Here is a 115343-nt window from a genome sequence, read left to right as displayed (position 1 = left end):
CTGGCCTCGGCAGCCCCCTCCGGCAGCCGGGATCAGGCGTCCATGGCGCGCTGGATCCCGGTCCTGGCCCTCACCCTCGGCGCGATGGCCGCGGCGGTCCTCCTCGCGCGCTCCGCCTCCTCGCCGTTGTTGCGCGCCGCAGCGCTGGCCTCGGCCGCGGCGGTCGGCAACGCCCTGACCGCAGCCCTGCTGAAGTCGGCCACGGGACGCCTCGCCGACGGGGGACTGCCGGCGTTCCTCACCTCCTGGCAGACGTACGGATTCGCGCTCACCGGGGTCCTGGCCCTCCTGCTGCTGGAGAACGCCCTGCAGGCCGGACCCCTGGCCGCTTCACAGCCCGCGCTGACCATCGGTGACGCGTCGGTGAGCCTCCTGCTGGGCGTGGTGCTGTTCGACGAGAGCGTCCGTACCGGCTGGTGGCTGCTGCCCGAGGCGATCGGCGCCCTGCTCATCCTCTGGGCCGTGGTGCGGCTCACCCGGGTGGTGCCCCACCTCGTCGACGTCGTGCGCTGAGAACGGCCCGATCGGGTTCGGCGATGGCGCATCCGGACGGCACGGACGGTGCCGTCGCCCGTGCCGTGCTGTGCTGATCCGGACAGGTCGGGAGTCGCTGGCTCGAAGGAAGTGGCGAAGATGGGTGACCTCCACGGTCCGGACCACGAGCACCGGCGTCCCCCGGGTGTCGGCGACGGGACGGTGGAAGCGCTCGGCTCCCTGTCCAAGGCGCTGGAGACGGTCGAACGGGCCCGTGGGCACCTCTACTCGTTCCACCAGCTCACCGGCACCGCGGACCTGGAACTGGACCGCACGGTCGAACTGCTGCGCGGGGCGGGCCACGACGCCTGGGCCGAGCGGGTCGAGACGGAGATCCTGGGGCGCAACGTCATCCCCGGACACTGGACGTTCCAGATCGTCGAGGCCTACGACGAGACGTACTACCGAGCGTTCAGAGACCTGGAGCACGAGGCGGTGCGACAGCTCGCCGAAGGACGCGACCACCTCTACGAGGCGGAGATGAAGGAGGCCCGCCGCACCCGCGACCACCCCGACCACACCGCCCGGCCCGACACCCCCGGTTCCCCCGACCCGGCCGGTCCCTCCGACTGACGGCAGGGGACGAGGCCTTCGGCGCCCGCTGTGTCCGGGCGGATCCACGCTCCGGGACGCCGGACCGGTCGGGGGCGCCGCCGGTTCCGGGGTGGGTCACAGACGGAGGACGACGAGAGCCGTGTCGTCGGTGGTGCCGGTGGCGGGGAGGAGGTCGGCGAGGAGGGCGTCGGCCAGGACTTCCGGGGCCGAGTGTCTGTGGTGGGCGAGGGAGTCGGCGAGCCGGGCCAGGCCCGTGTAGATGTCCTCGTCGCGGCGCTCGATCAGGCCGTCGGTGTACAGGACGAGAGTGGCGCCCTCGCTGAAGCCGGTGCGGGCCTGCGGGCGGGGGAGGTGTTCCGGGCGGGCGGCGAGCGGGGGATCGGTGGCCTGGTCGAGGAAGGTGACGGTCCCGTCGTCGTGCACCAGGGCGGGCGGCGGGTGGCCGGCACAGCTGTAGGTGATGGTGTGGCTGTCCCAGTCGACGAAGGTCGTCACTACGGTGGTCGCCTCGGCGCCCTCGACGAAGCGGGCGTACAGGCCGAGGGCCTCCAGGGCCTGGGCGGGGCCGTCGGCCACCCGGCAGGCGGCGCTCAGGGCGCTGCGCAGCTGCCCCATGGTGCAGGCCGCCGCGAGACCGTGCCCGACGACGTCGCCGACGGCGATCGCGAGGTTGTCGCCGGGCAGGTCGACCAGGTCGTACCAGTCGCCGCAGACGTTCAGTGCGCCGACCGCGGGCCGGTAGCGCACGGCGGTGGCGTGCGGCCCGGTCGGGCCGGGCGCGGGCAGCATCGCCGCCTGGAGGGCCAGAGCGACCTCCCGCTCATGGGCGTGCGCCTGGCGGAGCCGCTCGTTGACCTCCTGCAGCTCGCGGGCCCGGGTGTACAGCTCGGCCTCCAGCACACGGGCCCGGGCCCCGCCGTTCGGGCCGCCGCGCGCGTGGATGAGCTCGGTGACCTCCTCCACCCGGTGCACGACGAGTGTCACCTGCCCGTCGGGGCCGAGGACCGGCGCGTTCACCGGGCTCCAGTAGTGCTCGCGCCACACACCGGGCCGATGGGTGTCCTCGATGTCGTAGCGCAGCAGCGCCATCGTGTCGCGCTCGCCGGAGTCGACCACCCGCAGCATCGACTCCCGGGTCTCCCGCATGCCGGCCGCGGCCGGGTCGTTCGGGTTCTCCGGGAAGACGTCGAAGATGTAGCGGCCGAGCAGCTGCTCGCGGGTACGTCCCGCCAGCCGCAGGAAGTCGTCGTTGGCGTCGGCGTAGATCAGGTCGGGCGTGAGGAGGGCCACCATGCCGGGCAGGGCTCGGAAGACCGCCACATAGTCGATCAGTGGTTTGCCCATGTCCCTGCCGCCTGTCTCGGTGCCGAGCGTCACTGTGCCGTTCCACGATAGAAGGGAGATCGCGACGGGGCCCGGAAACCTTGTCTCCCGAGCCCGACGCGTTCATCGATCGTGTAGGGCGCGATCAGCCGTGGAGGCGGGCCGGGAGCGCGACCGGAGCGGTGGTCCCACCTCCCTCCGAGGGGTTCTCCCGCGTGCCGCCGGACCCGGCGGCCGCGCAGTCGACATCCGTGGCGGGCAGCTTCCCGGTGCGCAGGTAGGCGTTGACGGTGCCGTCGACGCAGGAGTTGCCGTACGCCCCGTAGACACCGTGCCGGTCGGAGCCGGTGACGGTGACCAGGCGGGAACCCGGCCAGGCGCGGTGCAGCGCCGTGGCCCCGGCATAGGTCGTACGCGGGTCGCCGGTGGTGTTGACGAGCAGCGCGGGCAGGTCGTCGCGGACGACGGTGGGGCGCTCCCGGGGCCGGTCCCAGAAGGCGCAGGGGGTGATGTCGTGGGTGAAGGGTCCCATCAGCGGACGGCGCACGCGGCTGCGCTCCACGTCGCGCCAGTAGACGTCCGGGTCGCGCGGCGCAGCCACGTCACCACAGAGGATCGCGGTCTGGACGCTGCCGTAGGCCGACCCGTCGTCGCCCCCGTTCAGCAGGAAGTCCAGGGCCCTCGCGAATTCGGGGTCGGGTTCGGCCGGGCGGCCCTCCGCGGCCTCCTTCATGGTGCGGATCGAGGCGGCGAACGACCGCCGCGCCTCGTCGGTGTCGTCCGACAGGCCGTTGAAGACGACGAACGGCACGGTGTGCTCGTCGAGCCGGTAGGACGCGGACGAGCCGCCGCCGATCACCAGGGGCCGTTCGCCCGCGGTGCGCCCGATGCGGTCGACGGTGGCCAGGACGGCATCGCGGGTCGAGCCGAGGCCGTAGGCGGAGTGCCGCTCGGCGGCCCACGCGGCCCAGTGCCGCAGGGCCTTCTCGTTGGCGGTCTCGGTGCCGACGAGCAGCCGGGGGCCGTAGCGGTGCGGGTCGATCACGCCGTCGAGGACCACGCGGTCGGTACGGCCGGGGAACATCGTCGAGTAGACCTCGCCGAGGTAGCTGCCGTACGAGTAGCCCAGGTAGGAGATGCGGCGCTCGCCGAGGGCAGCGCGGACGACGTCCATGTCGCGGGCGGTGTCACGGGTGGTGATGTACGGCAGCACGTCCCCGTTCGTCCTGCGGCACCTGTCGGCCAGGTCGCGTGCGAACCTCGTGACGTCGTCGAAGGCGGCCCGGTCCGCCCCCGCCCAGCGGAAGGGGCTGCCGGTGGGCCAGCCGCAGTCCAGCGGGGTGCTGCGGCCGACGAAACGGGGATCCACGCCGACGATGTCGTAGCGCCCGGCCACGTCCCCCAGAGCGTCGTGCACCCAGGGCGGGTCCCCGACGGCCTGACCGCCGGGGCCGCCGGTGTTGAGCAGCAGGGAGCCGATGCGGTGGGCGGTGTCGGTGGCCTCGATCCGTGAGAGCGCGAGGGTGATCGTACGGCCGCCGGGGTCGGCGTGGTCGAGGGGCACGGTGACGTCGGCGCAACGGGCGCCTGCCTTCTCCAGCTCCTTGCCGGTCTCGTCGTCGGGGCCGAGGACGCAGCTCTTCCAGTTCAGCTCCTGGTTCTGGTAGCGGCCGAGGGCGGCGGACGACGGCCCGGCCACGGCGGACAAGGAGGGGGGCCGGGCGGCGGCGGGCGGCGCCGACGCGGAGGCCGGGATCGCGGAGGCCGGGATCGCGGAGGCCGGGATCGCGGACGCCGCCAGCACGAACGCCGTGGCCAGGGTCGCCGTCGCCGTACACGGATTGTCGAGAAGTCCCATGCGGTCCGACGCTAGGCCGCTTCGCTCCCCGACTCACTCCGGTCAGCTCCCCGTTCCGCCTGGTGCCGGCCCCACCGCCGAGCATCGGGGCACCCCCCCGGCATCCCCCGAAACCCCTGGCAGTCCACGCCGTCGTCCGCCCTGCCCGTAACGGCCTTACGCACCAGACCCGTTCGGGAGCAGCCGGTCAGTCCGGGGGCGGGCGGTCAGTCCGGGGCGTGCGACGACTGTTCGCCCGCACCGACGCCGGCGTTGCGAACGGCCAGGAGTGCCGCGCCGATGTCGGCCACCGCGCGCGGATCGGAGAGCGAACGCCTCGTCAACTCCTCGATACGGCGCAGCCGGTAACGGACGGTGTTGGGGTGGACGAAGAGCCCCCGGGCCGCGTCGGTGGCCGAGCCGGCGGCGGCGAACCAGTGTTCCAAGGTCTCCAGCAGGCGAGCACGTTCCGCGACCGGCAGGTCGACCAGGGGCTGGAGGACCACTCCCACGAGATGCGCCGCCTCCGCCGGAGCGGCGGCCACCACCATGGCGAGCGGGTTGTCGTCGAACCGGGCGACACCGGGACCGGTGCCCCGCAGCCCGGCCAGGGCCAGCCGAGCGAACCGCAGCGCCTGTGGAGTGTCCCGCAGGGAGGGGAAGCACGGGCTGACGCCCACGCGGGCCTGGGCACGACGCAGGACACGCAGACAGGCGCTCTCCGCCGCCGGTGTGGGAAGTGCGATCACCCCGATCTGATGGTCGGGCAACAGCCGCCAGGCAGAGGCGAGTTGGGCCTGACGCAGCACGGTTTCGATACCCGCCAACGGCTCCTGGCCGGGAGCGCCGGCCGCCGCCGCGGCCACCGCGTAGGGACCGTGCTCGGGCAGGCCCAGCTCACGGGCGGCCTCCCACAGCGTGGTCCGGTCGGCGATGACACCGGTGAACAGCGCCTCCACCAGCGCCGAGCGCCGGGCGTGCCGCTGCGAGGTCAACTCGGCGGACGTCTCCCGGTAGGCCGCCGCCACCGCCTCCGCGTACAGGCCGAACAACGCCCAGATCTCCGCGGACTGGGACACCAACTGGTCGTCGGAGACCTCGGGATGCGTCCGTGACTCCAGGAGGATCTCCGTCCACAGCAGCTCGAAGCCGACCCGGTACGCGTGCAGGGTGTCCGCCAGCGGCACGCCCTGTTCGGCGCGCACCCGGCCGGTCTCGCGGGCCGGACTGGGATCCGGGGCATCCGCGTGACCGAGGTGGGTCAGGACCAGGTCCGCGTTGGCGGTGCACGAGCGGCGCAGCGACTCGAAGGGGATCAGCGACTCCTCGTCGTAGGCGTCGACGTCCGAGCGGATACGCTGCGCGATCCGCTCACCCAGTTCCGGAAGTCTGGCATGAAGCGCCGCTGCCACGCCCGAGATATCCATTACCGCAGCTTAACGCCATTGTTTTGTTCCCCGAACCAAACCGGGACCGGTGGTGCTGTCCTGCCGCCCATGGTCCGCCGCCGTGCGTGGCAGCACGATGTCGCGCAGATGAACAGCGGATTTCAACGATGACGTTCGTGGAGGCGGGTCATGGCCAATCTGGCGCAGTTCCTGGTGGAGACGGCACAGCGGCAGCCGGGACGCCCCGCGCTGCGCCTGGGCGAGCAGGTGACCAGCTACGCGGAGCTGGACGAGCGCAGTGCCCGCGCCGCCGCGTTGCTCCGGGCCGAGGGCGTGCGGCCGGGTGACCGGGTCGCCCTGATGCTGCCCAACGTTCCCGAGTTCGTCGTCCTGTACTACGGGGTGCTCCGCGCCGGGGGGATCGTCGTGCCGATGAACCCGCTGCTGAAGACGCGGGAGACCGAGTACCACCTCGACGACTCCGGGGCGGTGCTGCTGTTCGAATGGCACCAGGCGCCGGGGGAGGGCGCACAGGGCGCGGCCGCCGCCGGTGTGCGGCACCTGGCCGTCGAACCCGCCGCCTTCGGCGCACTGCTGGCCGGGCACGAGCCGCTGCCCGAGATGGCCGAGACCGGCATCGACGACGTGGCCGTGCTCCTGTACACCTCCGGCACCACCGGCCGCCCCAAGGGCGCCACGCTCACGCACGGCGGGCTGCGGCACAACACCGAGGTCAACACGGTCCACGTGCAGCGCATGACGCCCGAGGACGTGGTGGTGGGCTGCCTGCCGCTGTTCCACATCTTCGGCCAGATCTGCACGATGAGCGTGTCCGTCCGCGCCGGCGCCTCCCTGACGCTGATCCCGCGCTTCGCACCGCAGACCGTGCTGGACGCCATCGCCCGCGACCGGGCCACGGTCTTCGAGGGCGTTCCCACGATGTACGCGGCGCTGCTCCAGCACCCGTCCGAGGCGGACGTGTCGACGCTGCGGATGTGCATATCCGGCGGGGCCTCGCTGCCGGTGGAGGTCCTGCACGGCTTCGAGCGGCGCTTCGGCTGCGCGGTGCTGGAGGGCTTCGGCATGTCCGAGACCAGCCCGGTGGTCACCTTCAACCACCCCGACCGGCCGCGCAAGGCCGGCTCCATCGGCACGCCGATCCGCGATGTGCAGGTGCGGCTGCTCGACGACAAGGGCCAGGACGTCGCCCCGGGTGAGGTGGGCGAACTGGCTGTGCGCGGACCGAACGTGATGAAGGGCTACTGGAACCGCCCCGAGGAGACCGCGACCGCCATCCCGGACGGCTGGCTGCGCTCCGGCGACCTCGCGCGGCAGGACGAGGACGGATACCTGTACATCGTGGACCGCAAGAAGGACATGATCATCCGTGGGGGCTACAACGTCTACCCGCGGGAGATGGAGGAGGTCCTGCACGAGCACCCGGCCGTCGCCCTGGCCGCCGTGGTGGGCGTGCCGCACACTCACCTGGGTGAGGAGATCGCGGCCGCGGTCGTCCTGCGCCCGGGCGCCCATGCCACCCCCGACGAGCTGCGGGAGTTCGTCAAGAGCCGGGTGGCCGCGTACAAGTACCCGCGTGAGGTGTGGCTCGTGGACACCCTGCCGACCGGCCCCAGCGGCAAGATCCTCAAGCGCGAGATCACCGCGCCCGTCGGACCGGGCCGGGTCTGAGACCGGGGCCGGACGCTCCGGAGGCAAGACGGGACCGGGGCGTCCAGGCCGTGACGGGGGGGGCCGGAACCAAGACCGGGGCCGGGCAGGGACCGGGGTCGGGTCCGGGGCCGGGCCGAGACCGGGGTCGGGGTCGATGAGGAGTCGGCGGGGGGAGTAACTACGCTGCCCCCATGGCTGATTCGCAGGGCGCCGCCACGGGCTGTGAGCGACTGGTCCGGCTCGTGGCACCACCGGCCGGACCGGTGGACGCCTCCGGGGGCCGGGCGGATCGCCTTTCCGCCCGAAGACGGCGAACGGGTTCGGCGGCGTCTCTTCACCGCCGTTCCGCTCACGGGGTGCGAGGTGCTTCAGGTGACCACCGAGGCCGGAACGCCCCTGGCCGTCCGGCACGCGCCCGCGGACGAAGACCGGTCCGCCTGAACTGTCCCGGCACCGCCGCCCCACGGAAGAGGAAACCCGACATGGCCGTCGTCCACCGCACAGTCCTGCGGCCGACCAAGCTGGAACTGCTCACCTCCTGGCTGCCCACCCGGCCGTGGTACGCGGGCGGCACGGGCGCACCCGAGCTGGTCAAGGCCGGGGGCTTCCGGCTCGACGACCCCGAGGGCGAGGTCGGGATCGAGTTCCTGGTGGTCACCGACGCCTCCGGCAGCCGTCCGGCCGCCTATCTGGTGCCGCTGACCTATCGTGGCGCCCCGCTCGACGGGGCGGAGCACGCCCTCGTCGGCACCATGGAGCACGGGGTGCTGGGGCGGCGCTGGGCCTACGACGGCTGCCACGACCCGGTGCTGGTCGCCCAGTTGGCGGCCCTGATCGAGGGCCGGGTCCAGGCCCAGGACCAGAACACCAGCGATGTCCCCGACCGGGAGGTCACCCGCTCCTGTACCGCTGACGGTGCCACCCCCACGGGCTCCACGGCCGGTGCCACGGACGACCCGCAGGGCACTGAGCTGCCCGCACCGCGGGGCACGACACTCCGCCTGCAGCGGGTCCTGCGCCCCACCCCGGACGACGAGCCCTTGCCGCCTCCGCGGGCGGTCGGCCATGTCGCCGGTTCCTGGGCTTTGCCGGACGGCACCCGCGCGCGGGGGCTCTTCGCTGTCCTGCACGACGACACATCGCCGTCCGACTACTGATGAAGAGCGCGGATCGGGGTACCTGGGCCCACATGGCACAGAAAACTGATCATGTCGAATCCGTGCGTGCCGTGCGGCAGCTGCGGCGCATCCGCCCTGTCTACGCGGGGGGTGCGGCCTTGTGGGCCGCATCGGCTGTCTGGACGGGGTGGGACGACCCCGGGAGTCGGCAGATGTGGGTGTCGGTGCTCTTCCTGGTGGTCTTCGCCGGTCTCCTGTCCGTGACCTCGCTGTGGCTGTGGCGTCAGCAGGCGGCCGGCGAGGGCAGGTCCGTGCACCACGCCGCCCCACGCAGGACGGCCACGCGTCGCCATGCCAACGCCTGAGGGCCGACGGCGGGGAGCCGAGAGGGCGGGGATGCGAGAGCGCGGAGCCGGGAGCGCAGAGCCGAGAGGGCGGAGCCGCTGAGCTGAGAGCGCTGGGCTCGTAACCCGGAGGCCGCGGCCGCGGGTTCGCGTCCCGCCTCGGCCACGCAGACCGGGCCCGCCGCACCCGCGGCGGGCCCGGTCCCGCATGGTGGCGTGATGCCGTCTCACGGAGGACCGCCGATTGCCGCGCGGGGTGTTCGATGGTCCCATAGGCTCGCGGTGCCGCCGCGAAGTGACGTGCGGCACGGCTTGGCGTTCGCGCGCGCGTGACTCGACCGATGAGGAGTGCTCATGTCCGGACAGTTCGAAGCGACGGTGGAGGTCGATCGGGCTGTCGAGGAGGTGTTCGCCTACCTCGCCGACGGGCGCAATGATCCGCAGTTCAGCCCTCGTGTGCTCAAGATCGAGCGGATCCCCGATGCCCCGACCACGGTGGGCACCGTCTTCCGGAGCACCGTCAAGGACGCCGGGATGAAGACCGCGAGAGAGTTCCGCATCACCGCTCTCGAGGCCCCCGTGAAGATCCGGTGGGCCGAGGCCTCGAAGAACACCGTGACGGTACGCGAAGGCGGTTACGACCTGGAGCCGCTGCCCGGCGGTGGCACCCGGGTCCGTATCTTCAACGTCCTCGAAGGCCACGGACTGGGCAAGCTCCTCGTCGGCCTGGCGCTCGCCGCCGCCCGCAAGGACGCTCCCGGGTTCGGTTCCCGTATCAAGGCGGCGTCCGAGGCGGCGATCGTTCCGCGCTGACGCCCCGGCCGCGTCGTCGGCGTCTCCCCGACCGGGGGAGCGCCGGTCAACGGGCGATGCGGTGCTTCCTGCCGCCACGGCGGAACCGCACCCCGGCGTAGAAGAGGTCGGCGAGAAGGACCAGGGCGCCGATGATCAGCAGGTAGAACAGCCCGTGGACCGCGAATCCGATGATGCCCAGGACGAGGGCCACGAGGATCAGAAACAGAAACAGGCTCATTGGCTCTCCCGGCGGCCTAGACGTGTCAGCGACGGGCGAGGCGACGCTCGCCCCCGGCGCCCGGCACGTAGTCCAGTTCGTAGTGCGCGAAGACCTTCGGTTCCTCCAGGGCGGGCAGTTCGCCGTCGAGGTCGATCGACGGGGCCTTCTTCACCGCGCTCCTGTCGTGGGCGACCTTCAGGTAGCCCGGACCGACGGTCGCGCCGACGAGCGGCACGAACACCAGTCGGCGGCGGGTGGGCAGCCCGACCGTCACTGTGGCGAAGCTGGGCATGTCGGTCCCGGTGTCCACATATACGGACTCCAGGATGCCGATCTTGTGCCCCTGGGGGTCCACCACGTCGTGACCGCGCCACTCACGGATATCGCTTGGCTCGAACATCAGCTACCTCCGCAGGTGCGGGTACCCGCGTTCGGGTCTCCGATGTCATGCGCACACGCCACGACCGCACACGCGGGAGCCCCGCGGAGCGGCTCGGCGTCGCGTCTCGGGCCGCGGTGGGGTCCCCGGGCCCCGGAGGATCCGGAGCCCCCGTCCGGAGCCGTTCCGGCGCACGGGGAGGAGGGCCGTGGACGTCGACCGCGAGGCGGGTGGGCGGGCGATGCTCACCCGGTCTGCTGGACGCCGGCCTTCTGATGCACCTCGACGAGTTGCCGAAGAAGACCGGCGAACTCGCCCTGTCCGCGGGCTTCACCGAGGTGCGGATCTACGTGGCGGACCTCGAACGTCACGCGCTGCACCTGCTGACCGGGCCGGACGCGGCGGCTCCGCCGGACAGCGAACCGGTGAGAGGTCGTTTCAGTCGCGGGGGCGGTGACACACGGGCAGAGTAGATCTCGATTATGGATGATCATGCGCCATCGGGTGTGACGCGGTCGCGGGCCCCTGTCCAGCGTAAAATGCCTGATCACATGGGGTTTGCGAGTGCTACCGTCGCCCGCATGCCTGAACTGATCCCACCCACCGGTCGACTTCAGCCCTCATGGCTCGCGGCGCGTGACGAGTGGTCTCCAGGCGCTCACCAGGCCGGTACCGGCTTGGGCCTCATGCCCGAGGCCGACCTCGACGACCCCGCCGTCTTCTCGGCGTGGGTACAGCAACTGCAACAGCAGTCGGACAGGTCAGTTGCCCTGAGAGACGGGTGGGTCCACGCCACCCACTGGTGGATCGTCGAGGGCGACAGCTATCTGGGAGCCATCGACCTGCGGCACCGCCTGAACGCCTTTCTGCTCCACAGCGGCGGGCACATCGGATACAGCATCCGGCCCTCCGCCCGAAGGCGCGGCCTGGCGACGTGGGCTCTCGGGGCTGTTCTCCCCGAAGCCCGTGCGCTCGGCCTGGGCCGCGTCCTCATCACATGCGACGACGACAATGTCGCATCGGCGCGCACCATCGAGCGCAATGGCGGCGTTCTGGAGGACGTCCGCACCACCGACGAGGGCATCAAGCGCCGCTACTGGATCACACTGTAGGCAGGCGGTGTGGTGGCGCCGGCTACAGCCACTCGTTGATGGCCGCGACCTCGGGTCCGTCACGGCGGTGTTTGATGTGCCACCCACCTGTTTCGGCGCGGCGACGGCCCCTGACCGCCGCAGAGGGGTCGCCGGGTCGGCTTGCCGGGGGCACGCTGGGAGGGTGAGCAGTGCGTCGATCGTCGTGCACCCGCCCACCAGTACGGGCGGCCGGAGGGTCTCGGTGCACTCGCAGGGCCGGGACGAGATCCTCGGCACTGCCTTCAGCGATCACGATCTGGTGGTGTTCCTCGAGGGCGCGGGGGTCCAGGATCCCGACAGCATTCTGGACGACGACCACTGGGTCGAGTGGCGCGGCGGGCGCGCGCATCGGTGGAGCGCCGCCTGAGCTCCGTTGAGTCAGCCTGCCCGGTTTTCGGTTCCTTTCTCCGGCTCTCCGGGGGCGGACGTGCTCCTCGGCGGTAACCGGATCGAGGACACGGAAGGCGGCGACCACGAGTTCTCCGAATTCCACACCGTCGCCTGATCACACGCCCAGCGGGCTGGCTCCGGGACACCAGGGCCAGCCAGCCGCCCCCGCCGAGCAGTCCGCCGGGGTCTCGCGTATTCCTCGCGCCCGGGCGGTAGCGGCTCGTTTCGGTCGTTGCGGATGACGATCTCGACTCCCGGCATGGGGCGGCCTGAGGTGATCTGGCCGTTGCGGCCAGTCACTGTGTGTTCGTCGGGGTGGACTTCGGTGAGGCCGAGAGTCTCGGTCTGTCCGTACCAGTCGTGGAGTACGGGGCCGAGGCGCGCGCCGCCTGCCCTGTTTCATGACGGCGCGCCTTCGAGAAGGGCGGCCTTGAGCGCGGCTCGTGGCTGTCGGGGCCGAGCTTCACCAGGTGCTCGACCCCCGTCGACCACCACGGTTTCTTCGTGGGCCCTCGGCACCGTCACAGCGCCCGTACGGGCCCGGTGGGTGCTGGTTCAGCTCGAAGAGGAAGGGGGCTACTTCTGCCGGTAGTTCTGCATGGTCTGCCCCCGTAGACCTGTGATCGACTTGCCGGGGGCGTTGGGGTGCCGGTTCTCCCCCTTCCCCTACACGATCACACCGTTCGGTAGAGGAGCATGGACATGCGCAGATTCAAGGGTGCCCTCGTGGCGGTCGCGGCTCTGGCCGCCTTCGCGGGGGTGGGTGTCGCGGCGTCGCCGGCGCAGGCGGCGACCTACTGCTCGACCAAGGGCCAGAAGTACTTCTGCGAGTACGGCGTCTCGACCACGAAGCTTGCCAACGGGACGAAGGAGGAGTTCGTCGTCGGTGCCGATCACGCGGTGTGGACGAACTGGACCTACCCTGACGGCTCCTGGAACGGATGGGTGTCCATGGGTGGGTGGGTCAAGAGCCGCATCACTGTCGACCCTCAGCAGGCGACCAGCGACGCGATCATCATCATGTCGGCTATCGGCAAGGACGACAACTACTGGTTCCGGATCCGTGGTTCCAACGGCTCTTGGACGAAGTGGCAGGTGAGCTGCGTCGTCGAACCCAATGGCCCGGGCTGCCCGTGACCGCCGTAGGCGAGCGGTACCGGAGATCGGCATCCCGTTGACGACTTGCCGATCCTCCACGCGCGGGCGGCCCTTCGCAGCCCGCGGTTAAGGGGAGCGAGTAACGCCCGTGTCAGATCGGTGAGTTCATGGCGACGCATCCCCACCACCACGATCCGCCACCTGATGACCCATAAGACGGACCTAGTGCCGAGGCGCCTTCTTCGGCTTCTTCCGCTCCGCGTCGACCTGGGTCTGAGACTGCCCGGTGTCGAAGATGGCCGAGGCCGCTTCGATGACCGCCGGTGCGGCCAGGGCTCCGCAGAGGGCGAAGCCGCATGCGGTGAGGGCTGCGCGCCTACGGATGACGGCTTGCATAAAGATCACCTGCCATAAACCGCTCTACTACGGGATCTTCATTTCCACCATCCGCCCCCGTCGCACCGGGAGTCAACACCTTTTGCCCGGATTGGGTTTTTAAGTGATTGAACCCCCAATTACCTTGCGTTCAGGGGGGAGGGGGAGGGAGGGAATCCACAGGTCTCTAGTGTGATGCGCCGGAAATCCGGCCCCCCGGCGGGCTCGCCCTCAGTGTGGCGTGCGCTCGGGCCCAGGTCGCGCCCTGGTCGAATCCGTCCGCCTGCCAGGTGGTCGAGGTCAGGGTGCCACGTCCCTTGTAGGCGCCCATGACGGCGACGTGGGGCGGCCACGCGACGAAGTGGTGCAGGGCGGCCGTGTCGCGCCAGACGGCCACGGCGCCGCACCGGCGGGCAGTGGGGACAGTCCACAGCCACATCCCGTGCGCCCCCGGGAGCTCCGGCCAGAGCGCCGCCAGTCGCCGGGCCTCCCGGTAGACGCCGGGCAGGTCCCTGATCTTGTCGAGCTTGAAGTCGGTGACGCTGACCAGGACCGGGCCCCTGTGGCCGTGGGTCTGACCAGGCGTCCACGAGGACCTCAGCATGTCGTGTCGCGGACGGCCGAGCCCTGGTGCGAGCCCGCCGCCCTGCCGCCGGACGGGCCCCGCCAGCCGGGCGTCCGGCCCAGGGCGGTCAGGATCCGCTCCAGCGTGCTCGCCCCGTCGCCCGCGGGGAGCGCCGGCCGGAAGGGGCTGTTCGGGGCGAGGCGGAAGTCGCCGTCCGGGACCGCGCAGGCCAAGGGCAGTGCGGCGGCCAGGAGTTCGGGACCGGGGTCGTACGGGAGGTCCAGGCTGCTGGCGATGTCCCAGCTGTGCGCCACGTAGTCGATGAGGTGAAAGCCGATGGCCCGGGCGGCCGGGACCGTCTGGACGGCAGGCAGTTCGGGAAGGAGGAACGGGCGGCCCGGGCCGTCCACGGCGGCGAACGCGTGGATGGCCTGCTCCGCCGCTTCGCCGTACTCCGCGGCGGCGTCCTCGCCGAGCGGGCGGACTCTCCAATGAGCGAGGTCCTGGCCGTGCCCGAACGCGGCCGCTGCGAACCCGCGGTGCTGGGCCGTCATATGGGCGAGCAGATCGGCCAGCGTCCACGCCGAGCAGGGCGTCGGGCGGATCAGGTCGCCGGGGGTCATCCGGCGTACGAGGTTGACGCTGTCCCGGACCGCCTGCGCGTCGAGATGCCGTAAACGTGCCAAGTTCGCGAGGGAATTAGTAGGCATATGCTTACGATGTGCTTGAGCGTATTAATTGTCAACCGGTATTTTCTTGACCATGGTCGAGAACACAGTGCAGGGAGGCGCCGGGGACACCCCGTCGGGGGAGCGGTTGGCCCGTCCCGACCTCGCCGAGATGGTCGCGCCGCTGCTCCGCACCCTGATGGCCGCGGAACAGCCGGTCCTCGACGCGCACGGGCTCACGATGTGGGCGTATGCCGTGCTGCTGCACCTCGACGAGACACCGATCCGCACCCAGGCCGCGCTGGCCGAGGCCATCCGGGCGGACAAGACCCGCATCATCGCGGTCCTGGACGACCTGGAGGACCGCGGACTGATCCGCCGCCGACCCGACCCCGGGGACCGGCGCGCGCGTCTGCTCTCCCTCACCACTGAGGGCCGGCGGCTGCGGGACACCGTCCAGTCCACGATCCAGAAGGGCGAGGAACGGCTGCTCGCCCAACTGCCACCTGCGGACCGCGACGGTTTCCTCAGGGGCCTCCAGGCCCTGTCCGCCCTGGCGGAGCCGGGAGCGACCGGGCCCGCCCAGGAGACGGGCCGACGTCGGTCGCCGGCCTAGGGGTGCGCCAGAAAAGGTGAACTCAGACGCCGTTTCCTTTGGCTCGCGTGATGCTGTTGACCGAGTCAGATGTCAGGAGGCCGGCGGCCGGCTCGTGCTCGCCGCGCCGCCCCCGCAGATGCTGCGGCTGCTGACCGTCACCGGTGCCCGCGGCATCTTCCCCCTCTACGGCAGTCTGGCCGAAGCCTGGGAGACCCGTCCCCCGACCGCCGGCCCGCCCACGGATGCGTGAACGAGCCGGTGGCGGGAGTCTGGGAGTGATGACCGATCCACTCGCATCGGCCGTGCCCGGGGCGCGGCGCGGCATTCGGTCGAGGAGAACGCCATGCCGAAGAAGGACGACCCGAGCAAGGGCGACCAGGTCTCCTGGAAGAGCCACGGCCAGAACGTGACCGGGAAGGTGAAGAGGAAGATCACCGAACGTACGGAAGCGGCCGGCCGCACGGTGGATGCCTCGCCTGAGGAACCGCAGTACGAGGTGGAGAGCGACAAGACCGGACGCTCCGCCGTACACAAGCCCGCCGCCCTGCGCAGAAAGGGCGAGCGGTCCTGACGGCGGCGGGGCAACAGCAGGCCACCGACCCCGGGACGGGCTCAGCGGCGGTCCGGTCCGTGTTCCCAGGTTTTCGGGCCGCCGCCCCGCCACTCGATCAGCGGGGACGATTCGACGTAGGCCTCGTCGGCGTCGTCCAGTCCGGTCGTCCGGAGGAACTCGGCGACGTCCAGCAGGCCGTACGCCATTCCCAGGAAGTGGTCACCGGCGCGTACCCGCCGCCCGCCGTCCGCGGCGGGTGGATAGATCACGACGGGGTGCGCAAGGCCCATGCCAACAGCGTGCGCCCCTCGTTGAACAAGCGCATGCGGGCCGACTGCGCAGGGCGCGCGCCCGATACGGACGCCGTCCGGGCCGCGCGCCCGGTGCGCTCTCCGCCGAACGGGTGAATCGCGGGTCGGGCGGATCCGGGCGTCGCATGGCCCTGGCCGCGCTGGGGAGAAATCCGGCATGTGATGCCGTATCCGGCGACAGAGGGAGCCCTCGGGTGAGCGCAGTCGTCTTCACAGCAGATTTCTCCTCCGACCGTCAGTGGGTGGCGGGCCGTTCCTGGGCCTATCCCGACGGCGGCCCCACCAACCCCGGCGACAACAAACTGGACCACCTCACGGCCGACCCCTCGTACTCCCGCTCCGGCACGTTCCGCGCCACCCGCAGAGCCGACGGACTGTGGGACGCGGGCCTGCTGACCACCGAGGAGAGCGCCGAGGGCTTCATGGTCCGCACCGGAGACCGCCTCGACACCAGGGTGCGCCTGCCCATCGGGGTGGGTGCCTGGCCGGCGATCTGGACCTGGCGGGACGGGGGCAACGAGGTGGACGTGTTCGAGTACCACCCGGACAACCCCGATCTGCTGGAGTTGAGCAACCACGTGCGCGAGGCGCACAGTTACGTACGCGACGAGGCCGTCAGCCCCGGTGGCGTCATCGATCTGAGCGTCACCTTCGGCAGGCGCAGCGTCGTCTGGTCGCTGAACGGGGAGCGCGTCTTCGCCGACGGACGGGGTGTCGGGTCCTCCTGGCACGCCTATCTCATCGTCAACCTCTCGGTGTGCGCGGGCCGTTACCACCCGCCTCCGGACGATGCCGCCACCGAGTTGTCGTACGGGGTGGAGAGCCTGGTGGTGCGCCGTGCCGTGGGCCGGGACCGTGCCGTGGACCAGGGCGCCGATCCCTGACGGGCGGGAGCGACGGGTGGGTGACGTTGCCGGGAGCTGACGGTAATCCGGGTGTCGTGGGGTAGAGGGACGTCGATCGGCCCCCCTCCGTGGTGGCCGGATGTCTCCCGACGAGAAGGAGCCGAGCATGACCGACGAGGCCTACCTGTTTCTGCTGGACGACGCCGACGTGGTGCTCGGGGTGGCGCCGGCCGCCGTCGGTGACCTCGCCTGCATGGACACGACGGCGGTACGCGCGTGGCTGAACGCACAGGGATGCACGGCTGCGTCCCCTCGTCTGCGACTCGTGCCGCCGGAGGAGAGGGCGGTCGTCCCCGAGGGAGCGGAACGGCTGCCGGTCCCGCTGAGCGAGGAGGAACTGAGCCGTGTACGGCACCGGATGGCGCCGGGGACGCACGCCCGGGTCGAGGACGAGCTGCTCGCCTACCGCGACTGCGCCGACGGCAGGGACGAGCTGATCGCGCGGGCACTGGCCGCCGGTGTGCCGCCGCACCGCGTCGCGGAACTGACCGGTGTGGATCCCGCGACGGTGACCGCGGCGGCCGGCGGTCGGTGACACGCCGGCCGTGACCGCGACAGTGGGGCGACGGCGGTCGGACGACGGGCGGCCGACCTGGGCGGAGGGTGTGAAGCGGCGCGTCACGCCCCCGGGCCGGGGTCCGGCCGCACGGCCGATGCGACACCGGCCCGGGCCGCTTCGAGCTGCGCGGCGAACGCGATGCCGAGGAAGAGCGCGACAGCCGTGAGGTTGGCCCACAGCAGCAGGGCGATGAACGCGGTGAGCGGCCCGTACAGGGCACCGAAGGCACCGCTCTTCTCGACGTACAGGGCGAGCAGCCAGGTCGCCGCGATCCACAGCAGGAGATGGACGGCGGAGCCGAAGGCCAGCCAGGTGTAGCCCGGCTGCCTACGGCGCGGCGACCACCGGAAGATCACGGCGGAGGCCACCCAGGCCAGCGCGAGCCCCACGGGGAGGTCGAGCACACCCCACCACTGCGGCCCACCGCCCTCCCGCCCCGCGGTCTCCGCGACCGCGTCCCCGACCGCCTCGCCGGCCACGAGTACGACGAACCCCAGCCCCAGGGGCAGACCGGCCGACAGCGCCAGGATCAGCGCCCGGCCGTACTTCCGGGGGAAGGAGCGGTCGCGCTCGATGCCGTAGATACGGTTGGCACCCCGCTCGATCTGTCCCATCGCCGAGGCGAGGTTCAGCAAGGCGAAGGCCAGCCCGAGCCAGAGGGCGACCGTGCTCCACACGTCGCCGTGGGCGCTGCGCCGCGTCCCGTCGAAGGCGTCCTCGACGATCTCGGCGCTGGCTCCCGGCACGATCCGGCCGAGGGTCAGCTCGATGATCCGGCCCACGCTCTCCGTGTGCACCGAGGTGGCCAGCCCCACGAGCGCCACGGTGCACGGCACCAGGCCCAGCACCACCTGGAAGGCGAGCGCCCGCGCGTTGGTGAAGCCGTCCGCGTAACGGAACCGGGCGAAGGAGTCGGTCAGCAGCCGCAGCCCCCCGTAGTGGCGCAGCGCGGTGAACGCTTCGTCTCCGGAGAGTTCCTCCCCGATCATGTCCCGGGTCTGGGGGACGTGGACGGTGGTTCCCATGACGTGGACGCTCCCTTGTCGCGCGATCGCTCCCTGTCCTGTTGCCCCGTGGACCTCGGTCACGCACCGCCGCCGGAATCGGTTCGGCGACCAGTGGGATGCGTCGAGCGATCCGGTTCTAGGTAGACTGACCTACCTAGAACCGGAGGGAACGGAATGAGTGACACCCCCACCGCCGCGTCGCGACCCGGCAAGGCGCCCACCAAGACGCCCGCGAAAGGGCCCACGAAGGGGCCGGGGAAGGCGCGCGCACGGCTGCTCGCCGCGGCCGCGCGCCGCTTCTACGCGGACGGCGTGTCGGCGACGGGGATCGACACGATCACCGCCGAGGCGGGGGTGGCGAAGATGAGTCTGTACAACAACTTCTCCTCGAAGGCCGATCTGGTGATGGCCTACCTCGACGCGCGGCACGAGGAGTGGCTGGGCCTGTACCGCCGGCGGCTCGAGGGGGTCCGGGACGGTCGCGGCGGTGTGCTGGCCGTCTTCGACGCGTACGCCGATCACGCCGCCTTCGCCTACGAGCACGGCTTTCGCGGGTGCGGACTGCTGAACGCGGCCGCCGAGCTGCCCGCCGGGCACGAGGGGCGCGAGGTGGTGCGCCGGCACAAGGAGGAGGTCGAGTCCCTGCTCGCCGGGCATCTCGGGGAACTCCTGCCCGACCGGCCCGAGGAGGCCCGCACGCTGGCGGAGCATCTGTCGTTCCTGCTGGAGGGCGCGACGGCACGGGCCGGCCTGGAGGGCGCGGGCACGCGGCTGGAGCACGCGCGGACCATGGCGGCGAAGCTGCTGGACCGGCCGTGACGCGGTCCGCCGGACCTGCGGTCGGCTCGGTGGCCGCGGGCTCGCTGTGCGTGCTCGTGGCGTCGGTGCTGTGGGGCACCACGGGTACGGCCGCGACCTTCGCACCCGCCGTGGGCCCCCTGGCGATCGGGGCCGCCGCCATGGGCCTGGGCGGACTCCTCCAGGCCCTCGTCGCCGCCCCTCGTATCGCCCGGGAGAGGTCCGCGCTGCGCGCGCGGCGCGGGGTGGTCGCGCTCGGCGCGCTGGCGGTGGGGGCCTATCCACTGGCGTTCTACTCCTCCATGCACCTGGCCGGGGTCGCCGCCGGGACCGTGGTGTCGATCGGCTCGGCCCCTCTCGCGTCGGCCCTGATCGAACGCGTGGTGGACAAGCGCCGCCTGACGCGCCGTTGGATGACCGGCGCCGCTCTGGGCCTGTCGGGAACGGTTCTGCTGTGCGTGGCCGAAGCGGCCGAGGCGCACTCCGGACCAGGCGTCCATTCGGTGCGGACGACCGTGCTCGGCGTGGGGCTGGGCCTGGTGGCAGGTCTCACCTATGCCCTGTACTCCTGGGCGGCCCACCGTCTGATCAGCCGGGGGGTCACCTCCGGCGCGGCCATGGGCGCCGTCTTCGGGCTGGGCGGCCTGCTGCTGTTGCCCGTGCTGGTAGCCACCGGCGCCCCACTGCTGGGCTCCTGGTCCAACGCGGCCGTCGGCAGCTATATGGCCCTGGTCCCCATGTTCACCGGTTACGTCCTGTTCGGCTGGGGCCTGGCACACGTCCCGGCGAGCACCGCGACCACGCTCTCGCTGCTGGAACCCGCCGTCGCGGCCGTGCTCGCCGTACTGGTCGTCGGCGAACGCCTGCCGCCGCTCGGCTGGACCGGCATCGCCCTGGTCGTCGGCTGCCTGGCCGTACTCACCGCACCGACCCGTAGCGCCCCATCGACGCGTACCGCGCCTTCGACCCGCGCCGCGTCACCGACCCGTGCCGTTCCGCCGACGCGCATCGCCCCATCGGCCTCTGCCGCTCCACCGACCGGTACGACTCCACCGACCGGTACCGCGGCCCCGGCTCGGGCCGCTCCACCGCCGATGCCGACGCCGACGGCGATGCCGACAGCGCCCGCATCGGCGCCGAACGACGTCTCATGACCCGGCGGCCGGGCGGAGCCTGAGCCCTTGCATACCGCCGTCGACGGCCAGGGCGGTCCCGGTCACACCGGCGGCGGCCGGACCCGCGAGATAGACGATGGCGGCGGCGACCTCGTCCGCGGTGACCAGACGGCCGATCGGCTGCCTGGCGTGGAGCGCCGCGCGTTCGGCCTCGGGATCCTCGGCGGCGTCCAGCAGCCTGGCCACCCAGGGCGTGTCGGCGGTGCCGGGGTTGACGCAGTTGACACGGATGCCCTCGCGGACGTGGTCGGCGGCCATCGCCAGGGTCAGCGACAGCACCGCGCCCTTGCCGGCGGAGTACAGGGCGCGTTGCGGCAGGCCGGCCGTGGCGGCGATGGAGCAGGTGTTCACCACGGCGGCGTGGGACGAGCGTCGCAGATACGGCAGGGCCGCACGGGTCGCGCGCACCATGCCGATCACATTCACGTCCAGGACGTGGTGCCACTGCTCGTCGGGGTTGTCCTCGACGGTTCCGGCGGCACCGATACCGGCGTTGTTGACGAGGATGTCCAGGCCGCCGAACCGCCCGGCCGCCTCCTCGACCGCCGCCCGTACCGAGGCGTCGTCCGTGACGTCGGCCTTGAGCGCGAGCAACGGATCCGCCGCCCCGGCGGGGTCCCGGTCGAGTACGGCGACCCTGGCACCCTGCTCGGCCAGCAGCCCTGCCGTGGCCAGTCCGATGCCGGACGCGCCGCCGGTCACGAGAGCCCTGAGACCTGACAGCCCGGTCACGGGGTCGTCTCCTCTTCGGCGAGGTCGGCGGCCCAGAAGGTGCCGTCGGGGTAGCGGTACTCGGCGAGGGACCCGGGGTGCATCGCGGCGGAGAAGCCGGGGGACAGCGGCGCGCAGTAGTGGCCGTCGCGGATCACCACCGGGGTCACGAAGTGTTCGTGGAGGTGGTCGACGTACTCGATGACCCGGTTCTCGGTGGTACCGGACAGGGCCAGGTAGTCGAACATCGACAAGTGCTGCACCAGCTCGCAGAGCCCCACTCCGCCGGCGTGCGGGCACACCGGCACCCCGAACTTCGCGGCCAGCAGCAGGATCGCCAGGTTCTCGTTGACCCCGCCGACGCGAGCGGCGTCGATCTGGAGGACGTCGAGGGCCCCGGCCTGGAGCAGTTGCTTGAAGACGATGCGGTTCTGGACGTGCTCACCGGTGGCGACCCGTACGGGCGCCACGGCCGCACGGATCGCGGCATGGCCGAGGATGTCGTCCGGACTGGTGGGCTCCTCGATCCAGTACGGGTCGAACTCCCCGAGGGCCCGGACCCACTCGATCCCCTCGCCGACGTTCCAGCGCTGGTTGGCGTCGATGGCGATACGGATGCCGTCACCTACGGCGGCGCGGGCGGTGCGCAGTCGCCGGATGTCGTCCGCCAGGTCGGCGCCGACCTTGAGCTTGATCTGGGTGAAGCCGTCGGCGACCGCCTCCTTGGCGAGTCGGGTGAGCTTCTCGTCGGAGTAGCCGAGCCAGCCCGGCGAGGTGGTGTACCCGGGATAGCCGCGCTCCAGCAGGACGGCCTCGCGCTCGGCGAGTCCGGCACGTCCGTCCCGCAGCAGGGTCAGGGCGTCCTCGGGGGTCAGGGCGTCGCTGATGTAGCGGAAGTCGACCTGGGAGACCAGCCATTCGGGGTCGGCCTGGGCGAGCAGACGCCACAGCGGCTGCCCGGCCCGCTTGGCGGTGAGGTCCCACACAGCGTTCACCACCGCCCCGATCGCCATATGCATGACACCCTTCTCGGGGCCGAGCCAGCGCAGCTGGCTGTCGCCGATCAGGTCGCGGTTGAGCGATCCCGGATCGGCGCACAGCTCCTCGACGGAACGGCCCAGGAGATGGGGGCGCAGAGCGCCGATCGCCGCGACCTGGACGTCGTTGCCGCGCCCGATCGTGAACGTGAAGCCGTGCCCTTCGAGCCCGTCGCCGGCGTCGGTGCGCAGCACCACATAGGCGGCGGAGTAGTCGGGGTCCGGGTTCATCGCGTCGGAGCCGTCCAGTTCCCGGGAGGTGGGGAAGCGGATGTCGTGCGTGTCGACCGAGATGATCCGGGCGGAAGTTCCAGACAAGGGGGTGCCTTTCACGCTTGGCCGAAGGTCTGCCGCTGGCCGCCGAGCCCGTCGATCTCTAGCTCGACGGTGTCGCCGGGACGGAGGTAGGGAGTGCCGGGCAGGCCGAGGGCCACACCCGCGGGCGTACCCGTGTTGATCACGTCACCCGGCTCCAGAACCATGTACCGGCTCAGGTACGACACGAGGTGGTGGACCGGGAAGATCATGTCCCGGGTGTGGCCGTGCTGCCGTTTGACACCGTTGACGGTCAGCCGGAGTCCCAGGTCCTGCGGGTCGGCGACCTCGTCGGCGGTGACCAGCCACGGGCCCAGCGGGTTGAAGGTCTCGCAGGACTTGCCGAGGTCCCACTGCGGCGAGTACTCGAGCTGGAACTCCCGCTCGGAGACGTCGTGGCTGACCGCGTATCCCGCGATCACCCCCGGAGCCTCCTCGGGACCCGCCAGATAGCGGGCGCGCCGGCCGATGACGACCGCGAGTTCGACCTCCCAGTCGGTCTTCCGGGAGCCGCGCGGGACCAGCACCTCGTCAAAGGGGCCGACGACCGTGCCCGGGTCCTTCATGAAGACCACAGGACGGGCCGGGATCGCGGCCCCGGTCTCGGCGGCATGGTCACGGTAGTTCAGACCGACGCAGACGATCTTTCCCGGCCGGGCGACGGGCGCGCCGACGCGCAGCCCTTCCGCGTGGAGTTCCGGCAGCGCGCCGTTCTCGACCGCCGCACGCGCCCGCTCGACACCTCCGGAGGAGAGGAAGGCGCCGTCGATCTCGGGGGTCACCGGGCTCAGGTCCAGCAGCCGGTCGCCGTCGACGCGGACCGCGGGCCGCTCCTCTCCCGGGGGGCCGACGCGTAGCAGTTTCACTGAGCAACTCCCTTGTCATGGGTGCTTCGTCCGCGAGTGCGCTCCGGTGCCGTGAAGCGCCGCCGGGCGTGCGGGGGGCAGGCCCGTTTCGCGCAGGTCACCGGCCGGATCACGCGGACGGCGCCGACTCGATCAGCATTCATCGGAGGACTGACGACTCCGTGACTGTAAAGGCTTACTCGCGTCTCGGCAATGCAGTCCTCGGATGTATCCGCCCGCGGCTCGGTCGTCCTCGCCGAAAAGCACAGTGATTCGTCCTTATTCAGCGAGGAAGCCTCGCGTGCCTGGCGGGGGCCATCGGACGAATGTCCGCCGAGTGTGTCGCGTGGCGGATCGACGGCTTCTTCCGCGCGACGGCGGCGGCCCCCGCCATCGGGGGCGCTCCAGGCGTCCGTCGCGGTGGCGCCTCGGCGCCCCGGAGCTCTCGGGCGTCTTATCCGCACGCGAGGCCGTGTCGAATCGTGAACGCCGGAACCTGTCGCGGCCCGAGCGCACGGCGGAGGAAAAGCCCAGGTCAGATCCGATCGAATGGATGTGATCAAGGTCGTCGATCGGACTGGTGGCCGTAGGTGGGGCCCGGCCGTGGAAATCGTTGGGGGACGGACTCTTGTCAACGTCGGCAACGCCGTCGTAACGTCCACGTCGTCCCGGATACATCGGAGGAATCAGCTTCGCTGGCTCTCTCGGCTGTTCAGTACCGCTTTCTCGGCCCTCCTCTTCACCCTCATCCCATCCCCGCCGGCACGGTCCGCGCATGCCTTCGGCAGCGGCCACCTTCACGGTGCGAGTCCCGTCCCGCCCACCGGGCGCGGACGCCTCTGCCGCCGCCGCGCACCGCCCTGCCCTGGCTAAGGAGAAACACACGGCCATGAAGCTCGCTCGCACCCGTTCCGCCGCCGCAGCCGCCGGCACCGTCCTCGTGACCCTCGCCCTCGTCACCGCGTGCAACCGCGAGAGCAGCAGCTCGGGTGCGGCGGGCGGCGCGGACAAGCCCGCCGTCGGCATCGACCTGCCGCGCTCCGACTCGGACTTCTGGAACTCCTACGCCGACTACGTGAAGAAGGACGTCAAGGCCGACGGCGTCAACGCGCTGCCGCTGAGCAACTCGCAGAACGACGTCACCAAGCTGGTCGCCAACGTGCAGGTGTTCCAGAACACGGGCGCCAAGGCGATCGTCATGGCGCCCCAGGACACCGGTGCCATCGCCTCCACGCTCGACACGCTCGCCTCGAAGAAGATCCCCGTGGTCAGTGTCGACACCCGCCCCGACAAGGGCGACGTCTACATGGTCGTGCGCGCCGACAACAAGGCGTACGGCACCAAGGCCTGCGAGTTCCTCGGCAAGCAGCTCGGCGGCACGGGCAAGGTCGCCGAACTCCAGGGCGCCCTCGACTCCATCAACGGGCGCGACCGCTCCGAGGCCTTCGCCGCCTGTATGAAGGAGAAGTTCCCGAAGATCAAGGTGTTCGAGCTGCCCACCGACTGGAAGGGCGACGTGGCCTCCGCCAAGCTGCAGAGCCTGCTCGCCCAGCACCCGGACCTGAACGGCATCTACATGCAGGCGGGCGGTGTGTTCCTGCAGCCGACCCTGGCCCTGCTGGAGCAGAAGGGGCTGCTCAAGCCGGCCGGCCAGAAGGGGCACATCTCGATCATCTCCAACGACGGCATTCCGCAGGAGTTCGACGCGATCCGCAAGGGACAGATCGACGCGACCGTCTCCCAGCCCGCCGACCTGTACGCCAAGTACGCGCTGTACTACGCCCAGGCGGCGGCCGACGGCAAGACCTTCAAGGCGGGGAAGACCGACCACGACTCCACGATCATCGAGATCCCGAACGGTCTCGAGGACCAGCTGCCCGCCCCGCTGGTGACCAAGGACAACGTCGAGGACAAGACGCTGTGGGGCAACAACGTCGGCTAGCGACCGGCCCCGACGGCGGGCCCGCGGAGGGGCCGGCGCACCCGACCCCCCGCCCGCCCGACCCGCCGCAGCCCCGCATCCGGACCAGAAGGACGGTATTCACCATGGCGGACTCCGCGACCGCCCCGGCGACCGGCATCGTGAGCCGCGCCCCGGTGGCCGAGGCGACCGGAATCAGCAAACGGTACGGCGCCACCGTCGCTCTGCGCGACGCCCGCATCACCATCGCCGAGGGCGAGTCGCACGCCCTGGTCGGACGCAACGGCGCGGGCAAGTCGACGCTCGTGTCCGTCCTCACCGGACTCCAGCAGCCCGACACCGGCACCCTGCGCTTCTCCGGCGAACCGGCGCCCGCCTTCGGTGACATCGACGCCTGGCGGTCCAGGGTGGCCTGTGTCTACCAGCGGTCCACGATCATCGGGGATCTGACCGTCGCCGAGAACCTCTTCCTCAACCGGCAGAGCGACGCGGCGTTGCGCCCCATCCGCTGGAAGGACCTGCGGCAGCGCGCGGAGCAGCTCCTCGGCGAGTACGGGGTGGACGTCGACCCCACGGTCCGGGCCCGGCATCTGACCGTGGAACAGCGGCAGTTCGTCGAGATCGCACGGGCCCTGTCCTTCGGGGCGCGGTTCATCGTCCTGGACGAGCCGACCGCCAAGCTGGACGCCCGCGGAATCGACCGGCTCTTCGACAAGCTCCGGGACCTCCAGCGGCAGGGCGTCGCCTTCCTCTTCATCTCTCACCACCTGCAAGAGGTCTACGACCTGTGCTCGACGGTCACCGTCTACCGCGACGCGGCCCACATCCGCACCGCGGCGGTGGCCGGACTCGGCAAGCACGAGCTGGTCGAGGCCATGACCGGCGAGTCCGCCACGACGACGGGTGCCGACGGGGCGAGGACGGTCTCCCGGGCCGGCGCCGAGGTGCTCCTGGACGTCGACCGGCTGACCCTGACCGGCACCTGCCGAGACCTGTCGCTCTCCGTCCGCACCGGTGAGGTGGTCGGCCTCGCGGGCGCGACGGCCAGCGGCAACGTCCAGGTCGGGGAGGCCGTCGCCGGACTGCACCGCGCCGAGGGAGGCCGGATCTCGGTCGGCGGCCGTACCGTCCGTACCGGCAGTGTCCCGGCGTCCCTCACCGCGGGCGTCGGCCTGGTGCCGGAGGACCGGCACGTCCAGGGTCTCGTCCACGGTCGCAGCGTCGCGGAGAACGCGACCCTCACCGTCACCGACCAGCTCGGCCCGTTCGGCACCGTCCTGCCGGCCCGCACCAGGACCTTCGCCCGGCGCATGATCCGCGATCTCGACATCAAGACGCCGGGTGAGGGCACCCCGGTCTCCGCGCTCTCCGGCGGCAACCAGCAGAAGGTCGTCGTGGCCCGGGCCCTGGCCACCGACCCCGATGTCCTGGTCGCCATCCGGCCCACCAACGGAGTGGACGTCAAGTCCAAGGAGTTCCTGCTCGCGAGGATCCGTGAGGTCGCCGAAACCGGGAAGGCCGCGCTGATCGTCTCCGACGAACTGGACGATCTCAGGGCGTGCGACCGGGTCGTGGTCATGTTCCACGGCCGCGTGGTCGCGGAGTTCGACCGCGGCTGGAAGGACGAACAGATGGTCGCCGCCATGGAGGGCGTCGCCGGTACCCCCGCAGCAGCCGACACCGAAGAGCACGGAAGGTAGTCATGTCCGCCACCACCGATGTCACCGACCCCGCAGCGAGCGTGGGGCAGACGACCGCCAAGGGCACCCGGCGCGGACTCGATCTCGGCCGCTTCCGTGAACTGTCCCTGGTCCCGGCCATCCTGGTCCTCGGCCTGATCGGGTTCATCGTCTCCCCGGCCTTCCTCACCTCCGACAACCTGATCGGCGTGGCCCAGCAGTCCACCGAGCTGAGCCTGCTGGTCCTCGCCACGGCGCTGATCCTGATCGTCGGCCGGATGGACCTGTCCCTGGAGTCCACGATCGGGGTGGCGCCCGTCATCGCCGTCTGGCTGGTCCTGCCCACCAGCGGCGGCCGGTTCAACGGCCTGGGGCTCCTTCCGCAGTGGACGGCGATCCCGCTCTGTCTGCTCGTGGGGGTGGCGATCGGCGCCCTCAACGGCTTCCTCATCCTCAAGCTGCGCCTCAACGGGTTCATCGTCACGCTCGGTGGGCTGACCATGCTGCGCGGACTCCAAGTCGCCCTCTCCGAAGGGCAGTCCATCGTGGACCTGCCCCCCTCCTTCACCTACCTGGGCAAGGCTTCCTGGCTGGGCGTCCCCGCCGCCATCTGGATCTGCGCGGTGCTGTTCGCCGCCGGCGGCTGCGCGCTGGCCTGGCTGCGGCACGGACGGGCGCTCTACGCGATCGGCGGCAACGCGGAGGCCGCCCGGACCGCCGGTATCCGGGTCGACCGCATCGTCTGGGTCGTCCTGATCATCGGCAGCCTGCTGGCCGCGTTCGCCGGCATCCTCTACAGCGGCCACTACGGTTCCATCTCCGCCACCCAGGGCAGCGGCTGGATCTTCCAGGTCTTCGCCGCGACGGTCATCGGCGGGGTCAGCCTCAACGGGGGCAAGGGATCGGTATTCGGCGCGCTCACCGGAGTGCTGACCCTCCAGCTGGTCGTCAACGTCATGACGCTGGCGGGCGTACCGCCGCTGTGGAACCAGTTCCTCAACGGCGCGATCATCATCGTCGCGCTGATCATCTCCCGCTTCGCCTCCGGCGAGAAGCAGGAGTAGACGCGGTAGCCGGGGCGTCGCGCGGCTCGTTCCGGGGCCGCGGGGGGGTTCCGCCGTGTTCCTTCGGGACAGCAAGGCACCCCTCGTGGCACTGACGGACCAGGGATGACCAAGTCCCCGACAGGTACCGATTCCACCGCTAATCCGTCCGAGAAAGAGCCGATGAATGGGTCGGGAGATCTCACTGTGGTCAATGAACCCCCACCGCCGCGACGAAGCATTCTCAAGTTCGGCGGCGTACTCGCCGTCGCGCCTCTGGCCACTCAGTTGACGGGGGCCACGCCTGCCGGACAGGCCGTCGCCGCGGTCGCCCACGCGGCGGAGGGCATCCAGTGGCCGGCCCTGTCGCGCAAGGCGCTGACGTACTCCGTCCCCGCCGCGGACTGGCAGTCGCAGGCCCTGCCGATCGGCAACGGCCGGCTCGGCGCCATGCTCTTCGCCGATCCCTACGAGGAGCGCATCCAGTTCAACGAGCAGAGTCTGTGGGGCGGAGTCAACAACTACGACAACGCTCTCGCCGGCAAGCCGGACAGCGATTTCGACACCGGCATGACCGGCTTCGGCTCGTACCGCAACTTCGGCGACCTCGTCGTCACCTTCGCATCCCGTCCGAAGGCCATGGTCACGGCCCCGGGAGGACCGTACAGTTCCTCCCCCTCGGAGGGCGTGGAAAAGACCTACGACGGCGAATCGAGCACCAAGTGGTGCATCGAGGGGCCGGGTTCGAAGGTGCGGTGGCAGGTCGAACTCCCCGACCCCGTCGAGGTCGCCTCCTACCGGCTGACGAGCGCCAACGACGTGCCGCAGCGCGACCCGCAGGAGTGGACGTTCGCCGGTTCCGCCGACGGCGCCACCTGGACCACGCTGGACAGCCGCACCCTGGAGGCGCCCTTCGAGAGCCGCTTCCAGACCAGGGAATTCGCAAGTGCCCACAGCGCGGCCTATCGCTTCTACCGGTTCGACTTCGTGCCCAAGGCGGGCGTCAGCCACTTCCAGGTGAGCGAGATCGGCCTGGCCGGTGTGGACCTCGGCGGTGACACCCCGGTCTACCTGTCGTCGCCGACCGGACACTCCCAGGGATCCGGTGCCCGGCCCGGAGCCCGGGGCACGGACATCTCACGTTCGGTGGACCGCGATCCGGCCACCGTCTGGCGGGTCGACGGCGCCGCACCCGCCGTCGCCTGGCAGGCCGACCTGCCCCGCCCGGCCGTCGTCACCTCGTACACGCTGACGGCCGCCCCCGACCACCCGCGCGAGGACCCCCGGCAGTGGAGGCTGGAGGCGTCGCAGGACGGGGCCACCTGGACGACCCTCGACACACGGAACCCGGGGGCGCCCTTCGCCGGCCGCGGCGAGAGCCGGACCTTCCCGCTCACCAACAGAACGGCCTACCGCGTCTACCGCCTCACCCTGACCCCCGGCGGGTCCGCCACCGGCTGCCGGCTCGCGGAGATCGCGCTGGAGGGCAAGGACTTCGACACCCGCGCCCGGCGCGTGATCGTCGACTACCGGCGCACCCTCGACTTCGCCGAGGGCCTCCACGTCACCCGCTTCGGCGCGCCCGGACAGCGTGTCCTGCGGGAGGCCTTCGCCGGCCGGTCCGCGGACGTCATGGTCTTCCGGTACACGGCGGAACGCGCCGGGGGACTCTCCGGAGCGATCTCGCTGACGTCCGCGCAGGACCAGGCCCCGACGACCGTCGACGCCGCCGCCGGGCGGATCGGCTTCGGCGGCGTCATGGGCAACGGGCTCAAGCACGCCTGCACCGTCCGGGCCGTGCACACCGACGGCGACCTCGGCGCCGACGGGGCGGTGCTGAGGTTCAGCGGCTGCACGAGCCTGACCCTGTTCCTCGACGCCCGCACCGACTACAAGCTCGACGCCGCCGCCGGATGGCGCGGAGCCGACCCGGAACCGGTCATCGCCAGGGCGCTCGCCAAGGCGGTCGCCCGGCCCTACGACAAGCTGCGCGCCCAGCACGTCGCCGAGACGCGTGCCCTCATGAACCGTGCCTCGGTCGCCTGGGGCGCGTCCCCGGACGCCGTCGTCGCGCTCCCCACCGACGCCCGGCTGGCGCGTTACGCGGCGGGCGGCGAGGACCCGACACTCGAACAGGCGATGTTCGACTACGGCCGGTACCTGCTGATCAGCTCCTCCCGCCCGAAGGGCCTGCCCGCCAACCTCCAGGGCCTGTGGAACGACCAGAACCAGCCGGCCTGGGCCTCCGACTACCACACCAACATCAATGTGCAGATGAACTACTGGGGAGCCGAGACGACGAACCTGCCGGAGTGTCACGAGGCGCTCGTCGGGTTCATCGAACAGGTGGCGGTACCGAGCCGCGTGGCGACCCGCAACGCCTTCGGCCAGGACACCCGCGGCTGGACCGCCCGCACCAGCCAGAGCGTCTTCGGCGGCAACTCGTGGGAGTGGAACACCGTCGCGAGTGCCTGGTACGCCCAGCACCTCTACGAGCACTGGGCGTTCACCCAGGACCCGGCCTATCTGCGTACCGTCGCCTACCCGATGATCAAGGAGATCTGCGAGTTCTGGGAGGACCATCTCAAGGAGCGTGAAGACGGACTCCTCGTCGCGCCGAACGGCTGGTCCCCGGAACACGGGCCCCGCGAGGACGGCGTCATGTACGACCAGCAGATCATCTGGGACCTGTTCCAGAACTACCTCGACTGCGAGGCGGCACTCGGGGTGGACCCCGCCTACCGGGCCAGGGTCGCGGACCTGCAGGCCCGCCTCGCGCCGAACAGGATCGGCCGGTGGGGCCAGCTCCAGGAGTGGCAGGAGGACATCGACAGCCCCGACGACATCCACCGCCACACCTCGCACCTCTTCGCGGTCTACCCGGGCCGCCAGATCACCCCGAAGACGCCCGACCTCGCCGCCGCGGCCCTCGTCTCCCTCAAGGCGCGGTGCGGGGAGAAGGAAGGCGTCCCGTTCACCGCCGCGACGGTCTCGGGCGACAGCCGCCGCTCATGGACCTGGCCCTGGCGCGCGGCCCTCTTCGCCCGCCTCCGCGACGGCCGGCGCGCCCAGGTCATGCTGCGCGGACTGCTCACGTACAACACGCTGCCCAACCTGTTCTGCAACCATCCGCCCTTCCAGATGGACGGCAACTTCGGCATCTCGGGCGCCGTGGCGGAGATGCTCCTGCAGAGCCATGGCGGAGTCATCGACCTGCTGCCCGCCCTGCCGGACGGCTGGAAGGCCGAGGGATCCTTCACCGGGCTCCGTGCCCGGGGTGGCTACGAGGTCAGCTGTGAGTGGCGGAACGGAAAGGTGACGTCCTACAAGATCGTGGCCGACCGGGCGCGGAACCGGAAGGACGTCACGGTCCGGGTGAACGGCGTCGACAGGAGGGTGAAGCCGGCCAAGCCCTGACGGCGGCGCCCGGCCCGACGGCCGGCTCCGCCCGGAGCGCTGAGCGGCGAGCGCGGCGGCACGGGCGTCGGCAGGACCGGTCATCGTCCCCCGGCCGCCGACGGCTGGTGCCGCCCCGGCCCCTATCGACGGTGGGCCGGGTGACGGATCCCTCATCGATTCACCGCGCGCAGGAGTGGACCCGCCACCTCACCCGGGCCGATCGTGGGCGCCATGGATGATCACCGCATGGAACCCGTCGACCCTGCCGGCACCGCCGAGTCCCTCCCCGTGGGGGAGGAGGCCGGGGAGGTGCGCGGTTTCTGGGGCCGGCTCGGTCTTCCCGGTCTCGTCGACGTCCACACGCACTTCATGCCCGAGCGGGTCCTGCGCAAGGTCTGGGCGTACTTCGACGCGCTCGGACCGCAGACCGGCGGGCTCGAATGGCCGATCACCTACCGGCACGAGGAGACGGAACGGACGACCCTGCTCAGGGAGTTCGGCGTACTGGCCTTCACCGCGATGCTCTACCCGCACAAGCCGGGCATGGCCCGGTGGCTGAACGGCTGGGCGGCCGACTTCGCCCGCCGCACGCCCGACTGTCTGCACACCGCCACCCTCTACCCGGAGCCGGGCGTCGAGACCTACGTCCGGGAGGCCGTCGAGGCGGGCGCGCGTGTCTTCAAGGCTCACGTACAGGTGGGGGCGTACGACCCGGCCGACGAACTCCTCGATCCGGCGTGGGGGTTGCTGGCCGAGGCCGGGATCCCCGTCGTGATCCACTGCGGCTCCGGGCCCGCGCCCGGCAAGCACACCGGACCCGAGCCGATCGCCCGGGTGCTGGCACGGCACCCCCGGCTGCGACTGGTCGTCGCGCACCTGGGGATGCCCGAGTACGAGGAGTTCCTCGGCCTCGCCGAACGGTACGGGGAGGTGCGGCTGGACACCACGATGACGTTCACCGACTTCGCCGAGGAACTGATGCCGTTCCCCGCCAGGGCCCTGCCCCGGCTGGCCGGGCTCGGCGACCGCGTCCTGCTCGGCTCGGACTTCCCCAACATCCCCTATCCGTACGTGCATCAGCTCCACGCCCTGGAACGGCTCGGCCTCGGGGACGAGTGGCTGCGGGGGGTGTGCCACGACAACGCGGCTGAGCTGTTCGGCCTGTGAGAGCCAGGCCGTGGATCCCGCCGCCATCCCGCCGGTGACCCGCCGGTGACCCGTCCGGCCGGGGCGGGACGTCGTACCGGAGCATGAGGCGGCGACCGGATGACGACGGGCGGGCCCCTGTTCACCTGGGGGTGCGGCTGACCGGCGGCCGGGCCGCGGCGGAACGACGTCGCGTTCTCGCGTCTCAGGGGGCGATGGGCAGTCGGCGCTTGTGGTCCGTGAGCCGGTAGCGGTCGACGACCGTCCTGAAGACGCCTTCGTCCACGGGCCTGCCTTCCAGGAAGTCGTCGATGTCGTCGTAGGCGACCCCGAGCGCGTCCTCGTCGGTCTTGCCGGGATCGAGGGTCTCCAGGTCGGCCGTGGGGACCTTGTGCACCAGCTCGGCCGGTGCCCCCAGCGCGTCCGCCACGGCTCGCACCCGGCGTTTGGTCAGGCCGGACAGCGGGACGAGGTCCGCCGCGCCGTCACCGAACTTGGTGAAGAAGCCGGAGACCGCCTCGGCGGCGTGGTCCGTGCCGACGACCAGTCCGTGGTGGCCGCCGGCCACGGCGTACTGGGCGATCATGCGCTGCCGGGCCTTGATGTTGCCGAGCACGAAGTCCTGGTGGTAGACGTCGCGGAAGCTCACCTCGGCGGCCAGCACGGCGTCGAGCGCGGCGTCACTCGCGGGCTTGATGTCCACGGTCAGTACGTGATCGGGCCGGATGAAGGAGAGCGCGAGCTGGGCATGGTGCTCGTCGGCCTGGACGCCGTAGGGCAGCCGCATCGCGTAGAACCGCGCCTCGTGCCCGGTCTCGCGGGCTCGCTGGACCGCGAGCTGGCACAGGCGGCCGGCGGTGGTGGAGTCCACGCCGCCGCTGATGCCCAGCACGAGGGAGGACAGACCCGTGGAGGTCAGCCGCTCCGCGAGGAAGGCCACCCGCCGCTCGATCTCCGCCCCGGCCTCGAAGGTCTCGGCGACCTCGAGTTCCCGGGCGATCTCCTGCTGAAGGGTGAGGAAGGCCGGGTCGTTCACATCTGCTCCTGGTTCCGGTTCACGTGGTGCGGGCGCCCCGCCACCTGAGGACGGGAGGATCGCCGGTGGATCGGTGTCGGACATGCGCGCTAGACGCGGGGCGCTCCCGTCACCGACATCACCAGCGAGTACAGCGAGGTGGTGGCGGTGATGAACATGCGGTTGTTCTTCGGCCCGCCGAAGGTGATGTTGGAGACCGGTTCCGGCACCCGGAGCCGTCCGATGAGGGTGCCGTCGGGGTCGTAGCAGTGGACGCCGTCCTCCAGGGCCGCGGCCCACAGGCGGCCCTCGTCGTCCAGGCGGATGTTGTCGAAGTGGACGCCAGTCCGCGCTTCGGCGAAGACCTCCTGCCCGGAGAGCGTGCCGTCGGCGTGGACGTCGAACGTGAAGATACGGGCGCCGCGTGAGTCGGAGACGTACAGCCGCTTCTCGTCCGGTGACAGGATGACGCCGTTGGGTCCGTCGAAGCCGTCGGCGGCGAGGTGCACCCGGCCGGTCACCGGGTCGACCCGGTAGACGTTACAGGCGCCGATCTCGGACTCGGCCCGATGACCCTCGTAGTCGCTGGTGATGCCGAAGTCCGGGTCGGAGAACCAGAGCGTGCCGTCGGACCGCACGACGGAGTCGTTGGGGCTGTTGAGCCGCTTGCCCTCGAAACGCTCGGCCAGGACGGTCACCGTGCCGTTCGGCTCGGTGCGGGTGACCCGGCGGTTGCCCTGCTCGCAGCTGACCAGGCGGCCCTGCCGGTCGAGGGTGTTGCCGTTGCTGTGTCCGGCCGGGTCGCGGAAGACGCCGACCGTCCCGGTGGCCTCGTCCCAGCGCAGGATGCGGTCGTTCGGGATGTCGCTCCAGATCAACTGGCGCCAGGCGGGCACGTACAGCGGACCCTCCGCCCAGCGGCAGTTGTCGTGCAGCACCTCCAGCCTCCCGTCGCCGTTCGTGCAGCGTCCGGTACGGAAGCGGTCGTCCAGGATCTCGTACAGGCCATCGGCGGGCATCGGCGTCCCTTCGCATGCGCTGATCAGGATCTGATTCAACGTAACACGTAGATCACCGAACAGGATATGGTCAGAGCATGAAGCCGATAGATGACATCGACCGCGGCTTGATCGCCCTGCTCCAGAAGGACGCGACCCGGTCCTATGCCGAGTTGGGCAGGGGGGTCGGTCTGTCGGCGGGTGCCGCCCACGAGCGAGTGCGCAGGCTGCGGGAGCACGGGGTCATCAGGGCCACCACGATCGACGTGGACCCTGCGGCCCTCGACCGCGGGGTCCTCGCCTTCGTACTCGTCGACTCGACGGCCTGGATGGGCGACCGCGCCGAGGACTTCGCCGACGTACCGGAGATCCAGGAGGCCCACGTCATCGCGGGCAGCGCGGCCGTCCTGGTGAAGGTGCGCACGGCGAGCACGGAACAGCTCCAGGACGTACTGCGCCGTCTGTACGCGATCGACGGGGTCAGCGGCACCCAGGCGACCGTCGTCCTGGAAACGTTCTTCGAACGGCCACTGGACGCCGGGTAGGCGCGGTGCGCACCCGCGGTGTTCCTGTGCGTCCGGCTCGCCGAGCGGCCTCCACGGCGCGCGCAGGGGCCGAACGGACCGGGGGCGTGACGGGCCTCGGCCGCACGGGAGCGGGTCGCGACTCCGGGGACGTCGCCCACGGTGCGGTCGCGCTCTGCCGGGCGGTCACCTCACCGGCCTGAAGGTGAGCGGCGGCGTCCGGTCCGCCCCTCGGGCGCCGCCGCCGAGATCGTGATTCTCCCGGCCCGGGCCGGGCTCGGGAACTACTGTCACGTGCATGGTCGAACACAGTGCCCTCAGCGTCACCCGCCAGGGATACGACGCTGTTGCCCTCACCTATGCGCAGATGTTCCGAGACTCGCTGCGTGACAGTCCCCTGGACCGCGCGATCCTGGGTGTCTTCGCCGAAGCCGTCCATGCGGATGGGGACGGTGAGGTCGCGGACCTGGGCTGTGGACCTGGTCATGTCACCGCCCATCTCGATGAGTCGGGGCTGTCCGTGTTCGGTGTCGATGCCTCTACGGCGATGATCGAGTTGGCTCGACAGGCTCATCCGCGGCTGCGGTTCGACGTGGGCTCGATGGCCGCGCTGGACATCGCCGACGGTGCGTTGGGCGGCGTGCTCTCACGGTGGTCCATCATCCACACCCCGCCGCGGGAACTCCCCGTCGTCCTGGCTGAGTTCCATCGTGTGCTGGCACCCGGCGGCCACCTTCTGGTCGGCTTCTCGGCCACCGACGGTCCGTCTCACCCCACGCAGGTCTTCGATCACACCGTCGCGCCGGCCTATCGGTGGTGGCCCGATCACCTCGCCGCGATGCTGCGCACGTCCGGGCTGGCCGAGGTGGCGCGGATGGTTCGCGAACCTCAGCCCACCGACCGGCGGCAGTTCCGGGAGATTCACCTGCTCGCCCGCAAGGCCCGGACGGACGCTGTCTGACGCACACATGACCTGACGACCCCGGGCCGGGCGAGCGCCCCATGCCGTGCGCCCCGTTCCCGGCGGTCGCGCTGCCGGGAACGGGGCGGGGTCGGCAACGGGGTGGCCGGGCTGGGCGCCGGTCGACCCCAGGGCTGCTCGCGCGGTGGGTCAGGAGGCGATGAAGTCCGCGATCTGGCCGAGTACGACCGTGTCCGTCAGGTAGCCGATGTGGGTCTGGCAGAGCACGTTGTTGTTCGTCGCGCCGTCCAGCCGGGTGCTGGTGTACGGGATGATGACGCCGTCGCACGCCGAGTACCAGGTGGCGTACTCGGTGGTGCCCGGCGTTTCGTCACCCGCGCTGATCTGGGCGATGAACGACGAGCCCGGGTACATCTGCTGACAGGTCGTGTAGATGAGGCAGGCCCCGGCGTAGGTGGTTCCGTGGTTCGCCCCGGCGATCGAGGCGAGGTGGCTGACGCTGGTGTTGCCGCCCAGGACCTTCAGGTAGTACTGACTGACGAGGCCGCCCATCGAGTGGTTGACGATGGCGACCTTGCTCGCCCCGGTCCGCGCCTTCACGGTGTTGACGAAGGTCGCGAGCCCCTGGGCGTTGGTGATGTTGTTGCCGTAGGAGTTGTACTCGTAGGCGAACAGGTTGGAGCTGGACCAGCCGTTGAGCCGGAAGACGCTCATGGCGGTGGTCCAGTTGGAGGCGCTGCCGGTGTAGCCGTGGACGAAGACGACCGGTGTGCTCGTCGACAGCGGCTGGGCGGCCGCGTCGGCCGACCGGGCGGTGGAGGCGACCGACGCGGCCGGGCCGGCCGTGGGGGTGGCGCCGGCCGTCGGCGCTGCGGAGAACAGCGTGAACGCGAGGGTGGCGGTCGCGAGAACACCGAGGAACCGGCGCGGGGCATGACGACGCATGGAGCCCTCCTGACGAGGATGCGGGTGGCTGGACCTGACCAGCGTCGTGGCGCCCGGCGACGCAGCAATCGGTGAAATCACCGGCGTGCGCGGTGCCGCCGGGCGTCCCGGATCCCGAGCACTTCGTGCTGGTCGGCAGCCGGTCGGGCGGCTTCCCACCGGGGCGGGTGACGTCGCGTCCGCGGTCCGGCCCGGCCCGAGGGCACGCCTGCCGTCCGCCCCCGGCCGCCGGGCCCGGCGGTGGGTGCCGCCCCGGCGCCCGTCTCCCGCCGCCCTCGTGGCGACGTCGTTCAGTCCACCGTGTAGCAGCGGATCACGATGTGTCCGTCCTCCTCCCGGGCGAGTCCCACGAAGACCGTTCGGGCGAGCCAGCGGTGCTGCGGGGCGTCTGTGCGGAAGACGGGGGCGGTGCGGAAGTACGTGCCGGCCTTGGCGAGCCGGAGGGTCCCGTCGTACAGGTCGGGGCTGTCGGCGCCCTCGTGGTAGTAGCCGCGGTTGACGATGTCGATCACGGCGCCGTCGTCGGCCCGCAGGAGGTAGCGGGCCTCGAGTTCGCAGACGGTGCCACGGGTGTTGGACCAGTCGCCCCCGCCGGCCAGGACGGTGCCCTCGAGCCGTGGGCCGTGGACCGTTCCGCCGGTGATGGGGGTGAACTCGGTGCGCTCGCCGTCGCCGTGGCCGATGTGCAGGCTGGGGGCGACTTCCGCGCGGATCTCGAAGGCGTACGTCAGGGAAGGTGTCACGGTCATGTCTGGCTTCCGTTCTGTGCGGTGCGGCGGGTCGGCTTCCAGCCCCGGCGGGGCACGGAGTCCCGCAGCCGACGGGTGTAGGGGTCTTCGGGGGTGGTCAGGACCGTCTCGGCGGGGCCGCGTTCGACGACGCGGCCGCGGTGCATGACCAGTACGTCGTCGCAGACGTGCCGGACGATGCCGAGATCGTGGGTGATGAACAGGTAGGCCACTTCCGTGCGTCGGCGGATGTCGGTGAGGAGGGTGAGGATCTGGGCCTGTACGGAGACGTCGAGTGCGGCGACCGCCTCGTCGAGGACGAGGAGGCGCGGCCGGACGGCCAACGCGCGGGCGATGGCGACCCGTTGGCGCTGGCCGCCGGAGAGCGCGCGGGGCAGCGCGGCCCCCTGGCGTTCGTCGAGCCCCACCTGGTCGAGCAGTTCGGCCACGCGTTCCGCCAGGGGCGCGCCACGCAGGTCCGTGTGGAGGGCGAGGATCTCGGCCAGGCTGTCGCCCACCTTCTGCCTGCGGTCGAGCGACGCGTACGGGTCCTGGAAGACCATCTGCACCTCCCGGGCGAAGCGTCTGCGCTCGGCGGTGGAGGCCCGGCGGCCCGGATGGGACCGGCCGCCGAGGAGCACCGTGCCGGCGGTGGGCTCCTCCAGGCCGACGATCATCCGCGCGGTGGTGGTCTTGCCCGACCCCGACTCGCCGACGACGGCCAGGGACCCGCCCGGCACGATCTCCAGGTCGACGCCGTCGACGGCCACGAAGTCCCCGAAGCTCTTGCGCAGGCCGGTGACCCGGAGCGCGGGAGAGGAGGTCGGTTCATCGGCCATGGGGGGTGCTCCTCGCGCCGGGGTGCGGTGTCACGCGGTCGTCGGCGGCCGGGAAGTGGCACGCGGCCAGGCCCTCCCCGGCCGGCGACAGCGACGGTCGTTCGCTGTGGCAGACATCCTGGGCGTGCGCGCAGCGCGGGGCGAAGGCGCAGCCCGGGCCGGTCTCGAAGGCGGACAGCGGGCGGCCGGGGACGGCCCGCAGCGGCTCGGCGGTGGCCGCCGGGTCGGGCCGTGAGGCGAGCAGCGCCCGGGTGTAGTGATGACCGGCCCGCTCGTGCAGGTGCCGGGCGGGCAGCTCTTCCACCACGCCGCCCGCGTACATGACGGCGATCCGGTCGCAGACCGCCGCGGCGAGCGCCAGGTCGTGGGTGATGAAGAGCATGGCCAGGCCGCGCTCGGCCCGTGCCTCGTCGATGATCGCCATGACCTCGGCCTGGGTGGTGACGTCCAGCGCGGTGGTGGGCTCGTCGGCGATCAGCAGGCGGGGTTCACCCGCCAGCGCCGCGGTGATCATCACGCGTTGCAGCAGACCGCCGGAGAGCTCCGGGGGCCGCTGGCGCATCCTGCGGGAAGCGTCCGCGATGCCCACCTCGCGCAGGAGGGCGGTCACCTTGGCCTCGGCCGCTCGGGGCCGCACCCCCCGGGTGGTGACCAGTGCCTCCGTGAGGAAGTCACCGACCGTACGCACCGGATTGATGTGCGCCCGCGGATCCTGGAAGACCATCGCCACGTCGTGGGCGCGCAGCCGGCGCAGGCCCGCCGCGCCCAGCGTGGTGACCTCGGCGCCGTCGAAGCGGATCGACCCGGTGGTGCGGGCCCGTGCGGGCAGCAGCCGCAGCACCGCTCGGGCGGTCATCGACTTGCCGGATCCCGACTCGCCCACCAGGGCGACGGCCGTTCCGGCGGGCACGGTCAGGTCGGCCCGGTGGATCACCCGGCGCATGCCGTCCCGGGTCGGCAGGTCGACGCGCAGATCGTCGACGACGAGCAGGGGCGGGGAACCGGTCATCGGTCGTCTCCCAGGAGCTGTCGGGACAGGCCGCCGCCGAGGAGGCCGCACGCGATCACGAAGACGACGATCACCGTGCCCGCGTACAGCGACTGCTCGGCGCGCCCGGCCAGGATCCCGGTGGAGCCGTTCGCCACCATCAGCCCCCATTCGGCGGTCGGCGGCTGGGCGCCGAGTCCGATGAACGAGAACGCGGCGACGTCGAGCAGGGCGTAGCCGAAGGAGGTCGCCACCTGCACCAGCACCAGGGGCAGCAGATTGGGCGTCAGGTGGCGCAGGCAGATCCGCCGCCCGGACATGCCGAGCATGCGCAGCGCCGACACGTAGGGCAGGTTCCGCTCGCGCAGCGCGGCGCTGCGCACGACCCGTCCGACGTAGGGGAGGTAGGCGAGGGACAGGGTCACGACCGCCACCCGCAGGCCCGCGCCGAAGACGGCGGCGGCCACCACGGCGAGCACCAGACCGGGGAACCCGAAGACGATGTCCAGCAGGGCGGACACCAGCCGGTCGTACCAGCCGCCGAGCCAGGCGGCGCTCACCGCCAGGAGCGTGCCGCCGAGTCCGGCGGTCAGGGTGACGGCGGCCGGGGCCAGCAGGCTGGGGCGGGCGCCGTACAGCAGCCGGGACAGGATGTCCCGTCCGGTGTCGTCGGTGCCGAGCCAGTGCGCGGCGGAGCTGCCCTGGTAGACAGCGGCCGGATTCACGGCGTCCGGATCGTAGGGGGCCAGCAGGGGTGCGAACAGGGCGGCGAGGACGGCCAGGGCGACGACGGCGCACGCCACGAGGAGCACCCCGCGCCCGCGGGTCAGCCGACGCAGCCTCGACCACCGGGCGCCGCCCCGTCCGAGTGCGGCGAGCTGATACGTGGTCATGCGGCGCCCTCCAGGGAGACCCGGTGGTCGAGCGCGGCCGTGACCACGTCGACCAGGGTGTTGACCACGACGAAGACCACCACGGTGATCAGGGCGAGGGCCTGGACGACGGCCAGGTCCTGCTTGGCGGCGCTCTGCACGAGCAGGGCGCCGATGCCGTTGATCCCGAAGGCCTGCTCGACGATGGAGCAGCCGGCGATCAGTCCGGCGACGGCCACGCCGGAGACGGAGAACAGCGGTCCGGCGGCGTTGCGCAGGACGTGCTTGCGCACGACGAAGCGCTCGGGGACGCCCCGGGCCCGCGCCGTCTCGACGTGCTCCGAGGCCAGTTCGGCGCGCACCGCCGACCGGGTCACCTGAGCGACGTAGGCCACCCAGGCGGTGGCCAGCGCGAGCGCGGGCAGGGTGAGGTGTTCGAGGCGCCCGGTGAATCCGTCGCCCGCGCCGTAGGCGGGGAGCCACTCCCACTGGACGGACAGCCACCAGATGAGCACCACCGACATGACGAACGTGGGCACCGCCATGAGGGCGGTGGTGACGACCGTGACCAGGGTGTCGCCGAAGCCGCCGCGCAGGGCCGCGACCGTGCCCAGGGTGACGCCGGGCACGATGATGAGGACGGCCGCGTACGCCACCAGGAAGGCGGTGTTGCCGACGCGTTCGGTCACCAGGTGGGTGACGGAGTCCTTGTAGGTGAGGGACTGACCGGCGTCGCCGTGCAGCATTGCGCTCAGCCAGCGCCAGTAGCCCTGGAGGAACGGGTCGTCGAGGTGGTACTGGCGGTGGATCTCGGCGAGCAGCCGGGGGCTGGGCGGCTTTCCGCCGCCGATGAGGAGCGTGGCGGGATCGCCGGGGGCGATGAACAGGGCGCCGTAGACGGCGACGCTCGCGACGAGCGCGGTCACCACGAGCATGGTCGCGCGACGGGCGACGAAGCGTCCGATCATGACGTGCCCTCGCCCGTGCCGCCGAGCTGGGCCGCCCAGGGCATGTTGATGTAGGCGAAGGACGCGGGGGCGCCGCTGAGGCGCTTGTTGAGGAACAGGCGCTCGTAGGGGACGGCGATCGGCACGATGGCCAGGTCCTGGGTGTACAGGGCCTGGGCCCGGGTGAACAGCTCGGCGGACTTCGCCGGGTCCAGCGCGGCGCGGGCCTGGGTCAGCAGCGAGGTCACCTCGGCGTTGTCGTAGCGCGTCCAGTTCATGGGGGAGGCGGGCGAGGTGAACATCTCGGCGTAGGACAGCGGGTCGGGGATCTCGACGTAGCCGAGGGCCATGGTGGCGTCGAGGCCCTCGCGCAGGGAGGCGTCGTAGAAGAGGCCGGACATCTGCGTGGGTTGCAGCTGCTTGATGACGATGCTCAGCCCGATCTTCTTCGCGCCCGCCTGGAGGAAGGTGAGGGTCTGCAGCGACTGCTGGTCGCCTGCCCCCATGGCGATCGTGACGGTGCGCTTCTTCGGGGCGGCCTGCGCGACGAGCTTCTCGGCGCGGGCGGCATCGGTGTCCGGGACGGCGGGCAGGGCGGCGTAGCCCTTGGCGTAGACCTCGGAGGCCTCGCCGGTCTTCCACACGAGGGACGGGATGAACGTCTTCTCCTTGCGGGCGGCGCCGTCGAAGACGTTGCGCACCAGGGCGTCCCGGTCGAGCACGAGGGAGAGCGCCTGGGTGATCCGCGGGTCGGCGAGGGGCGAGTCCGGGCCGGTGGGGGCGACGAACACGGTCTGCGCGGAGGGCCCGTAGTAGAGGGTCCCGGCGTCGGAGGAACGCAGGGCCTTGGCGACGGTGGAGGGGATCTCGTAGCTGCCGTCGATCTGGCCCGACAGCAGGGCGCTGGTGAGGGTGCTCGCGTCGGTGATGAACCTGAAGGTCAGCTCGGCGGCCTTGGGCCTGAGGGCGGTGTCCCAGTAGCCGTCGTTGCGGACGGCGGTGAGGGACTCGCCGGACTTCCAGCTCTTCAGTTCGAAGGGCCCGGTGCACATCAGGCCGCCCTTGGCGGTCCCGTAGGCGGCGCCGGCCTTCTTCAGGTACGCGGCCTCGCTGACCGCTCCGAAGCCGTTGACGAGGTACTTGAGGAACAGCTCGTCGGGGGTCTTGAAGCGGACCGTGACCTGGTGGTCGCCGGTCGCGGTGATGGTGCTGACGGTGGCCAGGACCTGGGTGTTGACGCTCTGGGTGGCGGGGTCGCGCTGCCGTTCGAGGCTGGCCACGACGTCCTTCGCGGTCATGGGGTGGCCGTTCCAGAAGGTGACGTCGTCACGCAGTTCCAGCACGAGCGTCTTCGGGTCCGGGCGCTTCCACGAGGTGGCCAGACCGGGGGCGACGGAGTAGTCGGCCTTCAGCCGCAGCAGCGGGTCGCAGAGGTTGGAGACCACGGTGCTGGGGGAGTAGTCGCCGACCTTGGCCGGGTCGAGGGTCGTGGGCTCGCCCAGGGGCAGGTTCCAGGTGACCTGGTCCAGGGCGCCGGACGCGGCGGGCGTGGTGCTGGTCAGTTCGAGGCTCTGGGGCGAGGACGACGTGCCGCCTCCGCCCGACGAACAGGCGGAGAGCGTGAGGAGGGTGGACAGGGCGGTGACGGCGAGGGCGGTTCTGGGAGCGTGCATGGTGGTGCTCCTGAGGCGACGGTGGGCCGGGTGACGGATCTTCGGCGTGGGGGAGTGCGGGCGCTCGGGGGCCCGCGCGGTGCGGGTGGGTCAGCCGACGGGCGGGGTGAGGACGGTGACGGTCAGCCGGGACGGGGTGGCGCCGCCGGTGGCCAGGGTCTGCGTGCTCGGCTTGGGGACGAGGGTCGTCCAGGGGTTCTCCTCGCTGCCCGAGCACGGCAGGTACATGGGGTAGTCGCTGCTCGCCAGGAGCAGCCCCAGCCGGTGGCCGGCGCGCAGCCGGTAGCCGGTGTGACCGCACTCGACGCGTACCTCGCGGGAGGTGCCGTCGCCCCGGACGGAGACCTGGCCGCGCACGACGAGCCGTGCCGTGCCGTCGGGGGCGAGGTCCAGCACCTTGGCGAAGACGTCGAACACCGGGGCCGTACCGGCGAGGTGAAGGTCCAGGCTCACCGGCCCGGCGAGGTCGAGCGGGTCGGCCAGGACCGGTCCGGTGAAGGCGAGGACGTCGTCGCGGGCGGCGAGCGGGCCGGCGTCGGGGTGGTCGCGGAGGTAGGAGAAGGAGTCGGGGACCAGGGACGGGACGAGGTTGTCCGGGTCGTAGGCCCACCGCGTGCGGTCCTCGTCCACGACGGGGGCGCCGAGGAGCGCGCCGCCCGGCAGGGGCCCGGCCGCCGTGGCCCGACCGGCGAGCCAGAAGGTGCGCTCCGTGCTGTCCGCGGGGGGCCAGGCGGTCGCCGTGCGCCAGCCGGCGTGCCCCAGTTCCCAGGTCACCTTGGCCAGGGCGGTCACCGGGCGGCTTCCCTTGAGGAAGACGTCGAAGAAGTCCAGCGCCGGGCCGACGTATTCGGGCAGCAGCCGGTCGAGGGCCGCGTCGCTGGCGGCGTGGTCGGTGTCCTCGGTGACGGGTGCGTGGTCGAGGCGGTAGTTCTCGTGGTCGACGGCACCGGCCCACAGGTACTGGACGGCGTCCCAGCCCGGCCGGGCGGCGAGTGCGAGGTAGTCGTTCATGTGCGGGATGCCGATGTTGTCGTACCAGCCGACACAGTGCAGGACGGGCACCGGCCGGGAGTCGAACGGGTGCCTGCCGAGGGCGTGCAGGACGTCGGTCTGGCGCGGGGCGAGGAGGTCGAACCAGGCGGAGCGGGCCCCGATGGCCTCGAAGGCCCGCTCGTACTGGTCGATGACCGGGCGGACGCGCCGGTCGGGCTCCCACTCGTAGGCGTCCCGGTCCACCCAGTGGTGGGCGTAGTACTCGATGCCCTCCACCCACACCGGCCGGCCGACGCCGGTGTCCGTGCCGCGCGGGTCCAGGGCCGTGGTCGCGTTGAAGTCCACCGTGGTCACGCGCGGCACGATGGCGCGCAGGGCGGGATGCTGGGAGGCCACCGCGGCCCACTGGGTGAAGCCGTAGTAGGAGTCGCCGAACATGCCGACCGTGCCGTCGGACCAGGGTTGGTGGGTGATCCAGTCGATGGTGTCGTAGCCGTCGTCGGGCTCGCGCAGGAAGGGCAGGGTGCGGCCGCCGGAGCGGAACTTGCCGCGTACGTCCTGCACCACGAGCGCGTAGCCGCGGGCGGCGAAGAGGCGGGCCACCTTGTCGAAGTAGACGTAGCGGCTGTTCTTGTCGTACGGCAGGCGGACCAGTACGGCGGGCAGGGCGCGGTCCGTGGCGGCGGCGCCCTCGGGCAGGTAGACGTCCGTGGCCAGACGCGTGCCGTCCCGCATACGCACCAGGTGCTGGACGGCGTGATCGGGGACGGGAGCGGCTCCCGTACGGGCGAAAGGAACGCTCATCGAGTGTTCTCCGGGGTTCGGGCTCAGAAAAGACGGGCTCAGAGGACGGGCTCAGAGGACGGGCTCGGAAACGGGCTCGTGGACGGGCGCAGAGATCGGGCGGGGGCTCGGGATACGAGCCCGGATCCGGGAGCGAGCCCGTGATTCAGGCTCGGGAATCCGAGATGAAACGCCGTTGTGTAACGGCGTTGTATGACAACATTGCAGCTCCTTGTAAACGGGGTCAACCCTCTGCGTTAAGGTCTGCGACATGCCGATCGAGGTAGACGAGGCGCGACGGCTCGACGAGATCGCCGCCGCCACCCTCCACGTGGCCCGGGAACGGGGCGTCCGTTCCGTCACCATCCGGGCCGTCGCCGCCCGGCTGGGCGGCTCGACGGCCATGGTGACCAACTATGTGGCCAGCCGGTCCGCTCTCATGATCAATGCCATGCGGTGGGCGGAGCGGGAGTGGGGCGCCCAGATGGACGGCGCGCTCGTCGGTATGACCGGCGAGGCCCGCCTGGAGGCCGCGCTGAAGTGGATGTGCACCACCGAGCCCGACGACGAGATCCTGCGCCGGCTCCTGATGGAGATCGCGAGCGAGGGGCCCGATGCCGGCCCGGCGGTCGAGGACGTCCGGCGCGCCACCTCCCGGCGCAACCGCGACGAGCTGAGCGCCCTGGCCGCCGAGGCCGGCCTGCCCGACGCGGCACTCGCCGGCGACATCCTCCATCTGCTCACCCGGGGGTACTGGCTCAGCACGCTGGAGGATCCGGAGGGCTGGCCCGAGGAGCGCGCCGCGCGCGCCCTGCTCGCGGTGGCCGCCCTGCTGCGTGGCGCGCCGCCCGCGGACTGACACCGACGGCGGGGCTTGACACCCGAGGTTGCCCGGGCGCAGGCTGGCCACGAAATAAAACGCTGTTTTATGACGGACGGCGTCGGTGTCGGCGTTCCGCCTGTACCTGTACCTGTACCTGTGCCTGTGCCCCGCCGTGACCGGTGAGGGTCGGCGCGCCACCCCGCTCCGTCCGGTGCGACGGTGGACGCAGGCCGGGCGATCGGAGTCTCCGCCCGCCCGGCGGTGCGGGAGCGGCCGTGCTTCCGCCCGGTCCCGGCGGCGACCGGCCCGCCGCACGAACCCGCCCGGGTGCCGTTCGCCCCTCCCTGCCGCTCCGCCCGTCTCCGACCGTCTCCTCCCCGGCCTCACCCACCGACGCCCGCCCGTGCCGCCGCCGGGCAGGGCCCCCGCAAGCGAAGAGGTATCCGATGGCGACTTCTCCCCGCCCGACCCAGCCGTGGCAGCTTTCCGCGACCGAACTCGCCGCCGCCGTCCGGGCTCGTGAGATCTCCTCCACCGAACTGGTGCGCTCCTGCCTGGAACGCATCGAGGAGACCAACCCCCGACTGAACGCCCTGGTGGAGCTGCGGCCCGAGGAGGCGCTGGCGGAGGCCCGCCGGGCGGACGAACGGACCGTCTCGGGCGCCGAGCTGGGGCCCCTGCACGGCGTGCCCGTCTCCATCAAGATCAACACCGAGCAGCGGGGCCACGCCACCAGCAACGGGGTTCCCGCCCTCGCCCACCGCCCCGCCGAGGGCGACGCCGCCTGCGTCACCGCCCTGCGCGCCGCCGGCGCCGTACCGCTCGGCCGGAGCAACTCACCCGCCTTCTCCTTCCGCTGGTTCTCCACCAACGAACTGCACGGACGCACCCTCAATCCCTGGGACGCCGCACGCACCCCCGGCGGGTCCAGCGGCGGGGCCGCCGCGAGCCTGGCCGCCGGAATGACGCCGCTGGCCCAGGGCAACGACATCGGCGGCTCGATTCGCTTCCCGGCCGCCTGCTGCGGCGTCGTCGGGGTACGCCCCACCGTCGGCCGGATCTCCGACTGGGCCCCGCCCGCCTATGCCGACACCCCCGCGGGGCCGGTCCAGCTCGACTTCCCGCCCACCGTGCACTCCTGCGCGGTGCAGGGCCCGCTGGCCCGGACCGTGGCGGACGCGCGCCTCGCCCTGCACGCCATGACCACACCGGACCTGCGCGACTCCGCCGGTGTCCCGGCCGTGCCCCCGCGGACGCGGCCCGCGGGCCCCGCACGGGTGCGCCTCGTTCGCGGCAACGGCACGGTCAAGAACCACCCGGCCGTCGACCGCGCGCTCGACCGGGCGGCCGCGCACCTCGCCGACGCCGGGCACGCGGTCGACGAGGTGGCCGAACTGCCCCTGCTGGCCGAGGCCGCGCGGCTGTGGGCGCTGCTGATCACCGAGGACATCCGTCCGATGCTGCCCGTGGTCCACCAGCTCGGCGGGGACGACATCCGCACCGCGCTGGAAGGCCACTTCGCGGCCGCCGCCGAACTGTGGGGCGAGCGGCCCGACCTGGAGACCTACATCAACGGATGGGCGCGGCGGGCGACGCTCGTCACCCGGCTCCAGGAACTCCTGGGCGGCGACCGGATCCTGCTCACTCCGGTGTGCGCCGAACCCCCCTTCGAGCAGGACGCCGACATCACGGACCGGGACCGCGCGCTGCAGCTGTTCCCCGCCATGTGGCCCATGACCGCCGTGCCCGTCCTCGGCTTCCCCGCGGTCACCGTGCCGGCGCACGTCGAGAACGGCCTTCCGTTCAGCGTGCAGTTGATCGGCGGCCGCTTCGAGGAGGACCTCGTCCTCGACGCCGCACAGGCCGTCGAGGACCGGTCCGATGTGCCACGGCTCTGGGACTGACCGCAGGGCACGCCGGCATCCCGGCTCCGGGACCGAGCGCAGTGGCGGGGCGACACCCCGCCTCACCGCCGACCCACTCGGCGCGGCATGCGCAAGCATGCGCGACCGGCGGTGACGCCCGCTGATCCCGTCGCGGGCGGAATCTCCGTTGCCCGGAAGCCGCACCGCCCGCGATCCTGAGGCGATGAGGTACTCCGTATGCGGCTGAGGCTGCAACAGTTCAGGCCCCGGACCGGGCCGCACGAACACCGTGTCGTCCAGCCGGGGAAGCCCCTTCGTCACACATCGCTGAGCGCCCCGGAGCCCATCGGTCTGCTGCTCGGCGACCATGACGGGCTGAACCGGCTCGCGGGTCTGTTCTCCTTCGCCGCCTACTCCCGGCACACGATCGTCCATGTGCCCCTGCGCGACAGCCTTCGGCCCGACGAGGGTTTCGGCACGCCGGTCGATCTCGTCCTGGTCCACGACACACTCGGTCTGCGTCCCAGCAAGTGGCCCGAGCTGCGGCGCAAGCTGGTCAACGGCACTCCGCTGACCGTCGGCACCGTCGAGGAACGCACGGCCAGGGACGCCGCCGGACGGCGGGAGCGCGGCGGCCGGGCCGTCTCCCGGGACGAGCTGCGGCACGCCACCCACGCCCGTACGTTCTTCCTGTTCGGCGACCGCGAGGTGTTCGCCGAGGCCTCCGTCTCCCTTGCCCACGCTGCGGGTTGGGGCCCGCGCCAGAAGGGCGTCACCCAAGGCCGCTCGGCCCTGATGACGACTCTCCCGACACTGGTCCAGGAACCCGGCGGCGGGCACCCCTCGGAGGTGTTGGTCTGCTTCAAGCCGTACCCGCCCTACGCCCACTTCCGGCGGCCGGGACGTTGAGCGAGCAGCCCGACGCACCTGATCCGGGCGGGCGTTCGGCATCAACCGGCATCAACCGGCATCGACGCCCGGACGCCTGCCATGATCGTCACCATGGCCATACAGATCGCACCGGCCGGCGTGGCCGACTTTCACCAGGTCCTGACCGATCACGCCCGATACTGGGGCGAACGCGACCTTCGAGCGCTGCACCTTCTGGCACTGGTGCAGGAGTTCGGCTCCACCTGCCTGGTCGCCCGGGCCGAGGACGGCATCCGCGGGTACGTCTTCGGGTTCGTGACGCCGGAGGGCACCGGATACGTGCATCTGATCGCCACGCGGGACGACGCCCGTGGTACGGGTCTCGGGCGCCGTCTGTACGCGGCGTTCGCCGAAGCGGCGCACCGCCATGGCGCACGGCGGTTGAAGGCGATCACGTCGGTCACGAACACCGGCTCGATCGCGTTCCACCGCAGTCTCGGCTTCGCGGTGAAGATCGTCGACGACTACGACGGCCAAGGCCGGACCATGGCCGTCTTCGAACGGGATCCGGCCGTGCCCTTCCCGGCGCCGTAGCTCAGCCGCGCGCGAATTCGAGAAGGTCCGCGTTGAACCTCTCGGCGAACTTCGGAACCAGGGACAGCCCGTGGGGCGCACCGGGATACACCTTGTACACCGCGTCCTTGACGAGCTGCGAGCTCTTGTCGCCCGAAGCGACGATGGGAACGATCTGGTCGTCGTCACCGTGCACGATCAGTGTCGGGACGTCGATCTTCTTGAGGTCCTCGGTGAGGTCCGTCTCGGAGAACGCCTTGATGCAGTCGTAGGCGCCCTTGATGCCCACCGTCATTCCCCACAGCCAGAACTCGTCGCGCGTTCCCTGGGTGACGGTCGAATCGTCGCGGTTGGCGCCGAAGAAGGGCGCGCTGAGGTCCCGGTAGAACTGGGAGCGGTCCGCTGTCACGCCCGCACGGATCTCGTCGAAGACCTCGATCGGCAGCCCCTCCGGATTCGCGTCGGTCTTCAGCATCAGCGGCGGGATGGCGCCGACCAGGACGGCCTTGGCGACACGGCTGGAACCGTGTCGCCCGATGTAGCGGGTCACTTCACCGCCGCCGGTGGAGTGACCCACCAGAATCGCGTCGTGCAGGTCGAGTTCCTCGATGACCGCGGCGAGATCGTCGGCGTAGGTGTCGAGGTTGTTGCCGTCCCAGCTCTGTCCTGAGCGGCCGCCGCCTCTCCGGTCGTGGGCGATGGCCCGGAATCCGTTGTCCGCCATCAGCTTCAGTTGCGGATCCCAGGCGTCGGCGGTGAGCGGCCAGCCGTGGGAGAACACGACCGGTTGTCCCGAGCCCCAGTCCTTGAAGAAGATGCTCGTGCCGTCCTTGGCGGAAGCAAAGGGCATGACGTTTCCCTCTCGTGCCTTACCGGAACCCCGCGGTGGGCGGGTTCGATGCTCGAATCGGGTCGAAAACCGTGCCGCGCCCAGCAGGGGGACGCACACAGGGGGACGGCCAGGTCAGCGGCGAACGGCGACCGTAGGAGCGCGTCTCAGGGGAAACTGTAGTCGAGGGGCCGGTGCGCGGCGCGTCGGCCGGGCCCGCCGGGGCGCGGCAGGAGCCGCCGCCGCGGACGGGCTGACCGGCAGCCTTCGGCGGCGCGCGCCTCCCCGTCTCGGCGGTAGACCGGTGACCCTTTCACGGACGACACTGCTCCCGACCCGTTCACGGGCGGTACTGCTTCCGGTGGTGTGGCACGGTCCCGGATCCCGTGGTCCAGCCCGCCGGACGGGCGCTCGCACCCCGTGCGGGGGCCGTCCGTCCCCTGCCTTGTCAGTGTGGCGAGAACGCCTGTATAACGTTGTAAAAGTCAAGTATGGGGGCTCGGCGCTCGCCCACGGTGACGATCCCGTAGCCGCACCGGCCATCATCCCGTCGGACCGGCCGTCATCCCGTCGGGACGCTGCGAAAGGGAATGCCGTGCGGGTCAGCCTCAAGGACGTCGCCGCGCACGCGGGGGTCTCCATCAAGACCGTCTCCAACGTGGTCAACAACTACCAGCACGTCACGCCCGCCATGCGCGAGCGTGTCCAGCGGTCCATCGACGCGCTCGGCTACCGGCCCAACCTGGCCGCCCGGCACCTGCGCAAAGGGCGTACGGGCATCATCGCGCTCGCCCTGCCCGAACTCGGCAACCCCTATTTCGCCGAGCTGGCGGCCGCCGTCATCGACGCCGCCGCCGCACACGACTACATCGTGCTGCTCGACCACACCGGGGGACACCGCGAGCAGGAGATCCTGGTCAGCCAGGGTTTTCGGGCGCGGGTCATCGACGGCCTCATCCTCAGTCCGATCGAGCTCGAGACCGAGGACCTGCGCGACCGGGCGGAGAACGTACCGCTGGTGCTGCTCGGCGAACGCGACTACGACCTGCCGTACGACCACATCGCCATCGACAACGTCGCCGCCGCCCGCGCCGCCGTCCGGCATCTGAACGGGCTCGGGCGGCGGGAGGTGGCGTTCATCGGTGCCCGGCGCGGCCGCAGTGAGCCCGCGCAACTGCGCGTGCGCGGCTGGCGCGAGGAGCTGACCGCGGCCGGCCTCCCGGCCGACGACGGGCTCGTCGCCGCCACCGACGGATGGGGCCACGCGGACGGGGCCGCCGCCATGAGCCGCATCCTGGATTCCGGACGGCGACCCGACGCGGTCTTCGCCTACAACGATCCGATGGCCATCGGCGCGATGCGTGTCCTGCACGAGCGGGGACTGCGCGTCCCCGAGGACATCGCCGTCGTCGGCTTCGACGACGTGGTCGAGGGCCGCTTCGGCGCGGTGACCCTCACCTCCGTGTCGCCGGACAAGGAGGCCATCGGCCGTCTCGCGGTCGAGTCGGTGCTGGCGCGGCTCGGCGGCAACGAGATGCCCGAGCCGCGCCGGGTCCGGGCGGGCCATCGCCTCGTGGAGCGGGAGAGCACCCTGGGCCGGGCGGCGCGGAACGGCGGCGGAGGCGGGTGACCTCCCGGGAGGCGCGCGTGCGCGTCGCCTTCCGCCAGAACCCCACAAGGCCTGCGGGGCACGGGGGCATGGGGGCTGTCTCGCCGCTCCGGTCAAGTGCGCGCTGAACCGGTCGGGTTGACCGGACGGTCACGCGCTCTGCCATGTCCGCGGTCGAACGATTCGCCGACTCGGCCGTGCTGAAGAGGCGTTGCTCTTTGCGGGTGCGTTCCTGAGCGGCCCGGCCCCGGGCGGCGCGCCCTCGCGGACGTTGCGGTCGCTCGGCGGGGCCGCGGAGGTACCGGAAATCCTTGGCCGTGGCGTGTTCGTCTCCGTCGCAGATGGGAGCGCAGGGGCGGGTGGTGCCGGCCGATTCGCTCGCGCCGAGCCCCGCACCGTGCGTGCACAGGGGGTTTACAGCACTCTTCCAACGATGTAAAAACCTCTGTGCGGCGGGTCGAACGACCTTTCCCGCCAGGGGAGAAGCACTTTTCTCGGCACGGCTACTGCTCGGCTACGGCACGACCTGCTCGACCTTGCTCGACCTCTGCTCGCTCACCACCTCCCCAGTGTTCTTTCCGCGTCGCCCGGATCGGGGTCACCATGCAGCGCACCACTCACCGTCGTCGTCTCCTCGCCCGTCCCGTGGTCGTCTCCCTGGCCGCGGCGGTGGCGTTGACCGCCACCTCCTGCGCGAAGTCGGAGGACGACACCTCGAGCGACACCAAGTCCTCGGCCGCCGCCGACGCCGCGCAGAAGGTCGCCACGCCCGCGGCGGGCGGCAAGACCTGCACCGTCGACGCGTACGGCGGCAAGAAACTCGACCTCGCGAACGCCACCGTCGGCTTCTCCCAGTCGGAGAAGGAGGCGAACCCGTTCCGCATCGCCGAGACGCAGTCCATCAAGGACGAGGCGAAGAAGCGGGGCGTCAAGCTGCTGACGGCCAACGCCCAGTCGCAGTTCTCCAAGCAGATCAGCGACGTCCAGGACCTGTTGGCGAAGGGCGCCGACCTGCTGGTCATCGCCCCGCTCAACTCCGACGGCTGGGATCCGGTGCTCCAGGCCGCCGCGGCCAAGAAGGTCCCCATCGTCACGATCGACCGCAAGATCAATGCCACGGCCTGCAAGGACTACGTCTCGTTCATCGCCTCCGACTTCGTCGAGCAGGGGCGGCGCGCCGCCGACCAGATGATCGAGGCGACCGGCGGCAAGGGCGAGGTCGCGATCCTCCTCGGCTCGGCGGGCAACAACGTCACCACCGAGCGCACCAAGGGCTTCAAGGACCGGATCGCCGAGAAGGCGCCGGACCTGAAGGTGGTCTTCGAGCAGACCGGCGACTTCGCCCGCGAGAAGGGTCAGCAGGTCACCGAGCAGCTCATCCAGTCGAAGCCCGGCATCAAGGGGATCTACGCCGAGAACGACGAGATGGGTCTGGGCGCGGTGGCCGCGCTGAAGGGCGCGGGCAAGAAGGCGGGCGCCGTCGAGATCGTCACCGTGGACGGCACCCGCAACGCCGTGCAGGGCATCGTGGACGGCTGGATCAGCGGGGTCGTCGAGTCCAATCCGCGCTTCGGACCGCTGGCCTTCCAGACGCTGGACACCTTCACCAAGGGTGAGAGCGTCGCCCAGGACATCGTCATCGAGGACGGCGCCTACACCGCGGACAACGCCAAGTCGGGCATCGGCAAGGCCTACTGATCACCCGTCGGGGGCCCGCTCCACCCACCGCGGGCCCTCCCGCTCTCCGTCACTCTTGCACCGGCCCGCACCGTACGACACCGCACCGCACCGCATCGCACGACCCGCATCGCACCGTACGACACCGCACCGCATCGCATCCTGGAGGCGCAGGTGGCACCCCCCGGCGAAGTGCTCGCCGTCCGCGGACTGAGCAAGACCTTCCCCGGCGTCCGGGCCCTGGACGACGTGGACCTGACCCTGCACGCCGGTGAGGTCCACGCCCTGATCGGCGAGAACGGCGCCGGCAAGTCGACCCTCATCAAGCTCCTCACCGGCGTGTACCGGCCCGACGCCGGCGAGATCGTCCTCCAGGGCCGCAAGGTCTCCTTCGCCACCCCGCTGGAGGCCCAGAAGGCCGGGATCTCGACCATCTACCAAGAGGTCAACCTGATCCCGCTGCTCAGCGTCGCGCGCAACCTGTTCCTGGGGCGCGAGCCGCGCAACCGGTTCGGCGTGCTGGACATGGGCCGCATGAACCGCGAGGCCGAACGGACCCTGAGCACCTACGGGGTGCGGGTGGACGTCCGCAGGCCGCTGCGCACCCTCGGGGTCGGCGCCCAGCAGATGGTCGCCCTGGCGCGGGCGGTCGCCACCGATGCGCGGGTCGTCGTCATGGACGAGCCGACGTCCTCCCTCGAACCGCGTGAGGTCGAGACCCTGTTCTCGGTGATCCGGAACCTGCGGGACGCGGGCATCGCGGTCGTCTACGTCAGCCACCGCCTGGACGAGCTGTACGCCGTGTGCAGCACCGTCACCGTGCTGCGCGACGGCCGGCGGGTGCACCACGGCCGGCTCGCCGATCTGGACCGCCTCTCCCTGGTGTCGACGATGCTCGGCCGGGACCTGGGGGAGGTCCGCGCGGAGGGCCTCACCAAGTTCACCGGCGGCCACGGCAGCGCCGACGCCGAACCGGTGCTCACCGCCTCGGACCTGACGGTGCCGCACAAGCTGCACGGCGTCTCCCTCGGCATCCGCCCCGGCGAGGTCGTCGGCCTCGGCGGACTGCTCGGCTCCGGACGTACCGAGACCGCGAAGACCATCGCCGGAGCCCTGCCCGCACGCTCGGGCGGCGTCACGGTGGCCGGGGTGCCGCTGCGCGCCGGCTCGACCGCGGCGGCCATCCGCGCGGGGATCAGCCTGCTGCCCGAGGACCGCAAGAGCGAGGGCATCGTCCCCGGCCTGTCCGTGCGGGAGAACATCGCACTCGCCGTGCTGCCCCGGCTCTCCCGCTTCGGGCTGGTCTCCGAGGCCCGCGTCGACAGCGTCGTCGACACCTTCGTCGAGCGGCTGCGCATCAAGGCGTCCTCACCGCATCAGAAGGTGGGCGAACTCTCCGGCGGGAACCAGCAGAAGGTGCTGCTCGCCCGCTGGCTCGCGATGAACCCCAGGGTGCTGCTGCTCGACGAGCCGACCCGCGGCATCGATGTCGGCGCCAAGGCCGAGGTGCAGAAACTCGTCGACGAACTGGCCGCCGACGGCCTGGGCGTCCTGCTCATCTCCTCCGACCTGGAGGAACTCGTCGAAGGGTCCGACCGCGTGGTCGTACTGAAGGACGGCGCCGTCGTCGGCGAGCTGACCGGCGACGACGTCACGGAGGACGAACTCATGCGGAGCATCGCCGGGAGCGGCACCGCGCGGGACGCGGGCGAGGAGGCGGCCGTCGATGGCTGAAGCCGCCCTGCGCACCGCCCCGCTGGACAGGACCCGCCTCGTGCAGTGGCTCCAGACCTACGGTGTCTACGCCGGTGTGGCGGCGCTGCTCGTCGTCAACACCGTCATCACCCCGCACTTCCTGACCGCGGAGAACTTCCGCACCCAGGCCGTCCAGGTCGCCCCCGTCATCATCGTCGCCCTCGGCATGGCCCTGGTCATCGGCACCGAGGGCGTCGACCTGTCGGTGGGCGCCGTGATGGCACTGGCGGCCTCGGTGACCGCTCTCTACCTCGGCTACGGGCTGCTGCCCGCGCTGCTGGTGGTCGCGCTGTTCGCCGCGGGGGTCGGGCTGGCCAACGGCGCGCTGGTCGCGTTCGTCGGAGTGCAGCCGATCGTCGCCACGCTGGCGCTCATGGTCGGCGGTCGCGGACTCGCCCTGGTGCTGCTGCCGCAGCTCAAGGACGTGCGCAACCCCTCGCTCGCCTCCCTGGGCTCCGGGGACGTCCTCGGTGTCCCGTACCTGATCCTCATCGCCGCGGTCCTGGCGCTGCTGGTGGCCTTCGTCGTGCGCCGCACCACCTTCGGACGCCGGCTCCTCGCCATCGGCGACAGCCGCCCCGCCGCCCAGCTCGCAGGCCTGCCCGTACGCCGCGTGCTGATCATCGTGTACGTCGTCTGCGCGCTCCTCGCGGCGGTCGCGGGCGTACTGGCCACCGCCCGCCTCCAGGCCAGCGACCCCACCTCGCTGGGCAACCTGATGGAGCTGTCCGCGATCACCGCGGTCGTCGTCGGCGGGACCCCGCTGACCGGCGGCCGGGTCAACATCGGCGGCACCGTGGCGGGAGCCGTCCTCATCCAGCTCCTCACCGCCACCCTCATCAAGCACGACCTGCCGCCCTCCTGGACCCAGATCGCCCAGGCCATCGTGATCATCGCCGCGGTCTACGCGGCGCGGGGACGGGGGAAGCGTTGACCACCACGAACACGGACGTACCCGTGACCACTGCCGGTATCGAACCGCCGAAGGACGCCCGTCCGGTGGGCTCCGCGCGCTCCGAACGGCTGAGCGCCCTGGTCCAGCAGCACGGAGCGCTGGCCGTCCTGCTCATCGTCTCCCTGGTGGCGTCGTTCTCCTTCGACTCCTTCGCCACCGGCGACAACATCAGCAACATGGCGACCGGTTCGGCCTTCCTGGCGATCGTCGCGCTCGGCATGACCTTCGTCATCATCACCGGCGGGATCGACCTGTCCGTCGGCTCCCTGTTCGCCCTCGGCGGCGTGCTGGCGGCCTGGGGGTCGCGGCACGGCACGCTGGTGGCGCTGCTGCTGCCGCTCACCGTCTGCGGGCTGATCGGCGTCGTCAACGGCCTGCTGGTCGCCCGCTCCCGCCTCGCGCCCTTCATCGTCACGCTCGCGGCCATGCTCGGCGCGCGCGGGCTGATGCTGGCGCTCACCGACGAGGGCGCCGACACCTACCTGATCGCCAAGGGTTCCTTCCTCGCCGAGCTCGGCCAGGGCAGCACCCTCGGCCTCGCCAACCCGGTGTGGATCACGCTGGCCCTGTTCGTCGCCGGAGCCGTCGTCCTGCGCCGGACCCGGTTCGGGCAGCACGTCTACGCGGTCGGCGGCAACGAGGACGCCGCCGCCCTGATGGGCGCGCCGGTGGCCCGCACCAAGATCCTCGTCTACGCCCTGTCGGGACTGCTCGCCGGACTGGCGGGCGCCCTCAACGCCGCCTGGCTCGCCTCCGGCGTGACCATTCTGGGCGGCGGCATGGAACTGGAGGCCATCTCCGCCGTCGTCATCGGCGGCACCCTGCTGAGCGGAGGGCTCGGATATGTCAGCGGCTCGCTGGTCGGGGTTCTGCTGCTGAAGGTGATCCAGAACGTCATCAACCAGATCGGCTCGCTCGACTCCTCCTACCAGCAGGTCGTCAGCGGTGGCTTCCTGGCGGTGGTCGTCATCGCCCAGACCTGGCTGGGCCGTCGCCGACAACTCATGTGAACCGGCCCCGGACCGGCCCGGAGCACGCCCCGCCCAAGCCCGCCCAAGCCTGCACAAGCCCGGGCGAACACCTGGCAGTCCCGGAGCAGGCCCCGAGCAGGCCCCGGACGCCGGCGGAGGCCAGCCGGCCCCCGCCGGCCCCCGCCCCGGCACCGCGTCCGGTGCCAGGCGGCCGGGCCTCCCCCCGGCCGCCTTCCGCACGCGCACGTCTCCCCACCCCACGAGTCAAGGAGGCACGATGCGTCGAGTACCCGCAGGCCGAAGGCCGTTCGCCCGAAGGGGACGGCGAGCGCGGTGGGTCACCACCGTGCTCGCCGCGCTCACCCTGATCGGCGGCACGGCACTGACCGCCACCGCCGCCCCGGCGGCCGCACAGGCGTGGACACCCAAGCCGTCGCCGATGACCACCCCGTGGACGAACCAGGTCCCCACCGACACGCCCCTGCCCGAATATCCCCGCCCGCAGCTGACCCGCCCGGACTGGGCCAACCTCAACGGCATCTGGGACTTCGCGGTCACCTCGGCGGACGCGGGCCGGCCAGCCTCGTTCACCGAGCAGATCCGGGTTCCGTTCGTCGCGGAGTCCGCGCTCTCCGGCATCCAGCGCAAGATCACCCAGAACGACAAGCTCTGGTACAAGCGCACCTTCACGGTCCCGCCGAACTGGAACGGCCGACGGGTCCAGCTCAACTTCGGCGCCGGTGACTGGCGCACCACGGTCTGGGTCAACGACCGTCAGGCCGGAGCCGCCCACAGCGGCGGCTACGACGCCTTCTCCTACGACATCACCGACCTGCTGAACGGCGGCGGCACCAACACCCTCGTCGTCTCCGTCTGGGACCCCACCCAGACCGGCTCCCAGGCGGTCGGCAAGCAGCGCATCAACGACGTCGCCCCGCACGCCGGGGGCGGCATCTTCTACACCGCCGCGTCCGGCCTCTGGCAGACGGTGTGGCTGGAGCCGACCGCGCCCGCGTACGTCAGCCGCCTCGACCTGGTTCCGGACCCGGCGAACGGCCGCCTCAAGGTGACCGTCCGGGGCACCGGGACCAGCGGCCACCAGGCCCGCGTCACGGTCTCCACCGGCGGCACCACCGTGGGCACCGCCACCGGCGCCGTCGGCTCCGAGTTCACCGTGCCCGTGCCGAACCCGCACCTGTGGAGCCCCGACGACCCGTTCCTCTACGAGGTCAGGGCCGACCTGCTCGCCGGCACCACGACCGTCGACTCCGTCGGCAGCTACACCGGCATGCGCACCATCGGCCTGGCCCGTGTGGGAGGCATGCAACGCCCGCTCCTGAACGGGAAGTTCGTCTTCCAGACCGGCACCCTCGACCAAGGCTACTGGCCGGACGGCATCTACACCGCGCCCACCGACGCGGCCCTGCGGTACGACCTCCAGAAGCACAAGGACCTGGGCTTCAACATGGTCCGCAAGCACATCAAGGTCGAACCGCAGCGCTGGTTCTACTGGGCCGACCGGCTCGGCCTGCTCGTCTGGCAGGACATGCCGGCCATGGACCTGCGCACCCCCGACACCGCGGCGCGCGCCCAGTGGGAGGCCGAGTACGACCGCGTCATCGACCAGCACCGCAGCTCGCCCTCCCTGGTGATGTGGGTCGACCAGAACGAGGGCTGGGGCCAGTACGACCAGGCCCGCATCGCCGACAGGGTCAAGGCGTACGACCCGACGCGCCTGGTGAACAACATGAGCGGCGTCAACTGCTGCGGCTCGGTCGACGGCGGCAACGGCGACGTCGTGGACCACCACGTCTACGTCGGCCCCGGCACCACCGTGCCCAGTGCCACCCGTGCCGCCGTGCTCGGCGAGTTCGGCGGGCTCGGGTTCAAGGTCGCCGGACACGAGTGGTTCCCCGGCGGCGGCTTCAGCTACGAGGACCAGCCCGACCTGGCGCACCTGAACAACCGGTTCGTCGGCCTGCTGGACGCGATCCGCGAAGTGCGCATGCCGCGCGGCCTGTCGGCGTCGGTCTACACCGAGATCACCGACGTCGAGAACGAGGCCAACGGCCTGCTCACCTACGACCGCCAGGTCGTCAAGGTCGACGAGGCCCGGGTCAGGGCCGCCAACCGCGCGCTCATCGACGCCTCCCAGGCCTCGACCACCCCGGTCACGCTTCCCGTCGACCAGTACAGGTCGCTGCGGGTGACGACACCCGGCCACACCGACCGGTACCTGCGCCACAGGGACGGCGCGGGCTTCACGGAGGTCGTCACGGCAGGCAGCGACGCGCTGCTGAAGAACGACGCCACCTGGAGGATCGTCCCGGGCCTGGCCGACAGCGGCTGCTACAGCTTCGAGTCGCGCAACTACCCCGGCCAGTACCTGAGGCACCGCGAGTACCGCGTCTACAAGGAGTCCGGCAGCACCGACCTGTTCCGCGCCGACGCCACCTTCTGCCCCGCCCGCGGCGCGAACGGCGCCGTGCGGCTGTCCGCGTACAACTTCCCGGAGCAGTATCTGCGCCACTACAACGCCGAGTTGTGGCTGGCCACGCCGGGCGGCACACATACATGGGACAACCCCGCCCTGTTCACCGAGGACACGACATGGTCCGTGGAGGCGCCCTGGGCACCGTGACCCGGGTCCGGCCCGGCCCGGCCCGGCCCGGCCGGCGACGGCAGCGGTCCCGGTGGCCGGGGGAGACCTTCCCCCGGCCACCGGGACCGCTCTCTGGCGCCGGGGACCTACTGATCCTCAGCGTGACGGGAAGGTCCACGACTGGCGGATCCAGTTGCCGAGGAGCTTCTGGCCGTCGCCGTCGTCGGCCACGTCCCCCTGGGCCGACATGGAGATGGTGAAGGAGCTGCCCCGGGAGCCCCGCATCCAGGGGCCGTTACAGGTGCGCACGTACGTCGACTGCTGCATGCGGCTGGAGTACCAGTTCCGGCTGGAGCAGCGGCCGGTCGAGGTCGGGCCCGAACCGGCCCGCCAGCCGCCGTCGATGATCACGTTCTTGAATGTCATGCTCGGGTTTTTCACCGCGCGCCCGGCCGGGCAGGAAATTCCACCGGCCGGCGGGAGTCCGACACTCAAGGAGCAGTCGGTCGGCCAGTCGACGCGGAATTGCCACCGGCCGCGCACCAGCCGCGAGCCGTCCGCCGAGGCCGCCGTCCATTCCAGGCAGACCCTTTCGGAGACCCGGGACCACTGCGCGCTCGTCTGCCAGACCTTGCTGTTCGTGTAGTCGGAGCAGGCCACCTGGGTGGTCGATGCCGCTGCCGAGGCCGACGGGGTGCCGACCGACAGGCTCAGCAGACCCAGCGACGCCGCCGTGACCAGTCCGCGGATGAACTTCCGATTCCCTTGAAACATTCGTCCCCCATTCGCTTTCACCCGCGGACGCAAGAGGTCGCGCGGGTGAAATCCGGAATGTTCCACATGGTGCAGCACGCGAGCGCACCGAAAATCGGCAATGTCGAAAACATCGGGTCGGTGAGAAGGAACTACGTATATCGGTGGGGCGTGCGAAAGCGCGCGGGGCAAGCGCGGGCGGCGCGTCCGAGCGCCGTCGCGGCAGCCCTGAGCCGCTGCCGAACACGGGCGCGGCCTCGCCCCGTGAGAGGCAAGGCCGCCACCGTCCGTCGAACGCGGTGCCTCAGGGCTTCTCCTCCGCGTAGAGGCCGCTCACCTCCTCGGCGTCGAGCGCCCGGTCGACGGCGTGCACCTCGTCGACCGCGCCGTTCCAGAAGTCGACGTCCGCGCCGTCCCAGTGGGCGCGCCCCACGGTCAGCGGACCGGTGCTCGGAAGTGCGGAGCCGCCGGTGGCCGTCGCCGCGAGCCTTCCGTCGACGTACAGCCGGATCTGGTTGCTCGTGGCGTCCCGCACGCCCACCAGGTGGTACCAGCGGCCCGTCTCCGCGGCGACGGACACCTGGGCGCGGTGCTCGCCGGGCGTGCTGAAGGCGAACGTGCCGTGGCCGTACTGCAGGTAGAAGGAGTTGGCCGTGGCGCGGGAGTCCTGGCTGACCGCGGTGGCATAGTTGCCGGGGATCGCGTCGAGCCGGACCCAGGCGGACACCGAGTAGCTGCCGGCGGTGTCGAGCACCGGTCCCGCGGTCTCGGCGTACTGCTTCCGACCGTCGAACTTCAGGGCGCTGCCGCTGACGCCGGGGGTCCAGGAGGCACCCTCGCGGAGGGTGAGAGACCTGGCGTTCGGGCCCTCGTCCCGCGCTGTGGTGCCGGCGCCCTCGTCGAGGCTCCAGCGCCCGCCGCCCTTCGGCGGGACCGCTCGGCCCGCTGCGGCGCCGGCGGCGATCACCTCGCGGTTGATCTTCCGCACCTGGTCGGGATCGACCTTGATCTCACGGCGGTCGTAGGTGAACAGGCCGTTCAGCTCGTTCTCCAGGTCGGTGATCTGCGTGTACACCGAACCCGACAGTTCGGCGCCGGCCTGCTCGACATAGAACCGCCCGGTGTTCTCGACGTACCTGCGGGTCAGCTCCTCCTTGGTGTCGACACCGCTGTAGATCACCGTCGGGGCGCCCGGCCACATGTGGCCCGGCGTGCGCAGGACGAAGCCGCCGTGCTCACCGTCCATGGCCGCCCGGCCGTCGCCTTCGGGAAAGGCGGGGTCGGTGTTGTTGTAGTCGTGGTGGTCGACGATGTCGCCCTTGCCCGAATCCCCCTTGGAGTTGCAGCAGTTGACGCCGCTGTGGGCATTGACGACGCGGGACGGGTCGGCGGCCCGGACGGACTCGGCGATGCGGCCGGTCTCCTCGCGGTTCCACTCGCCCCAGCCCTCGTTGAAGACGATCCAGCCGATGACGGAGGGCGAGTTGTGGTGCTGGCGCACGATCTCCTTGCCCTGGTCGACGAAGGCCTTCTGGCCGGTGGCGTTCGTGAGGTTCCCGGAGACGAAGTCCTGCCAGACCAGCAGGCCGAGCCGGTCCGCGTGGTAGAACCAGCGCTGCGGCTCGACCTTGATGTGCTTGCGGACGGCGTTGAAGCCGAGTTTCTTGTGCGCCTCGAGGTCGAAGGCGAGGGCTTCGTCGCTGGGCGCGGTGTAGAGGCCGTCGGGCCAGAATCCCTGGTCGAGGGTGGCGAGGGAGAAGACCGGCTTGCCGTTGAGGACGAGTTTGTCGAAGCCACCCACCTTCTCGATGCCGACCTCACGCATGCCGAAGTAGCTGCCGACCCGGTCGGTGGACCCGCCGTCGGTGAGCGTGACGTCGAGGTCGTAGAGATAGGGGTCGTCGGGGCTCCACAGGTGCTGCTTCGCCACCGGCAGGCGCAGCTCCCGGCCGGCCGGTCCGGTGACCTTGCCGACGACCTTGCCGCGGGCGTCGCGGGCGACGGCCTCGACGCGGGCGGCGGGGGAGGCGTCCCCGGAGTTCACCGTCACCGCGAGGGCGCCGGTGTCGATGTCGGGCGTCGTGACGATGCCGTCGATCGCGGCGGGCGCGACGGGCTCCATCCACACGGTCTGCCAGATGCCCGACGTCTGGGTGTAGAAGATGCCGCCCGGGTTCGCCGACTGCTTGCCCGTGGGCTGGTCGGCGCCTCCGGTGTCGGTGACGGCGACGACGATCTCCTGCGGGCCGGTGCCCTTGAGCGCGTCGGTGATGTCGGCGCTGAAGGCGTTGTAGCCGCCGGTGTGTTCGGCGACCTTCGTGCCGTTGACGTAGACGCGGGTCTGGTAGTCGACGGCGCCGAAGTTGAGCATGAGCCGGTCGGACCGCTTGCTCCTGCCGACCTTCCAGCTCTCGGGCACGTCGACGAGCCTGCGGTAGAACATGTGGTCCTCGTGCCGCTCGAGACCGGACAGCTGGGACTCGACCGGGAACGGCACGACGATCGTCTCGTCGAGCTTCTTGCCGAAGGCCGGCTCCTCTCCGGCCTCGGCCGCGCCGAACTCCCAGGGGCCGTTGAGGTTCTTCCACCGGGACCGCACCTGCTGGGGTCGCGGGTACTCCGGGAGCGGGTGCTTTCTGTCGAGGTCGTCGCCCCACTCGGTGGTGAGCCGGTGGGTGGAGGCGTTGTCGGCGTAGCGGATGACCTTCGGCACGCTCTCGCCGCCGGCCGTCAGCGCGCCCTCACCGTCGTAGGAGGCCCTGACCAGTTGGTTCCGCTGGATCGGCGCCGCGAGGTCGACGGACAGGGAACTGGGGTCGCCGGGAACGGCCTTCACCGACCTGATCGGCATGGCGGTCGTGTCGGCCTCGACCTTCAGATGGTCCTTGAGGCCCTGGAGGCCGCCCACCCTGCCCTCGAACCGGGCGCGCAGCCGCCGTCCGTTCTCGGCGACCGACATCTCGACCGGGTACACCTCGAAGCCGGCCGGCGGGGTGAACGCGGACATCGGCACGATCTGCTTGGACATGGCGGGGGTGGACCAGCGCAGGTACATGTTGGCGCCACCGGTGTCCTGGAACAGTTCCAGCCGGAAGTCGTGCTGCTCGCCGGCGGTCAGCCGGACGGCGGCGCTGGTCTGCTCCCGGTCCCAGTCGCCCACCCAGTGGTCGATGACGGGCCGGTCGTCGACATAGAGCCGGAATCCGTTGTCGCCGATGGCGTAGAAGGTGTAGTCACCGGTGACCGGTGCCTCGATCCGGCCCGTCCAGCGCGCGGTGGTGTGCTCGGTCCGCCCGGTCAGCTCCTGGAAGGTGCCGGTCAGTCCGGAGAAGTTGATCTGCGGGTCGAGCAGGGTGCCGCCGAGCCGGTCGAAGTCCCGGGCGCCGGGCGCCGACATGGTGAAGTACTCGCCCTTCAGGCCGTGGGTCTCGACGGCGGCCTGTTCGGCGGCGGGAGCCGACGCGCCGGTCGGCGGCTCCGCGGCCGCCGCGGTGGGGAGCAGCCCGCTCGGGGGCAGGATCAGGGCCGCCGCGGCGAGCAGCGCCCACACTCTGGCTCGGCGGCGGGTGGCGTTTCGTGTCATCGAACCCTTCCTCGTACAGAGGCCGTGACCACGCCCGGCGGGAGTGCGGGCTCCTGGCCGAAAGCCGGCGGAGGGCAACCGCACACCGGTGACGGGACGCTCGGTCAAGCGACCTTTTCAACGTTGGAAATTCTGTGACAGCGGTATGACAGCACGCTCACAGAGGAGTGTCCAGACCTCACGCAGCGCTCTGTCCGCCGCCGTCCCCACGCGCCACGGTCAAGGTGGTGCGAAGCCGTCGCCCTCGACGGGGCGGGCGCGCGGCGGGCCCGCCCCAGGCTCGTCGCCTCCGACGGGGGCCGACGGGGGCCGACGGACGGGGGCCGACGGGGGGATACGGCGGGTCAGCGGGTTCTGCGCGCGGAGCGGGGCCGATCGGAGCCGACCGGCTCGGCCCGGCGGGACTGGACGTGCTCGTGGACCAGCGTGGTCTGCCCCTCGGCGACCTCGCGGCGTCCGGTGCGGCGATCGATGACCACGGCGTACACGCCGTCGACAGCCGGGACGGCGATGCGGATGAGGCGCCGGCTGCGCCGCCGCCCCGACAGGGGCGTCGATCCCCGGTCTGCCGGGCACCGTGCCGCACAGGCCCGCGGACGGGCTGCTCACCCCCGTGGGAGCAGCCCGTCCGCGGTCAGCGCAAGGAGCACCGTGAGGAGTGTCCTTGGCGCCGTGGAGGGGTTCACACGCGCCGGTCGTTCGAGGCGTCGTGCCCGTACACGGTGTTCGCCGGGGAGCCGTCGTGCCGGCCCCGGGAGACCACGAGGAGACTCGTGTCGTCGCCGTGGACCACGCGGGGGCCGCCCGGACCGTTGACCCCTAGGCGGCCGCACGGTCCTCCGGACGGACAGTCCGCGATCCGCTTCGTTCTCAGTGTTCCTCCATCAGCGGGTGGCCCGCCCGCGGGACCCGAGTCCGTGTGCGGCGAGGCGGTTGATCGCCAGGAACACGGTGCACGGGGGAGGTGGTCGACAACCTTGCGTAAACCTTGCCTCGCAGGTGGCCGGGTGGTTGGGTGACGCCTGGTGGGCACGGGCGATGCGCGCAGGGTGGGGCGGGGGAGACGGCGTGACGGGATTTCGGCTGCTGGGGCCTGTGGAGTTATGGGCGGCGGCCCGCCCTGTGGATCTGGGCCCCGCCAAACGGCGTACGGTCCTGGCGGCGCTGCTGGTCGACGCGGGCCGCTGGGTGGCGGCCGAGACGCTGATCGACCGCGTATGGGGCGAGGACCCGCCCGCACAGGTGCGCGCCACGCTCTACGCCCACATCGCCCGGATCCGCCGTGTCCTTCTGGACGCGGCCCCGCACCTCACCGGCGGCGCCGAAGGCCCGCCCAGCGCACCGTCGTTGCTGCGCGGCTCGGGAGGCTACCGGCTCGACGTGCCCAGGGACCTGGTCGACGTGCACCGTTTCCGGAGCCTGGTCGAGCGGGCCCGGCGGACCGACCGCTCCGATGCGGTACGGGTGGCGACCCTGCGGGAGGCGATGGGCCTGTGGCAGGGCGAGCCGCTGGCCGGACTCCCCGGCGACTGGGCGGCACGCACCCGGGAGAGCTGGCTGCACCAGCGCATCGACGCCGTGCTGGCCTGGGCGGACGCCGAACTCCGCGTCGGCGGGCACGTCGTGGTTGTCGACACGCTGTCGGTCCTGGTCGCCGAGCACCCGCTGACCGAGCCGCTCGCCGTGGCGTTGATGCGGGGTCTGCACGCCGCCGGGCGGGCCCCGGAGGCGCTCGGCTGCTACGCCGCCCTCCAGAAGCGGCTGGCCGACGAACTGGGAACCGCTCCGGGGGCCGAGGCGCGGCGGGAACACGCGGCGATCCTGAGCGGGCGGGCCGCCGCACCGGCCGCCCGTCGCACACCGCCCGGCACGGGCACCAGCACGGGTACGGGCACAGCTACAGGCACGGTCACGGGCAACGGCATCGGGACCGTCGGAGCCGTGCCCGCGCAACTGCCCATGGAGGCAGCGGGGTTCACCGGTCGCGAGGAGGAACTGGCGCGGCTGGAGAAGGTCCTGGTCGCGGCAGCGGAGCGGCCGACGGCGGTGGTGGTCTCGGCGGTGTCCGGGACGGCGGGCGTGGGCAAGACGGCCCTGGCGGTCCACTGGGCGCACCGCGCCCGGGACCGTTTCCCGGACGGCCAGTTGTACGTGAACCTGCGCGGCTACGACCCCGAGCGGCCCATGACAGCCCTCGACGCGCTGGGCCGCTTCCTGACCGCGCTCGGGGTGTCCGGACAGGACATCCCGCTGGAGGAGGACGACCGCGCGGCGCGCTACCGCACCGAGGTCGCGGGCCGGCGCATGCTGATCGTTCTCGACAACGCCGCCACCGTCGAGCAGGTCCGCCCGCTGCTCCCCGGCACCGGCTCCTGCGCGGTCCTGGTCACCAGCCGCGACAGCCTCGCCGGGCTGGTCGCCCGCGAGGGCGCCCACCGCCTCGACCTCGACCTGCTGCCCGCCGCCGTCGCCCGCAGCCTGCTGCGGCGGCTCGTCGGCCCCCGGGCCGAGGCCGAACCCGCCGCCGTCGACGCCCTCGCCGCGCAGTGCGCCCGACTGCCCCTGGCACTGCGGGTCGCAGCGGAGCTCGCCGCCGCCCGCCCCGCCACCCCGCTCGCCGACCTCGTCACCGAACTCGCCGACCAGCAGCGGCGGCTGGACCTGCTCGACGCGGACGGCGACCCCCGCGCCGCCGTCGCCGTCGTGTTCTCCTGGTCGTTGCGGCACCTCCCGGCGGACGTGGCGCGCACCTTCCGGCTGCTCGGCCTGCACCCCGGCCCCGACCTCGACGCCCACGCCGCCGCCGCGCTGACCGGCAGCGGCCTGGCGGACGCCCGCCGCGCCCTCGACGCCCTCGCCCGAGCCCATCTGGTCCAGCCCACGGAAGCCGCCCGGTACGGCATGCACGACCTGCTGCGCGCCTACGCCGTCCGCCTCGCCACGGCCGAGGACGCGCCGCAGGTCCGCGAGGCGGCGCTCGACCGGCTCTTCGACCACTACCTCGCCACCGCGGCCGCCGCCATGAACTGCCTCCACCCGGCCGAGGCCCACTTACGGCCCGCCGCCCCCGAACCCGGCACGCCCGTGCCCGACCTGTCCGATCCCGACGCCGCGCGCGCCTGGCTGAACACCGAGCGGACGTGTCTGACGGCGGTGTCCGCCCACAGCGCCGCCCGCGGCCGGCCCACCCACGCCATCCGGCTCTCGCTGACCCTGTACCGCTACCTCATCAGCGGCCATCACACCGACGGTCTCACGATGCACGGCCACGCCCGGGACGCCGCCCGCCTGATCGCCGACCCGCTGAGCGAGGCCCGGGCGCTGCTCGGCCTCGGCACCGCCTACTGGCAACTGGCCCGACACGAACCGGCACGTCAGCACCTGCAGGAGGCACTGGCGTCGTTCCGGCGGGCCGGTGACCCGACCGGCCAGGCCCGTGCCCTGGTCAACCTCGGCCTCCTCGAGGAACGGCTGGGCCGCTTCCTGCCGGCCGTCGCGTACCTGGAACAGGCGCTGTCGCTGTACCAGAGCGTCGACGACCGGTGGGGCGAAGCGATCGCCCTCAAGGACCTGGCCTCGGTCGAGGGGCAGTTGGGCCGCTACGGACAGGCCGCCGACCATCTCCAGCAGGCTCTGACCCTGCTCCGGCTGGCCGGCAACCCCTATCTGGAAGCCCATGCCCTCAACGACCTCGGCACGGTCGAGACGCGACTCGGCCGGTTGGGGTCGGCAGCGCGCCGCCAGGAGCAGGCCCTCGCCCTGTTCCGCGAAGTCGGCGACCGGTACGGCGAGGCCGGGGCGCTGCACAGCCTCGGCGTCGTCCACTCGCGGCGGGGCCGGCACGCGCAGGCAGCCGAATGCCAGCGGCAGGCGCTCACCCTCTACTGCCAGAACGGCGACCGGGACGGCGAGGCCAGGGCGCTCAACGGGCTCGGCGAGGCCGTCTGCGCCGCCGGCCGTCCCGCCGAGGCCCTCGTCCACCACGTCGACGCCCTCGCCATCGCCGAGGACATCGGCAGCCCGGGCCATCAGGCCCGCGCTCTCGGCGGACTCGGAGCGGCCCATCACGCGCTCGGCGACACCGCCCTCGCCCTCGGCCGCTACGAGCGCGCGCTCACCCTCTACGCCGAACTCGGCATGCCCGAGGCCGATGCCATCAGGACCAGGCTGGCCACGGTGACCGGGCCCCGTCCGTAGCCGCGGCCGAGCAGGTCGGGCCCGCGCACCGCACGGCCGCGCGGCCGCGGCACCGCGAATTCGCGGTGAAGCGGTCCCGTCCGCGGGCACGGCGGGGCGGGTCGAACCGTGAGACAGTCGAGAGAGGCGCCGGAGTCGGCGAGGCTCGGGCGCGGCGGTCCGAGGCGGTGGCCCCCGCCCGGGAACCGAAGGTGAGCGGTGCCGCAGCGGAGGGATCCGTCATGTCCGAGGCGAACGAGGCGACCCGGGCCGACCAGGCCTTGAAGGCGAAGCACCGAGCCATGTGGGCACTGGGTGACTATCCCCTCGTGGCCTCGGACGTCATCCCGGACCTGGGGCCGGAGCTCGTGCGCGAAAGCGGTGTCCAGCCGGGGGCCCGGGTGCTCGACGTCGCGGCCGGTTCGGGAAACGCGGCCATCCCCGCCGCCCTCGCCGGGGCCGAGGTGGTGGCTGTGGACCTGACCCCGGAACTGCTGGAGGCCGGCCGCCGGCTCGCCGCGGAGCGTGGTGCGAAGCTGGAGTGGCGCGAGGGCGACGCCGAGGAACTGCCTTTCGCGGACGCGGACTTCGACACCGTGGTGTCCTGCGTCGGCGTGATGTTCGCTCCGCACCACCAGCGGGCCGCCGACGAACTGGTCCGCGTCTGCCGGCCCGGCGGGAGGATCGGCCTCGCCAACTGGACTCCGGAAGGCTTCATCGGGCAGATGTTCGCCGCCATGCGCCCGTACGCGCCCCCGCCGCCGCCCGGAGCGCAGCCGCCGCCGCTGTGGGGCGACGAGGGGCACGTGCGTTCTCTGCTCGGCGACCGGGTGACGGGCGTCGACGCCCGTCGTCGGATGCTGCGCATCGACGCGTTCTCCGGCCCGGAGGACTTCCGGGAGTTCTTCAAGCGCTGCTACGGCCCGACCCTCGCCGTCTACGCCGCCATCGCCGACGACCCCGATCGGGTCGACGCTCTCGACGACGCGCTCGCGGACCTGGCCGCCCGGCACCTCGCGGACGGCGCCATGGAGTGGGAGTATCTGCTGGTCACGGCGGACAAGGCCACAGCCTAGGGACCTTTTGGTCCGGCCGCGCGGCGGACGCGGCGCGGCCGGACGATCACAGAAACGACCACACGCACCCTCTGCCGAGGGGCCGCGAGGGCGTCATCGGAGCGCCGGAGCGCCGGGTGGTCCGGCGGCCACAGGCTTCCTACGCTGGCCCGGCGGGTGTAGCGCGTGTCTTGTCGTTCCGGGGGAGCCGTGGTGCGAAATCTGATGGGACGCTGGCCGTTGGTGGGGCGCGAACGGGAGCTGGACGAGTTCGCCGCCGCTTCGCGGGATCGCAAGTGCCGCGGCTTCCTCGTGTGCGGGGCGGCGGGGGTCGGCAAGTCGCGGCTTGCGGAGGAGTGTCTGGAGCGGGCCGTCGCCGCCGGGTCCCGGGCCGGCCGGGCCACCGCGACCGCCGCGGCCGGTGCCGTCCCGCTCGGGGCGATCGCGCACCTGCTGCCCGCCGGGGTCGACCTCTCCGATCCGGTCGCGGGGTTCGCCGAGGTCGCCGCGCAGCTCGCCGCGGACCGGGGAGGCGGGCAACGGTTGCTCCTCGTCGACGATGTGCAGCTCCTGGACCCGGCCTCCGCGGTGCTGCTGCGTCAGCTGATGGACGCCGACGCCGTGCGGTTGATCGGCACGGTCCGCACGGGCGAACCCTACGGCGATGCCGTCGCGGCGCTCACGGGCGGGGACTCGGTACGCCGGGTCGACCTGGGCGTGCTGGACCCCGAGCGGATCGGAGAGCTGCTGGCGGCCGCGCTCGGCAGACCCGTCGCCCGGCACACGGTGCACGAGCTGTCGGCCGCGAGTGGCGGCAACGTGCTGTACCTGCGCGAACTGGTCCTCGGCGCGCTGGTCGCCGGGGACCTCACCGAGGACGGCGAGATCTGGCAACTGCGTGAGGGCCGGCTGCCGGGCACCGCGCGGCTGGCCGAGGTGATCGGCGCCCGGCTGGCGGGCGCCGACCCCGCCGGACGCCCCGTCCTGGAGCTGCTGGCGGTGTGCGAGCCGCTGTCCCTCGCCGACACCGAGGCCGTCGCCGCGCCGCACACAGTGGCGGACCTGGAGCAGGCCGGGCTGATTCGTGTCGCACAGGACCGCAGGCGCACCTCCGTGTCTCTCGCCCACCCCCTGTACGGCGAGGTACTGCGCGCGGGACTGCCCGTGTTGCGCCGCCGGGCCCTGCTGCTGGAACAGGCGGCCCGCACCGAGGCCCGCGGCGCCCGCCGCCGCGGCGACCCGCTGTGGATCGCCACCTGGCGGCTGGACGCCACCGGCACCGCGGACCCCGCCCTGCTCACCCGGGCCGCGGTACTGGCCCGCCACGCCCACGACTACGCTCGGGCCGTCGCACTCCTCGAGGCCGTGCCCGAGGACCGTCACACCACCGCCACCCGCTCGATGCTCGGCGACGCCTTCTTCGAGATGGGCTGCTGGAACGAGGCCGAAGCCGTGCTCGCCCGCGCGGACCGGCTCGCGGACGGCGAGCAGGAGACGCTGGCCGTCGCCCTGGTCCGTACGACGAACCTGCTGTGGAGCAACGCCCCCGTCGCCGAGGCGCTCGCGGCCAACGACGCGGCCCTGGCGAGGATCACGAGTCCGGCGGACCGGCGCAAACTGAAGATCAACGAGGGTTTCATACGGATCGTCGCCGGTCTGCCCGCGCAGGGGCTGCCCCTGCTGGAGGACCTGGAGACGGACGTGAGCGACGCCTCCGACGTCGACACCTGGCTGCGCGGCGCCTGGATGAAACCCGCCGGACTGGCTCTGGTGGGCCGGACCCACGAGGCCGTGGTCTGGGCGGAACGGGCCCATGCCGGGCATCGGCGGGTGGACGAGCGCGCCTTGGCCTCCCATCCCGCCTTCCAGCGCATCCCCCTCGTCCTCGCCCTCACCGAGGCGGGACGCCCGGCCGAGGCCCGCCGGGTGGGCGAATCCGCCTACGCCGAACTCGTCGCCGCCGACTCGGTGGTGCGGGTGTGGGTGGCCGTCCTGCTCGGCCGCACGGAATGGCTGGCGGGCCGGCCGGCGACCGCGCGCCGCTGGTGGGCGGAGGCCGCCGCGCTGGCCCGCACCTTCGACCATGCCATGGCACTGCGTCTGATCCTGGCCGGTCTCGCGGCCTGTGCCGCCGTCCAGGGCGATCCCGCCGCGGCCGAGGCCGCGCTCGCGGAGCACCGCGAGCTGCCGACGCCCGAGCCGGGCCTGCTGTCGGCCGGCGAGGAACGCCTGGGTGAGGCGTGGCTGCTGGCCGCCACGGGGCGGCTGGGAGAAGCCCGCTCGGTGCTCGTCGCCGCCGCCCGCACGGCCCGCGCCACCGGCCACGCCACCGGGGAGGCGCTCCTGTTGACCGACGTCGCCAGGCTCGGCGGAGCCCGGCAGGTCGCGGACCGGCTCACCGAGCTCGCGCGCGTCTGCGACGGTTCCCTCGTCCCGGCCCGCGCCCGGCTGGCGCAGGCGCTCGCCGAGGATCATCCGGAACGACTGCTGCGGGCCGCGGACGCCTGCGAGGCCGTCGGCGCGGACCTGCTCACCGCCGAAGCGGCCGCTGCCGCCGCTGCCGCCTGGCGCCGGGCCCGCGAACCCCGCCGGGCCGCGGCGGCCGCACGACGGGCGGCCGAGACGGCAGCACGCTGCGAGGGCGCGAGCACCCCGCTGCTGACCGCCGCGTCGGCCGCCGTGCCGCTGACCGCCCGCGAACGCGAGGTCGCTCTGCTCGCGGCGGTCGGCAACGCGAGCGTCGACATCGCCCGCACCCTCAACCTCTCGGTGCGCACCGTCGACAACCACCTCCATCGCGCCTACGCCAAGCTGGGCGTCACGACCCGGCGCGAGCTGGCCCGGACGCTGGGGGAGGCGCCGCTCTCCGCCCGTCCGCAGGGCTGAGTAACGGTTACTCAAGCCGGGTGCCGACGCGGGTGGCACTCTCGTCCGTGACCAAGAAGCAACGACTTCGGGAGACACGGGGATGGAAGACACAAGGATGGAAGAGACGGCGACGAGGGAGCCGGGACGGACGGACCGAGTCGGTCGCGGACGGAGACGTCTGAGGGGCGTCGCCCTGACGTCCGCGCTCGCGGTCACCGCGCTGCTGGGTCCGGTCGGCCTCGCCCAGGCCGCGCCCGCCGCGCCGACGATCGTGTCGCAGCGCGTCGTCACCATCACCCAGGCCGACACGAACCGGTTCCTGGACGCCCACGAGATCGAGAGCCTCGACTACCGGGTGGTGACCCGGCCGTTTCAGAACAACAGCACCCAGCACTGGGTGCTCACGGATCTGAGCAACGGTCTCTCGACGATCCAGCAGGAGAGCAACGGCCGCTATCTCGACGCCTATCAGGGCTCCGGCGACGACTACCGCGTCGTCACCCGCACCGCGGAGAACGACGCGACCCAGGCGTGGATCATCCTGCCGTCCGCGAACGGCACGTACACGATCCAGGAGGCCAGCAACAGCCGCTACCTCGATGCCTATGAGCTGACCTCCCAGGACTTCCAGGTCGTCACCCGGCCGTGGAAGAACGCGGACGAGGAGCGGTGGCGGATCGTCGACGTCTGAGACATCGGCGGAAGGATCCGGCGGCGGGGTGGTCGCGGAGAATCGCGGCCACCCTGCACGTTGAGCAAGCGCTTAGTAACATGGCCTCGACCAGACCGCCAGACGGAGGGGGAAGGCCATGCCGGCAGCGGACGTCGAGGCGTTCTACGAACGGGAGGCCCAGGACCGGTTCCTCCCCACCGAGTGCACCCGGGGGCCGTGGGACGCCGGCTCCCAGCACGCGGGTCCGCCGGCCGCCCTGCTCGGCCTTGCCGTCGAGCAGCGGCCGGGAGCACGGCCGGACATGAGGGTCGCCCGGCTCAGCTACGAGATCATGCGCCCGGTTCCGCTGACCCCCCTGACCGTCGCCACGCGGGTACTGCGCGCCGGGCGCAGCACGGAACTCGTGGAGGCGGCTCTGACGCCGGACGGCGGCGCGGAGGTCATGCGGGTGACGGCGCTGCTGATGAAGGCGGCGCCGCACTCGGTTCCGGAGGTGTCGCCCGGCCCGCAGGTTCCGGGGCCCGCGGCCGCACCTCACCAGGCGTTCTTCCCGGTCCCGTGGGACCGCGGCTACCACACCGCCATGGAAGTGCGCTTCGCGGCCGGCTCCTTCCTCGAAACCGGCCCGGCGACGGCGTGGATGCGGATGCGGGTCCCCCTGGTGGCGGATGAGGGGATCACGCCGCTCAGCAGGGTGCTGACAGCCGCCGACTCGGGCAACGGCGTCAGTGCCGAGCTGGACTTCCACCGGTACCTCTTCGTCAACGCCGACCTGACCGTCTGTCTGCATCGTCATCCCGAGGGCGAGTGGGTGTGTCTGGACGCGCGGACGATGGTGGACGGGTCCGGCATCGGCCTCGCCGAGTCCGCCCTGCACGACGAGAAGGGTCCGCTGGGGCGCAGCACGCAGAGCCTGTACGTGGCCGAGCGCGGCTGAGCCGGTGGGTTCCCCCGCAGCCGGGGAAACCCACCGCCGATCTCAGCGCACGTCGCGCCGCGCCACCGCCCCGTTCGGGGTGCCGGTGATCGTGAACTGCGAGCCCGGTTCGATGAGTACGTCACCCTGCGCCGAGCCGGTGATCGTCACGCCGGACAGGACGGCGCTGCCGCGGGCGCCGCTCATCGCGAGGATGCCGGAGCCGTTGTCGGATCCGTCGATGCGCACATTCGTGATCTTCACACCCGGCATCGCGCCGCCACCCGTCTTGAACTGGATGCCGTCGTACGTCGAGTCGTGGATCTCGGTGTCCCGGACGGTGACGCCCGGGATGTCCTGGCCCTGGGCGAACAGGGTGATCGCGCCGAACTCCTGGTCCTCGTTCCAGAACGCGCCGCCCGTGCGGTACAGGGCGTTGCCCGCGATCAGGGTCTCACCGGTGAAGGGCAGCGGGTCGTGATCGGTGGCCAGCATGATGCCCGGGTAGTTCATGGTGTCGGAGACCACGTTGTTCTCGATCGTGTTGCCGTGACCGCCGTACACCGCGATGCCGTTGGCCCGCCAGGGCAGCTGGATCGTGTTGTTGCGGAAGTGGTTGTCGTGGCCGACGTCCACCGAGGTGTCCTTCACGTACTTGCTGGCCCACACGGCGAGCGCGTCGTCGCCGGTGTTGCGGAAGGAGGAGTTGTAGACGGTGGAGTTGCGGGTGCCGTTGGCGAAGTTGATGCCGTCGGCGTAGGTGTCGCGGATACGTACCCCGGAGAACTCCAGCCCGTCGCCGGGGCCCCACAGCTCGGGGATGTTGGAGTAGTCGCGGCCTGCCCAGACACCGACGTTGGCGTGTTCGATCCACACGTTGGTGATCTTCGTGCCCTTGCCGAAGCGGCCGTTGAGACCGACACCGCCCTCGGCGTTGCCGTCGCCGCCGCGGATGGTGCCCGAGCCGAAGATGGCGAGGTCGGAGATCTGGGTGTTGGAGTCGATGTCGAAGCCGAAGTTGCCCTCGTGCGGGTGGTTGATGCCGCCCGCGTCCTGCGGTGGGGTCAGCGTGTACAGCTGGGAGTGCCACATGCCCGCGCCGCGGATGGTGACGTCGCGGATGCCCACCTGGTTGAACTGCCCCCGGTTCAGCGGGTCGTCGGTGAGGATCTTCTGCTCCTGACGCCACTGCCCGGCCGGTATCCACACACAGGAGATCTGGCCGTTCTGGTCGGCGGTGACCGCCCGCTGGAGGGCGTCGGTGTCGTCGAGGCCGTCGTTCGGCACGGCCCCGTACTCGGTGATCGAGGTGCAGGCGGCCGGCTTGGACGCGGCGGGAGCCACCTGTTCCAGGTCGACCAGGTCGATCACCTGGAAGGCGGCCGAGTCGCCCGCGTCGCGCTGGAGGCGGAACACGGTGCCCGCCGGGTAGCTCTTCGACAGCAGCGCGTGTGACTCGTCGAACAGGCGCCGCGCGTCCCCGCCGGGCCGGTTGGTGAGTCCCTCGGGGTCGTCTGTGGTGCCGTACAGCCAGCTGTGCTTCGACGACAGGGGCAGCTTCTGCACGAAGACGCCGTCCGCGTACAGGCTGACGGTGGCGTCCGCGCCGCCGCCGGACGCGGAGTCCGGGACGGAGTTGCGCACCACGAGGGAGTTGGCCGCGTTCGTCGAGGTGAACTCCACGTACTGGCCGGTCGAGGTGAGCCGGACCGACTTGCGGCCGGAGGACTCGGTGGCGAAATTGGTGTGCCCGAAGGTGCGTCGGGCGTCGGCGGTGAGGAGGGTGCCGGTGTACCGCCCGTCCTCCGCCTCGTACTCGGTGTAGGGCACGGCGGCACCGCGGCCGACCACCAGGGACTTGGTGAGGACGTTGTTGTTCTCGTTCGTCTCGGCGACGGCCCCGGTGGCGTCGGCGGTCGCGGTGAGGGTCGCCCCGCCCGCGGTGGCTGTCCAGGTCCCGCTGATCGCCACGTTCACCGTGGCGTCGGGGGCCACCTGGCCGGTGGTGCCGTCGAGGGTGGTCGAGCCGGCCTGGAGCCGGGTCACCGAGCCGGCCGGAGCGGCGCTGATCCCGCGGTTGTGCACGGCGACGGTGAAGGAGACGGCCTGGCCGACGGCCGGGTTGGCCGGGCTGGTGGTGATCGAGGCAACCTCCAGGTCGGGGCCGGGCGCCCGGGTGACGACCAGTCTGTTCGCCGCCGTGCGGCTGTTGTTGCCGTCGTCCAGCTCCGGGACGGTGTTGCGGGGGTCGACGACGGCCGACACGCCGTAACTGCCCGCGGCTCGGGTACCGGTGGCCACGTCCACGGTCGCCGAGGCGCCCGGGTCCAGCGCCGGGACGGCGGCGCTGCCCGCGACCGTGCCCTCCACGCTGACGTCTGCGGTGGTGGCCGCGGAGCGTGCGGTGCCCGCGTTGCGCACGGTGGTCCTGACGGTGACCGCGTCCCGCTCGCCGGGTGCGGCCGGCGTCCAGTCCAGCGTGGTGACCGTCAGGTCGGGAGCGGGGGCGGCGGTGCCCACGACCTGGAACTCGGCGACCTGCCCGCCGGGCGCACCGGAGTTGGCGGTGAAGCGCAGCCGTACGTCGGACCAGCGGCCGCTGACCGGCACGGTCACCGTGTTGCCGCTCGCCGGGCTGAAGGAGTACGACTTCGCGGGGGCCAGCGAGGTGAAGCCGCTCGCGGACTGCTGCCTCCCGAGGACCTGGATGGTCTGGGTGCGGGCGGCCCACACCGGCTCCGGGTTGAGCTTGAGCACCACGCCGGTCACGTCGGCGTCGGCGCCGAGTTTCACGGTGAGGTCCGAGGGGTGGCCGGCCGCCTCCCAGTAGGTGGAGACGGAGTCGTCGGTGGCGTTGGCGGCCACGTAGGTCTGTGCGGTGGAGGTGGCCTCGACCGGCTTGTTGCGGGCCAGGTTGGTGCCCGCCGGCGGCGGGTCGCCCGGGTCCGTGCCGCCCTCCTCGCCGTACACCTCCAGCTCGGAGAGCTGTGCGGCGTTCCAGCCGGTGTTGCCGGAGACGTTGACGCGGACGTACCGCACGTCCGCTGGGTCGGTGAGGGTGACGGACACCGTGTTGGCCTGGGCCGGGTCGAACACCCGGACCCCCGAGGCCGCGAGAGTGCTGAAGCCGGAGCCGTCGCCGCTGCCCTGCAACGACAGGGTCTCGTTACGGCTGCCCCACCCGGTCGGGAGCTTGAGCACCACCCGGTCCACCTCCCGGGCCGCGCCGAGGTCGACCTGCGCCCACTGGGGGAAGGACCCCGCCGGGCCCTCCCAGTAGGAGGCCTGGGCGCCGTCGGTGAGGTTGCGGGCGGGGTATTCGGCGTGCGCGCCGCCCGCCGTGGCGGGGCGGCCGAGGGCGAGGTTGACGTCGGCCGCGGCGGGAGCCGCCTGGGCGGGGGAGGCGAAGGCGAGGGGCAGCAGGCCGGTCGACAGGAGCCCGGCGACGACCGCGCCGGTCACGGGCCGACGGCCCGGTGGTCTCCAACTCATGTGGTCCTCTGTTCGATCGGTGAACACGGGGGAGGGCACGGCCGGTCGGGGCCCCGGAGGTGGGGGGAGGTGCGGGGAGGTGCGGGGAGGTACAGGAAGTGCGGGACGTGCGGGGAAGGGAGCGCGGGAGCGACCCGGAGGGGCCGATCCGAGGTGGGGACGCCGGCCGTGCACGTAAATTGAGTCGAACAGTCGACTCTTTGCGGAAAGTACGCCCACAGGTTTCTAGCGCGTCTCCGCTTTGTCAACGGTCCCGGCAGGAGCGGGAGTTACTGCGCAAGCAGCTTGCGTCGCTTGCGATCCGCTTGCGTCATTGCGAAAGCCCGCACGAAAGTCGCTGATCCCGGCCCCTGTGCAGGTCGGCCGCGGGATGAGCGGGCCGGATCCGCCGCCGTCCCGACGGTGGACGAACCCCTGGCGGTCTGCAACTCTCTGAGCGATTCACGCAAAAGCGGTGCCCTGTCCCGCACATTGAGGCGTGTCCGGCGCACTGTCGAGCCAATCCATCCAGCAACCGCGTCCCTCCGCGCCACGGCGGCCGGGACGGAGATCGGGGAGAGATGAGACCGAAGCGCAGGGGATGGCGAGCCATGGCCGCCCTCCTCACGACCAGCCTGCTGATGCTGGGCGCGTCGTCACTGACCACCGCCTCGGCGGCCGACGGCCCCAACCTCGCCGCCGGGCGGCCCACCGCGGCCAGCAGCTCGCACACCGAGTACGCCGCCCGCAACGTCACCGACGGCGACCAGGGCACCTACTGGCAGAGCGCGGGCGGCGACCTGCCGCAATGGGTGCAGGCCGACCTCGGCTCCACCGCCCGCGTCGACGAGGTCGTCCTGAGGCTGCCCGCGTCCTGGGAGAGCCGCAGCCAGACGCTGTCCGTGCAGGGCAGCGCCGACGGCACCGCCTTCACCACGCTCAAGGCGTCCGCCGCCCACACCTTCAGCCCCGGCTCGGCCAACACCGTCACGGTGGCCTTCCCGGCCGGGCAGGCCCGCTATGTACGCGTCGAGATCACCGCCAACACGGGCTGGCAGGCCGCCCAGTTGTCGGAGCTGGAGGTCCACGCGGCGGGCGAGTCCTCCACGAACCTGGCCCGCGGCCGCACCCTCACCGCGAGCAGTCACACCGAGACGTACGTGCCGTCCAACGCCGCGGACGGCAACAAGGCCAGCTACTGGGAGAGCCGCAACAACGAACTCCCGCAGTGGATCCGGGCCGACCTCGGCTCCTCCCTCGGCGTCAACCGGGTGGTGCTCAAACTGCCCGACGGCTGGGGCGCCCGCACCCAGACGCTGAAGATCCAGGGCAGCGCCAACGGGACCGACTTCACCGACCTGACGGCGTCGAGGGCGTACCAGTTCGCCCCGCCCGAGGGAAACATGGTGACGATCACCTTCGACACCGCCACCACCCGCTACGTCCAGGTCCTCGTCACCGCCAACACGGGCCGGCCCGCTGCCCAGTTGTCCGAGCTGGAGGTCTACGGCCCGGCTACCGGCGACACCCAGGCGCCCACGGCTCCCGCGAACCTGGCCTTCACCGAGCCCGCCGCCGGGCAGATCCGGCTGACCTGGAACGCCTCCACCGACAACACCGCCGTCACCGGCTACGACGTCTACGCCGACAACGAGCTGCTGACCTCGGTGCCCGGCGCCGCCACCACCTACACCGACACCCGCCCAGCGAGCGCCACGGTCTCCTACTTCGTGCGCGCCAAGGACGCCGCCGGGAACGTCTCCGGCAACAGCAACACCGTCACCCGGCGCGGCGCTACCGGCGACACCCAGGCGCCCACCGCCCCTGCGAACCTGGCGTTCACCGAGCCCGCCGCCGGGCAGATCCGGCTGACCTGGAACGCCTCCACCGACAACACCGCCGTCACCGGCTACGAGGTGTACGGCAACAACACCCTGCTGACCACGGTCGCGGGCAGTGTCACCACGTACACCGACAACCGGCCCGCCACGGCGACGGTGTCCTACGTCGTGCGGGCGAAGGACGCCGCCGGGAACATCTCCGGCGACAGCAACACCGTGACCCGCAACGGCACTTCCGGCCCCGGGTCCAACCTCGCGGTCGGCAAGCCCATCACGGCCTCCTCGACCGTGCACACCTTCGTGGCCGAGAACGCCAACGACAACTCCACCAGCACCTACTGGGAGGGCTCCGGCCACCCGGCCACGCTGACCGTGAAGCTCGGCGCCAACGCCGACGTCACCTCGCTCGTCCTGCGCCTCGACCCGGACAGCTCCTGGGGCCCGCGAACCCAGACCGTCCAGGTGCTCGGGCGTGAGCAGTCCGCGAGCGGCTACACCTCGCTGGTCGCCGCCAAGGAGTACGCCTTCGGCCCGGCGAGCGGCAACACGGTGACCATCCCGGTCACCGCGCGCGTCGCCGACGTCCAGCTGCGGTTCACCGCCAACTCCGGCGCCCCGGCCGGGCAGGTCGCCGAGTTCCAGGTGATCGGCACCGCCGCGCCCAACCCCGATCTGGAGGTCACCTCGCTGACCGCCTCGCCGGTCTCGCCCGTCGAGTCGGACACCATCACCCTGTCCGCCACCGTCCGCAACAGCGGCGAGACCGCCGCGCCGGCCAGCACCCTCGCCCTGCGGCTGAACGGCACCAAGGTCGCCGGCGCCTCCGTGGGCACCCTGGCCGCCGGGGCGCAGACCACCGTCAGCGCCCCGATCGGCGCCCGCGACACGGGGACCTACCAGCTCAGCGCCGTCGCGGACGACGGCGGCACCGTGATCGAACAGAACGAGACCAACAACACCTACACGGCGCCCACCGCGCTCACCGTGCGCCCGGTCAGCAGCTCCGACCTGATCCCGGTGGTCACCACGTCCCCGTCCGGCCCGGCCGCGGGCGACACGGTCACCTTCCGGGCCGCCGTGCGCAACCAGGGCACCGTCGCCTCGGCGGGCGGCGCGCACGCCCTCACCCTCGCCCTGGTCGACTCCAAGGGCGCGACCGTCCGCACCCTGACCGGCTCCCACGACGGGGCGATCGCCGTCGGCGCCACCACCGCACCGGTCACCCTCGGCACCTGGCCCGCCGCCAACGGCACCTACACCGTGCGCGCCACGGTCGCGGCCGACGGGAACGAACTCCCCGTGAAGCGGGAGAACAACACCGTCGAGCAGTCCCTGTTCGTCGGACGCGGCGCCAACATGCCGTACGACATGTACGAGGCCGAGGACGGCGCCACGGGCGGCGGCGCCACCACCGTCGGACCCAACCGGACCGTCGGCGACCTCGCGGGCGAGGCGTCGGGACGCAAGGCCGTCACCCTCGACGGCACCGGCCAGTACGTGGAGTTCACGACCCGGGCGGCCACCAACACCCTGGTGACCCGCTTCTCCATCCCCGACGCCGCGGGCGGTGGCGGCACCGACGCCACCTTGAACGTCTACGTCGACGGCACCCTCCGCAAGGCCCTGCCGCTCACCTCGCGATACGCCTGGCTGTACGGCGCCGAGGCCTCGCCCGGCAACGCGCCGTCCGCGGGAGCCCCGCGCCACATCTACGACGAGGCGCACCTGATGCTGGGCGAGACCGTCCCCGCGGGTGCGAAGATCCGGCTCCAGAAGGACGTCGCCAACACCTCGCGCTACGCGATCGACTTCGTCAGCCTGGAGCAGGTCGCGCCCGTCGCGAACCCCGACCCGGCGGCCTACGCCGTCCCGGCCGGCTTCACCCACCAGGACGTGCAGAACGCCCTCGACCGGGTCCGTATGGACACCACCGGCAGGCTCACCGGCGTCTATCTGCCGCCGGGCGAGTACCAGACCTCGTCCAAGTTCCAGGTGTACGGCAAGGCCGTGCAGGTGGTCGGCGCCGGGCCCTGGTACACCCAGTTCCACGCGCCGGCCGGCCAGGAGAACACCGACGTCGGCTTCCGGGCCGAGGCGAGCGCCAAGGGCTCCGCCTTCCGCGGCTTCGCCTACTTCGGCAACTACACCTCGCGCATCGACGGGCCGGGCAAGGTGTTCGACTTCGCCAACGTGTCGGACATCGTCATCGACAACACCTGGACCGAGCACATGGTGTGCCTGTACTGGGGCGCCAACACCGACCGGATGACGGTCAGCAACGCGCGCATCCGCGACACCTTCGCCGACGGCGTCAACATGACCAACGGCTCGACGGACAACCACGTCGTCAACAACGAGTCCCGCTCCTCCGGCGACGACAGCTTCGCGCTGTTCTCGGCGATCGACGCGGGCGGCGCCGACATGAAGGACAACCTCTACGAGAACCTGACCTCGCTGCTGACCTGGCGGGCCGCGGGCATCGCCGTGTACGGCGGCTACAACAACACCTTCCGCAACATCCACATCGCCGACACCCTGGTCTACTCCGGCATCACCATCAGCTCGCTCGACTTCGGCTATCCGATGAACGGGTTCGGCACCGACCCGACGACGGTGGAGAACGTCTCCGTGGTCCGCTCCGGCGGGCATTTCTGGGGTGCTCAGACCTTCCCCTGCATCTGGCTGTTCTCCGCGTCCAAGGTGTTCCAGGGGATCCGCGTCAACGACGTCGACATCGTCGACCCGACCTACTCCGGCATCATGTTCCAGACCCAGTACATCGGCGGTCGGCCGGTGAACCCGATCAAGGACACCGTCCTCACCGACATCTCGGTCACCGGCGCCCGCAAGAGCGGTGACGCCTTCGACGCCAAGTCCGGCTTCGGACTGTGGGCGAACGAGCTGCCCGAGGCCGACCAGGGTCCGGCGGTCGGCGAGGTCACCTTCAACGGGCTGCGGCTGAACGGCAACGCCGTGGACATCCGGAACACCACCTCCACCTTCAAGATCAACATCAATCCCTGACCGCTGGTCCGCAAGAGAGTCGTGGATCCTGACGGAAACTGAACAGTGCGGCCTCGGTTGGCGCAAGCCGCTTGCGCGGCTTGCGCTAGCCTTGCGCCCATGACGCGACGACTTGCTCAGGTTGCCAAGAAGGTAGGGGTCAGCGAAGCCACGGTCAGCCGGGTGCTCAACGGCAAGCCGGGGGTCTCCGAGACCACCCGTCAGTCGGTGCTGACGGCCCTGGACGTGCTCGGCTACGAGCGCCCCACCCAGCTGCGCGGCGAACGCGCCCGCCTGGTGGGGCTCGTCCTCCCGGAGCTGCAGAACCCGATCTTCCCGCTGTTCGCCGAGGTCATCGGCGGCGCGCTGGCCCAGCAGGGACTGACGCCCGTGCTGTGCACCCAGACCAAGGGCGGCGTCTCCGAGGCGGACTACGTCGATCTCCTCCTTCAGCAGCACGTCTCCGGCGTGGTCTTCGCCGGAGGGCTGTTCGCGCAGGCCGACGCCCCGCACGAGCACTACCGGCAGCTCGCCGAACGGCGCATCCCGGTGGTCCTGATCAACGCGCCCATAGAGGAGCTGGACTTCCCCTGCGTCTCCTGCGACGACGCCGTCGCTGTGGAACAGGCCTGGCGTCACCTCTCCCTGCTGGGCCACGAGCGCATCGGGGTCGTCCTCGGGCCCCGCGACCACATCCCCTCCCGCCGCAAGCTCGCCGCCGCCCAGGCCGCGGCCGAGGCGTCCGGCTCCCCGCTCCCCGAAGACCGGGTGGAGCGCTCGATGTTCTCCCTGGAGGGCGGTCAGGCGGCCACCTCACGCCTGCTGGATCGCGGGGTCACCGGCATCATCTGCGCCAGCGACCCGCTGGCCCTAGGCGCCATCAGGGCCGCCCGGCGGCGCGGCCTCGCCGTCCCCGAGCAGGTCTCCGTCGTCGGCTTCGACGACTCCGCCTTCATGAACTGCACGGAGCCCCCGCTGTCCACCGTGCGCCAGCCCATCGAGGCCATGGGGCGCGCCGCCGTGGACCTGCTGTGCACCCAGATCCAGGGCGGCGAAGTGCCGCCCGGTGAGCTGCTGTTCGAGCCCGAGCTGGTCGTGCGCGGCTCCACGGCCCAGGCGCCGCGCGACTGACGGCTCCGCCCCGTTCGGCGCGCCCCTCGCGTACACCGCGCCCTCGCGTACACCGCGCCCTCGCGTACACCGCCCCTCGCGTCATCGGCCGGCCCACGGATCCTCGTGGGCCGGCCGTGTCGTGTCATCGCCGATCCGGCGGCGCCCGTCGGGGAAGCGGTACGCAATGTTCCGTACTCGACACCGACTTGCAGGGAATCACCGGGCGCCGGCCGTTCCAAGTGCGTTGCTCTGTCAAGCAATTACGAAATCAGCGCGGGATATTGCGCAGTCTTGTTGGCGGTGATTGAGTGTGCGGCGCCCCACCTCGTACTGATGAGGGGGCGCCTTCCACGTTCATGCCCGAAGGGGACCACCCATGAGAAGAGCTCGGTTCCGCCGCACCCGCCGCGCCGGCGCGGTCACCCTCGTCTCCGCTCTCACCCTGACCGCGCTCGCCGCCTGCGGCACGAGCAGCAGCGACGACGGCGACAGCGGCGACGGGAACAGCGCGAACGCCAACCCCGCCGCGCCGCTGGACCCCAAGACCAAGGTGACCATCACCATCGACTGCATGCCGCCGGCGGCCAAGAAGGCCGAGCTCAAGGAGTGGAACGAGGACGTCAAGGAGTTCAACAAGACGTACCCCAACGTCACCGTGCAGGGCCGCTCCACCCCGGGCCAGTGCCTGGAGCCGCCGCGCTTCACCGCGATGCTCAAGGCGAAGTCCCAACCCGACGTCTTCTACACCTACTTCACCGACCTCGACCAGGTCCTCGACAACGACGGCGCCCAGGACATCAGCGCCTACGTCAACGACAGGACCGTGCCGCTGCTGAAGGACATCGACCCGGACGTCCTCGGCTCGCTCAAGAAGGACGGCAAGCTCTACGGCCTGCCCACCAGCAACTACCGGATGGGCCTGCTCATCAACCGCTCACTCTTCGAGCAGGCCGGCCTCGACCCCGACACCCCGCCCGCCACCTGGGAGGACGTCCGGGCGGCGGCCAAGAAGATCGCCGGACTCGGCGGCGGCGTGGCCGGCTTCGGCGAGTACAGCGCCGGCAACACCGGCGGCTGGCACTTCACCGCGCAGATGTACAGCCTCGGCGGTGAGGTCGTCGACGCCTCCGGCACGAAGGCCGCGTTCAACGACGCGACCGGCAAGCAGGTCGCCCGGAACCTCCACGCGATGCGCTGGGACGACGACGCCATGGGCAAGACCCAGCTGCTGAAGTGGGGCGACCTGCAGAAGCAGATCGCCACCGACAAGCTCGGCATGTTCCTCGCCGCGCCCGACGACGTGACCTACATGGTCCAGCAACTCGGGGCCAAGTACGAGAACTTCGGCATGGGCCCGATCCCCGGCGGCAGGAACACCCTCGCCGGCGGCAACAACTACATGATCAAGAAGGGCATTTCGCCCGACAAGGTCAAGGCCGCGATCGCCTGGCTCAACTTCAAGTTCACCACCGTCGGCAAGGGACAGTACGACTGGGAGCGCACCAAGGCCGACAGCCTCCCCGTCGGACTCCCGCAGCCCAACCTGTGGCTGAACGACAGCAAGGCCAAGGACGACGCCGCCCGTCAGCAGTTCGCCACCATGCCGGTGCAGAACTTCAAGGCCTTCATGGACAACCCGGTCCCGGGCAAGGCCGAGCCGCCGAAGGCGCAGGAGATCTACAAGGTCCTCGACAACGTCATGTCCGGCATCCTCACCAACAAGGACGCCGACATCGACAAGCTCCTGTCGACCGCGGAGACCCAGGTGAACCAGGTCCTCGCCAACCGGTGACCCCCGCGGGGCCGGGCGGTCACCCACCGCCCGGCTCGCGAGCGCGCCCGCGTGCCTCTCCTGCGGACCCGGCCGGGTCCGCCGGTCCGGGCCGTCGATCGAGCCGGCCCCGGCCGGAAGAAGGACCCCGGCCCGCTCCCATCCGGCGGGCCCGGCGGGGGCGGTCACCGCGGTCGTCCCGCCGCCCGTCCGCCCACGTCACGCATCCGGACCTCCCCGTCCGGCGACACCGCAGTCCGACCTAGGAGCACCCATGTCGGCCCCCACCCTCACCCAGGACCCGGCGGCCAAGGAACGCCGTCCCCGCCGCCCGCGTGGCGGCACCGTCCGGCCCCCGGCCGGAGGCCTCGGCAAGGCCCTGCGCCGCAATGTCACCGCCCATGGATTCCTCATCGGCGCGGTGCTCTGCTTCGCCTTCTTCTCCTGGTACCCGATCGTCCGCGAGTTCCTGCTGGCCTTCCAGAAGACCGAGGACGGCCGGGTCAGCTGGACCGGCTGGGACAACTTCGTCACCATCTGGAACGACCCCGCCTTCGGCCAGGCCTGGCGCAACACCCTCTGGTTCACGGTCCTGGCACTCGTCCTGGGCTTCGCCGTCCCCTTCGTCACCGCCCTCGTCATCAACGAGTTCCGGCACGGCCAGGGCTATCTGCGGCTTCTGGTCTACCTGCCCGTCATGCTGCCGCCCACTGCCTCGGTACTGCTCTTCAAGTACCTGTACGACCCCGGGTACGGCATGTTCAACGAGGTGCTGGACGTCTTCGGCGTGCCCGCCCAGCAGTGGCTCCAGGATCCCGACACCGCGATGCTCTCCGTCGTCGTCGCCTCCACCTGGATGAACATGGGCGGCGCGACGCTCATCTACCTGGCCGCGCTCCAGAGCGTCCCCGGCGAACTGTACGAGGCCGCCGAACTCGACGGGGCCGGCCTGCTGCGCAAGGTGTGGCACGTGACGATCCCGCAGACCCGGCTGATCCTGGCGCTGATGCTGCTCATGCAGATCATCGCCACGATGCAGGTCTTCATCGAGCCCTTCCTGCTGACCGGCGGCGCCGGACCCGAGGGGTCCACCACGACCGTCGTCTACCTGATCTACCAGTACGCCTTCAACTTCAACAACTACGGTGCCGCGGCGGCGCTGGGCCTGATCCTGCTCGTCACGCTGGCCGTCTTCTCGGCCGGGTACGCCAGGCTCAACCGCGCCACGGAAGAGTAGGACCGGGGGAGACACGGACATGTCCACACGCACGCTCATCTCGCCCGCCGCCCTCGCCCGCCCGCGCGGCAGGCTGCTGTACTGGCTGTGCTTCGCGCTCGTCGTCGTCCTGTTCACGCTGGCCTTCCTCGGCCCGCTCTACTGGATGGTGTCCGGCGGGCTCAAGACCACCCAGGAAGCCGTCCAGACACCCCCGACCTGGGTGCCCGGCTCCGTCCACCCGGAGAACTACCAGCGGGCCTGGGAGGTCATGGACCTCGCCCGCCTGCTCCTGAACACCCTGTACTACGCGTTCGGCGCGCTCGCCTTCCAGCTGGTGCTGGACGTCGCCGCCGCCTACTCCCTGTCCAAGCTGCGGCCCGTTCTCGGCAGGGCGATCCTCGGGATGATGCTCGTCACCCTGATGATCCCGGCGACCGTCCTCGTCGTACCGCAGTACCTCACGGTGCTGGACATGCCGATCGTCGAGCGCAACCTGCTCAACTCGCCCTGGGCGATCTGGCTGCCCTCGGTGACCAACGCCTTCAACATCTTCCTGCTGAAGCGGTTCTTCGACTCCATCCCCAAGGAGCTCCTGGACGCGGCCTCCATGGACGGCGCGGGTCCGCTGCGCGTCCTGTGGTCGGTCGTCCTGCCGATCTCCCGGCCCATCCTCGGCGTGGTGTCGATCTTCGCGGTCGTCGGTGTCTGGAAGGACTTCCTCTGGCCGATGCTGGTGCTGCCCGACCCCACCGGCCAGACCCTCGCCGTCGGCATCTACTCGCTCGCCACCAGCGTGCCCGAGAACGTGCTGATCGCCGCCCTCACCATCGCGTCCCTGCCGACCCTGCTGCTGTTCCTGCTCTTCCAGCGCAACATCATGAGCGGACTGACCGCGGGCGGCCTCAAGGGCTGAACCCGGCCTCACCGCCCGGCACCGGCGTTCCCCGGTTCCTCCCGCCGGGGGTGGGTGCCTCGCCCGCCCGGCCCGTCGGTACCCCTTCCGATCCTCCGCCGCCGCCCCGTATCCGACGCCTCGCTGTCCGGGGCGGCGGCGGAGAACCACCCCTGCCCCGAAAGGACCGTCACGTGGCAGCCCCGCACCCCGACAGGACCCCCGCCCCCTCGGACGACTGGTGGCGTGGCGCTGCCATCTACCAGGTGTATCCCCGAAGTTTCGCCGACGGCGACGGCGACGGCACCGGGGACCTGGCGGGCGTCCGGGCGAGACTGCCCTACCTGGCCGAACTCGGCGTCGACGCCATCTGGTTCACCCCCTGGTATCTCTCCCCGCTCGCCGACGGCGGCTACGACGTCGCCGACTACCGCACCATCGACCCCGCCTTCGGCACCCTCGACGAGGCCGAGAAGCTGATCGGAGAGGCCCGCGTCCTCGGCATCCGCACCATCGTCGACATCGTCCCCAACCACGTCTCCGACCGGCACAGGTGGTTCCGGGCCGCGCTCGCCGCCGGACCCGGCAGCCCCGAGCGCAAGCTCTTCCACTTCCGCCCCGGACGCGGCGAGCACGGCGAACTGCCGCCCAACGACTGGCCGTCGCAGTTCGCCGGCCGGACCTGGACCCGGGTCGAGGACGGCGAGTGGTACCTGCACCTGTTCACCCCCCAGCAGCCCGACCTCAACTGGGCCCACCCGGCGGTCCGCGAGGAGCACGAGGACGTCCTGCGCTTCTGGTTCGAACGGGGCGTGGCCGGCGTCCGCATCGACTCGGCCGCGCTGCCCGCCAAGGACCCCGACCTGCCGGACTTCGTCGAGGGCCGCGACCCCCACCCGTACATCGACCGCGACGAACTCCACGAGATCTACCGCTCCTGGCGGAGCGTCGCCGACGCCTACGACGGTGTCTTCGTGGGCGAGGTCTGGCTGCCGGACGCCGAACGCTTCGCGCGTTACCTGCGTCCCGACGAGCTGCACACCGCCTTCAACTTCAACTTCCTGGCCTGCCCCTGGGACGCGGACCGGCTGCGCGCGGCCATCGACGACACGCTGGCCGAGCACGCACCGGTCGGCGCGCCCGCCACCTGGGTGCTGTGCAACCACGACGTGACGCGCACGGTCACCCGCTACGGCCGTGCGGACACCGGATTCGACTTCGCGACCAAGGAGTACGGCACGCCGACCGACCTGGCGCTCGGCACCCGCCGGGCCCGCGCCGCCGCCCTCCTCACCCTCGCGCTGCCCGGCTCCGTCTACCTCTACCAGGGTGAGGAACTCGGCCTGCCCGAGGCGGACATCCCACGGGAACGCATCCAGGATCCGATGCACTTCCGCTCCGGCGGCGCCGACCCCGGCCGTGACGGCTGCCGGGTGCCGCTGCCGTGGACCGCCGACGCCCCCTACGCGGGCTTCGGTTCGCGCGCCGAGCCCTGGCTGCCGCAACCCGCGGGCTGGTCCGCGTACGCGGCCGACCTCCAGGCCGCCGACCCCGGCTCGATGCTGGTCCTGTACCGCACCGCGCTGCGGCTGCGCCGTACCGAGGCGGGCCTCGGCGACGGCCCGCTGGAGTGGCTGCCCGCCCCCGCCGGGGTGCTCGCGTTCCGCCGGGCGCCCGGCCTGGTCTGCGTGGTCAACCTGGCCGCCGCCCCGGTCACCCTGCCCGAGCACGATCACGTCCTGTTGGCCAGCGGCCCCCTGGACGCTGCGGGTCGGCTGCCGGGCGACACCGCGATCTGGCTGCGCGCGTGAGCGACCCGGCCACCGGAGCCGTGCCGGGGTCGGCGTCGGATCTTTCCCGACGCCGGTCCGGCGCCACGGGAGAGCGGGCGGGGCGGGGACGCGGGGGAGAGGAGTCGCGGGGGAGAGGAGCCGCTGCCGCGATGATGACGGCCGAGGGCGTGCTGTCCGTGCTCGCGCTGCTGCGGCGCGCGGGCGCCGACGTCTGGATCGGGGGCGGCTGGGGCATCGACGCCCTGGTGGGTGAGCAGACCCGCGACCACCGGGACCTGGACCTGATGCACCGCCTGGACCAGGAGCCCGACGTGGTGGCCGCCCTGGGGGCGGCGGGATTCACCGAGACCCTGGACCGGCGGCCCGTGCGGTTCGTCGTCACGGATGCCGCCGGACGGGAGATCGACCTCCACCCGCTGGTGTTCGCCGCCGACGGCTCCGCCACCCAGGCGTCGTTCGATCCCGAACGCCCCTTCCCCTACCCGGCCTCCTGCTTCGTGACCGGCACCATCGGCACGAGCACGGTCCCGTGCCTCTCCGCCGACCAACAGGTCTTCTTCCACCAGGGCTACGAGCCGACCGGACGCGACCTGCACGACATGGAGCTCCTGCGCGGGGCGTTCGGCATCGCCACCCATTTCGACCCGTGACGCTCCGATTCCCCTGGCCCGTCCGGGCCCGCCGTCGACCGGTTCGCCCACCCCTCGCCGTCGACCGGCTCGCTGTCCGCGGTCGGACGGTCGACGGTCGGGCGCTCCCGCCGCCGTCGGTGGCCGCCGTCCCTCTCCCCGGGTACGACCGCCTGGACCGCGGATCAGGTCTGGCGGGAGTGCAGAGGATCGTGGGCGACCTCGTCCGGACACTTCTCGCGCGTCTGCCGCGTCCGCCGGTCGCGCCTCCAGTCGACGGTCGCGAGGGCCAGCGAGGCTCCCATCCCCGTCAGGGCCGCGACCAGTGCGACGCTGAGGGCGCCGCGGTAGTCGTCGCCCTCGCCCAGCGCCAGGTAGTACAGACCGGGCAGGGCCGCGGTGCCCACAGCGGCGCCGAGGCGTTGACCGGTCTGGAGGGCGCCGCCCGCCGCGCCCGCCATCCGCACCGGAACCTCCCGCAGGGTCATGGTGATGTTCGGCGAGACCACGAAGCCGCCGCCGATGCCGCCGAGGAAGAGCAGCGGCGCGGCTGCCCAGGGGGCGATGCCGAGGGGCGCGAAGCGGAGCAGCAGCGCGACACCGCCCAGGCCGGTGATGACGCCCGTCAGGCCGCACACCGTGAGCAGCCGGCCGAAGCGGTCCACCAGTCTGCCCGCGACGACGGCCGCGCTCGCCGATCCGATGGCGAAGGGTGTCACGGCGAGGCCGGACCGCAGCGGCGAGAAGCCGAGCCCGCGCTGGTAGAAGAGGGCGAAGACCAGCCAGACCCCGCTGAAGCCGATGAAGTACAGGGTGCCGACCCCGGCGCCGACGGCGTAGCCGCGCACGGTGGTGAACAGGCGAGGGTCGAGCAGCGGCTGGGCGTCCCGGGCGAGGAGACGGCGCTGCCACCGCACGAAGACGCCGAGCAGCGCGGCTCCGAGGAGGAACAGCCACCACAGGCGGCCGAGCCCGCCGGAATCAGCCTGGACCAGCGGATACATGAGCGCGAGGACGCCGAGACCGAGGAGCAGGACGCCGGGCACGTCCACGTGTCCCCGGCCGGACGGCCGGGTGCGGGGCAGCAGGCGGCGGCCGAGCAGGACGGCGAGAACGCCGATGGGGACGTTGACGTAGAAGATCCAGCGCCAGCCCTCGGAGCCGGCGGCCAGCGCGAGGATGGCGCCCCCGGCGAGCGGGCCCACGGCGGAGGAGATGCCGACCGTGGCGCCGAAGAACCCGAAGGCCCGTCCGCGCTCGGCGCCGCGGAACATCTGCTGGATGAGCGCGGAGTTCTGCGGGGCCATGAAGCCGGCCGCCAGCCCCTGGGCGAGGCGGGCCACCACCAGCCAGGTGATGTCGGGGGCGGCGCCACAGGCCGCGCTGAAGACCACGAAGCCGCCGAGGGCCAGCAGGAAGATGCGGCGTCGGTCGAGGGCGTCACCGAGGCGGCCCGCGGTGACCAGGGCGAGGGCGAAGGTGAGAGCGTAGCCGGAGACCACCCATTGCACCTGGGCGGCGGAAGCGTGCAGTTCGCGCTGCACGGTGGGCAGGGCGACCGCCACGATCGTCACGTCCAGCAGGCTCATGAAACCGGCCACCAGGGTGACCCAGAGAGCCCGCCACCGGTTCGGATCCTGTTCGGGACCGCTCTCCCGGGCGAACGGACTTCCGTTCGTCGCCGACGCCGTCACAGGGCCTCCTCTCGCCGGGCCGCGTCCGGGAACACCTGGTCACGCGGTGGAGGCGCCCCGTTGTGGTCCCCAGTACCCCTGCGCCGTCGGCAGGCACCCTGTTCGCCCCGCTGTGTCCTGGGTGAATTCTGAGCCGCATCGGTCCTTCGGCGCATACCGGAGCTACTGCCCCGGATCGCCCGGGGTGCACAGCCGCGCCGCGCTGCGGCCGCCGCGATCCTGCCCGACGGGGCACGGGACTAGGGTCCGAGCACGTCACGCGCGGTGGTGAACAGGCGGGCGCAGCGCTCGGTCATGGCGTCCGCCGACTCGTCGGGATGGTTGATCCACCAGCGGATCAGGGCGGTGGCCAGCCCCCGCCAGGCGTGGCTGAGAGCGTCGGCGTCCAGGGCGTCGAAGGACTCGGCCGCCAGGAGTACGTCGGCGGTGCCCAGTGCCGCGCACTCGTCGATGGCGGCACGGTATCCCCGCGCACGCCGGGCCGCCTCGCTGTCCGCGGGGACCGAGGTGTCGTAGAGGACGAACCACGCCTCCCGTCGTCCTTCGAGAGCGGTGAAGACGCCGTGCATGACCCGCAGAGGGGTGGACGCGTGGGGGGAAGGGGCGACCGCCGGCCCCGGCCCGGCGCCGGCCTCCCGCCCGTCGGCACGTTTCCCGCCGGCCTCCTCCCCGGCAGGGCTCTCCCTGGCCGAGTCCGCCCGGGCGGAGTCCTCCCGGGCCGCCTCCCTCGTCGCGTCCTCTGTCGCCGTGTCGTGCCCGGCCGTGTCGTCCATGGCGGTCCGGACGGCCGACAGGATCCGGTCGGCGGCCGGGACGAGGCAGGCGAGGTACAGGTCGTGCTTGGCGCCGAAGTACTGGTGCAGCAGCGTCTTGGTGACACCGACGCGAGCCGCGACGGCGGCGAGGGAGGTGCCCTCGTAACCGTTGCGCCCGAACTCCTCGGTCGCGGCGGCGAGGATCTGCTGCTCCCGCCGGGCCCGCGGTACGCCTTTGGTGCCTGCTCGCGCAGAGGGGGTTGTCACGGATTGAATTTACCATAGGGTAATTTACCGCTTGGTAAGTTCGACGAGGGAGCCTGCCCATGTCCGGCACCACCGCACCGCGCAGCACCCGTGACCGATCCTGGTGGGGATGGGGCTGGGCCGACGCCCACCCGGACGACGCCGAGTGCGGAGCGCTGGGAGCCCTGGTCCCCGGCACCCTGGCGCGGCCGCTGCCCCGCCCGGAGGTGGCCGGTCTGCGCATCGGCCGACCTGCCGTCGAGGCGCCACGCAGCCTCGCACCCCTCGTGACGTACGACCCCCGGCCCCGGGCCGCCCACGCGATGGGCAAGGCCTTCCGTGACATCGCGCGCGCCCTGCGCGGCCGGCCGGGCCGGATCCCCGACCTCGTCGCCCACCCGACCTGCGACCGGCACGTGGCCGACCTCCTGGAGTGGGCCGCCGAGCGCGAAGTCGCCGTCGTCCCCTACGGCGGCGGCTCGTCGGTCGTCGGCGGCGTGGAGTACCGCGGCCGGGCCCACCGTGCCGTGCTGTCCCTGGATCTGACGGCCATGGACCGGATCCTGGAGCTCGACACCGTCAGCCGCGCCGCCCGCGTCCAGGCCGGAATCCTCGGCCCCGCGCTCGAAGCCCGGCTCCGCCCCCATGGGCTGACGCTGCGCCACTTTCCGCAGAGCTTCGAGTTCTCCACGCTGGGCGGGTGGCTGGCGACCCGCGCGGGCGGCCACTACGCCACCGTGCGCACCCACATCGACGACTTCACCCAGTCCCTGAACGTGGTCACCCCCGCCGGCACCAGTGCGTCCTGGAGGCTTCCCGCCTCCGGCGCCGGTCCCTCGCCCGACCGCCTCTTCCTCGGCTCCGAGGGCTCCCTGGGCGTCATCACCGAGGCCTGGATGCGCCTGCAGGAACGTCCCCGGTACAAGGCCTCGGCCTCGGTGTCCTTCGCCGACCTGCACGCCGCGCTGCCCGCGGTGCGCGCGCTCGCCCAGTCCGACCTCGCGCCCGCCAACTGCCGTCTGCTGGACCCCGGCGAGGCCGCCCTGTCCGGCGCGGCGCGGGACGGCCGTGCCGTGCTCGTCCTCGGCTTCGAGTCCCCGACGGCGCCCGTGGGAGAGCGCCTCGGCCAGGCACTGGACATGGCCCGCGCCCACGGCGGGCGCACCGATACCGACCCCGCCGGCCCGGGTGCGCCCGGGGACGCGGCCGTCGGCGCGTGGCGCTCGGCCTTCCTGCGCATGCCGTACCTGCGGGACGGGCTCGCCCGCATGGGAGCCGTCACCGAGACCTTCGAGACAGCCACCACATGGGACCGGCTGCCCGCTCTGATCGACGCGGTCCGGCAGGAGGTCGGCGCCGCCGCACTCAGGGCCACTGGACACCCGGCGATGGTCAACTGCCGCCTCACGCACGTCTATCCCGACGGCGCCGCGCCCTACTTCACCGTGATCGCCGGTGGACGCCCCGGCGACGAGGTCGCGGTCTGGGACGACCTCAAGGCCGTCGCCAGCGACGTCCTCCATCGCCACCGTGCCACCATCACCCATCACCATGCGGTCGGCCGCGACCACCGCCCCCACTACGACCTGCAGCGTCCGGAGCCCTTCGCCCTCGCCCTGCGCGCGGCGAAGCAGGCCCTCGACCCACGAGGCGTCCTCAACCCCGGTGTCCTCGTGGGTGATTGACCGCACCGTCAGCGGCGACGTCGGCGCGTCGGTGTGTCGGTGCGGCGCCGGGGCGATCGTGCCTCGGCCATGACGGAGCGTCGGAGGAAGGACGCGACTCGTATCAAGGCGCTGCTCGGAGAGGGGATCGGAAACTCCGGTGCTTCGGCCGCGGCGGCTCGGTAGGGTCGCTACCGTGCAGGTGCGCAGGCACCGGATACTTCGCCTGTCAAGCGGGAAACGCGGGTTCGAATCCCGTCACCGGCCTCGAGCCGGTGTCGTCCAGCGGCCCAGGACACCTACGTTCCGTTGCCGACCTTGATCTCTGCACCACTGCGCGACCCCCGGTCGCTCGACGCCGAGGCGCCGGCCGTGAAAGCCGGCGCCTCGGGTTCGGTGCCGCAACCGTCAGCGCACGGCGCCGATGCGTTCGACGCGCTCGTCGACGCCGTTGCGGAGTTCACCGATCGTGGTGCCGGGCGGGGCCACCTTCGGTGTCGCGGAAGGCGGCTGGGTCTCGTCCGCGCAGGTCTTGCCCTTGGCCGGGACCTTCAGGTCGACCAGGTAGGCGATCACCGCGTCCGTCGCGCAGGCGCTCCGCCCGAACGCGGTGTGCCCCTCCGCCTCGAACGTCAGCAGCGCGGCGTTGTCGAGCTGTCGCGACAGCGCCACCGCGTCCTGGTACGGGGTGTCCGGGTCGCCCGTGGTGCCGAGGACGAGGATCGGCGCCGAGCCCTTGGCCCGGTAGGAGCCGTCGTAGCGGCTGACCCGCTCGCCGGGCCACTGGACGCAGGCCGTGGCGTGCTGGTGGTCGTACGTCGGCGGACCGTAGGCCATCGCCGGGCCGAGCAGCGGCGCGGCCTTCGCGTTCGCCGTGACGTTCCGCTTCAGCCGACGCAGATCGCGCGGGTAGTCCCGGTCGACGCACTCGACGGCCACGTTCGGGCCGAGGAAGTCGAAGCTCGCCGGGGACGGCGGCCGCAGCAGGAAGGAGGTGTTGTCCCGCAGTTGGGCCTTGCGCAGCGCCTCACCGAACGAGGGCCAGATGACCTTGCCCTCGTTGATGTTGAACATCAGCCGGTAGACCAGCGTGTAGCCGTTGGCCTGGCCGCCGTTCGCCGTCGTCACGGGTGCGGCGTCCAGATCGGCCTTCAGCTTCTCGAACGCCCCGCGCGGGTCGCCGTCGCCGAACCCGCAGGTCGCCTGATCAGCGGCGCACCAGTCGAGGAAGCGGCCCATCGCGCCGTCCAGCGCCAGGTACTGCGGCCGGTCGTAGGCGTACGGGCGGTTCGCGTAGTGGTCCGGGTCGTAGGCGCCGTCGAGCGTCAGCGCCCGCACCCGCTTCGGGAACATGGCCGCGTAGACGGTCCCGATGTAGGACCCGAAGGACCGCCCGTAGTAGGTGAGTTGCTGCTCGCCGAGTGCCTGACGCAGCAGGTCGATGTCCCGGGCGACGTACTCGGTGCCGATGTACGGCAGCAGCTCGCCCGCGTTGTCCTCGCATGCCTGGTCGAACTCGGCGGCCTGCTGCAGCGCCGGCCCGTAGGCGTCCGGCCCGGGCACGCCCTTCGCCTCGGTGACCGCCCGGGTGTACCGCGCGTCGTCGAAGCACGTCAGCGCCGAACTGCGCCCGACACCACGAACGTCGTAGCCGAAGACGTCGAAGGAGTCGCGGAGCGCGGCCGGCAGGTCCGCGTAGTTGTTGCGCACGAAGTCCACGCCGGAGTTACCGGGCCCGCCCGGCTGCATGAAGAGCGTGCCCTTGCGCTTCGTGCTGTCGGCGGCCTTCTTGCGGACCACCGCGAGGGTGATGGTCTTGCCCCGCGGCTCGCGGTAGTCGAGCGGCACGTCGGCGTTCGCGCACTCGAAGCCGCCCTGGCAGTCGCTCCAGGTGAGCGACGGCACGGGCGGGGTCCCGGGTGTCTCCGGTCCGGCCGTCGCCCGTGTCGCCGTCCCCGTCCCGGCGACCACGAGTGCCGTCAGCGCGGCTCCGAGGATGCCGAGTCGCCCGAAGCGTCTCGGTATGTGATGTGGAGTTGTCATGGTGTCCTTCCCCCCTGGGCTGCTGTCTGGCCGAGTACTCACGGGTCACGGTGAGTCCGGCTAGCTGAACAGAGGGGGAAAACGCGCGAGAGGTGCCACCGCGTCGGACATTGCGCGGAAAATTTCCCCGGACCCGATCGGGTCCGGGAGCGAGGAGCCGACGAGCGTGCCGGCCCGCCGTGCGACGTGGTGCGGGAGGCCTCAGAGGTGGCTCAGCACATTGACCACGCGGCCGTTGGGATCGCGTACGAAGAACCGCCGTACTCCCCATTCCTCGTCCTGCAGGGGGTGCACGATCTCCGCGCCGCTGTCCCGCATCAGCGCGTAGGCCGCGTCGACGTCGTCGACCTCGATGCTCATGTCCGGTGTGACGGGGGCGGTTTCGTCGCCGCTCATGATGCTGACCTGCGCCGCCGGAGCGGACGGCGAGGCAAGTGTCGTGATCCAGCCCAGATTCATGACTTCCTCGAAGCCCAGCAGGCCGTAGAACTCCCGGCTCTCCTGTACGGCCTCCGACTGAACGACGGGCATGACACGGCGAACGGCCATCGACGACTCCCCTGGGGATCGGACACGCATCCTGGACTGTTCAGGGGTACTACGCTCCACCCGCCTCCGCACCTCCTGGGCCCTCGACCCGCCGTCGACCGCCGTCGATTCCGACGGGTTCGAGGGGCACCACGCGTTCTGCCGCGCCGGGCGGACCGGTTCGCACCACCGTCCCGGTCCGCCCCACCCCAGCCCGTCCCGCCCCTCATCACCACGATCCGGCTTTCAGCAGGTGATGGTGCCCTTGCGCAGCGCGTGTCCGCCGTCGTTGGAGTCGTCCGACCAGTAGACGGGCTTGGAGCCGGCGACGCATTCGTCGGAGCCGGCCGGCGCGAAGCCCTCGTTGTTGTAGTCGGGCATGCCGCCGGGGCGGTCGTAGACGGCGCTGACGGTGAACGCGCCGGAGGCGTCGACCTTCAAGGTGCGGTGCCGGCCGTCGCAGGTGTCGTCGCAGACGGCCCACAGACGAGCGGCCTGCGGCTCCCACTGGAGCTCCATCACCCCGGCCATGCCGCTGCTGAGAGAGGCGACGCGGGTGTAGGCGCCGGAGTCCGCGAGGACGTAGCCGTGGATCGTGCCGGTGCCCTCGACACCGACGAAGAACACGCCGCCGCTGTGGGCGCCGTAGCGGGCCGGGTCGTAGACCGAACCGGTGGTGGCGTCCTTGAAGCCCGCGCCGCTCAGATAACTGTCGGGAATCCAGGTGATCCCTTCGAAGCCGAGGTTGGAGCCGGTCGAGGGCAGGTCGGAGGTGAGGTTCCATTCCCTGACGGAAGTCAGGGTGGAGCCGCCGGCGGTGACGTCGTACTTCAGCACCGACAGGCGGCTGGTGCCGGAGGCATCGCCGTCGCGCTCGCTCGCGACGAACGCCCCGCCGGCGGAACCGGAGCCGGTGAAGGTGACCCCTTCGCTGTCGGGGCTTCCCGAACCGCCGGGGAAACGCAGGGTCTTGCCGGAGGACCAGCCGGCCGTCGTGTCCGGGGTCCAGCCGCCGGATCCGTCACGGACCAGGCGCCACAGCCTCCCGCTGTTCTGCGCGCCCCACAGCACGCCGCCCTCCTGGTAGAGACCACTGAGGTCCTCACCGAACACGCCGGAGGCGTCCGCCGTCGCCACGGTGCTGCTGCCGGGCCACGTCACCGGGGTCGTACCCCCGCCGATACCGCAGTCGTTGGGTGCTCCGAGGGTCAGGGCGGCCGCCCCGAACGCGCCGGTCCCGTCGGGGCAGCGCGACCAGGAGGGCGCGGAGTGCTCGCTCCAGGCGAAGCTGTCGACCGGGGTGGTCCCGTCGGCGAGGTACAGGCGGGCCTTGTCGCCGGAGCCCAGACCGAACGTGCCGTGGACGTCGAACGCCCGGTACGTCCCCGGTGCCAGCGTGGTTCCGGAGGCGATCTTGTACTTGGAGCCGTTGTCGTCGTCCTTGAGGATCCAGCCCGATACGTCGATCGTGGCGGTGCCCTTGTTGTAGAGCTCGATCGAGTCGTTGACGTCGCCGGTGGTCACGACCTCGTTGATGCGGATGTCGTCGGCGGCGGCGTGGGCGGCCGGGACGCCGGTCAGGGCGCCGGCGGTCAGCAGCGGGCCGGCGACGAGGAAACGGGCAAGACCACGGCGCCGACGGCGTCCGATCGATGCAGTCACGAGGTTCCATCCCGAGGTTGTCATGGGCAAGGCGGCTCGACGGTCCCCGCGCAGGCCGAACACGACTCCTCCGTGGAGCCGGACGGCCGATGAACGACGGGCGAAGCTTGTGCGGCCCTGCCCGCTCGCGGTGCGGGCACGGTCGGCTCCCGTGCGGGCACGGCCGGCCTCCGTACGGGCACGGTCGGTTCCCGCCGTCGCATTCGGTCCGCGGGTCGGCCGCTGAGCGGGGCCCGCTGTCCGCACGAACCCGGTGCCCGCGCCCGCACCGGCCGGAGTGCCCCTGGTGGGGGCGCGAGCGGAGCGGACGCTCAGCCGCAGGAGCCGGTGAAGACGTCCACCTGGTCGTCGGCGCTGCTCGCCACCACGAGGTCCTGCGTGCCGTCGGACGTCAGATCGGCGGCCGTCGCCTCGCCGTCGAGGTCGCCGGCCACCACGTGCCGCGGGTTGTCGCCGACCGTTATCCCTTGTGCTGCCGGCGCACCATCTCGTTGATCCAGACGGGCGCGAACGGGGAGGTGCAGCCCGGAGGCGTCGGGTAGTCCTTGAGCACCTCCAGGCGCTCACCGATGTCGACCGCGCGGCCGCGGAACTCCGCGTGCTCGATCCCGATCTGCGCCAGGCAGTGGTTCATCGCCCACTGAAGGCGGTCCGGGGCGTCCTTCATCTCCGCTTCGATGACGTCGAGCAGTCCTGCGAGGTCGAGGCCCTCGGGCCTCTTCGCGACGCGTTCGGTGGTCAGCGCCCAGCCGGCGCTCGCGACCACCGGATCCGGATCGGCAGACCAGGCCACGCGCAGCTCCTCGGCGTGCGGGCTCTTCTTCACGACGTAGTTCACGAGCCAGTCGTGCACCTTGGGCGTGCGCGCCTCGCGCAGCATGGCGTCCAACTCGCCACGCTCGAAGGCTTTCGGGCGGCAGACCAGGATCGCCAGGAGCCTTGCCGAGGAGTCGTCCGTCCGCCACAGCCGGCCCGCGAGTTCCTGCTGCGTCTTCAGCCGCTTCGCGAGCGCGCGCAGTCTGCCGAGGTTCACACCGTGATCGTCACCGTGCTTCTCGTTCACCGCGCGGATCTTCGGGTCCTCCAGCCCGGCCAGCTCGGCCATCACCTCGGCCAACGCCGTCTCGGTCATCTCGTCCTCCTGTCCAGCACGTGCGGGTTCCGGCATGGGTTTCAGCAGCCCGGGGCCACGGGCACCCGGGCACCCGGGCCGATCGCTCAAGCGGGCTGCGGGGTGAGCCGCTTGTGGCCCTTGCGGTCGTAGTACGAGGCCATCGCGAAACCGAAGAGGAGGCCGATGACCGCGCCGATCCCGATCATGGTCCAGGCGCGGGTGAGCCCGGCGTCGCCGCGTGCGTCGAAGTAGAGGATGGCGCGGACGCCGTCGCTGAGCTGGCGCATGGGCTCGAAGTGGGACAGGAAGCGGTAGAACCCGGGGACGGCCTCGAGCGGAACCGTGGCGCCGGACGAGGGCAGACCGAGCACGATGAAGACGAACATGGACACCAGCTGGCCGATCCCGCCGAAGGCCGCGTTGATGGCCTGCACGCCGAGGCCGACCGCGAGGGCCGCGCAGTAGGAGTAGATCCACAGCAGGGGGATGTGGGTGGCGTCCATGCCGAGGACGCCGACGCAGGCGAGCAGGACGAGGGAGACGCTGAGGACCGTGATGCCGGCCGTCATGGCCATCTTCAGCAGCAGCGTCTGGGTGCGGCTGATCGGCACCGTGGGCAGCCGGGTGTGCCAGGGGCCGATCTCGTTGTCCGCGTAGCCGAGGGCGGTGTCCACACCGTTGCTGATGACGTTGCCGCCCATGAAGCCGGCCAGTACGAGCAGCAGGGTGTAGTAGAAGGCGCTCAGACCGAGGCCGCTGTTGTCGCCGAGGGGATGGCCGACCTGGGTGACGACACCCACCGGGTCGGCGAGCAGCAGTGCGGTGGTGGAGGTCGCCCCCGAGGCGGCCGACGTCAGCTGTTTGCCGATGGTCCGGGAAGCCTGCTGGGCCGCCGTGGTCGTGATCTTGCTGGCGAGGGAGGAACCGAGGCTGCCCTTGGCGGGATTGGTCAGCACGGTCATCGTGGGCCGCGCGGTCGCGTTCGCGCCGGTCAGTGCGGCGACCGAGTCGGTGAAGTCCGCGGGGATGACCAGCGCGCCGTAGACCTTGCCCGAGTTCAGCTCGTCCTGCGCCTCGGCCCGGGTCAGCCGCCGCCAGTCGGCGGTGTCGCTCGAGGTGTCCGAGACGATGGCCGCGGCCACCTGGGTGCCCAGGTTCTCCTTCTGCCCCTTCGGCGGCCGGCCGGTGTCGCTGTTGACGAGTGCGATCGGCAGGTCGTGCAGGTCGCGCTGCGGGCTGACGATGCCGCCCATGTACAGCAGCGACAGCAGCAGGGCGAGCAGTCCGGTGAGGATCGTGGGCACCAGCCACAGCTTGGGGCGGCGCAGGAGCGTGGTGGCGTGCACGAGCGGGGCGGTGTCGGGGGTCGTGCCGTCGGCGGTCATGGTTCTCCGTCGTGTCTGGGACCTGGCGGGTGGGCGTCCGCTGCGGGCCGGCCGTCGCGGGCTGCCGGCCGGGATGAGGGGGTACGGCGAGTCGTCCCAAGTCTGGCCGCACCGCGGCCCGGGGGAGCGCAGACAGTCCGACCGGGTCGCCGGGTCGCCGAATTGCCGTAGGCAGCCCGGCCGGGGCCGGCTTCCCGGAGCGGCCGGTCGGGCATGGACGACGCCGGCTCGTGGCGCCCCCCTCGCTACGCGCCTGCCCGCGCCTTCTCGTACAGGACGGGGTCGTGGGCGTTGACGATCACGAGGTCGGGGGCGCCCTGCCGGTACAGCTCGGCCAGCCGGGCGTGGTTGTCGCGCACCTGCTTGCCGTCGTACGCGATGACGGCCTCCATCCTGCGCAGGGACGCCGGAACCGGAGTACGGCCGTCCAGGGTGCCGTGGTGGTAGAAGGCGTCACCGGCGTGCAGCAGCCAGCGCGTGCCGGTGTCGACCGCCACGGCGGCGTGGCCGCGGGTGTGGCCCGGCAGGGCGATCAGGACGATGCCGGGAGCGATCGCGTCGAGTTCCCGGGCCGCGGCGAACCCGCGCCATCTGTCGCCGTCGGGTCGGTGCTCCACGAGGTGCGGGCCGTGCGCCCACTGCAACGGCTGGAAGCGGATCCGCTCACGCCAGGAGGGGGCGTGGACGGCTCCGCGCGCCTCGTCCGCCGTCAGGTGGACCTGGGCGTCGGGGAAGTCGGAGAGGCCGCCTATGTGGTCGGCGTCGAAATGGGTGACCACGACATGGCGGACGTCGTCGCGGCGGAACCCGAGTCTCTCGACCTGCCGGACGGCCGTCTCGGCGGGGTCGAACAGCGGCCGCACGAGATGCCGTGGCGGCCCGACGCGCCGCCTGGGGTCGGCGATGTCACCGAGACCGTAGCCGGAGTCGACGAGCACCAGCCCGTTCCCGGTCTCGATCAGCAGGACATGGCAGACGAGCCGGCCGCCGGGCGGACGCATGGTGCCGCAGTTGAGGTGGTGGACCTTCATTCAGGGTGTCCTTGAGGGGTGAGAGACGGCAGGGGTGGGGGCAGTCTTCCGGACGGGCCCCGCGACGCACGTGGGACCTCGCGGGGAAGGGCCACAGGGGCCGGACGAGAGGGCGGGTGAAAGTCATCGCGGTGAACGGTACGACGCGCCGGGCTCGCGTGCGTCCCCTCCGTGCCGTCGTGGCTGAGTACCTCTGACTGAGCCGTTCATGACAGGTGTGTCACCGGCGTTATGCTTCGGCGGTCGCACCGTTCGAGGGGCGCGGGGGTTCGACCACGGGGGCGGGGCGGATGGGGCTCAGCAGGTACGGGCGCAGGCTCGTCGCGCACGGAGCGGGGTACGGACTGGCGTTGCTGGCCGTGACTTCGTGCACGGCGGCTCCGCCGTCGGGAGCCGCGCCGCCGAAGTCGCAGCAGGCGCAGGCCTCACCGACCGCGTCACCCTCGCCGCCCAAGCCGGCATCCTCGTCGGGGCCTGCCGTCCCGGTCGGCGCGGCGCGGCCTACGGTCGCCGACGGACCGGTGCTGGCGTCGGTCCGCAACAGCATGAAGTCGCTGCCGTCCCACGAAATGCCGTCCGACGAGTTCGTGGCGGTGATCCGGAGGGACGCGCCGGGCGCCGGTGAGCTTCTGTGGATGAAGGACGACCGTACGTACTGCTCTGCGATCGTCCGCGAGGGGCTGGCCAGGATCGAATGCGGGTCCCTGCCGGAGAACTGGCCGCGCAAGGGCGTCCTGAAGGTGACGACGGGCGAGCCGTACCAGGACAAGTCCGGCGAGCAGCCCAGCCTGTTCGTCTTCCTTGCCATAGTCGAGGGTGAGCACGGGCCGTACGACTACAAGGGGGAGGCGCCAGAGGCGGCGGGCTCGGTCCGCGACGCCGTCGTGACCTTCGCTTCGGGCCGCAAGCTGGGCCTGATCTCCTACGAGAAGCATTCGCGCCGGATTCCGGAGACCGAGATCTGCGGCGCGGACGGCGCCGTGTGCTTCCCGGCCTACTACCCGAACCGCTAGGTCCTGTCCCGCCGTTCTCGGGCGGGCGGGGAGGCGAATGCCGCCGTCCGTGTGCTCCAAGTGCCTGTTCCCGAGACCGACTCGCCCGGACGTGTGGGCGGTGCGGCCATGGCCTGGGGCCGCATGAGAAACCCGATCCGAGCCACAACCGGGCGACACCGCGTTCGACCCGTGCCCGTGCCCGTGCCCGTGCCGCGGACGGGGTCCGGTCGACGGGCCGCGAACGTTCGTCCCCGGAGGCAGTACCTACCGCGCCTACTACCTGCTGACCGACAACTGCCTGACCCGGTCGGTGGCGGCGTTCAAGGCATACTCCTCCGAGTTCCGGTCCCTGCCCGACGGCAAGCGCACCCGTCCCAACGCCTACTACGACGCCACGCTTCGGGGCTGGACGACGGTCCGCCTCTGATCCCCGTAACCCGTGGCATGGGAGCCGCCTTCCGCCCAGCGGCTCCCATGCCACGGCCCGGACGGAGACACCGCGCCGAGTGCTCTTCGCCGTGGCTGTCCGGGCCGGCGCCGGGCAGCCACGCGGAACCCGGGGCCGTCGGTCAGGCGCTCACGATGCGCCACCGGTTGTCGGCGGTGCCGTCGTCGGGGGCCTGGACCGCGAAGGCGCCGACGGCGGTGGAGTTGCCCGCGATGGCCAGCAGCTTGCCGCTGTGGACATTGCGGATCTTGTAGGTGCCGTCGCCCTGGTCGAGCAGCGTCCACTGATGGTCCGCCGTGCCGTTGTCCGTCCACTGGAGCACGCTCGCGTTGTCCGCGGTGGACATGTTCAGCACACCGAGGACCTTGCCGCTGTTGACGTTGCGGAGGCGGACCGCCGTCCCGTCGGGGATCATCTCCCAGTCGTGGTCGGCGGTGCCGCTGTCGGTCCACTGGAGGGCGAGGCCGCCGTCGGCGGTGGACATGTCCTGGACGCCCAGCACCAGGTTGCTGGCCGCGTTGACGAGGTGTACCGAGGCCGTGCCGCCGGTGTTCCAGTAGACGGTGTAGTTGAAGCCGTGCGCGTCGTGGAACGGGCCCAGGTCGACGGCGGAGCCGCCCGCGGTCGCGGTGAAGGCGAGCGACGTGCTGCTGGTACGCGCGATGCTGGCGGTGTTGAGCAGCGGAAGTGTGCCGAGCGCGCTGTCCCCGTAGTCGCCGGCCAGCACGACCGGCCCGTAGGTGACCGCGGCGGTGTTCGCGTTGTCGGGCGCGGGCCGCAGGACGACCCGCATGGGCAGACGGACCGCGACGGTGTCACCGGACGCCCAGGTGCGGGTCAGGGTGGCGTAGGTACCGGGGGTGGTGGCGATGTTCTGTGCGACGCCGTTGACGCTGACCGTGGCTCCGGTGGTCCAGCCCGGAATGCGGATGCGCATCGCCCACGTGCCGGCGGCGCTGCCGGTGACCGTCAACGTGGTCGTGTCGCCGACCGGGTACGAGGTGGTCTGGGTGACGGTGATCCCGCGCTGGGACCAGGTGAGCACCGACGGCACGAACAGGTTCACGGTGAGCGTGGTGTCGCTGCGGAAGTAGATGGAGTCCATCAGCCGGGTGTGCATCTCCAGGCCGGTGCCCTGGCAGCACCAGAAGGTGCCGTAGTCGGTGCTCCAGGTGCCGCCGCCCCAGGCCGGGCCCACACCGCGCCTGCCGCCCGGGTTGAGCGGGGTGAAATAGGTGACGTGGCCGTGGGCGTCCGCCGGGTTCTGCTGGCCGATCATGTGGTTCAGCCACGCCTGCTCGTAGAAGTCGAACAGCGCGGCACGGTCCGGGGTCAGCGCGTACAGGTCACGGGTGAGCTTGAGCATGTTGTACGTGTTGCAGCTCTCGCAGGTGTCCTGCTTCAGGTAGGCGGCGATCGCGTTCGGCGCACGGAAGTGCTCGGCCTGGCTGTTGCCGCCGATGGCGTAGGTGTGGGAGCCGACGGCGATGTTCCACGCGTTGGTGGCGATGTCCCGGTACCTGGTGGTGCCGGTGGCCTTGTACTCGCGCAGGGCGCCGATCCACTTGGGGACCTGGGTGTTGGCGTGCAGCCCGTTCAGCCGGTCCAGGTTGGCGGCCAGCGGGTCGAACACGGCGGCGTGGTCGAAGCGTTGGGCGGCGGTGAGCCACCGGGCGTCGCCCGTCTGCTGGTAGAGGTCGCACAGAACGTCGTTCATGCCGCCGAACTCCACGCCCAGCATCGCCTGCATCTGCGCCCCGGTGAGCCGGCCGGTGCGGGTGTCGACCCAGCCCGCCAGAGCCAGCAGGACGTCCCGGGCCTGTGTGCTGCCGATCAGGCGCCACACGTCCAGGAGTCCGGCGAGCGTCTTGTGGATCGTGTAGTACGGCACGTTTCCGTTGCTCAGGGTGCCCTGTTCGAGAGCGGTGAAGTCGGACTCGGGGTAGCCGGAGAGGTAGCCGGCGCTGAATCCGGCGGCGCTGTTGTTGGCCTGGCACTTGGCCAGCTCCGCCACCATGGTGACCGCCTTGCCGCGGGCGACCGAGTCCCCGGTGACGGCGTACAGCTGCGCCCAGGCGGTGAGGAAGTGTCCCTGGACGTGGCTGCGGAAGGGGAAGTCGGGTGCGTCCCAGCCGCCGTTGGCGGCGGCGCCGGCCGTGGAGAGCCTGTGGTTGGCGCGGAAGGTGTACAGCAGCCGGTCCACGTCCACGAACCGCAGGTAGGCCGCAGTGCGGTTCTGGTTGTCCAGCCAGCGGCTCGCGGTCAGCCGCACCTGGCCGAAGTCGAAGGAGTACGCGGAGACCCCGATGTCGGCACGGGCGGGAGGGACGGCCGCCCGGGCGGGAGAGGCGCCGGCGAGAGGACCCGCCGCGGAGGAGGCGAGCGTGACTCCGGCCGCTTGCAGGAGACGCCGTCTGCTGAGTGAGGAGGACATCGTTCCACCTGTTCCTTGATCGGAGGAGCGGGGATGAGGACGGGAGGAGGGAGGAAGCGGCGGGGCATCCGCGAGGGGAACGGCCGTCCGCGGCCTTCGAAGCGCTGCCCGACGGACAGGGCCTCGACGGCGTTCTCGGGGCGGAGGTTCTCGAACCCGGCTGCAGGGGCGGGCACTTGGGCGCCCGGACAGTCACTAGCCGGTCCGCGCCCGAGCCCCCGGAGTCTCCCGGGCCCCCGGACTCTCCTGAACCCCCGGATTCCTCCTTCGAGTCCGGTGAGCCCTGGTCGTGATCACGGTGTCGCCGGTTCGAACCGCCCGGTGCTCACCGCTGTGTAGGTGATGGAGCCAGGACATGCCGGATCAGCGCTCCCTGCTGGGCTTGACGTAGCGGCTCGGTCGGTGTCGTCGTCGGGGCAGGGCGCACCGTTGTGCGGCGCGCCTTGCGCGCAGACGCGGACTCCGGTTCCGGTACGGACGGCTCACCCGCACCGGCGATCGTATTGTTCGTGAGTCGTTCGTGATACCGAACATTGGTCGACTCTTCGGCAAGCAGGGATGATAGACGCCCGAACGAGCCGACCAACACCCTCGTGCCGTGATTTCAGCGGATCATCGTCAACTCGATTGTCAATTGGGAGACTTGGTGTGCCAGGCTCGGCAGTGTCAGGTCTTGATCGTTTTCTGTGCCGCGCCTACGCTTCCATGCCCATGGAGACGGGGGAGCTGTACCGTGGGCGCAGGCCGTGGCCGGTCCGGCTGGTCAGACACCGTGCGACCGCGGCTGTGCTGGCCGGGGCGGCGGGACTGGCCGTTCTGGGCGCGGTGCTCGTCCTCCTACCGGGTGTGGTGGTCGACCACGACCTCGCCGGCGCGAGGGTCGCCGCGCAGGACCGGCTGAAAGCGGTGAACGACGTCCGGACCACCCTGCTCCAGGCCGTCGGCGGGATGGTCGTGCTGTTCGGCGCGTACGCCACCTGGCGGCAACTGCGCGTCAGTCAGGACGGTTTGCGCGCCACGCAGGAGGGCTATGTCACCGACCGGTTCAGTACGGCCGTCGACCAACTCGGCAGTGACAAGCTGGCGACGCGCATCGGCGGACTCCACGCGCTGTGGCGGATCGCGGAGCACTCCGCCCGCGACCGCGAGGCCGTCATCTCCATCCAGGCCGCCTACCTGCGGACACACCTGCCCTGGCCGCCCGCCGGGCCGGGGGCGCCGGCGACGGACGTACCCATCAACGACGTCGTGCCGCTGGAGGTCCGGGCCGCCGACGCCCAGGTGGCGCTGACCGGGCTCGGCGTGCTGTTGCTGCAACCCCGGGAGCAGTCCTGGGTCAACCTGAGTGTCACGGATCTGCGCCGGGCCGACTGCGACGGGCTGTGGCTGCACGAGGTCAACCTCGACCGGTCCTGTATGGAGGCGGCGGGTCTTTACCACGCCAACCTGACCCAGGCGTCCCTCGTCGCGGTCAACCTGCGGCACGCCGACCTCAAGACGGCGATCCTGCGCCGGGCCCGCTGTGTGCTCGCCGACCTGCGGGGCGCACGGCTCGTCCAGACGGACCTGCGTGACGCGGACTTCACCGAGGCCGACCTGCGTGAGGCGAACATGCGCAAGGCCGATGCCGGGGGCGCTGTCTTCCGCCGCGCCGACCTGCGCCTGGCCGACCTGCGCGGCTCCGACCTGAGCACGGCCGACCTGCACCAGGCCCGTCTCACCGGCGCGTTGGCCAGTGAGCACACGCGCTGGCCGGCTGGTTTCGACCACGCGGCCGCGGGCGTCGTCGTCACCGAGGACCCCGGCCCCGAACCCCCGCCACTGCTCCAGCCGTCGGGGATCACGACGCAGCACCCGCAGCTGCGGTCCACGCCGTGACCGAGGCCCGGACGCGGATGGTGCGTCCGGCCGCGTTTCACCGACCTGGTGTCATGTGGTGCCGAGGATTTCCTTTCCGTTGAATTCGGCGTCGATTGCATCCGGAACTCGGAACCCTTGTGTTCATTTCCCCTCCGGACTCTTTGTGTGTGGTCTGGCGGTCGCCGAGTGGTTCTCCAGCGATATTCCAGCACGTGCGGCGAAAGGGAACCGGACCGAAGCCCGGTGTGGCATGTGCGAGCCGGTGAAGTGTGCGGAAGCGGGTCGGGCGGAGGGGGCTGACGCTGTCGCCCGTTTCCGGCCATGGCGGCGGAAGGGGGGATTCCGGCCTGCTGTCGTGGTGTGGATCCTCCTCGTCGCGGGGCCGCCGCGGCCCGGTGGCGGGCGGGCCGGCTGCCCGGCCGGGCCGTCGGAGGCCGGGAAACGCTCGCCCTTCGGGCTGTTGCCGTCGTGTCAGGTCGCCGCGGGTCCATGCGTCGCCCGTCCGTCGGCGGACTGCCGGGCCGACTTGAATTCTCCTGGAGAGCTGGTCCACGAAGGCCCGGGGTGAGCGGGCCGGGCCCTGCATTCCGCAGGGGGCGCGGTCTAGCATGGCCGGAAAATGCCAGGTATTCCGGCACGGAGGACGGCGTGGAGTCCGTCTGTGATGTTGCCGCCGGAAAGGGTGGCGTTTTCCGAATGGCTGTCAGGAGGTGCAGGTCGTCTCTGGTCGGGCAGGGTCCGGGTTCCCTGATCGGCCGGCGTCACAGTCCTGCCGACCGTCTCGTCCGCTCGCGAACTCATTCTCCGGCTCCCGGTCGTCCCCTTTGCGTGGCGGCGTTCCGCGAGTGCCGCGTGCTCTGTGTCCCGGGTGGTTTTCGTTTGTCATCGCTGACTTAGTTTCGGGAGGTTGTCGTGTCCGAGTTCGCCGAGTCGCCCGCCGCTGGTGCCGCCGCTGTCGGTGGTGGAGTGGGGGGTACGGGTGTCTGGTTGGTCGGGGCGCGTGGGTCGGTTGCCACGACGGTGATCGCGGGGTGTGCCGGGCTGGTGGCGGGGTTGTATCCGGCGACGGGGCTGGTCACGGAGACCGCGGAGTTCGCCGCCGCGGGGCTGCCCGAGTTGTCCTCTCTCGTCTTCGGCGGGCATGACACGGTCGACTGGCCGCTGGTCAAGCGGGCCGAGGTGCTGGGGGAGCAGGGCGTGCTGCCGTACGGGCTGGTGCGCGCCGTGCGTGCCGAACTCGCCGCGGCCGACGAGGAGATACGGCCGGGAGGGCCGGTGGCGGGTGACGACCGCGATGACGAGGAGCTGACAGCCGCGTTCGCCGCGGACATCGAGGCATTCACCCGGCGCCGGGGGCTGTCGCGGACGGTGGTGGTCAACGTAGCTTCCACCGAGCCGGTCCCGGCCGCGGACGGGCGGTTGCCGGCGAGTTCGCTGTATGCCGCGGCGGCCTTGCGGGCGGGTTGTGCGTACGTCAACTTCACCCCCTCGGCGGGAGTGGGCCATCCGGCGCTGGAGGAGTTGCGGGGGCGGGCGGGTGTGCCGTGGGCGGGCAGGGACGGCAAGACCGGGCAGACCCTGCTGCGGGCGGTGCTGGCGCCGATGTTCCGCCAGCGTGCCCTGGGCGTGCGGGCCTGGTCGGGGACGAACCTGCTGGGCGGCGGCGACGGGGCGGCGCTTGCCGATCCGGCGGCCGCCGCGGCGAAGAACGCCGGGAAGAACCGGGTCCTCGAGGACAACCTGGGCGCGCTGCCCGAGGGCGAGGTGCACATCGACGAGGTGCCCGCCCTGGGCGAGTGGAAGACTGCCTGGGACCACGTGGCCTTCGAGGGGTTCCTCGGCTCACGGATGGTGCTCCAGACGATCTGGCAGGGCTGCGACTCGGCGCTGGCCGCACCGCTCGTCCTCGACCTGGCCCGGCTGACCGCCCGCGCGCGGGAGGTGGGGATCGCCGGGGGTCTGCCGGAACTGGGCTTCTACTTCAAGGATCCCGACGGAGGCTCATCGGCGCTCGCCGAACAGTACGACGCCCTGGTCGCCTTCGCCGCACGGCTGGCGGGCGGCCGATGAGCGAGCTCCGTGACTGGGCCGAACTGCTCCGGATCTCGGCGCTGTTCACCGTCCCCGGGGACGTGCTGGCGGGGGCTGCGGCGAGCGGTCGGCGCCCCGGCGCCGCCACCGCCCTGGCCGCCGGTGCCTCGCTGTGCCTGTACGAGGCGGGGATGGCGCTCAACGACTGGGCCGACCGGGACGAGGATGCCACCGAGCGCCCCCACCGGCCTGTTCCCTCGGGCCGTATCGCACCCGGGCAGGCGCTGGCGGCGGCCGCCGTGCTGACGGGCGCGGGCCTGGGCCTGGGTTTCGCCGCGGGCCGGCCCGCCGCATGGTGCGCGTCGGCTATCGCGGGCACCGTGTGGGCCTACGACCTGCGGCTGAAGCACACCGCGGCGGGCCCGGCTGCGATGGCCGCGGCCCGCGGGCTGGACCTGCTCATGGGCGCCGTGGCCACCGCCGGACCGCGCACGGCCCGGCATCGCGCGTCGGCCGGGCATCCCCAGGCAGGTCCGTCGGGCAGCGGGGCCGGTGTCCTGGCGCGCCTCTCCTCAGGTGCCGCCGCAGGCGCCGCAGCCGCACCGTCGGCGGGCGGCACCGCCCGGGCGGTGCGCCGGGCGCTGCTGCCCGCTGCCGTGATCGGCGCGCACACCTACGCGCTCACCACCGTCTCGCGGGCCGAGACACAGGGCGGTGTGCGGGGCGGCCCGCTCGCCGCGCTCGGTGTGACGGCCGTCCTCGGCGCCCTGATCGGCACCGATGGGCGGCCGGGACCGGCCGCCCGGTGGCGCCGGAGCGGGGCCGCCGGTGCAGACGGCGTGCCCGTTGTATCCGGTGCGCCGGGCACGCCGGGCGGGCTCGGCCGGGCAGTGCTGGCCGGCGGCTATGTGGTCACGGCCGGGCGGCCCTTGGTGCATGCGGTGCTCAATCCGTCGCCGCCGCTGACCCAGCGGGCCGTGGGCGGCGGAATCCGCGCGTTGATCCCGCTCCAGGCGGCTCTCGCCGCACGCTCCGGCGCGCCGCTCTCCGCCGCGCTGCTCGCGGGGCTCGTGCCCGTGGCACGCCGACTGGCCGGGAAGGTGAGCCCCACATGAGTGTCCGTCTGGGCTACGGCACGAACGGCCTGACCGATCTACGGCTCGACGACGCCCTGGGGGTCCTGGCCGAACTCGGCTACGACGGCGTCGGACTGACGCTGGACCACATGCATCTCGACCCGCTGGGGCCCGGCCTGGCCGGGCGCGTCGCCCGGGTCGCCGACCGGCTCGGCGCGCTGGGCCTGTCCGTCACGGTGGAGACCGGCGCCCGCTACGTCCTCGACCCGCGCCGCAAGCACGGCCCCACCCTGCTGGACGCGGAACCCGAGGGACGGGCGGCGCGGAGCGCGCTGCTGGTCACCGCCGTGCAGGTCGCAGCGGACCTCGGCGCCCATGCGGTGCACTGTTTCAGCGGTGTGCGTCCCGCGGGCACGGGCGAGGACGCCGCCTGGGAACGGCTCGGAGCTTCCCTGACCCCCGTCCTGGACGCCGCGGCCCGGGCGGGAGTTCCGCTGGCGATCGAGCCGGAACCCGGGCACCTGCTGGAGTCGCTCGCCGGTTTCCACCGGCTGCGCGAGCAGCTCGACGACCATCCGCTGCTCGGTCTCACCCTCGACATCGGCCACTGCCAGTGCCTCGAGCCGCTGCCACCGGCGGACTGCGTCACCGCGGCGGGACCCTGGCTGCGGCACGTGCAGATCGAGGACATGCGCCGTGGCGTCCACGAACACCTGCCCTTCGGCGACGGCGAGATCGACTTCCCGCCCGTCCTGGCCGCGCTGGACGCCACCGGATACCAGGGGCTGACCGTGGTCGAGCTGCCGCGCCACTCCCACGCCGGCCCCGAACTCGCCCGCTCCTCCATGGCGTTCCTCCGCACCCAGCTCACCGCCCTCGAGAACCAGCCCCCTGCCGCCGACCCGACCTCTACCGGCCCGACGCCTACCGGCCCCACCTCTACCGGTCCGACCCCTACCGATCCGGCGCCCGTCCAGCCCTTCGCCGACAACGCCCTCCGGGCACTCGCCGCCGCCGGCCCAACTCCGGCTCCGCTGAATGCCGTTGGCCGGACACCTGTCACGCTGGTCGGCGCGTCTGCGACGTCGCCCGGCACGTCTGCCGTGCTGCCCGGCATCTCCGCGGCATCGCTCGGCACCCCCGCCGCAACGTCCGGCGCGTCCGCCGCCCTGCCGTCCGCGCCGCCGTCTGCCGCCCTGCCGTCCGTGCCGCCCTCCGCCGCCCTGCCGTCCGTGCCGCCCTCCGCCGCCCTGCCGTCCGCGCCGCCGTCCGCCGCGCGTCCGGCCGCAGGCGCGGGCGCTGTTCCCGGGCCGGCTTCCGCCGCGCCCTCCACCGTCTTCCCGCCGCCGTCCGCGTAAGGAATCCCGCCATGTCGGTCATCCAAGAGGAACTGTCCGCCTGCCTCGGCTCCGAGGCCGCCGCCTGGCTCGACGACGCGCTCGCCGACGCACGCGCCGCCGCGCCGCCCCACCAGGATCTTGCCGAGCCTCCTGGGAGGGATACCGCATCCCCAGACCAGGGCACCGCCGAGTTTCCCGTGAGCGATACCGCGTCCCCCGCTGCCCCGGCCTCCGAGTCCCGCGCCGGGACCACCGTGCCCGCTGCCCGGGGCGCCGCGTCGCGCCGGGGTGTCCCCCCGTGGGAGCTGCGGTTCGCCGCGGCCGGCCGGGTGTGTGCCGGCCCGGAGGCCGCGGAGGCGGCCCGGGTGCTGCTGCTGCGCGCCGCCCGCCCGGACGCGGCCGCCGTGGCCCGCCTCTACGACCACGGCAGCGGCGCCGAACGCCGCGCCGTCCTGCTCGCCCTGCCGCACCTGCCCCTCACGCCCGGCCAGGGTGTGGCGCTGGTCGAGGACGCGCTGCGCGCCAACGACACCCGGCTCGTGGCGGCGGCCGTCGGCCCCTATGCCGCCGCCCACCTGTCCGCCCATGCCTGGCGGCACGCCGTGCTGAAGTGCCTGTTCACCCAGGTGCCGCTGGCCGCCGTGGCCGGACTCGCCGACCGCGCCCGCGGTGACGGCGAACTCGCCCGCATGCTCGCCGACTTCGCCGCGGAGCGTACCGCCGCCGCCCGGCCCGTCCCCGACGACCTGCACCACGCCCTCGCTCTCGCCCTCGCCGCCAAGGAAGCCTGATGCGCATCTTCGACCCGCACATCCACATGACCTCGCGCACCACCGACGACTACCGGGCGATGCACGAAGCCGGGGTCCGTGCCGTGGTCGAGCCCTCCTTCTGGCTCGGCCAGCCGCGCACCTCACCGGAGAGTTTCCTCGACTACTTCGACGCGCTGCTGGGCTTCGAACCGTTCCGCGCCGCCCAGTACGGCATCGCCCACCACTGCACGATCGCCCTGAACCCCAAGGAGGCCAACGACCCCCGCTGCCTGCCCGTCCTGGAGGAGCTGCCGCGCTACCTCGTCAAGGACGGCGTCGTGGCGGTCGGTGAGATCGGCTACGACTCGATGACGGCGGCCGAGGACACCGCGCTCGCCGCCCAGCTGGAACTCGCCGCCGAACACGGCCTGCCCGCCCTGGTGCACACCCCGCACCGCGACAAGCTCGCCGGACTGCGCCGCACCCTGGACGCCGTGGCCGAGTCCCGGCTGCCCACCGAGCGGGTGCTGCTCGACCACCTCAACGAGACGACGGTGAAGGAGGCCAAGGACTCCGGCGCCTGGCTGGGCTTCTCCGTCTACCCGGACACCAAGATGGACGAGCACCGCATGGTCGCCGTCCTCGACGAGTACGGACTCGACCGGGTGCTGGTCAACTCCGCCGCGGACTGGGGCAACAGCGACCCGCTGAAGACCCGCAAGGTCGCCGACGCCATGCTCGCCGCGGGCTTCGGCGAGGACGAGGTGGACCAGGTGCTGTGGCGCAACCCCGTCGCGTTCTACGGGCTCAGCGGCCGCCTCGTCCTCGAGCCCGCCGAACCCGCCGCCCTGCACGAGGGCAACTCCCTGCTTCGCGGCGGAGAGTGAACCGTGCGCTTCCGCCACCCCGACGGCTCGACCGTCCACCTCGCCTACTGCACCAACGTCCACCCCGCCGAAACCCTCGACGGGGTCATCGCCCAGCTCGACGCCCACTGCGAACCGGTCCGCCGTCGGCTGGGCGTCGAACGCCTGGGCATCGGAATGTGGTTGGCCCGCGACGCGGTCCGCGCCCTTACGGCGGAAGCGGCCGCACCGGGCAGGCTGCGCACCGAACTCGACCGGCGCGGCCTGGAAGTGGTCACCCTCAACGGATTCCCCTACGAGGGCTTCGGCGCCGAAGAGGTCAAGTACCGCGTCTACCGGCCCGACTGGAGCGACCCGGAGCGGCTCGCGTACACCACCGACCTGGCCCGGCTGCTTGCCGCCCTGCTGCCCGACGACGTCACCGAGGGCACCATCTCCACCCTCCCGCTGGCCTGGCGCACCGCCTACGACGAAGGCGCCGCACGCCGCGCCCACGGCGCGCTGAACGAACTCGCCGACCGCCTGGACGACCTGTACGAAGCGACCGGACGCCAGATCCGCATCGGCCTGGAACCGGAACCGGGCTGTGTGGTGGAGTCCACCGCCGACGCGCTCGCCCCGCTCGCCGCGCTGCCCGCCCACCGCATCGGCCTGTGCCTGGACACCTGCCACCTCGCCACCGGCTTCGAGGAGCCGGGCGGCGCGCTGGCCGCCCTGGACCGGGCCGGCATCACGGTGTTCAAGACCCAGCTGTCCGCGGCCCTGCACGCCGACGACCCCCGCGACCCGGCCGTACGCGCGGCACTCGCGGCCTTCGACGAACCGCGCTTCCTGCACCAGACCCGGGCCCGCCTCGTGGAGACCCTGCACGGCACCGACGACCTCGGCCAGGCGCTGACCGGGGGCGTGCTGCCGGACACCGTGCCCTGGCGCGCCCACTTCCACGTCCCCCTGCACGCACCCCCCGCACCACCGCTGACCTCCACCCTGGACGTGCTGCGCGACACCCTGAGCGTCCTGCTCGGCGGACCGCACGCGCGCACCCGCCACCTCGAGGTCGAGACCTACACCTGGCAGGCCCTGCCGGCCCGCTCCCGCCCCACGACCGACGCCGCCCTCGCCGACGGCATCGCCGCCGAACTCCGCCTCGCGGCCGACCTGCTGGCCGATCTCGGACTCAAGGAGCAGCTGTGACCACCAGCCCCACCCCCCTGCTCGTCCTGGACGTGGTGGGCCTGACCCCCGCGCTCCTGGACCACATGCCCCATCTCAAGGCGCTGGCCGGCCGCGGTTCGCAGGCCGAGCTGGGCACCGTGCTGCCGGCTGTCACCTGTGCCGCGCAGTCCACGTTCCTCACCGGCACGCTTCCGGCGGAGCACGGCATCGTCGGCAACGGCTGGTACTTCCGNACCGTGCTGCCGGCTGTCACCTGTGCCGCGCAGTCCACGTTCCTCACCGGCACGCTTCCGGCGGAGCACGGCATCGTCGGCAACGGCTGGTACTTCCGTGAGCTCGGTGACGTCCTGCTGTGGCGCCAGCACAACGGTCTCGTGGCGGGCGACAAGCTGTGGGACGCCGCCCGSCGGGCGTATCCCGGTTACACGGTCGCCAACATCTGCTGGTGGTACGCCATGGGCGCGGACACCGACTACACCGTCACCCCCCGTCCGGTCTACTACGCCGACGGCCGCAAGGAACCCGACTGCTACACGCGGCCCCCGGCCCTGCACGACGAACTCACCGACAAACTCGGCACCTTCCCCCTCTTCCACTTCTGGGGACCGGGCGCCGACCTCGTCTCCAGCCGCTGGATCATCGACGCCACCCGCCACATCCTGCGCACCCGCAACCCCGACCTCGCCCTGTGCTACGTGCCYCACCTGGACTACGACCTCCAGCGCTTCGGTCCCCGGGACCCGCGCTCCCTGCGGGCCGCCGCCGACCTCGATGCCGAACTGGCCCCGCTGCTGGAGGAGGCGGAGGCGGAGGGCCGTACGGTCGTCGTGCTGTCCGAGTACGGCATCGGCGAGGTGAGCAGGCCCGTCGACATCAACCGCGCCCTGCGCCGCGCGGGCCTGCTSGARGTGCACACCCAGGACGGCATGGAGTACCTCGACCCGATGACGTCCCGTGCCTTCGCGGTCGCGGACCACCAGCTCGCCCACGTCTACGTACGGCGTCCCGAGGACCTGCCCCGCGTGCGGGAGGTGCTGGAGGACCTGCCCGGTGTCGGTGAGCTCCTCGGTGACGAGGGCAAGAAGGAACACGGGCTCGACCACCCGCGCTCCGGCGAACTCGTCGCCGTGGCCGAGCCGGACGCCTGGTTCACGTACTACTACTGGCTCGACGACGCCCGCGCGCCCGACTTCGCGCAGCTGGTGGAGATCCACCGCAAACCCGGCTACGACCCCGCAGAGCTGTTCATGGATCCCCTGGATCCCTACGTGAAGGTCAAGGCGGCGGGTGCGCTCGCCCGCAAGAAGCTCGGCCTGCGCTACCGCATGGCGGTGGT

Annotated in this window: 93 protein-coding genes, 1 tRNA gene and 2 pseudogenes (1 of these 96 running past the window's edge); 58 read left to right on the top strand and 38 right to left on the bottom strand. The window is 71.8% G+C overall.

What is annotated here, in order from left to right; genetic code table 11:
• On the top strand, window positions 1-513 hold the 3' portion of the coding sequence (locus ASD48_RS38835) for a DMT family transporter (RefSeq protein ID WP_057606784.1). Its footprint begins 345 nt before the window's first position; only the last 513 of its 858 coding nucleotides appear in the window; its start codon lies off the left edge, out of view; the stop codon is at window positions 511-513.
• Window positions 514-633: 120 nt separating this feature from the next.
• The gene (locus ASD48_RS38830; RefSeq protein ID WP_057606614.1) at window positions 634-1107 is read left to right on the top strand and encodes a hypothetical protein; all 474 of its coding nucleotides are present in this window, start codon (window positions 634-636) and stop codon (window positions 1105-1107) included.
• A gap of 96 nt (window positions 1108-1203) precedes the next feature.
• Here the strand turns inward: ASD48_RS38830 and ASD48_RS38825 are convergent, their stop codons facing one another.
• The 3 genes from ASD48_RS38825 to ASD48_RS38815 all read right to left on the bottom strand — a co-directional run bounded on the left by ASD48_RS38825 (window position 1204) and on the right by ASD48_RS38815 (window position 5661).
• Complete coding sequence (locus ASD48_RS38825) at window positions 1204-2433, bottom strand: SpoIIE family protein phosphatase (protein WP_057606783.1); 1230 nt, start codon at window positions 2431-2433, stop codon at window positions 1204-1206.
• A 124-nt stretch (window positions 2434-2557) separates the two neighbouring features.
• A complete protein-coding gene (locus ASD48_RS38820) occupies window positions 2558-4270 on the bottom strand; it encodes an alpha/beta hydrolase (RefSeq protein ID WP_063887546.1) in 1713 nt (570 codons plus the stop codon).
• A gap of 206 nt (window positions 4271-4476) precedes the next feature.
• Window positions 4477-5661 carry a helix-turn-helix domain-containing protein gene (locus tag ASD48_RS38815; RefSeq protein ID WP_057606613.1) on the bottom strand — a complete coding sequence of 395 codons (1185 nt, stop codon included), beginning with the start codon at window positions 5659-5661 and terminating at the stop codon, window positions 4477-4479.
• Between the two features lie 165 nt (window positions 5662-5826).
• Here ASD48_RS38815 and ASD48_RS38810 point away from each other — a divergent pair, with 165 nt between their 5' ends.
• From ASD48_RS38810 to ASD48_RS38785, 4 genes are all read left to right on the top strand, one after another.
• On the top strand, window positions 5827-7326 hold the full coding sequence (locus ASD48_RS38810; protein WP_057606612.1) for a long-chain fatty acid--CoA ligase: 1500 nt from the start codon (window positions 5827-5829) through the stop codon (window positions 7324-7326).
• Window positions 7327-7790: 464 nt separating this feature from the next.
• Window positions 7791-8465, top strand: coding sequence for a hypothetical protein (locus ASD48_RS38800; RefSeq protein WP_057606610.1), 675 nt, complete (start codon window positions 7791-7793; stop codon window positions 8463-8465).
• Window positions 8466-8638: 173 nt separating this feature from the next.
• Window positions 8639-8791, top strand: coding sequence for a hypothetical protein (locus tag ASD48_RS46265; RefSeq protein WP_348983246.1), 153 nt, complete (start codon window positions 8639-8641; stop codon window positions 8789-8791).
• A gap of 333 nt (window positions 8792-9124) precedes the next feature.
• The gene (locus ASD48_RS38785; protein WP_057606609.1) at window positions 9125-9583 is read left to right on the top strand and encodes an SRPBCC family protein; all 459 of its coding nucleotides are present in this window, start codon (window positions 9125-9127) and stop codon (window positions 9581-9583) included.
• 46 nt (window positions 9584-9629) lie between these two features.
• Here ASD48_RS38785 and ASD48_RS44965 read toward each other — a convergent pair whose 3' ends face one another.
• Window positions 9630-9803, bottom strand: a complete 174-nt coding sequence (locus ASD48_RS44965) for a hypothetical protein (RefSeq protein ID WP_199876178.1) — start codon at window positions 9801-9803, stop codon at window positions 9630-9632.
• 25 nt (window positions 9804-9828) lie between these two features.
• Window positions 9829-10185, bottom strand: coding sequence for a PRC-barrel domain-containing protein (locus tag ASD48_RS38780; RefSeq protein ID WP_057606608.1), 357 nt, complete (start codon window positions 10183-10185; stop codon window positions 9829-9831).
• 209 nt (window positions 10186-10394) lie between these two features.
• On the opposite strand from ASD48_RS38780, the gene ASD48_RS38775 reads away from it, so the two are divergent.
• The 4 genes from ASD48_RS38775 (at window position 10395) to ASD48_RS38760 (ending at window position 12824) form a co-directional block, all read left to right on the top strand.
• A complete protein-coding gene (locus ASD48_RS38775; protein WP_057606607.1) occupies window positions 10395-10637 on the top strand; it encodes a hypothetical protein in 243 nt (80 codons plus the stop codon).
• Between the two features lie 108 nt (window positions 10638-10745).
• Complete coding sequence (locus tag ASD48_RS38770) at window positions 10746-11276, top strand: GNAT family N-acetyltransferase (protein WP_057606781.1); 531 nt, start codon at window positions 10746-10748, stop codon at window positions 11274-11276.
• A gap of 163 nt (window positions 11277-11439) precedes the next feature.
• On the top strand, window positions 11440-11664 hold the full coding sequence (locus tag ASD48_RS38765; RefSeq protein ID WP_057606606.1) for a hypothetical protein: 225 nt from the start codon (window positions 11440-11442) through the stop codon (window positions 11662-11664).
• A gap of 725 nt (window positions 11665-12389) precedes the next feature.
• Window positions 12390-12824 carry a hypothetical protein gene (locus ASD48_RS38760; RefSeq protein WP_157880778.1) on the top strand — a complete coding sequence of 145 codons (435 nt, stop codon included), beginning with the start codon at window positions 12390-12392 and terminating at the stop codon, window positions 12822-12824.
• A gap of 183 nt (window positions 12825-13007) precedes the next feature.
• Here the strand turns inward: ASD48_RS38760 and ASD48_RS38755 are convergent, their stop codons facing one another.
• The 3 genes from ASD48_RS38755 to ASD48_RS38745 form a co-directional block, all read right to left on the bottom strand.
• On the bottom strand, window positions 13008-13181 hold the full coding sequence (locus ASD48_RS38755) for a hypothetical protein (protein ID WP_157880777.1): 174 nt from the start codon (window positions 13179-13181) through the stop codon (window positions 13008-13010).
• Window positions 13182-13347: 166 nt separating this feature from the next.
• A complete protein-coding gene (locus tag ASD48_RS38750; protein WP_057606603.1) occupies window positions 13348-13764 on the bottom strand; it encodes a hypothetical protein in 417 nt (138 codons plus the stop codon).
• Complete coding sequence (locus ASD48_RS38745; RefSeq protein WP_242432860.1) at window positions 13758-14411, bottom strand: TIGR03086 family metal-binding protein; 654 nt, start codon at window positions 14409-14411, stop codon at window positions 13758-13760. The genes ASD48_RS38750 and ASD48_RS38745 overlap by 7 nt, the downstream gene beginning before the upstream one ends.
• A gap of 76 nt (window positions 14412-14487) precedes the next feature.
• On the opposite strand from ASD48_RS38745, the gene ASD48_RS38740 reads away from it, so the two are divergent.
• From ASD48_RS38740 to ASD48_RS38735, 3 genes are all read left to right on the top strand, one after another.
• Window positions 14488-15009 (top strand): MarR family winged helix-turn-helix transcriptional regulator, encoded by a 522-nt coding sequence (locus ASD48_RS38740; protein WP_057606601.1) that lies wholly within the window; start codon window positions 14488-14490, stop codon window positions 15007-15009.
• A gap of 16 nt (window positions 15010-15025) precedes the next feature.
• Window positions 15026-15241 (top strand): STAS domain-containing protein, encoded by a 216-nt coding sequence (locus tag ASD48_RS44615; protein WP_157880776.1) that lies wholly within the window; start codon window positions 15026-15028, stop codon window positions 15239-15241.
• Between the two features lie 93 nt (window positions 15242-15334).
• Window positions 15335-15562, top strand: coding sequence for a DUF2945 domain-containing protein (locus ASD48_RS38735; RefSeq protein ID WP_057606600.1), 228 nt, complete (start codon window positions 15335-15337; stop codon window positions 15560-15562).
• 41 nt (window positions 15563-15603) lie between these two features.
• Here the strand turns inward: ASD48_RS38735 and ASD48_RS38730 are convergent, their stop codons facing one another.
• Window positions 15604-15834, bottom strand: a complete 231-nt coding sequence (locus ASD48_RS38730) for a hypothetical protein (protein WP_057606599.1) — start codon at window positions 15832-15834, stop codon at window positions 15604-15606.
• A 215-nt stretch (window positions 15835-16049) separates the two neighbouring features.
• On the opposite strand from ASD48_RS38730, the gene ASD48_RS38725 reads away from it, so the two are divergent.
• Together ASD48_RS38725 and ASD48_RS38720 are read left to right on the top strand one after the other, a co-directional pair.
• Window positions 16050-16739: a hypothetical protein gene (locus tag ASD48_RS38725; RefSeq protein ID WP_057606598.1), complete on the top strand. Its 690-nt coding sequence runs from the start codon at window positions 16050-16052 to the stop codon at window positions 16737-16739.
• A gap of 127 nt (window positions 16740-16866) precedes the next feature.
• Window positions 16867-17295: a DUF6003 family protein gene (locus tag ASD48_RS38720; RefSeq protein ID WP_057606597.1), complete on the top strand. Its 429-nt coding sequence runs from the start codon at window positions 16867-16869 to the stop codon at window positions 17293-17295.
• An 83-nt stretch (window positions 17296-17378) separates the two neighbouring features.
• Here ASD48_RS38720 and ASD48_RS38715 read toward each other — a convergent pair whose 3' ends face one another.
• Window positions 17379-18344 carry a YihY/virulence factor BrkB family protein gene (locus ASD48_RS38715; RefSeq protein ID WP_057606596.1) on the bottom strand — a complete coding sequence of 322 codons (966 nt, stop codon included), beginning with the start codon at window positions 18342-18344 and terminating at the stop codon, window positions 17379-17381.
• A gap of 156 nt (window positions 18345-18500) precedes the next feature.
• On the opposite strand from ASD48_RS38715, the gene ASD48_RS38710 reads away from it, so the two are divergent.
• Together ASD48_RS38710 and ASD48_RS38705 are read left to right on the top strand one after the other, a co-directional pair.
• Window positions 18501-19145 carry a TetR/AcrR family transcriptional regulator gene (locus ASD48_RS38710; RefSeq protein ID WP_199876176.1) on the top strand — a complete coding sequence of 215 codons (645 nt, stop codon included), beginning with the start codon at window positions 18501-18503 and terminating at the stop codon, window positions 19143-19145.
• Complete coding sequence (locus ASD48_RS38705) at window positions 19142-20278, top strand: DMT family transporter (RefSeq protein WP_057606595.1); 1137 nt, start codon at window positions 19142-19144, stop codon at window positions 20276-20278. The genes ASD48_RS38710 and ASD48_RS38705 overlap by 4 nt, the downstream gene beginning before the upstream one ends.
• Here the strand turns inward: ASD48_RS38705 and ASD48_RS38700 are convergent.
• From ASD48_RS38700 to ASD48_RS38690, 3 genes are read right to left on the bottom strand one after another with little or no spacing between them, the layout of a single operon-like run.
• A complete protein-coding gene (locus tag ASD48_RS38700) occupies window positions 20273-21031 on the bottom strand; it encodes an SDR family oxidoreductase (protein WP_057606594.1) in 759 nt (252 codons plus the stop codon). The genes ASD48_RS38705 and ASD48_RS38700 overlap by 6 nt on opposite strands.
• Window positions 21028-22365, bottom strand: a complete 1338-nt coding sequence (locus ASD48_RS38695; protein ID WP_057606593.1) for an L-fuconate dehydratase — start codon at window positions 22363-22365, stop codon at window positions 21028-21030. Before ASD48_RS38695 ends, ASD48_RS38700 begins: the two co-directional genes overlap by 4 nt.
• Before the next feature lie 11 nt (window positions 22366-22376).
• On the bottom strand, window positions 22377-23228 hold the full coding sequence (locus ASD48_RS38690; RefSeq protein ID WP_057606592.1) for a fumarylacetoacetate hydrolase family protein: 852 nt from the start codon (window positions 23226-23228) through the stop codon (window positions 22377-22379).
• 868 nt (window positions 23229-24096) lie between these two features.
• Here ASD48_RS38690 and ASD48_RS38685 point away from each other — a divergent pair.
• The 5 genes from ASD48_RS38685 to ASD48_RS38665 all read left to right on the top strand — a co-directional run bounded on the left by ASD48_RS38685 (window position 24097) and on the right by ASD48_RS38665 (window position 32416).
• Entirely contained in the window at window positions 24097-25149 is a 1053-nt protein-coding gene (locus tag ASD48_RS38685; protein ID WP_057606591.1) for a sugar ABC transporter substrate-binding protein, read from the top strand.
• 104 nt (window positions 25150-25253) lie between these two features.
• Window positions 25254-26828: a sugar ABC transporter ATP-binding protein gene (locus tag ASD48_RS38680; RefSeq protein ID WP_057606590.1), complete on the top strand. Its 1575-nt coding sequence runs from the start codon at window positions 25254-25256 to the stop codon at window positions 26826-26828.
• Between the two features lie 2 nt (window positions 26829-26830).
• Window positions 26831-27871, top strand: a complete 1041-nt coding sequence (locus tag ASD48_RS38675) for an ABC transporter permease (protein WP_020126569.1) — start codon at window positions 26831-26833, stop codon at window positions 27869-27871.
• 186 nt (window positions 27872-28057) lie between these two features.
• Window positions 28058-31267 carry a glycoside hydrolase N-terminal domain-containing protein gene (locus ASD48_RS38670; RefSeq protein ID WP_057606589.1) on the top strand — a complete coding sequence of 1070 codons (3210 nt, stop codon included), beginning with the start codon at window positions 28058-28060 and terminating at the stop codon, window positions 31265-31267.
• A gap of 228 nt (window positions 31268-31495) precedes the next feature.
• Window positions 31496-32416: an amidohydrolase family protein gene (locus tag ASD48_RS38665; RefSeq protein ID WP_057606588.1), complete on the top strand. Its 921-nt coding sequence runs from the start codon at window positions 31496-31498 to the stop codon at window positions 32414-32416.
• 184 nt (window positions 32417-32600) lie between these two features.
• Here the strand turns inward: ASD48_RS38665 and nadE are convergent, their stop codons facing one another.
• Window positions 32601-33431 (bottom strand): ammonia-dependent NAD(+) synthetase, encoded by an 831-nt coding sequence (gene nadE, locus ASD48_RS38660; protein ID WP_057606587.1) that lies wholly within the window; start codon window positions 33429-33431, stop codon window positions 32601-32603.
• 89 nt (window positions 33432-33520) lie between these two features.
• Window positions 33521-34429 carry an SMP-30/gluconolactonase/LRE family protein gene (locus ASD48_RS38655; RefSeq protein ID WP_057606586.1) on the bottom strand — a complete coding sequence of 303 codons (909 nt, stop codon included), beginning with the start codon at window positions 34427-34429 and terminating at the stop codon, window positions 33521-33523.
• A gap of 86 nt (window positions 34430-34515) precedes the next feature.
• Here ASD48_RS38655 and ASD48_RS38650 point away from each other — a divergent pair, with 86 nt between their 5' ends.
• Window positions 34516-34953, top strand: a complete 438-nt coding sequence (locus ASD48_RS38650) for an Lrp/AsnC family transcriptional regulator (RefSeq protein WP_057606779.1) — start codon at window positions 34516-34518, stop codon at window positions 34951-34953.
• Between the two features lie 277 nt (window positions 34954-35230).
• Window positions 35231-35893, top strand: a complete 663-nt coding sequence (locus tag ASD48_RS38645; RefSeq protein ID WP_057606585.1) for a class I SAM-dependent methyltransferase — start codon at window positions 35231-35233, stop codon at window positions 35891-35893.
• 150 nt (window positions 35894-36043) lie between these two features.
• Here ASD48_RS38645 and ASD48_RS38640 read toward each other — a convergent pair whose 3' ends face one another.
• From ASD48_RS38640 to ASD48_RS38605, 8 genes are all read right to left on the bottom strand, one after another.
• Window positions 36044-36799: an alpha/beta fold hydrolase gene (locus ASD48_RS38640; RefSeq protein ID WP_057606584.1), complete on the bottom strand. Its 756-nt coding sequence runs from the start codon at window positions 36797-36799 to the stop codon at window positions 36044-36046.
• Between the two features lie 290 nt (window positions 36800-37089).
• Window positions 37090-37548 carry a DUF3237 domain-containing protein gene (locus tag ASD48_RS38635; protein WP_057606583.1) on the bottom strand — a complete coding sequence of 153 codons (459 nt, stop codon included), beginning with the start codon at window positions 37546-37548 and terminating at the stop codon, window positions 37090-37092.
• Window positions 37545-38366, bottom strand: a complete 822-nt coding sequence (locus ASD48_RS38630; RefSeq protein ID WP_057606582.1) for an ATP-binding cassette domain-containing protein — start codon at window positions 38364-38366, stop codon at window positions 37545-37547. The genes ASD48_RS38635 and ASD48_RS38630 overlap by 4 nt, the downstream gene beginning before the upstream one ends.
• Window positions 38356-39375: an ABC transporter ATP-binding protein gene (locus tag ASD48_RS38625; protein WP_057606581.1), complete on the bottom strand. Its 1020-nt coding sequence runs from the start codon at window positions 39373-39375 to the stop codon at window positions 38356-38358. The genes ASD48_RS38630 and ASD48_RS38625 overlap by 11 nt, the downstream gene beginning before the upstream one ends.
• Window positions 39372-40247, bottom strand: coding sequence for an ABC transporter permease (locus tag ASD48_RS38620; RefSeq protein ID WP_057606580.1), 876 nt, complete (start codon window positions 40245-40247; stop codon window positions 39372-39374). Before ASD48_RS38620 ends, ASD48_RS38625 begins: the two co-directional genes overlap by 4 nt.
• Window positions 40244-41194, bottom strand: a complete 951-nt coding sequence (locus ASD48_RS38615; protein WP_057606579.1) for an ABC transporter permease — start codon at window positions 41192-41194, stop codon at window positions 40244-40246. The genes ASD48_RS38620 and ASD48_RS38615 overlap by 4 nt, the downstream gene beginning before the upstream one ends.
• Window positions 41191-42846 (bottom strand): ABC transporter substrate-binding protein, encoded by a 1656-nt coding sequence (locus ASD48_RS38610; RefSeq protein WP_057606578.1) that lies wholly within the window; start codon window positions 42844-42846, stop codon window positions 41191-41193. The genes ASD48_RS38615 and ASD48_RS38610 overlap by 4 nt, the downstream gene beginning before the upstream one ends.
• A 90-nt stretch (window positions 42847-42936) precedes the next feature.
• The gene (locus ASD48_RS38605) at window positions 42937-44643 is read right to left on the bottom strand and encodes a CocE/NonD family hydrolase (protein WP_057606577.1); all 1707 of its coding nucleotides are present in this window, start codon (window positions 44641-44643) and stop codon (window positions 42937-42939) included.
• A 250-nt stretch (window positions 44644-44893) separates the two neighbouring features.
• Between ASD48_RS38605 and ASD48_RS38600 the strand changes: the two genes are divergently transcribed.
• From ASD48_RS38600 to ASD48_RS38585, 4 genes are all read left to right on the top strand, one after another.
• Window positions 44894-45481 (top strand): TetR/AcrR family transcriptional regulator, encoded by a 588-nt coding sequence (locus tag ASD48_RS38600; RefSeq protein ID WP_057606576.1) that lies wholly within the window; start codon window positions 44894-44896, stop codon window positions 45479-45481.
• Between the two features lie 410 nt (window positions 45482-45891).
• Window positions 45892-47349 (top strand): amidase, encoded by a 1458-nt coding sequence (locus tag ASD48_RS38595; RefSeq protein WP_057606575.1) that lies wholly within the window; start codon window positions 45892-45894, stop codon window positions 47347-47349.
• Window positions 47350-47547: 198 nt separating this feature from the next.
• Window positions 47548-48219: a hypothetical protein gene (locus ASD48_RS38590; protein ID WP_057606574.1), complete on the top strand. Its 672-nt coding sequence runs from the start codon at window positions 47548-47550 to the stop codon at window positions 48217-48219.
• An 81-nt stretch (window positions 48220-48300) separates the two neighbouring features.
• Entirely contained in the window at window positions 48301-48774 is a 474-nt protein-coding gene (locus tag ASD48_RS38585; protein ID WP_079074241.1) for a GNAT family N-acetyltransferase, read from the top strand.
• 1 nt (window position 48775) lies between these two features.
• Here the strand turns inward: ASD48_RS38585 and ASD48_RS38580 are convergent, their stop codons facing one another.
• Window positions 48776-49603 carry an alpha/beta hydrolase gene (locus tag ASD48_RS38580; protein WP_057606573.1) on the bottom strand — a complete coding sequence of 276 codons (828 nt, stop codon included), beginning with the start codon at window positions 49601-49603 and terminating at the stop codon, window positions 48776-48778.
• A 574-nt stretch (window positions 49604-50177) separates the two neighbouring features.
• Between ASD48_RS38580 and ASD48_RS38575 the strand changes: the two genes are divergently transcribed.
• The 6 genes from ASD48_RS38575 (at window position 50178) to ASD48_RS38550 (ending at window position 59190) form a co-directional block, all read left to right on the top strand.
• Window positions 50178-51212: a LacI family DNA-binding transcriptional regulator gene (locus ASD48_RS38575; RefSeq protein ID WP_057606572.1), complete on the top strand. Its 1035-nt coding sequence runs from the start codon at window positions 50178-50180 to the stop codon at window positions 51210-51212.
• A gap of 582 nt (window positions 51213-51794) precedes the next feature.
• Window positions 51795-52889 (top strand): ABC transporter substrate-binding protein, encoded by a 1095-nt coding sequence (locus ASD48_RS38570; RefSeq protein WP_057606571.1) that lies wholly within the window; start codon window positions 51795-51797, stop codon window positions 52887-52889.
• A 153-nt stretch (window positions 52890-53042) separates the two neighbouring features.
• Window positions 53043-54602 carry a sugar ABC transporter ATP-binding protein gene (locus ASD48_RS38565; protein ID WP_057606570.1) on the top strand — a complete coding sequence of 520 codons (1560 nt, stop codon included), beginning with the start codon at window positions 53043-53045 and terminating at the stop codon, window positions 54600-54602.
• A complete protein-coding gene (locus ASD48_RS38560) occupies window positions 54595-55557 on the top strand; it encodes an ABC transporter permease (RefSeq protein WP_057606569.1) in 963 nt (320 codons plus the stop codon). The genes ASD48_RS38565 and ASD48_RS38560 overlap by 8 nt, the downstream gene beginning before the upstream one ends.
• Before the next feature lie 23 nt (window positions 55558-55580).
• Window positions 55581-56588, top strand: a complete 1008-nt coding sequence (locus tag ASD48_RS38555; RefSeq protein ID WP_057606777.1) for an ABC transporter permease — start codon at window positions 55581-55583, stop codon at window positions 56586-56588.
• 238 nt (window positions 56589-56826) lie between these two features.
• On the top strand, window positions 56827-59190 hold the full coding sequence (locus ASD48_RS38550) for a glycoside hydrolase family 2 (protein ID WP_057606568.1): 2364 nt from the start codon (window positions 56827-56829) through the stop codon (window positions 59188-59190).
• Between the two features lie 117 nt (window positions 59191-59307).
• On the opposite strand, the gene ASD48_RS44610 is transcribed toward ASD48_RS38550, so the two are convergent.
• The 3 genes from ASD48_RS44610 to ASD48_RS46100 all read right to left on the bottom strand — a co-directional run bounded on the left by ASD48_RS44610 (window position 59308) and on the right by ASD48_RS46100 (window position 63966).
• Entirely contained in the window at window positions 59308-59925 is a 618-nt protein-coding gene (locus ASD48_RS44610; RefSeq protein ID WP_157880775.1) for a hypothetical protein, read from the bottom strand.
• Between the two features lie 283 nt (window positions 59926-60208).
• Window positions 60209-63487 carry a glycoside hydrolase family 2 gene (locus tag ASD48_RS38540; protein ID WP_057606566.1) on the bottom strand — a complete coding sequence of 1093 codons (3279 nt, stop codon included), beginning with the start codon at window positions 63485-63487 and terminating at the stop codon, window positions 60209-60211.
• Between the two features lie 344 nt (window positions 63488-63831).
• Window positions 63832-63966, bottom strand: a complete 135-nt coding sequence (locus tag ASD48_RS46100; protein ID WP_282438427.1) for a hypothetical protein — start codon at window positions 63964-63966, stop codon at window positions 63832-63834.
• 589 nt (window positions 63967-64555) lie between these two features.
• Between ASD48_RS46100 and ASD48_RS38535 the strand changes: the two genes are divergently transcribed.
• The 5 genes from ASD48_RS38535 (at window position 64556) to ASD48_RS38515 (ending at window position 73196) form a co-directional block, all read left to right on the top strand.
• Window positions 64556-67684 (top strand): tetratricopeptide repeat protein, encoded by a 3129-nt coding sequence (locus ASD48_RS38535; RefSeq protein WP_242432859.1) that lies wholly within the window; start codon window positions 64556-64558, stop codon window positions 67682-67684.
• 221 nt (window positions 67685-67905) lie between these two features.
• Entirely contained in the window at window positions 67906-68739 is an 834-nt protein-coding gene (locus ASD48_RS38530; protein ID WP_057606776.1) for a class I SAM-dependent methyltransferase, read from the top strand.
• A 192-nt stretch (window positions 68740-68931) separates the two neighbouring features.
• The gene (locus ASD48_RS38525; protein ID WP_242432858.1) at window positions 68932-71604 is read left to right on the top strand and encodes a LuxR family transcriptional regulator; all 2673 of its coding nucleotides are present in this window, start codon (window positions 68932-68934) and stop codon (window positions 71602-71604) included.
• Window positions 71605-71686: 82 nt separating this feature from the next.
• Window positions 71687-72277, top strand: coding sequence for an RICIN domain-containing protein (locus tag ASD48_RS38520; protein ID WP_079074240.1), 591 nt, complete (start codon window positions 71687-71689; stop codon window positions 72275-72277).
• 118 nt (window positions 72278-72395) lie between these two features.
• Window positions 72396-73196, top strand: a complete 801-nt coding sequence (locus ASD48_RS38515) for a thioesterase family protein (protein ID WP_057606562.1) — start codon at window positions 72396-72398, stop codon at window positions 73194-73196.
• Between the two features lie 42 nt (window positions 73197-73238).
• On the opposite strand, the gene ASD48_RS38510 is transcribed toward ASD48_RS38515, so the two are convergent.
• On the bottom strand, window positions 73239-76667 hold the full coding sequence (locus ASD48_RS38510) for a CARDB domain-containing protein (protein WP_057606561.1): 3429 nt from the start codon (window positions 76665-76667) through the stop codon (window positions 73239-73241).
• A 560-nt stretch (window positions 76668-77227) separates the two neighbouring features.
• On the opposite strand from ASD48_RS38510, the gene ASD48_RS38505 reads away from it, so the two are divergent.
• The 7 genes from ASD48_RS38505 to ASD48_RS38475 all read left to right on the top strand — a co-directional run bounded on the left by ASD48_RS38505 (window position 77228) and on the right by ASD48_RS38475 (window position 88928).
• Window positions 77228-81511: a discoidin domain-containing protein gene (locus ASD48_RS38505; RefSeq protein WP_057606560.1), complete on the top strand. Its 4284-nt coding sequence runs from the start codon at window positions 77228-77230 to the stop codon at window positions 81509-81511.
• Between the two features lie 99 nt (window positions 81512-81610).
• Window positions 81611-82621 (top strand): LacI family DNA-binding transcriptional regulator, encoded by a 1011-nt coding sequence (locus ASD48_RS38500; protein ID WP_057606559.1) that lies wholly within the window; start codon window positions 81611-81613, stop codon window positions 82619-82621.
• Window positions 82622-82979: 358 nt separating this feature from the next.
• Window positions 82980-84395: an extracellular solute-binding protein gene (locus tag ASD48_RS38495; protein WP_057606558.1), complete on the top strand. Its 1416-nt coding sequence runs from the start codon at window positions 82980-82982 to the stop codon at window positions 84393-84395.
• 253 nt (window positions 84396-84648) lie between these two features.
• A complete protein-coding gene (locus ASD48_RS38490; protein WP_057606557.1) occupies window positions 84649-85611 on the top strand; it encodes a sugar ABC transporter permease in 963 nt (320 codons plus the stop codon).
• A gap of 19 nt (window positions 85612-85630) precedes the next feature.
• Window positions 85631-86506, top strand: a complete 876-nt coding sequence (locus tag ASD48_RS38485) for a carbohydrate ABC transporter permease (protein ID WP_057606556.1) — start codon at window positions 85631-85633, stop codon at window positions 86504-86506.
• A 173-nt stretch (window positions 86507-86679) separates the two neighbouring features.
• Window positions 86680-88296 carry a glycoside hydrolase family 13 protein gene (locus ASD48_RS38480; protein ID WP_057606555.1) on the top strand — a complete coding sequence of 539 codons (1617 nt, stop codon included), beginning with the start codon at window positions 86680-86682 and terminating at the stop codon, window positions 88294-88296.
• Between the two features lie 131 nt (window positions 88297-88427).
• Entirely contained in the window at window positions 88428-88928 is a 501-nt protein-coding gene (locus ASD48_RS38475) for an amino acid transporter (protein ID WP_057606554.1), read from the top strand.
• Window positions 88929-89092: 164 nt separating this feature from the next.
• Here ASD48_RS38475 and ASD48_RS38470 read toward each other — a convergent pair whose 3' ends face one another.
• Window positions 89093-90601, bottom strand: coding sequence for an MFS transporter (locus tag ASD48_RS38470; RefSeq protein WP_057606553.1), 1509 nt, complete (start codon window positions 90599-90601; stop codon window positions 89093-89095).
• A 239-nt stretch (window positions 90602-90840) separates the two neighbouring features.
• Window positions 90841-91623, bottom strand: coding sequence for a TetR/AcrR family transcriptional regulator (locus ASD48_RS38465; RefSeq protein ID WP_057606552.1), 783 nt, complete (start codon window positions 91621-91623; stop codon window positions 90841-90843).
• Window positions 91624-91682: 59 nt separating this feature from the next.
• Here ASD48_RS38465 and ASD48_RS38460 point away from each other — a divergent pair, with 59 nt between their 5' ends.
• Both ASD48_RS38460 and ASD48_RS44605 read left to right on the top strand, forming a co-directional pair.
• A complete protein-coding gene (locus ASD48_RS38460; protein ID WP_057606551.1) occupies window positions 91683-93287 on the top strand; it encodes an FAD-binding oxidoreductase in 1605 nt (534 codons plus the stop codon).
• Window positions 93288-93464: 177 nt separating this feature from the next.
• Window positions 93465-93533 (top strand) — tRNA-Ser (locus ASD48_RS44605).
• Between the two features lie 141 nt (window positions 93534-93674).
• On the opposite strand, the gene ASD48_RS38455 is transcribed toward ASD48_RS44605, so the two are convergent.
• The 7 genes from ASD48_RS38455 to ASD48_RS38430 form a co-directional block, all read right to left on the bottom strand.
• A complete protein-coding gene (locus ASD48_RS38455) occupies window positions 93675-95309 on the bottom strand; it encodes an alpha/beta hydrolase (RefSeq protein ID WP_057606550.1) in 1635 nt (544 codons plus the stop codon).
• Window positions 95310-95510: 201 nt separating this feature from the next.
• The gene (locus ASD48_RS38450) at window positions 95511-95858 is read right to left on the bottom strand and encodes a VOC family protein (protein WP_057606549.1); all 348 of its coding nucleotides are present in this window, start codon (window positions 95856-95858) and stop codon (window positions 95511-95513) included.
• 225 nt (window positions 95859-96083) lie between these two features.
• Window positions 96084-97499 carry a lamin tail domain-containing protein gene (locus ASD48_RS38445; RefSeq protein ID WP_057606548.1) on the bottom strand — a complete coding sequence of 472 codons (1416 nt, stop codon included), beginning with the start codon at window positions 97497-97499 and terminating at the stop codon, window positions 96084-96086.
• Window positions 97500-97810: 311 nt separating this feature from the next.
• Window positions 97811-97936, bottom strand: coding sequence for a hypothetical protein (locus tag ASD48_RS46095; protein WP_282438426.1), 126 nt, complete (start codon window positions 97934-97936; stop codon window positions 97811-97813).
• Between the two features lie 23 nt (window positions 97937-97959).
• Window positions 97960-98631, bottom strand: coding sequence for a DNA alkylation repair protein (locus ASD48_RS38440; RefSeq protein WP_057606547.1), 672 nt, complete (start codon window positions 98629-98631; stop codon window positions 97960-97962).
• 86 nt (window positions 98632-98717) lie between these two features.
• Window positions 98718-99998: a DUF3533 domain-containing protein gene (locus ASD48_RS38435; protein WP_057606546.1), complete on the bottom strand. Its 1281-nt coding sequence runs from the start codon at window positions 99996-99998 to the stop codon at window positions 98718-98720.
• 245 nt (window positions 99999-100243) lie between these two features.
• Window positions 100244-101029 (bottom strand): MBL fold metallo-hydrolase, encoded by a 786-nt coding sequence (locus tag ASD48_RS38430; RefSeq protein WP_057606545.1) that lies wholly within the window; start codon window positions 101027-101029, stop codon window positions 100244-100246.
• A gap of 290 nt (window positions 101030-101319) precedes the next feature.
• Here ASD48_RS38430 and ASD48_RS38420 point away from each other — a divergent pair, with 290 nt between their 5' ends.
• Window positions 101320-102042: a hypothetical protein gene (locus tag ASD48_RS38420; RefSeq protein WP_157880774.1), complete on the top strand. Its 723-nt coding sequence runs from the start codon at window positions 101320-101322 to the stop codon at window positions 102040-102042.
• A 551-nt stretch (window positions 102043-102593) separates the two neighbouring features.
• Here ASD48_RS38420 and ASD48_RS38415 read toward each other — a convergent pair.
• Complete coding sequence (locus tag ASD48_RS38415) at window positions 102594-104906, bottom strand: beta-L-arabinofuranosidase domain-containing protein (protein WP_057606542.1); 2313 nt, start codon at window positions 104904-104906, stop codon at window positions 102594-102596.
• A 711-nt stretch (window positions 104907-105617) separates the two neighbouring features.
• Here ASD48_RS38415 and ASD48_RS38410 point away from each other — a divergent pair.
• From ASD48_RS38410 to ASD48_RS38375, 9 genes and pseudogenes are all read left to right on the top strand, one after another.
• Window positions 105618-106784, top strand: a complete 1167-nt coding sequence (locus ASD48_RS38410; protein ID WP_242432868.1) for a pentapeptide repeat-containing protein — start codon at window positions 105618-105620, stop codon at window positions 106782-106784.
• A gap of 948 nt (window positions 106785-107732) precedes the next feature.
• Window positions 107733-108836: an inositol-3-phosphate synthase gene (locus tag ASD48_RS38405; protein WP_063887547.1), complete on the top strand. Its 1104-nt coding sequence runs from the start codon at window positions 107733-107735 to the stop codon at window positions 108834-108836.
• Window positions 108833-109912, top strand: coding sequence for an SCO3242 family prenyltransferase (locus tag ASD48_RS38400; RefSeq protein ID WP_057606541.1), 1080 nt, complete (start codon window positions 108833-108835; stop codon window positions 109910-109912). The genes ASD48_RS38405 and ASD48_RS38400 overlap by 4 nt, the downstream gene beginning before the upstream one ends.
• A pseudogene (locus ASD48_RS43980) lies at window positions 109909-110733 on the top strand (sugar phosphate isomerase/epimerase family protein); the annotation flags it as partial. The gene ASD48_RS38400 and the pseudogene ASD48_RS43980, both read left to right, overlap by 4 nt.
• Before the next feature lie 509 nt (window positions 110734-111242).
• Entirely contained in the window at window positions 111243-112004 is a 762-nt protein-coding gene (locus ASD48_RS38390) for an EboA domain-containing protein (protein WP_057606540.1), read from the top strand.
• Complete coding sequence (locus ASD48_RS38385; RefSeq protein WP_057606539.1) at window positions 112004-112852, top strand: TatD family hydrolase; 849 nt, start codon at window positions 112004-112006, stop codon at window positions 112850-112852. The genes ASD48_RS38390 and ASD48_RS38385 overlap by 1 nt, the downstream gene beginning before the upstream one ends.
• A 3-nt stretch (window positions 112853-112855) precedes the next feature.
• Window positions 112856-114025, top strand: a complete 1170-nt coding sequence (eboE, locus tag ASD48_RS38380) for a metabolite traffic protein EboE (protein WP_057606538.1) — start codon at window positions 112856-112858, stop codon at window positions 114023-114025.
• 65 nt (window positions 114026-114090) lie between these two features.
• Window positions 114091-114239, top strand: a pseudogene (locus ASD48_RS45865) (alkaline phosphatase family protein); the annotation flags it as partial.
• 1 nt (window position 114240) lies between these two features.
• Window positions 114241-115343: nucleotide pyrophosphatase/phosphodiesterase family protein (locus ASD48_RS38375; RefSeq protein ID WP_242432857.1), on the top strand; the 1103-nt coding region annotated here is incomplete at both ends.

It is taken from the genome of Streptomyces sp. Root1310 (assembly GCF_001426425.1).
In the GTDB taxonomy this organism is placed as follows: domain Bacteria; phylum Actinomycetota; class Actinomycetes; order Streptomycetales; family Streptomycetaceae; genus Streptomyces.
This window is presented reverse-complemented; position numbering and strand designations above follow the sequence as displayed.

Coding starts and splice junctions, on each gene's coding strand:
- ASD48_RS38550 (WP_057606568.1), top strand. CDS start 56,827: ATGCGTCGAGTACCCGCAGGCCGAAGGCCGTTCGCCCGAAGGGGACGG.
- ASD48_RS38440 (WP_057606547.1), bottom strand. CDS start 98,631: ATGACCGAGACGGCGTTGGCCGAGGTGATGGCCGAGCTGGCCGGGCTG.
- ASD48_RS38450 (WP_057606549.1), bottom strand. CDS start 95,858: ATGGCCGTTCGCCGTGTCATGCCCGTCGTTCAGTCGGAGGCCGTACAG.
- ASD48_RS38710 (WP_199876176.1), top strand. CDS start 18,501: ATGAGTGACACCCCCACCGCCGCGTCGCGACCCGGCAAGGCGCCCACC.
- ASD48_RS38750 (WP_057606603.1), bottom strand. CDS start 13,764: ATGCTGAGGTCCTCGTGGACGCCTGGTCAGACCCACGGCCACAGGGGC.
- ASD48_RS38490 (WP_057606557.1), top strand. CDS start 84,649: ATGTCGGCCCCCACCCTCACCCAGGACCCGGCGGCCAAGGAACGCCGT.
- ASD48_RS38460 (WP_057606551.1), top strand. CDS start 91,683: ATGTCCGGCACCACCGCACCGCGCAGCACCCGTGACCGATCCTGGTGG.
- ASD48_RS38435 (WP_057606546.1), bottom strand. CDS start 99,998: ATGACCGCCGACGGCACGACCCCCGACACCGCCCCGCTCGTGCACGCC.
- ASD48_RS38680 (WP_057606590.1), top strand. CDS start 25,254: ATGGCGGACTCCGCGACCGCCCCGGCGACCGGCATCGTGAGCCGCGCC.
- ASD48_RS38510 (WP_057606561.1), bottom strand. CDS start 76,667: ATGAGTTGGAGACCACCGGGCCGTCGGCCCGTGACCGGCGCGGTCGTC.
- ASD48_RS38485 (WP_057606556.1), top strand. CDS start 85,631: ATGTCCACACGCACGCTCATCTCGCCCGCCGCCCTCGCCCGCCCGCGC.
- ASD48_RS38420 (WP_157880774.1), top strand. CDS start 101,320: ATGGGGCTCAGCAGGTACGGGCGCAGGCTCGTCGCGCACGGAGCGGGG.
- ASD48_RS38505 (WP_057606560.1), top strand. CDS start 77,228: ATGAGACCGAAGCGCAGGGGATGGCGAGCCATGGCCGCCCTCCTCACG.
- ASD48_RS38415 (WP_057606542.1), bottom strand. CDS start 104,906: ATGTCCTCCTCACTCAGCAGACGGCGTCTCCTGCAAGCGGCCGGAGTC.
- ASD48_RS38530 (WP_057606776.1), top strand. CDS start 67,906: ATGTCCGAGGCGAACGAGGCGACCCGGGCCGACCAGGCCTTGAAGGCG.
- ASD48_RS38600 (WP_057606576.1), top strand. CDS start 44,894: ATGCCGATCGAGGTAGACGAGGCGCGACGGCTCGACGAGATCGCCGCC.
- ASD48_RS38400 (WP_057606541.1), top strand. CDS start 108,833: ATGAGCGAGCTCCGTGACTGGGCCGAACTGCTCCGGATCTCGGCGCTG.
- ASD48_RS38620 (WP_057606580.1), bottom strand. CDS start 40,247: ATGACCACGTATCAGCTCGCCGCACTCGGACGGGGCGGCGCCCGGTGG.
- ASD48_RS38730 (WP_057606599.1), bottom strand. CDS start 15,834: ATGGGCCTTGCGCACCCCGTCGTGATCTATCCACCCGCCGCGGACGGC.
- ASD48_RS38635 (WP_057606583.1), bottom strand. CDS start 37,548: ATGACCGTGACACCTTCCCTGACGTACGCCTTCGAGATCCGCGCGGAA.
- ASD48_RS38800 (WP_057606610.1), top strand. CDS start 7,791: ATGGCCGTCGTCCACCGCACAGTCCTGCGGCCGACCAAGCTGGAACTG.
- ASD48_RS38495 (WP_057606558.1), top strand. CDS start 82,980: ATGAGAAGAGCTCGGTTCCGCCGCACCCGCCGCGCCGGCGCGGTCACC.
- ASD48_RS38475 (WP_057606554.1), top strand. CDS start 88,428: ATGATGACGGCCGAGGGCGTGCTGTCCGTGCTCGCGCTGCTGCGGCGC.
- ASD48_RS38810 (WP_057606612.1), top strand. CDS start 5,827: ATGGCCAATCTGGCGCAGTTCCTGGTGGAGACGGCACAGCGGCAGCCG.
- ASD48_RS38825 (WP_057606783.1), bottom strand. CDS start 2,433: ATGGGCAAACCACTGATCGACTATGTGGCGGTCTTCCGAGCCCTGCCC.
- ASD48_RS38755 (WP_157880777.1), bottom strand. CDS start 13,181: ATGCAAGCCGTCATCCGTAGGCGCGCAGCCCTCACCGCATGCGGCTTC.
- ASD48_RS38715 (WP_057606596.1), bottom strand. CDS start 18,344: ATGGGAACCACCGTCCACGTCCCCCAGACCCGGGACATGATCGGGGAG.
- ASD48_RS38645 (WP_057606585.1), top strand. CDS start 35,231: ATGGTCGAACACAGTGCCCTCAGCGTCACCCGCCAGGGATACGACGCT.
- ASD48_RS38735 (WP_057606600.1), top strand. CDS start 15,335: ATGCCGAAGAAGGACGACCCGAGCAAGGGCGACCAGGTCTCCTGGAAG.
- ASD48_RS38585 (WP_079074241.1), top strand. CDS start 48,301: ATGATCGTCACCATGGCCATACAGATCGCACCGGCCGGCGTGGCCGAC.
- ASD48_RS38655 (WP_057606586.1), bottom strand. CDS start 34,429: ATGCCCGCCGATGGCCTGTACGAGATCCTGGACGACCGCTTCCGTACC.
- ASD48_RS38590 (WP_057606574.1), top strand. CDS start 47,548: ATGCGGCTGAGGCTGCAACAGTTCAGGCCCCGGACCGGGCCGCACGAA.
- ASD48_RS38430 (WP_057606545.1), bottom strand. CDS start 101,029: ATGAAGGTCCACCACCTCAACTGCGGCACCATGCGTCCGCCCGGCGGC.
- ASD48_RS38615 (WP_057606579.1), bottom strand. CDS start 41,194: ATGATCGGACGCTTCGTCGCCCGTCGCGCGACCATGCTCGTGGTGACC.
- ASD48_RS38595 (WP_057606575.1), top strand. CDS start 45,892: ATGGCGACTTCTCCCCGCCCGACCCAGCCGTGGCAGCTTTCCGCGACC.
- ASD48_RS38515 (WP_057606562.1), top strand. CDS start 72,396: ATGCCGGCAGCGGACGTCGAGGCGTTCTACGAACGGGAGGCCCAGGAC.
- ASD48_RS38500 (WP_057606559.1), top strand. CDS start 81,611: ATGACGCGACGACTTGCTCAGGTTGCCAAGAAGGTAGGGGTCAGCGAA.
- ASD48_RS38785 (WP_057606609.1), top strand. CDS start 9,125: ATGTCCGGACAGTTCGAAGCGACGGTGGAGGTCGATCGGGCTGTCGAG.
- ASD48_RS38410 (WP_242432868.1), top strand. CDS start 105,618: ATGGAGACGGGGGAGCTGTACCGTGGGCGCAGGCCGTGGCCGGTCCGG.
- ASD48_RS38820 (WP_063887546.1), bottom strand. CDS start 4,270: ATGGGACTTCTCGACAATCCGTGTACGGCGACGGCGACCCTGGCCACG.
- ASD48_RS38770 (WP_057606781.1), top strand. CDS start 10,746: ATGCCTGAACTGATCCCACCCACCGGTCGACTTCAGCCCTCATGGCTC.
- ASD48_RS38520 (WP_079074240.1), top strand. CDS start 71,687: ATGGAAGACACAAGGATGGAAGAGACGGCGACGAGGGAGCCGGGACGG.
- ASD48_RS38780 (WP_057606608.1), bottom strand. CDS start 10,185: ATGTTCGAGCCAAGCGATATCCGTGAGTGGCGCGGTCACGACGTGGTG.
- ASD48_RS38830 (WP_057606614.1), top strand. CDS start 634: ATGGGTGACCTCCACGGTCCGGACCACGAGCACCGGCGTCCCCCGGGT.
- ASD48_RS38570 (WP_057606571.1), top strand. CDS start 51,795: ATGCAGCGCACCACTCACCGTCGTCGTCTCCTCGCCCGTCCCGTGGTC.
- ASD48_RS38665 (WP_057606588.1), top strand. CDS start 31,496: ATGGAACCCGTCGACCCTGCCGGCACCGCCGAGTCCCTCCCCGTGGGG.
- ASD48_RS38390 (WP_057606540.1), top strand. CDS start 111,243: ATGTCGGTCATCCAAGAGGAACTGTCCGCCTGCCTCGGCTCCGAGGCC.
- ASD48_RS38540 (WP_057606566.1), bottom strand. CDS start 63,487: ATGACACGAAACGCCACCCGCCGCCGAGCCAGAGTGTGGGCGCTGCTC.
- ASD48_RS38640 (WP_057606584.1), bottom strand. CDS start 36,799: ATGCGTCGTCATGCCCCGCGCCGGTTCCTCGGTGTTCTCGCGACCGCC.
- ASD48_RS38675 (WP_020126569.1), top strand. CDS start 26,831: ATGTCCGCCACCACCGATGTCACCGACCCCGCAGCGAGCGTGGGGCAG.
- ASD48_RS38720 (WP_057606597.1), top strand. CDS start 16,867: ATGACCGACGAGGCCTACCTGTTTCTGCTGGACGACGCCGACGTGGTG.
- ASD48_RS38625 (WP_057606581.1), bottom strand. CDS start 39,375: ATGACCGGTTCCCCGCCCCTGCTCGTCGTCGACGATCTGCGCGTCGAC.
- ASD48_RS44965 (WP_199876178.1), bottom strand. CDS start 9,803: ATGAGCCTGTTTCTGTTTCTGATCCTCGTGGCCCTCGTCCTGGGCATC.
- ASD48_RS38610 (WP_057606578.1), bottom strand. CDS start 42,846: ATGCACGCTCCCAGAACCGCCCTCGCCGTCACCGCCCTGTCCACCCTC.
- ASD48_RS38760 (WP_157880778.1), top strand. CDS start 12,390: ATGCGCAGATTCAAGGGTGCCCTCGTGGCGGTCGCGGCTCTGGCCGCC.
- ASD48_RS38685 (WP_057606591.1), top strand. CDS start 24,097: ATGAAGCTCGCTCGCACCCGTTCCGCCGCCGCAGCCGCCGGCACCGTC.
- ASD48_RS38605 (WP_057606577.1), bottom strand. CDS start 44,643: ATGAGCGTTCCTTTCGCCCGTACGGGAGCCGCTCCCGTCCCCGATCAC.
- ASD48_RS46265 (WP_348983246.1), top strand. CDS start 8,639: ATGTGGGTGTCGGTGCTCTTCCTGGTGGTCTTCGCCGGTCTCCTGTCC.
- ASD48_RS38560 (WP_057606569.1), top strand. CDS start 54,595: ATGGCTGAAGCCGCCCTGCGCACCGCCCCGCTGGACAGGACCCGCCTC.
- ASD48_RS38630 (WP_057606582.1), bottom strand. CDS start 38,366: ATGGCCGATGAACCGACCTCCTCTCCCGCGCTCCGGGTCACCGGCCTG.
- ASD48_RS38580 (WP_057606573.1), bottom strand. CDS start 49,603: ATGCCCTTTGCTTCCGCCAAGGACGGCACGAGCATCTTCTTCAAGGAC.
- ASD48_RS44610 (WP_157880775.1), bottom strand. CDS start 59,925: ATGTTTCAAGGGAATCGGAAGTTCATCCGCGGACTGGTCACGGCGGCG.
- ASD48_RS38385 (WP_057606539.1), top strand. CDS start 112,004: ATGCGCATCTTCGACCCGCACATCCACATGACCTCGCGCACCACCGAC.
- ASD48_RS38455 (WP_057606550.1), bottom strand. CDS start 95,309: ATGACAACTCCACATCACATACCGAGACGCTTCGGGCGACTCGGCATC.
- ASD48_RS38740 (WP_057606601.1), top strand. CDS start 14,488: ATGGTCGAGAACACAGTGCAGGGAGGCGCCGGGGACACCCCGTCGGGG.